At 65.9% G+C, this 115,343-nt stretch carries 97 protein-coding genes and 1 tRNA gene (2 of these 98 only partly in view); 55 read left to right on the top strand and 43 right to left on the bottom strand.

Annotation, left to right across the window (positions count from 1 at the left end; translation table 11 throughout):
- A protein-coding gene (locus LFT46_RS17180) for a hypothetical protein (RefSeq protein WP_236820479.1) crosses the window boundary here: on the top strand, positions 1-171 show its 3' portion. Its footprint begins 12 nt before the window's first position; the window shows 171 of its 183 coding nt (coding positions 13-183); its start codon lies off the left edge, out of view; it ends in the stop codon at positions 169-171.
- Positions 172-190: 19 nt separating this feature from the next.
- On the opposite strand, the gene ligD is transcribed toward LFT46_RS17180, so the two are convergent.
- Together ligD and LFT46_RS17170 are read right to left on the bottom strand one after the other, a co-directional pair.
- Positions 191-1,429, bottom strand: a complete 1,239-nt coding sequence (gene ligD / locus LFT46_RS17175; protein WP_236820478.1) for a non-homologous end-joining DNA ligase — start codon at positions 1,427-1,429, stop codon at positions 191-193.
- A 31-nt stretch (positions 1,430-1,460) separates the two neighbouring features.
- Positions 1,461-2,831: an 8-oxoguanine deaminase gene (locus LFT46_RS17170; RefSeq protein WP_236820477.1), complete on the bottom strand. Its 1,371-nt coding sequence runs from the start codon at positions 2,829-2,831 to the stop codon at positions 1,461-1,463.
- Between the two features lie 403 nt (positions 2,832-3,234).
- Here LFT46_RS17170 and LFT46_RS17165 point away from each other — a divergent pair, with 403 nt between their 5' ends.
- From LFT46_RS17165 to LFT46_RS17125, 9 genes are all read left to right on the top strand, one after another.
- The gene (locus LFT46_RS17165) at positions 3,235-3,729 is read left to right on the top strand and encodes a nucleoside deaminase (protein ID WP_236799624.1); all 495 of its coding nucleotides are present in this window, start codon (positions 3,235-3,237) and stop codon (positions 3,727-3,729) included.
- 14 nt (positions 3,730-3,743) lie between these two features.
- Positions 3,744-5,285, top strand: coding sequence for an NCS2 family permease (locus LFT46_RS17160; protein WP_236820476.1), 1,542 nt, complete (start codon positions 3,744-3,746; stop codon positions 5,283-5,285).
- A gap of 137 nt (positions 5,286-5,422) precedes the next feature.
- The gene (locus LFT46_RS17155; protein WP_236820475.1) at positions 5,423-6,643 is read left to right on the top strand and encodes an XdhC family protein; all 1,221 of its coding nucleotides are present in this window, start codon (positions 5,423-5,425) and stop codon (positions 6,641-6,643) included.
- The gene (locus tag LFT46_RS17150; RefSeq protein WP_236820474.1) at positions 6,634-7,557 is read left to right on the top strand and encodes an FAD binding domain-containing protein; all 924 of its coding nucleotides are present in this window, start codon (positions 6,634-6,636) and stop codon (positions 7,555-7,557) included. Before LFT46_RS17155 ends, LFT46_RS17150 begins: the two co-directional genes overlap by 10 nt.
- A gap of 2 nt (positions 7,558-7,559) precedes the next feature.
- Complete coding sequence (locus LFT46_RS17145; RefSeq protein WP_236820473.1) at positions 7,560-10,394, top strand: molybdopterin-dependent oxidoreductase; 2,835 nt, start codon at positions 7,560-7,562, stop codon at positions 10,392-10,394.
- An 86-nt stretch (positions 10,395-10,480) separates the two neighbouring features.
- Positions 10,481-11,461, top strand: coding sequence for an aldo/keto reductase (locus LFT46_RS17140; RefSeq protein ID WP_236820472.1), 981 nt, complete (start codon positions 10,481-10,483; stop codon positions 11,459-11,461).
- Positions 11,462-11,563: 102 nt separating this feature from the next.
- Positions 11,564-12,304, top strand: a complete 741-nt coding sequence (locus tag LFT46_RS17135; RefSeq protein ID WP_236820471.1) for a HEAT repeat domain-containing protein — start codon at positions 11,564-11,566, stop codon at positions 12,302-12,304.
- Positions 12,301-12,951, top strand: coding sequence for a uracil-DNA glycosylase (locus LFT46_RS17130; protein ID WP_236820470.1), 651 nt, complete (start codon positions 12,301-12,303; stop codon positions 12,949-12,951). The genes LFT46_RS17135 and LFT46_RS17130 overlap by 4 nt, the downstream gene beginning before the upstream one ends.
- Before the next feature lie 50 nt (positions 12,952-13,001).
- Positions 13,002-14,588, top strand: a complete 1,587-nt coding sequence (locus LFT46_RS17125) for an HNH endonuclease signature motif containing protein (RefSeq protein ID WP_236820469.1) — start codon at positions 13,002-13,004, stop codon at positions 14,586-14,588.
- Positions 14,589-14,686: 98 nt separating this feature from the next.
- On the opposite strand, the gene LFT46_RS17120 is transcribed toward LFT46_RS17125, so the two are convergent.
- Positions 14,687-15,472, bottom strand: a complete 786-nt coding sequence (locus LFT46_RS17120; protein ID WP_236820468.1) for a nucleotidyltransferase family protein — start codon at positions 15,470-15,472, stop codon at positions 14,687-14,689.
- A gap of 78 nt (positions 15,473-15,550) precedes the next feature.
- Positions 15,551-18,319 carry a pyruvate dehydrogenase (acetyl-transferring), homodimeric type gene (gene aceE / locus LFT46_RS17115; RefSeq protein WP_236820467.1) on the bottom strand — a complete coding sequence of 923 codons (2,769 nt, stop codon included), beginning with the start codon at positions 18,317-18,319 and terminating at the stop codon, positions 15,551-15,553.
- A gap of 310 nt (positions 18,320-18,629) precedes the next feature.
- Here aceE and LFT46_RS17110 point away from each other — a divergent pair, with 310 nt between their 5' ends.
- The 3 genes from LFT46_RS17110 to LFT46_RS17100 are packed head-to-tail and all read left to right on the top strand — an operon-like array spanning position 18,630 to position 21,774.
- Positions 18,630-20,198 (top strand): NCS1 family nucleobase:cation symporter-1, encoded by a 1,569-nt coding sequence (locus tag LFT46_RS17110; RefSeq protein WP_236799613.1) that lies wholly within the window; start codon positions 18,630-18,632, stop codon positions 20,196-20,198.
- A gap of 57 nt (positions 20,199-20,255) precedes the next feature.
- Positions 20,256-20,999 (top strand): aspartate/glutamate racemase family protein, encoded by a 744-nt coding sequence (locus LFT46_RS17105; protein ID WP_236820466.1) that lies wholly within the window; start codon positions 20,256-20,258, stop codon positions 20,997-20,999.
- A 13-nt stretch (positions 21,000-21,012) separates the two neighbouring features.
- The gene (locus tag LFT46_RS17100) at positions 21,013-21,774 is read left to right on the top strand and encodes an SDR family oxidoreductase (protein WP_236820465.1); all 762 of its coding nucleotides are present in this window, start codon (positions 21,013-21,015) and stop codon (positions 21,772-21,774) included.
- Positions 21,775-21,818: 44 nt separating this feature from the next.
- On the opposite strand, the gene LFT46_RS17095 is transcribed toward LFT46_RS17100, so the two are convergent.
- The 3 genes from LFT46_RS17095 to LFT46_RS17085 are packed head-to-tail and all read right to left on the bottom strand — an operon-like array spanning position 21,819 to position 24,918.
- Entirely contained in the window at positions 21,819-22,196 is a 378-nt protein-coding gene (locus tag LFT46_RS17095) for a sterol carrier family protein (RefSeq protein ID WP_236799610.1), read from the bottom strand.
- 58 nt (positions 22,197-22,254) lie between these two features.
- The gene (locus LFT46_RS17090) at positions 22,255-23,271 is read right to left on the bottom strand and encodes an asparaginase (protein WP_236820464.1); all 1,017 of its coding nucleotides are present in this window, start codon (positions 23,269-23,271) and stop codon (positions 22,255-22,257) included.
- Between the two features lie 60 nt (positions 23,272-23,331).
- Complete coding sequence (locus LFT46_RS17085) at positions 23,332-24,918, bottom strand: molybdopterin-dependent oxidoreductase (protein ID WP_236820463.1); 1,587 nt, start codon at positions 24,916-24,918, stop codon at positions 23,332-23,334.
- Between the two features lie 99 nt (positions 24,919-25,017).
- Between LFT46_RS17085 and purD the strand changes: the two genes are divergently transcribed.
- Together purD and LFT46_RS17075 are read left to right on the top strand one after the other, a co-directional pair.
- A complete protein-coding gene (gene purD, locus LFT46_RS17080; RefSeq protein WP_236802941.1) occupies positions 25,018-26,334 on the top strand; it encodes a phosphoribosylamine--glycine ligase in 1,317 nt (438 codons plus the stop codon).
- Position 26,335: 1 nt separating this feature from the next.
- Positions 26,336-27,274, top strand: coding sequence for a phosphoribosylaminoimidazolesuccinocarboxamide synthase (locus LFT46_RS17075; RefSeq protein WP_236799607.1), 939 nt, complete (start codon positions 26,336-26,338; stop codon positions 27,272-27,274).
- Positions 27,275-27,345: 71 nt separating this feature from the next.
- On the opposite strand, the gene LFT46_RS17070 is transcribed toward LFT46_RS17075, so the two are convergent.
- Positions 27,346-28,611, bottom strand: coding sequence for a helix-turn-helix domain-containing protein (locus tag LFT46_RS17070; protein WP_236820462.1), 1,266 nt, complete (start codon positions 28,609-28,611; stop codon positions 27,346-27,348).
- A gap of 128 nt (positions 28,612-28,739) precedes the next feature.
- Here LFT46_RS17070 and LFT46_RS17065 point away from each other — a divergent pair, with 128 nt between their 5' ends.
- Positions 28,740-28,964 carry a hypothetical protein gene (locus LFT46_RS17065; protein WP_236820461.1) on the top strand — a complete coding sequence of 75 codons (225 nt, stop codon included), beginning with the start codon at positions 28,740-28,742 and terminating at the stop codon, positions 28,962-28,964.
- Positions 28,965-29,130: 166 nt separating this feature from the next.
- On the opposite strand, the gene LFT46_RS17060 is transcribed toward LFT46_RS17065, so the two are convergent.
- The 5 genes from LFT46_RS17060 to LFT46_RS17040 all read right to left on the bottom strand — a co-directional run bounded on the left by LFT46_RS17060 (position 29,131) and on the right by LFT46_RS17040 (position 36,378).
- Positions 29,131-29,207, bottom strand: a tRNA-Pro gene (locus LFT46_RS17060).
- 70 nt (positions 29,208-29,277) lie between these two features.
- On the bottom strand, positions 29,278-31,104 hold the full coding sequence (locus tag LFT46_RS17055) for an ABC transporter ATP-binding protein (protein ID WP_236820460.1): 1,827 nt from the start codon (positions 31,102-31,104) through the stop codon (positions 29,278-29,280).
- The gene (locus LFT46_RS17050) at positions 31,101-32,909 is read right to left on the bottom strand and encodes an ABC transporter ATP-binding protein (protein WP_236820459.1); all 1,809 of its coding nucleotides are present in this window, start codon (positions 32,907-32,909) and stop codon (positions 31,101-31,103) included. The genes LFT46_RS17055 and LFT46_RS17050 overlap by 4 nt, the downstream gene beginning before the upstream one ends.
- A gap of 193 nt (positions 32,910-33,102) precedes the next feature.
- Positions 33,103-34,047, bottom strand: coding sequence for a metallophosphoesterase (locus LFT46_RS17045; protein ID WP_236820458.1), 945 nt, complete (start codon positions 34,045-34,047; stop codon positions 33,103-33,105).
- Positions 34,048-34,053: 6 nt separating this feature from the next.
- Positions 34,054-36,378 (bottom strand): transglycosylase domain-containing protein, encoded by a 2,325-nt coding sequence (locus tag LFT46_RS17040; protein ID WP_236820457.1) that lies wholly within the window; start codon positions 36,376-36,378, stop codon positions 34,054-34,056.
- Between the two features lie 37 nt (positions 36,379-36,415).
- On the opposite strand from LFT46_RS17040, the gene LFT46_RS17035 reads away from it, so the two are divergent.
- The 8 genes from LFT46_RS17035 (at position 36,416) to arfA (ending at position 44,112) form a co-directional block, all read left to right on the top strand.
- On the top strand, positions 36,416-36,571 hold the full coding sequence (locus LFT46_RS17035) for a DUF4177 domain-containing protein (RefSeq protein ID WP_009359196.1): 156 nt from the start codon (positions 36,416-36,418) through the stop codon (positions 36,569-36,571).
- A gap of 1 nt (position 36,572) precedes the next feature.
- A complete protein-coding gene (locus tag LFT46_RS17030; protein WP_236799600.1) occupies positions 36,573-37,106 on the top strand; it encodes a RidA family protein in 534 nt (177 codons plus the stop codon).
- 15 nt (positions 37,107-37,121) lie between these two features.
- A complete protein-coding gene (locus LFT46_RS17025; RefSeq protein WP_236820456.1) occupies positions 37,122-38,033 on the top strand; it encodes an NUDIX hydrolase in 912 nt (303 codons plus the stop codon).
- 61 nt (positions 38,034-38,094) lie between these two features.
- Positions 38,095-39,096, top strand: a complete 1,002-nt coding sequence (locus LFT46_RS17020) for a LacI family DNA-binding transcriptional regulator (RefSeq protein ID WP_236799598.1) — start codon at positions 38,095-38,097, stop codon at positions 39,094-39,096.
- A 219-nt stretch (positions 39,097-39,315) separates the two neighbouring features.
- Complete coding sequence (locus LFT46_RS17015) at positions 39,316-40,650, top strand: extracellular solute-binding protein (protein WP_236799597.1); 1,335 nt, start codon at positions 39,316-39,318, stop codon at positions 40,648-40,650.
- 27 nt (positions 40,651-40,677) lie between these two features.
- Entirely contained in the window at positions 40,678-41,619 is a 942-nt protein-coding gene (locus LFT46_RS17010) for a carbohydrate ABC transporter permease (RefSeq protein ID WP_236799596.1), read from the top strand.
- Positions 41,620-41,621: 2 nt separating this feature from the next.
- Complete coding sequence (locus LFT46_RS17005) at positions 41,622-42,518, top strand: carbohydrate ABC transporter permease (protein WP_236799595.1); 897 nt, start codon at positions 41,622-41,624, stop codon at positions 42,516-42,518.
- Between the two features lie 55 nt (positions 42,519-42,573).
- On the top strand, positions 42,574-44,112 hold the full coding sequence (gene arfA, locus LFT46_RS17000) for an arabinosylfuranosidase ArfA (protein ID WP_236799594.1): 1,539 nt from the start codon (positions 42,574-42,576) through the stop codon (positions 44,110-44,112).
- Positions 44,113-44,191: 79 nt separating this feature from the next.
- Here arfA and LFT46_RS16995 read toward each other — a convergent pair whose 3' ends face one another.
- Positions 44,192-44,869 (bottom strand): Crp/Fnr family transcriptional regulator, encoded by a 678-nt coding sequence (locus tag LFT46_RS16995; protein WP_013602309.1) that lies wholly within the window; start codon positions 44,867-44,869, stop codon positions 44,192-44,194.
- 196 nt (positions 44,870-45,065) lie between these two features.
- Between LFT46_RS16995 and LFT46_RS16990 the strand changes: the two genes are divergently transcribed.
- Positions 45,066-46,250, top strand: a complete 1,185-nt coding sequence (locus LFT46_RS16990) for a MarP family serine protease (protein WP_236799593.1) — start codon at positions 45,066-45,068, stop codon at positions 46,248-46,250.
- 27 nt (positions 46,251-46,277) lie between these two features.
- Here the strand turns inward: LFT46_RS16990 and aroQ are convergent, their stop codons facing one another.
- From aroQ to LFT46_RS16965, 5 genes are all read right to left on the bottom strand, one after another.
- Positions 46,278-46,742 carry a type II 3-dehydroquinate dehydratase gene (aroQ, locus tag LFT46_RS16985; protein ID WP_236799592.1) on the bottom strand — a complete coding sequence of 155 codons (465 nt, stop codon included), beginning with the start codon at positions 46,740-46,742 and terminating at the stop codon, positions 46,278-46,280.
- 131 nt (positions 46,743-46,873) lie between these two features.
- Positions 46,874-49,066: an alpha-galactosidase gene (locus LFT46_RS16980; RefSeq protein WP_236799591.1), complete on the bottom strand. Its 2,193-nt coding sequence runs from the start codon at positions 49,064-49,066 to the stop codon at positions 46,874-46,876.
- Positions 49,067-49,214: 148 nt separating this feature from the next.
- Complete coding sequence (locus tag LFT46_RS16975; RefSeq protein ID WP_236822068.1) at positions 49,215-50,555, bottom strand: ABC transporter substrate-binding protein; 1,341 nt, start codon at positions 50,553-50,555, stop codon at positions 49,215-49,217.
- A 93-nt stretch (positions 50,556-50,648) separates the two neighbouring features.
- Positions 50,649-51,572 carry a carbohydrate ABC transporter permease gene (locus tag LFT46_RS16970; protein ID WP_236799590.1) on the bottom strand — a complete coding sequence of 308 codons (924 nt, stop codon included), beginning with the start codon at positions 51,570-51,572 and terminating at the stop codon, positions 50,649-50,651.
- Between the two features lie 10 nt (positions 51,573-51,582).
- Positions 51,583-52,515, bottom strand: a complete 933-nt coding sequence (locus LFT46_RS16965; RefSeq protein ID WP_236799589.1) for a carbohydrate ABC transporter permease — start codon at positions 52,513-52,515, stop codon at positions 51,583-51,585.
- Between the two features lie 182 nt (positions 52,516-52,697).
- Between LFT46_RS16965 and LFT46_RS16960 the strand changes: the two genes are divergently transcribed.
- A complete protein-coding gene (locus tag LFT46_RS16960; protein ID WP_236799588.1) occupies positions 52,698-53,903 on the top strand; it encodes a Gfo/Idh/MocA family protein in 1,206 nt (401 codons plus the stop codon).
- A 10-nt stretch (positions 53,904-53,913) separates the two neighbouring features.
- A complete protein-coding gene (locus LFT46_RS16955; RefSeq protein WP_236799587.1) occupies positions 53,914-54,936 on the top strand; it encodes a LacI family DNA-binding transcriptional regulator in 1,023 nt (340 codons plus the stop codon).
- Positions 54,937-55,028: 92 nt separating this feature from the next.
- On the opposite strand, the gene LFT46_RS16950 is transcribed toward LFT46_RS16955, so the two are convergent.
- From LFT46_RS16950 to LFT46_RS16935, 4 genes are all read right to left on the bottom strand, one after another.
- The gene (locus tag LFT46_RS16950; protein WP_236799586.1) at positions 55,029-56,360 is read right to left on the bottom strand and encodes an ABC transporter substrate-binding protein; all 1,332 of its coding nucleotides are present in this window, start codon (positions 56,358-56,360) and stop codon (positions 55,029-55,031) included.
- Between the two features lie 77 nt (positions 56,361-56,437).
- On the bottom strand, positions 56,438-57,271 hold the full coding sequence (locus LFT46_RS16945; RefSeq protein ID WP_373462131.1) for a carbohydrate ABC transporter permease: 834 nt from the start codon (positions 57,269-57,271) through the stop codon (positions 56,438-56,440).
- 74 nt (positions 57,272-57,345) lie between these two features.
- Positions 57,346-58,281, bottom strand: a complete 936-nt coding sequence (locus LFT46_RS16940; RefSeq protein ID WP_442863655.1) for a carbohydrate ABC transporter permease — start codon at positions 58,279-58,281, stop codon at positions 57,346-57,348.
- Entirely contained in the window at positions 58,268-60,331 is a 2,064-nt protein-coding gene (locus LFT46_RS16935) for a beta-galactosidase (RefSeq protein ID WP_236799585.1), read from the bottom strand. The genes LFT46_RS16940 and LFT46_RS16935 overlap by 14 nt, the downstream gene beginning before the upstream one ends.
- A gap of 215 nt (positions 60,332-60,546) precedes the next feature.
- Between LFT46_RS16935 and LFT46_RS16930 the strand changes: the two genes are divergently transcribed.
- The gene (locus LFT46_RS16930) at positions 60,547-61,563 is read left to right on the top strand and encodes a LacI family DNA-binding transcriptional regulator (protein WP_236799584.1); all 1,017 of its coding nucleotides are present in this window, start codon (positions 60,547-60,549) and stop codon (positions 61,561-61,563) included.
- Between the two features lie 207 nt (positions 61,564-61,770).
- The gene (locus LFT46_RS16925; RefSeq protein WP_236820455.1) at positions 61,771-62,460 is read left to right on the top strand and encodes a hypothetical protein; all 690 of its coding nucleotides are present in this window, start codon (positions 61,771-61,773) and stop codon (positions 62,458-62,460) included.
- Here LFT46_RS16925 and LFT46_RS16920 read toward each other — a convergent pair.
- The 5 genes from LFT46_RS16920 to acs all read right to left on the bottom strand — a co-directional run bounded on the left by LFT46_RS16920 (position 62,457) and on the right by acs (position 68,805).
- Positions 62,457-63,242, bottom strand: coding sequence for a DeoR/GlpR family DNA-binding transcription regulator (locus LFT46_RS16920; protein WP_236799582.1), 786 nt, complete (start codon positions 63,240-63,242; stop codon positions 62,457-62,459). The genes LFT46_RS16925 and LFT46_RS16920 overlap by 4 nt on opposite strands.
- Before the next feature lie 59 nt (positions 63,243-63,301).
- A complete protein-coding gene (locus tag LFT46_RS16915) occupies positions 63,302-64,216 on the bottom strand; it encodes a carbohydrate ABC transporter permease (RefSeq protein WP_236799581.1) in 915 nt (304 codons plus the stop codon).
- Positions 64,213-65,181 (bottom strand): carbohydrate ABC transporter permease, encoded by a 969-nt coding sequence (locus tag LFT46_RS16910; RefSeq protein ID WP_236799580.1) that lies wholly within the window; start codon positions 65,179-65,181, stop codon positions 64,213-64,215. The genes LFT46_RS16915 and LFT46_RS16910 overlap by 4 nt, the downstream gene beginning before the upstream one ends.
- An 83-nt stretch (positions 65,182-65,264) precedes the next feature.
- Positions 65,265-66,575, bottom strand: coding sequence for an ABC transporter substrate-binding protein (locus LFT46_RS16905; protein ID WP_236799579.1), 1,311 nt, complete (start codon positions 66,573-66,575; stop codon positions 65,265-65,267).
- A 208-nt stretch (positions 66,576-66,783) separates the two neighbouring features.
- Entirely contained in the window at positions 66,784-68,805 is a 2,022-nt protein-coding gene (acs, locus tag LFT46_RS16900) for an acetate--CoA ligase (protein WP_236802937.1), read from the bottom strand.
- Positions 68,806-69,212: 407 nt separating this feature from the next.
- On the opposite strand from acs, the gene LFT46_RS16895 reads away from it, so the two are divergent.
- From LFT46_RS16895 to LFT46_RS16885, 3 genes are read left to right on the top strand one after another with little or no spacing between them, the layout of a single operon-like run.
- A complete protein-coding gene (locus LFT46_RS16895; RefSeq protein ID WP_236799578.1) occupies positions 69,213-70,670 on the top strand; it encodes a hypothetical protein in 1,458 nt (485 codons plus the stop codon).
- Positions 70,671-70,714: 44 nt separating this feature from the next.
- Positions 70,715-71,509 carry an endonuclease III gene (gene nth, locus LFT46_RS16890; RefSeq protein ID WP_236802936.1) on the top strand — a complete coding sequence of 265 codons (795 nt, stop codon included), beginning with the start codon at positions 70,715-70,717 and terminating at the stop codon, positions 71,507-71,509.
- The gene (locus LFT46_RS16885) at positions 71,506-72,183 is read left to right on the top strand and encodes an NUDIX hydrolase (RefSeq protein ID WP_236820454.1); all 678 of its coding nucleotides are present in this window, start codon (positions 71,506-71,508) and stop codon (positions 72,181-72,183) included. The genes nth and LFT46_RS16885 overlap by 4 nt, the downstream gene beginning before the upstream one ends.
- A 2-nt stretch (positions 72,184-72,185) precedes the next feature.
- Here the strand turns inward: LFT46_RS16885 and LFT46_RS16880 are convergent, their stop codons facing one another.
- Entirely contained in the window at positions 72,186-72,374 is a 189-nt protein-coding gene (locus LFT46_RS16880; RefSeq protein WP_142132665.1) for a YegP family protein, read from the bottom strand.
- Positions 72,375-72,532: 158 nt separating this feature from the next.
- Positions 72,533-74,269: a bifunctional 3'-5' exonuclease/DNA polymerase gene (locus LFT46_RS16875; RefSeq protein ID WP_236802935.1), complete on the bottom strand. Its 1,737-nt coding sequence runs from the start codon at positions 74,267-74,269 to the stop codon at positions 72,533-72,535.
- 100 nt (positions 74,270-74,369) lie between these two features.
- On the opposite strand from LFT46_RS16875, the gene ssd reads away from it, so the two are divergent.
- The 7 genes from ssd (at position 74,370) to LFT46_RS16840 (ending at position 80,292) form a co-directional block, all read left to right on the top strand.
- Positions 74,370-75,680, top strand: a complete 1,311-nt coding sequence (ssd, locus tag LFT46_RS16870; protein WP_336885533.1) for a septum site-determining protein Ssd — start codon at positions 74,370-74,372, stop codon at positions 75,678-75,680.
- Positions 75,677-76,981 (top strand): TadA family conjugal transfer-associated ATPase, encoded by a 1,305-nt coding sequence (locus LFT46_RS16865; protein ID WP_373462127.1) that lies wholly within the window; start codon positions 75,677-75,679, stop codon positions 76,979-76,981. Before ssd ends, LFT46_RS16865 begins: the two co-directional genes overlap by 4 nt.
- Positions 76,978-77,778: a type II secretion system F family protein gene (locus tag LFT46_RS16860; RefSeq protein WP_236799576.1), complete on the top strand. Its 801-nt coding sequence runs from the start codon at positions 76,978-76,980 to the stop codon at positions 77,776-77,778. The genes LFT46_RS16865 and LFT46_RS16860 overlap by 4 nt, the downstream gene beginning before the upstream one ends.
- Positions 77,775-78,374 carry a type II secretion system F family protein gene (locus LFT46_RS16855; RefSeq protein ID WP_236799575.1) on the top strand — a complete coding sequence of 200 codons (600 nt, stop codon included), beginning with the start codon at positions 77,775-77,777 and terminating at the stop codon, positions 78,372-78,374. Before LFT46_RS16860 ends, LFT46_RS16855 begins: the two co-directional genes overlap by 4 nt.
- 228 nt (positions 78,375-78,602) lie before the next feature.
- Positions 78,603-79,118 carry a DUF4244 domain-containing protein gene (locus LFT46_RS16850; RefSeq protein ID WP_236799574.1) on the top strand — a complete coding sequence of 172 codons (516 nt, stop codon included), beginning with the start codon at positions 78,603-78,605 and terminating at the stop codon, positions 79,116-79,118.
- 176 nt (positions 79,119-79,294) lie between these two features.
- Complete coding sequence (locus tag LFT46_RS16845; protein WP_236799573.1) at positions 79,295-79,702, top strand: TadE family type IV pilus minor pilin; 408 nt, start codon at positions 79,295-79,297, stop codon at positions 79,700-79,702.
- Positions 79,703-80,001: 299 nt separating this feature from the next.
- On the top strand, positions 80,002-80,292 hold the full coding sequence (locus LFT46_RS16840; protein WP_336885532.1) for an Rv3654c family TadE-like protein: 291 nt from the start codon (positions 80,002-80,004) through the stop codon (positions 80,290-80,292).
- Positions 80,293-80,312: 20 nt separating this feature from the next.
- On the opposite strand, the gene LFT46_RS16835 is transcribed toward LFT46_RS16840, so the two are convergent.
- Positions 80,313-82,688: a DEAD/DEAH box helicase gene (locus LFT46_RS16835; protein ID WP_236799572.1), complete on the bottom strand. Its 2,376-nt coding sequence runs from the start codon at positions 82,686-82,688 to the stop codon at positions 80,313-80,315.
- Positions 82,689-82,759: 71 nt separating this feature from the next.
- Positions 82,760-83,452: a GNAT family N-acetyltransferase gene (locus LFT46_RS16830; RefSeq protein WP_236820453.1), complete on the bottom strand. Its 693-nt coding sequence runs from the start codon at positions 83,450-83,452 to the stop codon at positions 82,760-82,762.
- Between the two features lie 142 nt (positions 83,453-83,594).
- Between LFT46_RS16830 and trhO the strand changes: the two genes are divergently transcribed.
- Complete coding sequence (gene trhO, locus LFT46_RS16825; RefSeq protein ID WP_236820452.1) at positions 83,595-84,491, top strand: oxygen-dependent tRNA uridine(34) hydroxylase TrhO; 897 nt, start codon at positions 83,595-83,597, stop codon at positions 84,489-84,491.
- Positions 84,492-84,500: 9 nt separating this feature from the next.
- Here the strand turns inward: trhO and LFT46_RS16820 are convergent, their stop codons facing one another.
- Together LFT46_RS16820 and LFT46_RS16815 are read right to left on the bottom strand one after the other, a co-directional pair.
- The gene (locus LFT46_RS16820; RefSeq protein ID WP_236820451.1) at positions 84,501-85,061 is read right to left on the bottom strand and encodes a hypothetical protein; all 561 of its coding nucleotides are present in this window, start codon (positions 85,059-85,061) and stop codon (positions 84,501-84,503) included.
- Positions 85,062-85,111: 50 nt separating this feature from the next.
- Positions 85,112-85,609, bottom strand: a complete 498-nt coding sequence (locus LFT46_RS16815) for a hypothetical protein (protein ID WP_236820450.1) — start codon at positions 85,607-85,609, stop codon at positions 85,112-85,114.
- Positions 85,610-85,652: 43 nt separating this feature from the next.
- Here LFT46_RS16815 and LFT46_RS16810 point away from each other — a divergent pair, with 43 nt between their 5' ends.
- From LFT46_RS16810 to proC, 5 genes are all read left to right on the top strand, one after another.
- Positions 85,653-87,308, top strand: coding sequence for a DUF7059 domain-containing protein (locus LFT46_RS16810; protein ID WP_236820449.1), 1,656 nt, complete (start codon positions 85,653-85,655; stop codon positions 87,306-87,308).
- Positions 87,309-87,437: 129 nt separating this feature from the next.
- On the top strand, positions 87,438-90,164 hold the full coding sequence (gene topA / locus LFT46_RS16805) for a type I DNA topoisomerase (protein ID WP_236820448.1): 2,727 nt from the start codon (positions 87,438-87,440) through the stop codon (positions 90,162-90,164).
- Between the two features lie 57 nt (positions 90,165-90,221).
- Complete coding sequence (locus LFT46_RS16800; protein WP_236820447.1) at positions 90,222-90,641, top strand: SseB family protein; 420 nt, start codon at positions 90,222-90,224, stop codon at positions 90,639-90,641.
- A 7-nt stretch (positions 90,642-90,648) separates the two neighbouring features.
- Positions 90,649-91,638 carry a Ppx/GppA phosphatase family protein gene (locus LFT46_RS16795; RefSeq protein WP_236799566.1) on the top strand — a complete coding sequence of 330 codons (990 nt, stop codon included), beginning with the start codon at positions 90,649-90,651 and terminating at the stop codon, positions 91,636-91,638.
- A 276-nt stretch (positions 91,639-91,914) separates the two neighbouring features.
- Positions 91,915-92,748 carry a pyrroline-5-carboxylate reductase gene (gene proC, locus LFT46_RS16790; protein WP_142132678.1) on the top strand — a complete coding sequence of 278 codons (834 nt, stop codon included), beginning with the start codon at positions 91,915-91,917 and terminating at the stop codon, positions 92,746-92,748.
- Here proC and LFT46_RS16785 read toward each other — a convergent pair.
- Positions 92,745-93,431, bottom strand: coding sequence for a potassium channel family protein (locus LFT46_RS16785; RefSeq protein ID WP_142132679.1), 687 nt, complete (start codon positions 93,429-93,431; stop codon positions 92,745-92,747). The genes proC and LFT46_RS16785 overlap by 4 nt on opposite strands.
- Complete coding sequence (locus tag LFT46_RS16780) at positions 93,424-94,857, bottom strand: TrkH family potassium uptake protein (RefSeq protein WP_236799565.1); 1,434 nt, start codon at positions 94,855-94,857, stop codon at positions 93,424-93,426. Before LFT46_RS16780 ends, LFT46_RS16785 begins: the two co-directional genes overlap by 8 nt.
- A 104-nt stretch (positions 94,858-94,961) precedes the next feature.
- On the opposite strand from LFT46_RS16780, the gene LFT46_RS16775 reads away from it, so the two are divergent.
- Together LFT46_RS16775 and LFT46_RS16770 are read left to right on the top strand one after the other, a co-directional pair.
- Positions 94,962-96,173 (top strand): acetoin utilization protein AcuC, encoded by a 1,212-nt coding sequence (locus LFT46_RS16775; RefSeq protein ID WP_236820446.1) that lies wholly within the window; start codon positions 94,962-94,964, stop codon positions 96,171-96,173.
- Positions 96,174-96,239: 66 nt separating this feature from the next.
- Positions 96,240-96,836, top strand: a complete 597-nt coding sequence (locus LFT46_RS16770) for an ArsR/SmtB family transcription factor (RefSeq protein WP_236820445.1) — start codon at positions 96,240-96,242, stop codon at positions 96,834-96,836.
- Between the two features lie 4 nt (positions 96,837-96,840).
- Here LFT46_RS16770 and LFT46_RS16765 read toward each other — a convergent pair whose 3' ends face one another.
- Together LFT46_RS16765 and LFT46_RS16760 are read right to left on the bottom strand one after the other, a co-directional pair.
- A complete protein-coding gene (locus tag LFT46_RS16765) occupies positions 96,841-98,178 on the bottom strand; it encodes an alpha-hydroxy acid oxidase (protein WP_272910808.1) in 1,338 nt (445 codons plus the stop codon).
- A gap of 87 nt (positions 98,179-98,265) precedes the next feature.
- Complete coding sequence (locus LFT46_RS16760; RefSeq protein WP_142132684.1) at positions 98,266-99,300, bottom strand: LacI family DNA-binding transcriptional regulator; 1,035 nt, start codon at positions 99,298-99,300, stop codon at positions 98,266-98,268.
- A gap of 349 nt (positions 99,301-99,649) precedes the next feature.
- Between LFT46_RS16760 and LFT46_RS16755 the strand changes: the two genes are divergently transcribed.
- From LFT46_RS16755 to LFT46_RS16735, 5 genes are read left to right on the top strand one after another with little or no spacing between them, the layout of a single operon-like run.
- Positions 99,650-101,089, top strand: coding sequence for a Gfo/Idh/MocA family protein (locus LFT46_RS16755; protein WP_142132685.1), 1,440 nt, complete (start codon positions 99,650-99,652; stop codon positions 101,087-101,089).
- Positions 101,090-101,098: 9 nt separating this feature from the next.
- A complete protein-coding gene (locus LFT46_RS16750) occupies positions 101,099-102,058 on the top strand; it encodes an NAD-dependent epimerase/dehydratase family protein (protein ID WP_236820444.1) in 960 nt (319 codons plus the stop codon).
- The gene (locus LFT46_RS16745; RefSeq protein ID WP_236820443.1) at positions 102,055-102,960 is read left to right on the top strand and encodes a 5-dehydro-4-deoxyglucarate dehydratase; all 906 of its coding nucleotides are present in this window, start codon (positions 102,055-102,057) and stop codon (positions 102,958-102,960) included. The genes LFT46_RS16750 and LFT46_RS16745 overlap by 4 nt, the downstream gene beginning before the upstream one ends.
- Entirely contained in the window at positions 102,960-104,066 is a 1,107-nt protein-coding gene (locus tag LFT46_RS16740) for a mandelate racemase/muconate lactonizing enzyme family protein (protein ID WP_236820442.1), read from the top strand. Before LFT46_RS16745 ends, LFT46_RS16740 begins: the two co-directional genes overlap by 1 nt.
- Positions 104,067-104,108: 42 nt before the next feature.
- Entirely contained in the window at positions 104,109-105,560 is a 1,452-nt protein-coding gene (locus LFT46_RS16735) for an aldehyde dehydrogenase (NADP(+)) (protein WP_236820441.1), read from the top strand.
- Positions 105,561-105,624: 64 nt separating this feature from the next.
- On the opposite strand, the gene LFT46_RS16730 is transcribed toward LFT46_RS16735, so the two are convergent.
- The 4 genes from LFT46_RS16730 to LFT46_RS16715 are packed head-to-tail and all read right to left on the bottom strand — an operon-like array spanning position 105,625 to position 111,280.
- Positions 105,625-106,740 carry a M24 family metallopeptidase gene (locus tag LFT46_RS16730; RefSeq protein ID WP_236820440.1) on the bottom strand — a complete coding sequence of 372 codons (1,116 nt, stop codon included), beginning with the start codon at positions 106,738-106,740 and terminating at the stop codon, positions 105,625-105,627.
- Positions 106,737-108,776, bottom strand: a complete 2,040-nt coding sequence (locus LFT46_RS16725) for a DUF6807 family protein (protein ID WP_236820439.1) — start codon at positions 108,774-108,776, stop codon at positions 106,737-106,739. Before LFT46_RS16725 ends, LFT46_RS16730 begins: the two co-directional genes overlap by 4 nt.
- Positions 108,777-108,805: 29 nt before the next feature.
- On the bottom strand, positions 108,806-109,927 hold the full coding sequence (locus LFT46_RS16720) for an acetylxylan esterase (protein WP_236820438.1): 1,122 nt from the start codon (positions 109,925-109,927) through the stop codon (positions 108,806-108,808).
- 57 nt (positions 109,928-109,984) lie between these two features.
- The gene (locus LFT46_RS16715; RefSeq protein WP_236820437.1) at positions 109,985-111,280 is read right to left on the bottom strand and encodes an ABC transporter substrate-binding protein; all 1,296 of its coding nucleotides are present in this window, start codon (positions 111,278-111,280) and stop codon (positions 109,985-109,987) included.
- Between the two features lie 292 nt (positions 111,281-111,572).
- On the opposite strand from LFT46_RS16715, the gene LFT46_RS16710 reads away from it, so the two are divergent.
- The 3 genes from LFT46_RS16710 (at position 111,573) to LFT46_RS16700 (ending at position 115,069) form a co-directional block, all read left to right on the top strand.
- On the top strand, positions 111,573-112,517 hold the full coding sequence (locus LFT46_RS16710) for a carbohydrate ABC transporter permease (protein ID WP_236799552.1): 945 nt from the start codon (positions 111,573-111,575) through the stop codon (positions 112,515-112,517).
- Positions 112,507-113,451: a carbohydrate ABC transporter permease gene (locus LFT46_RS16705; RefSeq protein WP_236820436.1), complete on the top strand. Its 945-nt coding sequence runs from the start codon at positions 112,507-112,509 to the stop codon at positions 113,449-113,451. The genes LFT46_RS16710 and LFT46_RS16705 overlap by 11 nt, the downstream gene beginning before the upstream one ends.
- Positions 113,452-113,695: 244 nt before the next feature.
- Positions 113,696-115,069, top strand: a complete 1,374-nt coding sequence (locus LFT46_RS16700; protein ID WP_236820435.1) for an ABC transporter substrate-binding protein — start codon at positions 113,696-113,698, stop codon at positions 115,067-115,069.
- A gap of 161 nt (positions 115,070-115,230) precedes the next feature.
- Here the strand turns inward: LFT46_RS16700 and LFT46_RS16695 are convergent, their stop codons facing one another.
- Positions 115,231-115,343, bottom strand: the final stretch of a protein-coding gene (locus LFT46_RS16695; RefSeq protein ID WP_236820434.1) for a beta-galactosidase. It continues 1,903 nt past the right edge of the window; the window shows 113 of its 2,016 coding nt (coding positions 1,904-2,016); its start codon lies off the right edge, out of view — the gene reads right to left on this strand; its stop codon occupies positions 115,231-115,233.

The raw sequence follows: 115,343 nt of genomic DNA, 5'->3' as shown, positions 1-115,343 counted from the left end.
GACAGGACCCCGGTCGCGCCACAGCCAGCCGCACCGTCAGCAGTCCAGGAGTTCTACCTTCCCCTCGGCGGCGGTACGGATCCGGACTTCTTCGTTCCGGAGGACCGCGTCCACGAACCCAGCCGCTTTTCGCGGTGGATTTCCGCCCTCCCTGGATTCGGGCGGCGCTAAGACCAGCAGGGAATTCCGGCTACTCCCGCCCCGGCCACTGCTTTCCGGCCCAGGGATCATAGTCGGCTATGAGCTTCTCCTGCGCCGGGCGTTCGTCTTCGGGAACATGCTGCAGGTTCACCCGCACCCGGTACCAAAGCGAGCTGGACCCGCGCATCCCGTCGACCAGGACATCAGCCGGCTGCAGGGAATTGACGACGGCGGCGTGCCGGGTTTTCCATTCGTCGAGGGCCGCGAGGGCCTCTGGCTTGGTCTTGGTGCGGGCCACCTCGATCAACGGCATCGTGGACTGCCGGCGCCCGGACCCGTTCCCCGCACGGGGGGCCTTTTCGGCGGGGCCCAGCTCCTTGGCAAGGGCCAGGAGCCCATCCAGCCTGCCCGCAGCGCCGTCAATTTCGGAATGCGGATCACCGATCTGCGCGTACCGTTCGAGGACCGTGCGCACATTGAACTGCTCAGGCCTGGCGGTGCGCATCTCGTCCCACGTCAGCGGCGTCGAAACCCGGGCATCCGGCAACGGCCTCACCGAGTAGGCGGAGGCCACGGTGCGGTCCTTGGCGTTTTGGTTGAAGTCCACGAAGACGCTCTCGCCGCGCTCCTCCTTCCACCACCGTGCGGTGGCCAGTCCGGGAGCGCGGTTCTCCACCTCCCGCGCCAGGGTTTCGGCAGCGAGCCGGACGTCCTTGTAGGACCACTCGGGAGCAATGCGCACCAGGATATGCAGCCCGCGCGAACCGCTCGTCTTCGGCCACCCCACCAGGCCTGCGTCGTCCAGCACCTCCTGCGCCACGTATGCGACGTCCACGATCTGCGACCAGTCCACCCCCGGCATGGGGTCGAGGTCCACCCGCAGCTCGTCCGGGTGTTCAAGGTCCTCCGCGCGGACCGGATGCGGATTCAGGTCCAGGCAGCCGAGGTTGATGACCCATGCCAGACCGGCGGCATCCCGGATCACCGCTTCCTCCGCCGATGTTCCGGACGCGTAGTGCAGCGTGGTGGTGTCGATGAACGGCGGGTGGTTTTCCGGCACGCGCTTCTGGAAGAATGGCTCGGCATCGATGCCTTTGGGGAACCGCTTGAGCACCATGGGCCTGCCGCCCGCACCCCTCAGCGCGCCGTCCGCCACCGACAGGTAGTACTGGACCAGGTCCAGTTTGGTCAGCCCTGGCTCCGGGAACACCACTTTGTCCGGGCTGGAGATCCGCACTTCGATCCCATCGATGTCCAGAACCTCGGGTGGCGTCTTTGACGGTGTCATGGCGCCACGCTAGCAGCGGGCCGGACGCCTGTCAGCCGTTGACCAGCCTCTTTGCCGCTGCGGAGTGTCCGGCGATGAGGCCGACCACATCCAGCCCGGGGATCTGCCCGTCCACCACCCGCCACTGCCCGCCCACCATCACCCGGTCCGCCCGGTCGGCGGCGCAGAGGAGGAGGGCTGCGACGGGGTCATGGCTGCCGGAAAAGCGGAGGTCGTCAAGTCGAAACAGCGCCAGGTCGGCCTGCATGCCAGGTGCCAGCTGCCCCAGGCCGCGCCGTCCAAGGACTGCCGCGGACCCCCGGGTGGCCCAGCCCAGCGCCCGTTCCACCGGCACGTCAGCCCCATAGCGCAGCCGCTGGAGGTAGAGGGCCTGCCGCGCTTCCAGGATCATGTTGGAGGCATCGTTCGACGCCGAACCGTCCACCCCCAGACCCACCGGGACGCCGGCGTCCTCCAGTTCCAGGACCCGGGCAGTCCCGGAGGCCAGGCGCATGTTGGAGGTGGGGCAATGCGCGACGCCGGTCCCCGCTGCACCGAGGCGGGTGATCTCCGCGTCGCTGAAGTGGATTCCGTGCCCCAGCCAGGTGCGGTCCGTCAGCCAGCCAACGCTGTCCAGGTAGTCCACGGTCCGCAGGCCGAACATCTCCCGGCAGAAGTCCTCCTCCTCCAGGGTCTCGGCCAGGTGCGTGTGCAGCCGAACGTCCAGCCGCTCCGCGAGGGCCGCGCTTTCAGCCATGATCTCCTTCGTCACCGAGAACGGTGAGCAGGGGGCCAGTGCGATCTGGATCACCGCGTCAACCCCGCGCTCGTGGTACTGGCCCACCAAGCGCTCGCTGTCCGCCAGCACCACCTCCGGATGCTGCACGGTGGACTGTGGCGGCAGGCCGCCGTCGTCCGTCCCCAGGGTCATGGAGCCACGGGTGAGCGTGGCCCGCATGCCGAGCCGCCGTACCGCCTCAACCTCGATGTCCACGGCATCCTCAAGGCCCGCGGGGAAGAGGTAGTGGTGGTCGGCGGCAGTGGTGCAGCCGGAAAGCAGCAGCTCGGCCAGTGCCACTGTTGCTGCCAGTTCCAGGTCCTTCGGCGTGAGCCGGGCCCACACGGGGTACAGGTTCTGCAGCCAGGGGAACAGCGGGGTGTTGGCCACCGGCCCCCAGGCCCGCGTGAGGGTTTGGTAGAAGTGGTGGTGCGTGTTGATCAGGCCGGGCAGCAGCACGTGGTTGCCTGCGTCGAAGGTCCCGGTGCAGGGCGCGGACGGCTGCTCGCCCGCGGCCAGGACCTCGGTGATGACGCCGCCGCTGACCACCAGGCCGCCTGTTGCGTCGAGGTCATTGGCGGTGAAAGCTGCGAGCGGATTGCGGATCCATAAGCGGGATACGGGTGCAGGGGAGGGAGCGGTCATGGCTGTCCTTGTCTGAGCCGAAGGCGGATGCGGTAAGTCCAGCTCAGTGAGGCCCTGTCTGCTGATCCAGGTGCCGCGCCTGGAGGCAGGGCGGGTGGGTTCAGCGTAGGGAAATCGGCTGACGTGCGTCAACGTGGCTTTTTGTGACCGCGGCGCCGGGAGGAGCCGTGAAGAGTCGGCAACATGCATTTCACATAGCGAAAATGAATTTCCAGAAAAGTATGGCGTGGCCCACAAACGGGTGCTAATCTCAATTCTGCCAAAGGCGGGCACCCGAACCCGGGAAGCTATCTACCAGGCGCAACTTAACCTTCACAGCACATGCTGAAGCCTGGTAACCGTTCGCACCTGGTTTTACTGGTCCTGCGCGGCAACAGGCTTCCCGGCAAAAGGAAGTCGCATCATGAGTACCACCGTCACGGCCGAACAGTTTTTGGCCCGCTCCATCCGGCTGGCAACGGCCAATGTCCTCAACAGCGGGGGCCCGTTCGGCGCCATGATCGTCACGGCGGACGGGCAGGCGTTCGACGGCGTCAACCGTGTCACCGCGGATAACGATCCCACCGCGCACGCCGAAGTTACCGCCATCCGCACTGCCTGCCGCGAATTGGGCACCTTCGACCTCAGCGGCGCAACCCTCTACACCAGCTGCGAGCCCTGCCCCATGTGCCTGGCCTCCGCGCTCTGGGCCCGGGTAAGCCGCGTTGTCTACGCCGCCGACCGGCATGACGCCGCATCCGTCGGTTTTGACGACGCCCTGTTCTACGAATACTTCGAAAACCAGGACAGGGATTCCCTGATGCCGGTCTCCAAGCTGGAGCTGGGCGATCCCCAGGCCCCGGCGCCGCTGGAGCCGTTCAACACCTGGAACACGCTCGAATCCAGGATCGACTACTAGGCCCGGCGGCTTCGATGACCATCCTGGACCATTCCCACGAGGAGCATTCGGCTCCAAGCACCAGCACGATCCGGCGGGCGCCGCGCACTTCCACGCAGGCAACCGGAACACCCCGACCGCCGGCACCGGAATCCTTCCTGGACCGCTTCTTCCAGATCACCCGGCGCGGCTCCACCGTTGCCCGCGAGTTCCGCGGCGGCCTGGTCACCTTCTTCACCATGGCGTACATCGTCATCCTCAACCCCCTCATCCTGGGCGGGTTCAGCGCTGACAACGCCCCCACCGATGTTGCCGGCGGTTGGCTCTCCGCCGCCCAGGTGGGCGCCGTCACCGGCCTCACCGCCGGCGTCATGACCATCCTCTTCGGCCTTATCGCCAACCTGCCCTTCGGTCTTGCCGCCGGGCTTGGCATCAACTCCTTCCTGGCCGTCTCGGTGATTCACGAAGTCACGTGGCCCGAGGCCATGGGCCTGGTGGTGATCAACGGCATCCTTATCGTGTTGTTCGGCGTCACCGGCGCCCGGACGGCCATCTTCCGGGCGGTGCCCAAGGAGCTGAAAGCCGCGATCACTGTCGGCATCGGGCTGTTCATCGCCTTCATCGGCTTCGTGGACTCCGGCTTCGTCCGGCCCACCGCCGGCGGTCCACCCGTCCAGCTGGGCGACGGCGGCTCCATCACCTCAGTGCCCACGCTCGTGTTCGTCGTCGGACTCCTGGCCATGGGCATCCTGGTGGCGCGCAAGGTCCAGGGCGGCCTGCTCATCGGCATCGTGGGCACCACCGTGCTGGCCGCCGTCGTGGAAGCCATCATGAAGATCGGCCCCGCCAGCGCCACCAATCCCGGCGGCTGGCACCTGAACACCCCCGTCCTGTCCGGCCAGCTGGTTTCGGCGCCGGACCTGGGCCTGGTGGGCCAGTTCGACCTCTTCGGCTCCTTCGCCAGGATCGGCGGACTCGCAGCCACCATGCTGGTCTTCACACTGGTGTTCACCAACTTCTTCGACGCCATGGGAACCATGACCGGCCTGGCCAAAAGCGCCGGCGTCGCCCACAAGGACGGCACATTCCCCCGGCTGAAGTCGGCCTTCATCGTGGAAGGCTTCGGTGCCGTGGCGGGCGGGGCCACCTCCGGCTCCTCCAACACCGTGTACATCGACTCCGCAGCCGGCATCGGCGAGGGCGCCCGGACCGGTTTGGCTTCGGTGGTCACCGGCGCGCTGTTCCTGGGCTCGATGTTCCTCACCCCGCTCACCAGCGTGGTGCCGCTCGAGGTTGCCGCCGCCGCACTGGTGGTGGTGGGCGCCATGATGATGGCGCAGATCCGCGAGATCAAGTTCACCAAGTTCACCGTGGCCCTGCCGGCGTTCCTCACCATCGTGACCATGCCGCTGAGCTACTCCATCGCCAACGGCATCGGGGTGGGCTTCGTGAGCTGGGCCGTCATCGGGGCGGCATCCGGCAAGGCGAAGAAGATCCATCCGCTCATGTGGGTGGTGAGCGCGGGGTTCCTGGTGTACTTCGCCCGCGGGCCGATCAACCACCTGCTCGGCGGCTGACCGCTTTTCCGATCTCCGCCCCAACCACTGCCCCCAACCTCCGTCAGGGGCCGGACCAACCGTCGGCCCGGCCCCTGGCAGGACAGACAGGCAGGACCGACAATGGACACCACCGCCGCGGAAGAAGGAGCGCCGCCATGCTTGACCTGATCCCTTCACTTGGCCCCTGGACACGCAGGCTGGCAGGCCGACAGTTCGCCGTGGCCACCATCCTGGCCGCCACCGGATCGGTGCCGCGCCCGGTGGGGACCTCCATGCTGGTCACCGAATCCGGCGATGTCCTGGGCAGCCTCTCCGGCGGCTGTGTGGAAGGCGCCGTGGTGGCGCTCGCCCAGGAGGCAATGGACGACGGCGTCCCGCGCCACGAGACGTTCGGCTTCAGTTCCGACGACGCCTTCGCCGCCGGACTCACCTGCGGGGGACAACTGGCCATCCACATCCAGCCGGTGCCTGCCGGGACCGGTGCTGCCACCGATCCGCTGCGCGCTGCCCTGCTGCAGCTTGCTGCCCTCGGCCCGGACCAACCCGTTGCGCTGGTACGGCTCCTGGGCACCCCAGTCAGCGCCGCCGTCGTCCTTTCCGATCCCGCCGCCTTCAGCCTCGGCGCCCACCCGGAGCTGGCAGCGCTGCTGCAGGGGGAGCCCGCCCTGCAGGTGGAAGCGATGGTGCGCAGCGGCGGCACCGGGCTGGTCCGCCAGGCAGGGCACCGGGAATGCCCACCGGACCGGAGCGGGCACGGGCGCCCGGGCGAAGAGCTGGCTGTCCTGGTGGAATCCCGGCTGGCCCCGCCGCGGATGCTGGTGTTCGGCGCCAACGATTTCGGTGCCGCGCTGGTCCCGGCAGCCAAACTGCTGGGCTACCACGTGACCCTGGTCGATGCCCGCCCGGCCTTCGCGTCGCAGCCCCGGTTCGCCGCCGCAGACCAGGTGGTGACCGACTGGCCGCACCGGTACCTGGCGGCGGAAGCCGCGGCAGGTAGGGTGGACCCCCGCACCGTGGCCGCAGTCCTGACCCACGACCCCAAGTTCGACATCCCGCTGCTGGAGGCCGCGCTGGCCCTGGACCTCGCCTATGTGGGCGCCATGGGATCCCGCCGGAGCCACCTCCAGCGGGTGGATGAGCTCCTCAACGCAGGCGTTCCGCCGGAACGGATTGCCCAGCTGCATTCGCCCATCGGCCTGGACCTCGGCGCCGTCACTCCCGCCGAAGTGGCGGTGTCCGTGACGGCGGAACTGATCGCTGCCCGCAACCGCGCTGCCAGCGGCATGCCGTTGCGGGAAACTTCCGGCGCCATCCACCATCACCCGGCTGCCCCGGCAGACGCAGACCTTACCAAGCAGGAGATCGCATGGACATGAACACCATCGAGGCGGTGGTCCGCACCACCGACCCCGCGCAATGGCGCGAAGGCGATGCCTGGCTTGCCGGCGGCACGGTCCTGTTCTCCTACGGCAGCTACGCCTTTGGGCCCCAGCCTCTCACCCGGCTCCTGGACCTCGGCGACGCCGGCTGGACGCCCGTCACCGTCACCGATGACGGCATCGAGCTGGCCGCCACGTGCACCATCGCGGAGCTGTACAACCTTCCGGTGTCGCCGGCTGTGGCGGACCGCAGCTGGCCGGCGCTGGACCTCGTCCGGGCGTGCTGCGATTCCTTCGTGGCCTCCTTCAAGGTCTGGAACATGTCCACCGTGGGCGGCAACCTCTGCACCTCCCTGCCCGCAGGGCCCATCATCTCGCTGTGCGCCGGGATGGAGGGGACGGCCACCATCCTCGGCCCGGGCGGCGCCAGCCGGCAGGTTCCGGTGGCGGAGTTCATCACCGGGGACGCCACGAACTGCCTGGCACCCGGCGAGCTGCTCCGCAGTATCCACCTGCCGGCGTCGGCCCTTAACTCACGGGTGGCGTTCCGCCGGCTGTCGCTGAGCAACCTGGGCCGGTCCGGGGCGCTGCTCATCGGAAGGCTCGACGGCGGCACCTCCCTGGTGCTCACCGTCACCGCTGCCACCAAGCGGCCCGTACAGCTGCGTTTCGACGGGGTGCCGGATGCAGACCGGCTGGCCGCTGCGTTGGACGATGCCATCCCGGCGGAGCTCTATCACGACGACATCCACGGCCTGCCCGCCTGGCGCCGCGACATGACCTACCGGCTTGCCGAAGAAATCCGGGCCGAACTCGCCGCGCCCCACGGGACACCGGGACTCGTTGTTTCCGGTGATTTCTGGCCGCCCCGGGCCGCAAGGCCCGGCACCACTCTTTTGAAAGGGGCCTAAGCATGGCCATCGAGATCAACGGCACCCCTGCCGGCACGGCGCCGCGCCCCGGGCAGTGCCTGCGCACCTTCCTGCGGGAGCTGGGTAACACCGGCGTGAAGAAAGGCTGCGACGGCGGCGACTGCGGCGCCTGCACCGTGCACGTGGACGGAACACCGGTCCACAGCTGCATCTACCCGGCCGTGCGGGCAGAGGGGCGTTCGGTGACCACCATTGAGGGGCTGGCGGCGGCTGGAGGTGGCGGCGACGGCGACTTGCACCCCGTGCAGCAGCAGTTCATGGAGCGCCAGGGGTTCCAGTGCGGCTTCTGCACGGCGGGCATGGTGATGACGGCGGCAACGTTCGACGACGGACAAAAGGACAACCTGCCCCGGAACCTCAAGGGCAACCTCTGCCGGTGCACCGGGTACCGCGCCATTGCCGATGCGGTCTGCGGAGACGCCGGCCATCCCGCCCCTGAAGGACCCGGTTCCGGCATCGCGGGGGAAGGCCAGCCGGATCCGGAGCCGGGCCGGTTGGGCGACGACGTTCCCGCACCGGCCAGCCGGGCAGTGGTTACCGGCGCCGCCCGCTACACCCTGGACCTCCCGGTGGACCAGCAGCAGGCCCTGCTGCACCTGAAGATCCTGCGCTCGCCGCACGCCCACGCCCGCGTTCTCTCCATCGACAAGGAGGCAGCGCTGCAGGTTCCCGGCGTCGTGGCGGTCTTCACCCACGAGGACGCGCCGGAGCAGCTGTTCTCAACGGCGCAGCATGAGCTTTTTACCGACGACCCGGATGACACCCGGGTGCTCGATGACGTGGTGAGGTTCCGCGGCCAGCGGGTGGCCGCCGTCGTGGCTGAATCCGTCGGCGCTGCGGAAGCCGGCGTCCGGGCGCTCCGCGTGGAGTATGAGGAGCTGCCTGCTGTCTTCTCGCCACAGGACGCGCTGCTGCCGGGCGCACCGCTGGTGCACGGGGACAAGGATGCATTCCGCTCCCGAATTGGCCGGCCGGACCGCAACGTGGTGGCGGAACTGCACTCGGAGCTGGGAAACGTGGCCGACGGCTTCGCTGCCGCCGATTTCATCCATGAGCAGACCTACCAGACCCAGCGGGTGCAGCACGTGGCGTTGGAGACGCACGCGGCCATCGCGTCGGTGGACGCCGACGGCCGGCTGCAGGTCCGCACGTCCAGCCAGGTCCCGTTCCTGGTCCGGCGGACGCTGTGCCGGGTGTTCGGGCTGGATGAGGACAAGGTGCACGTGGTGGCCGGCCGGGTGGGCGGCGGGTTCGGCGGCAAGCAGGAAGTCCTCACCGAGGACCTCGTGGCGCTCGCAGCCCTGAAACTGCAGCGGCCGATCCAGCTGGAACTGACCCGCACCGAGCAGTTCACCGCCACCACCACCCGGCACCCGTTCACCATCAAGCTGAAGGCCGGTGCCAGCAGGGATGGCAGGCTGACGGCCCTGGAGCTGGACGTCGCCACCAACACCGGCGCTTACGGCAACCACGGCCCCGGCGTCATGTTCCACGGTTGCGGCGAATCACTGGCCGTATACAACTGCGCCAACAAGAAGGTGGATGCGCACTCGGTGTACACCAACACGGTGCCGGCCGGTGCCTTCCGCGGCTATGGACTCAGCCAGATGATCTTCGCCATCGAGTCCGCCATGGATGAACTGGCGGCCGGTATCGGCATGGATCCGCTGGAGTTCCGCCGCCGGAACATGGTCCGCGAGGGAGACCACATGCTGTCCACCCAGCCGGATCCGGAGGAGGACGTCCACTACGGCAGCTACGGGCTGGACCAGTGCCTTGACCTGGTCCGTGACGCCCTGGATCGCGGCAAGGCCCGCTACCGGGAGGCAGGCCTGGACGACCTTGGCCCGGACTGGATGGTGGGGGAGGGCGCTGCCCTCTCCATGATCGACACCGTGCCCCCGCGGGGGCACTTTGCCCACTCCCGCCTCCGGCTCCTGCCGGACGGGACGTACCAGGCCGAAGTCGGGACCGCCGAGTTTGGGAACGGCACCACCACGGTGCATACCCAGCTCGCGGCCACGGCCTTGTCCACGGAGGCGTCCCGGGTGGCGGTGCGCCAGTCGGACACGGACCTGGTGGAGCACGACACCGGCGCGTTCGGCTCCGCAGGGACGGTGGTGGCCGGAAAGGCCACGCTCGCCGCTGCCGAAGAGTTGGCAGTCCGGATCCGCGCCTTCGCGGCCGGCATCCGGCAGACGCAGGCGTCCGCGTGCGTCCTCAACGGCGATGCCGTGGTGGTTGACGGAACTTCCGTGGCACTGGCTGAGCTGGCGCAGGCTGCCGCGGATGCCGGCGTCGAACTCGCCGCCGAGGGACGCTGGGGCGGTACCCCGCGTTCCGTCGCCTTCAACGTGCACGGCTTCCGGGTGGCCGTGAACCGCGGCACCGGTGAGCTGAAGATCCTGCAAAGCGTGCAGGCCGCCGACGCGGGCGTGGTGGTCAACCCGCGGCAATGTCGCGGACAGATCGAAGGTGGGATTGCGCAGGCCTTGGGTGCCACGCTGTATGAGGAAGTCGTAGTGGACGACGCCGGCAAGGTCACCACGGACATCCTGCGGCAGTACCACATTCCTACTTTCGCGGACGTGCCGCGCAGCGAGGTGTACTTCGCGGATACCAACGACAAGCTGGGGCCGCTGGGGGCGAAATCGATGAGCGAAAGCCCGTTCAATCCGGTGGCGCCGGCGCTTGCCAACGCCATCCGGAATGCCACCGGAGTGCGCTTCGCGTCCCTGCCCATCGCTCGCGACCGGATCTATTTGGGGCTCAAGGAAGCCGGGCTGGTGCCCAAGCTGGAGCGTGTGCCTTCCTAGGCCAGCCGGGGTCATACTTCCGCTGGCGCGGATGCAACCCGGGGTCGGATCTGACCCGGGGTTGCATCGTTGCATATAGTCGGGGGATGGAACAGCGGATTTTAGGCAAGACCGGACGGAACGTCTCCATCGTGGGGCTGGGTACCTGGCAGCTCGGTGCGGACTGGGGAAACGTGGATCCGGCACAGGCGCAGGCCATCCTCGCAGCCTCGGTGGAGGCCGGAGTTACCCTCTTCGACACCGCGGACGTCTATGGTGACGGCAAGAGTGAGCAGGCCATCGGGAAGTTCCTGGCGGACAACCCGGGCTCCGGCGTCACGGTTGCCACCAAGATGGGCCGGCGGGTGGAGCAGCGGCCGGAGAACTACACGCTGGCCAACTTCCGCCAGTGGGTGGACCGGTCACGGAAGAACCTGGGCATGGACACCCTGGACCTGGTCCAGCTGCACTGCCCGCCCACCCCGGTCTACAGCAACAACGAGGTCTACGACGCCCTCGACACCCTGGTGGCGGAAGGTGCCATCCGCAACTATGGCGTCAGTGTGGAACGGACGGACGAGGCCCTCGAAGCCATCCGGCATGAAGGAACGGCCTCTGTCCAGATCATCCTCAACGCCTTCCGCCTCAAGCCGCTGGACGAGGTGCTGCCCGCCGCCAAGGCTGCAGGGGTGGGCATCATCGCCCGTGTGCCGCTGGCATCCGGTCTGCTCTCCGGCAAGTACACCAAGGACACCACCTTCGCGGAGAACGATCACCGCAACTACAACCGCCAGGGCGATGCCTTCGACGTTGGGGAGACCTTCTCCGGCGTGGACTACGAGCTGGGCCTGAAAGCCGTGAAGGAGTTCGAGCAGCTGGTCCCTTCCGGCGCTACAACGGCGCAGGCGGCCATCGCCTGGATTGCTGCCCAGGACGGCGTCACTACCGTCATCCCCGGCGCCCGCAACGTGGATCAGGCACGGGCCAATGCCGCCGCGGCCACGGTCAGCGTGGGCAAGGAGTTCGACGACGGGGTCCGCTGGATCTACGACCACTACTTCCGCGAGTCCATCCACCCGCGCTGGTAGCGTTCGCCGCCTGCCCAAGCCCCACTTCGCTCGCCACGGGGACCCCGGGCGGCTTTCTTACCCACTCGGCTCGGTGGCACGCCGGCGGCAAGGAGTTCAGCGATGGGCAAACGGTCGGATTACCGGGCGGTGCTGGAATTGCTTCCGCCCGGGGAGTGGACCGCCTACCTGACCGCTGAGTCCGGGCTTCCTGGGCCCCGGGGCAACCTGGAACTGGCGGTGGCGTTTGCCGATGTAGCGGAGCCGGACCTGGTCCGGCTGTGCGCCGGGAGCCCCGACGAGTACCTTGCCCTGTGCGGCGCTATTGGTCTTGGCCGGCTGCTTGTGGAGGGCGATTCTGATGCTGCCGCTACCCTGCGGGCGCTGGCGGAAGACGACCGCTGGCGGGTCCGCGAGGGGGTAGCCATGGCCCTGCAGCGCCTGGGGGATGCGGACATGCCCGCCTTGTGGGCCGTGGTGGAACGGTGGGCGGACGACGGGCCTCTCGTGCAGCGTGCCGTTGCGGCCGGGATTTGTGAACCGCGGCTGCTGGGTGCTCCGGAGGATGCCACTAAAGCGGTTGAGATCCTCGACAGGATAACCAGTGTGGTGGAAGGAACGGATTCTGCATCCCGCCGGTCGGAGCAATTCCGCGTGCTGCGCCAGGGGCTTGGATACTGCTGGAGCGTTGCCGTTGCCGCGGCACCGGTCACTGGGTTCGGACACCTCGCCAAGTGGGCTCGCAGCCAGGACCGTGACGTGCGCTGGATCGTACGCGAGAACCTTCGAAAAGCGCGCCTTCACAGGGCCGATCCGTCGGCAGCAGAGCGTTTGGCTGCCGTCCTCGAAAAGTCCGCCGAATGACGGCCCCCGGCATCTCTGCGTTCGTTCAGCGGCTTGCGGCCGTGGAGCTCGGACCGGCGTGCACTAACTTCTTCAATCATGAAGTCCCGGAGAACGCGCTGCGCAGGCGCAACCTGGAGCTCTACCTGCAGGAGATGCTGGACCGGCAGCCCAAGGTGCTGCTGGTAGGGGAGGCACCCGGTTTCCGGGGCATGCGGATCACCGGCGTGCCATTCACCAACCGGGTTATCCTCGGAGGCCCCACCAACAGCTTCGGGCTTTTCGGCCCCGGCAAGGGGTACGTGCTGCCGCCCGAAGCTGCAGGGGTGGCTGCCGAGCCAACGGCAACGGTGCTGTGGCAGGTGCTGGAAGAGGTGGGGGCTCTGCCACTGCTGTGGAGTGCCTTCCCCTGGCACACGCACCAGCCAGGAAAGCCTTTGTCCAACCGCACGCCCAAGCCTTCGGAGACAAAGCTGGGGACTCCTTTCTGGCAGGAATTGGCGGAACTGTTCGGTACTACCTCCATCGTGGCGGTGGGCAATGTGGCCCAGCACAGCCTCCAACGCAGCGGCTTGGCCGTTCCCAAGATTCGGCATCCGGCGCATGGCGGCAGGGCGGGTTTCAAGAGCGGGCTGGAGCAGTTGCTGGAAAGTGGGATGCAGGCCTGAGCTGAACACTTCACAGCCAGAATGTCGTACCCCTTTGTCATGATTGGTTCATGGGAAGGGCGGCGGTGGTCAAGGCTTACGCAGACATCCGGGCTGCCCTTGCTGTGCTGAATGCCGAGGTGGATTGGTGCGGTTCGGAGTCGTTTTCGGTGGCTGATCCGTTGGCCGGCCTGGCGGATGGTTGCTTGGACATTCTTGCCGGTGCCCGTGAGGTTGAAGCAGGGATTGCCGGGTTGAAGGCGAAGGCTGCGGTGATGTACGCGGAGAGCGCCAGTGCTGTTGCCGGTCCGGATGTGCCGGTGCAGGCGCAGGAGATGGCGGTCGCGGCGGAGGTCGGGTGCGTGCTGGCGCTGGGGCCGCGGGCGGCGTCCTCGTTCCTGGCGACTTCGCACGCCGTTGTTTCCTCGTTGCCACGGACCCTTGCGGGGCTGCAGGCGGGGACGTTGTCCTGGAGTCATGCGGTAGTGATGGCTGATGAGGCCGCGAGCCTGGGTGCCGCGGGGGCGGCGGCGTTGGAAGCTCATTTCCTTGACCCGGACGCCCCGGATGCTGCTCGGGGGTGCCCTGCCGGGGAGATGCCGGCGCATCGGTTCAGGGTAAAGGCCCGGACCTGGCGGGAACGCCACCACGCCGAGAGCATCGAAGTGCGCCATGCCAAGGGGGTGGCGGATCGGCGGGTTGAGTTCCGGCCGGACCAGGACGGGATGGCGTGGCTGTCCGCGTGTTTGCCGGCGGAGCAGGCGTTGGCCGGGTGGAACCGGCTCACCGCGGTCGCCCGGTCACTGCAGAGGCCGGAGGAGTCCCGGACCATGTCCCAGTTGCGGGCTGACAAGTTCGCTGATGCGATCCTCGGCAGCGGCAGCGGCAGCAGCAGCAGCAGCAGCAATAGGACCAGTAGCGGCCGTGGCGCCAGTGTCACGGATGCGATTGACGAAGCTGATGGTGGTGACGGCGATACCGGTGCCCGTGACAGCGCCGGTGTCAATGGCAGGGATGGACGGGAAGACATCTCTTCGCCGATCCGGGCCCAGGTTCTGGTCACGGTTCCGGTGTTCTCCCTGATGGGGTTGGCCGATGAACCGGCGATGCTCGACGGGTACGGGCCGATCCCGCCCTCGATGGCCCGGGACCTGGTCGCGAACGGCGCCGGGTCGTTTTACCGGGTGTTGGTGGATCCGCGGGACGGGGCGCCGCTGGAGATCGGCCGGACAAGTTACCGGGTGACCGGGGCGATGCGGGCCTGGCTGAGGATGCGGGACGGAAAGTGCCCGTTCCCGGGCTGCAGCAACAACTCCCTGGACAACGACGCCGACCACATCCTCGCCTGGGCCAACGGTGGCACCACCGGGATCTCCAACCTGGCACAACCCTGCCCGAACCACCACAAACTCCGACACAGCACCGGATGGAAACCCACGCGGGCCACCAAAAACGAACCACCCGGCTGGATCTCACCCGCTGGCAGGCACTACCCAAGCGAACACCAGGACTGGGAACCCACCCGTTGGCCTGTTCTTCACAACGCGGACCAGGTACCGGGGGAGGGACCGCCTGGCGCGCTTTCTGATCTCGTGCAGCTCGGGATATCCCCGGCAGAAGATTGGCTGCAGTGGGTCCTGCACGCTCCATCCGCCTGACGCAGCCAGGGTAATGCTGCCCTGCCCACGCCTGACCGTCTTTGCGTGCTGTTGGGGTCGCCTGCTAGTGGTGGACCGGTGCCTGTGGAGCTCGACTGCTACTGAAGAAGGCCCAGCTGGTCCGGCGTATCCACGTCCTCGCCGCTGGACTGGTCGCTGCAGTCCACCTCGTCCACAAGGTCAGGATGGGAACGCAGGAAGCCGCGCGCGCCGGCGTCACCCGTTACCGTTGCGCACACTGCCTCGCGCAGCGAGGCGTCGATGAGCAGGGGGTGCCCGCGGTGAAGTTGGCCCGCTTGCCCGCGGTTGTTTCCGTGGCGGCCGAATCCTGGCTGTCGTGACCTGTTCTCCTGCTGTGTGTTTTCGTTCCCTCCTGCGGTCTCCTTTGGCTCAACACAGTCTCCGCGGCCAGCGTCGCCCGCGTGGCTTCGGGTATCCGGCAGCCCGCCGTCGGACGGCGCGCGGCGGTAGGCCGCCGCCGTGACACGCCCCGGACGATGGGCGGCTAACAGCCGCCGGACAGTCTCCGGGGTCAGTCCGGGCTGGTCCACAAGGGCTATCAACAGGTGGCTTCCGGGGTTCGCGGCGTGGTTCCCGAGCAGGAATGAGCTGCCCATGCCCGTCTGCCAGTCCGCGTTGTCCACCACGCGGAAGCGGTCGAGGCTGGCAGCTGCCTGAACTTCAGACGCTCCTGCGCCGAGGACCACCACTACTTCCCGGCAGCCGCCCTCAAGCAGTGCATTGCCGACGGACTCCACCAGCGGCCGGCCCCGGTAGGGCAGCAGGGCTTTCGGTCCCAGACCCAGACGCGTCCCGGCCCCGGCCGCCAGGAGTACTCCCGTGACAGGCCTGGCCGGGACCCTCAGATGCTCCGCGTTCCTCATAGCTGCACCCTAGCCAATGCCAAAGCAGTCGGGGCAGCCTCCCACGGAGACTGTCCCGACTGCTCCTGGCGGTGCTTCTCAGGCGTCGCCGCCCGCCCCGCCCGTGGTGCCGGCGTTGACGTCCAGGAGCTTGTACCGGTCAATGGCGTATGACGGCGCATCCTCCTCAACTTCGCCCCTCGCCGCCAGCATTTGCAGCACTTTCACCACGATGGAGTGGGTGTCGTTCTTGAAGTAGCGGCGGGCTGCTGCGCGGGTGTCGGAGAAGCCGAAGCCGTCGGCGCCGAGGGTGGCGAATTCGTTGGGGACGAACTGCCGGATCTGGTCCGGGACTGCCTTCATGTAGTCGGACACGGCGACGATGGGGCCGGTGGCTCCTTCGAGTTGCTGGGCGACGAAGGGGACGCGGGCGGGCTGGCCGGGGTTGAGGAAGGCTTCTTCTTCGGCGGCGAGGCCGTCGCGGCGCAGTTCGTTCCAGGAAGTCACGGACCACACGTCGGCGGAGACGTTCCAGTCATCGGCCAGCACGCGCTGGGCTTCGAGGGCCCAGGGTACGGAGACGCCGGAGGCGAGGATCTGGGTGCGGGGACTGCTTTCGTTCAGTCCTGCGGCCTTTGCCGGGGCGAGCAGGTAGATGCCCTTGATGACGCCTTCGACGTCGAGGTTCTCCGGTTCTGCGGGCTGGATGATGGGTTCGTTGTACACGGTGAGGTAGTACATGACGTTCTTGTCGCCGTCGTGTCCTTCGGACTCTGCCCCGTACATCCGTTCCAGGCCGGAGCGGACGATGTGTCCGATTTCGTAGCCGTAGGCGGGGTCGTAGGTGAGTACGGCGGGGTTGGTGGAGGCCAGCAGGGGGGAGTGGCCGTCGGCGTGCTGGAGGCCTTCGCCGGTGAGGGTGGTCCGTCCTGCGGTGGCGCCGATGATGAAGCCGCGGGTCATTTGGTCCGCTGCTGCCCAGAAGGCGTCGCCGGTGCGTTGGAAGCCGAACATGGAGTAGAACACGTAGACCGGGACCAGGGGGATGCCGTGGGTGGCGTAGGAGGTTCCGGCGGCGGTGAACGCTGCCACGGCGCCGGCTTCGTTGATGCCGGGGTGGATCAGCTGGCCCGCGGGGGACTCCTTGTACGCCAGGACCAGGTCACGGTCCACCGACAAGTAATTCTGGCCCTTGGGGTTGTAGATCTTCGCCGTGGGGAAGAACGCGTCCATGCCGAAGGTGCGGGACTCATCCGGCACGATGGGCACAATCCGGTTCCCGAATTTCTTGTCCCTGAGCAAATCCTTCAGCAGGCGCACGAATGACATCGTGGTGGCCGCCATTTGCTTGCCCGAACCGCGTTTGGCCACCTCATAAGACTTCGCATCCGGCAGTTCCACGGGCTGGTGTCCGCCGCGGCGCTCAGGAACGGAGCCGCCCAGTGCCCTCCTTCGTTCGAGGAGATAGGCAATTTCGGGTGCATCGAATCCGGGGTGGTAGTAGGGAGGCCGGTACGGATCGGCGTCGAGCTGCTCATCCGAGATGGGAATGCGCAGGTAGTCCCTGAACTCCTTGAGATCCCCGATGGTGAGTTTTTTCATCTGGTGGGTGGCGTTGCGGCCTTCGAAGTGGGGGCCGAGGCCGTAGCCCTTGACGGTGTGGGCGAGGATGACGGTGGGTTTGCCCTTGAATTCGGTGGCGGCCTTGTAGGCGGCGTAGACCTTGCGGTAGTCGTGGCCGCCGCGTTTGAGGTTCCAGATCTGGTCATCGGTCAGGTCCGCGACGAGGTCTTTGGTTTGCGGGGTTTTGCCGAAGAAGTGTTCGCGGACGAACCCGCCGGATTCGGCCTTGTAGGTCTGGTAGTCCCCGTCGACGGTTTCGTTCATGATCTTCACCAGGGAGCCGTCGGTGTCGCGGGTGAGCAGGTCATCCCATTCCCGGCCCCAGACGACCTTGATCACGTTCCAGCCCGCGCCGCGGAAGAACGCTTCGAGTTCCTGCATGATCTTGCCGTTGCCCCGGACCGGCCCGTCCAGGCGCTGGAGGTTGCAGTTGATCACGAAGTTCAGGTTGTCCAGGTTCTCGTTCGCGGCGAGCTGGAGCAGGCCGCGGGACTCGGGCTCGTCCATTTCCCCGTCGCCCAGGAACGCCCAGACCTGCTGGTCGGAGGTGTCTTTCAGGCCGCGGTTGTGCAGGTAGCGGTTGTTCTGGGCCTGGTAGATCGCGTTCATCGGCCCGATGCCCATGGACACGGTGGGGAATTCCCAGAAGTGCGGCATCAGGCGCGGGTGCGGGTAGGAGGACAGGGCGTGGCCCTGGCGGGACTTTTCCTGCCGGAACCCGTCCATGTCTTCCTCGGAGAGCCGGCCTTCCATGAATGCCCGGGCGTACATGCCGGGGGAGGCGTGGCCCTGGAAGAAGACCTGGTCCCCGCCGCCGGGGTGATCCTTGCCGCGGAAGAAGTGGTTGAACCCGACCTCGTACAGGGTCGCCGCGCCGGCGTAGGTGGAGATGTGCCCGCCGACGCCGATATCGGGCCGCTGCGCCCGGTGCACCATGACCGCGGCGTTCCACCGCATGTAGGCCCGGTAGCGGCGTTCGTACTCCTCGTTGCCCGGGAACTCTGCTTCCTGGTCCACCGGGATCGTGTTCACGTAATCGGTGGTGGTCACCATCGGCACACCCACGCTCTGCGCGCCCGCGCGCTGCAGCAGGCTCCGCATGATGTATTGGGCACGCTCGGTACCCTGTTCCCTGATCAACGCATCCAGGGACTCAACCCACTCGGCAGTCTCTTCCGGATCACGATCAGGCAGCTGGTTAGTCAACCCGCTGAGGATATGGGAGGTCTCTTCTCCTGCAGCCACGGCAGCCTCTTTTCATCTTTGAATGCTTGGCCTCATGTTTTCGTATTGTGAGAAAACAATATTGCTAGACGAGATTAGTAGGAGGCGTGTCCAGGGTCAACGTGATAGCCGCCACCAACCGGCCGCAGCGGCGGGTTGGAGCGAATCAACGTATTATGACCGGCCGGGGGTGCCCGTGGCCCTTGACCCGCAGTGACCCAAGTCATACCATTATTTTCACTATTCAATATCTCGTTTCCGGTATGTGGAATAACAGAAACGACTCCCCAGTCGGCCTCACCACCCGGATTCCCAACGAATTGAGACCCTTATGCAAACCCCTCCCACGGCGGGCGTTACTGCTGAGCAGGGCCTGGCAGCGCCGTCAGCCCCCGCAGTACATACCCCCGGAAGCGTTGAAGCCTTGTGCGAATCAGCAAGCGCAGCCTCGGGCACGAGCATCAGCCCTTCCCTGTACAACTCCGATCTTGCCCCCACCAAGCGCGCCGGCCGCAGCTGGACCAGTTACAGCATCTTCACCTTGTGGGCCAACGACGTGCACAGCCTGGGCAACTACGCCTTCGCCATCGGGCTGTTCGCCTTGGGGCTGGGCGGGTGGCAGATCCTCATGGCCCTCGGCATCGGCGCGGCGCTGTTGTTCGGCCTCCTGACGCTGTCCGGATTCATGGGCGTCAAGACCGGTGTTCCCTTCCCGGTCATGAGCCGAATCAGCTTCGGCATCAGGGGCGCCCAGATCGCCAGCCTCCTCCGCGGCGCAGTGGCCGTGGCCTGGTTCGGCATCCAGACCTACCTCGCATCCGTGGTGTTCCGCGTGATGCTCGTGGCCATGTTCCCCGCGTTGGCGGACATGGACAAAGACTCCATCCTGGGCCTGTCCACCCTGGGCTGGATGGCGTTTGTGACCCTTTGGGTGGTGCAGTTGGTGATCGTCAGCTTCGGTATGGAGATGATCCGCAAGTATGAGGCCTTCGCCGGCCCGGTCATTCTTGCCACCATGGCCGCCATGGCCATCTGGATCTTCGTCGAGGCAGGCGGAAGCATCGCCTGGTCCTCCGACAAGGCGCTGGAAGGGCCGGAAATGTGGCTCACCATCTTCGCCGGCGGCGCCCTGTGGGTGTCCATCTACGGCACCTTCGTCCTGAATTTCTGCGACTTCACCCGCTCGGCAGTCTCCAAGAAGGCTGTGGTGCGCGGCAACTTTTGGGGCATCCCCATCAACATGCTGGTTTTCGGCGCCATTGTGGTGGTCATGGCCGGTGGCCAGTTCAAGATCAACGGCACCATCATCAAGAGCCCCTCGGACATTGTCCAGACCATCCCCAACACGCTCTTCCTGGTCCTGGCCTGCCTTGCCCTGCTGATCCTGACCATCGCCGTGAACCTCATGGCCAACTTCGTTGCCCCGGTTTACGCACTGACCAACCTGTTCCCCAAGCGGCTGAACTTCCGCAAGGCCGCCATGGTCTCAGCGACGATCGGCTTGGTCATCCTGCCCTGGAACCTCTACAACAACCCGCTGGTCATCGTGTACTTCCTCGGTGGACTCGGTGCGCTGCTCGGCCCGCTGTTCGGCGTCGTCATGGCCGACTACTGGCTCATCCGCCGCGGGAAGGTCAACGTGCCGCAGCTCTACACGGCATCCCCTGACGGAACGTACTTCTACAAGAAGGGCGTCAACCCGCGGGCCATCATCGCCATGGTTCCGGCCGCCGTCCTGGCCCTCCTCATCGCCTTCGTCCCGGGACTGGCTGCGGCCGCTCCCTTCGCCTGGTTCTTTGCAGCAGGCATCGCCGCCACGCTCTACTTCTTCATCGCCGACCGCAACCAACGGCTGGAAGACCACGACGGTGAGGCCATCGCCGTCGTCAGCACCCACTGAGCCCCACCCACCCAGCAACCGGCCCCACAGGGACCCGGAGCACCAAAGGAATTCCCCATGCGCATACTCGTTGCCAATGTGAACACCACCTCGTCGATGACGGACTCGATTGCGGCCTCGGCACGCAGTGTGGCCGCTCCCGGTACGGAAATCATCGGCATCACCCCGAGGTTCGGCGCAGACTCCTGCGAGGGCAACTTTGAAAGCTACCTCGCCGCCATCGCCGTCATGGACGCCGTCACCTCCTACCCGGAGCCCTTCGACGCCGTTGTCCAGGCCGGCTACGGCGAGCACGGCCGCGAAGGCCTGCAGGAGCTGTTGGACGTGCCGGTGGTGGACATCACCGAAGCCGCAGCCAGCACGGCGATGTTCCTGGGTCACAAGTACTCCGTGGTGACCACCCTGGACCGGACGGTTCCCCTCATCGAGGACAGGCTGAAGCTGGCCGGACTGGACGCCAGATGTGCGTCCGTCCGTGCCAGCGGCATGGCCGTGCTGGAACTGGAGGAGGAACCCGGGCGGGCAGTGGAGGCCATCATCAATCAGGCGATGCTGGCCGTCACCCAGGACAAGGCCGAGGTCATCGTGCTCGGCTGCGGCGGCATGGCCGGGCTGGATGAGCAGATCCGGCAGCGGGCGGGAGTCCCCGTAGTGGACGGCGTGGCTTCCGCGGTGACAATCGCCGAATCCCTGGTCCGGATGCGACTCTCCACCTCCAAAGTGCGGACGTTCGCTGCGCCCCGCCCCAAGACCGTCATAGGCTGGCCGCTGAACAAGCCGGCCGTGCCGGCGCAGTCCTAAGCCAGGAGACAGAATGGACACGTCCCCTCCCACTGCCCGCGTCGCCGTCGTTACCGGGGCCGGCTCCGGCGTTGGCCGGGAGGTCGCCCGGCAGATGCTGGCCGACGGCTTCCGCGTGGTGCTGGCCGGCCGACGCGAAGCGCAGCTGAAGGAGACAGCGGACAGTCACCCCGACGCTCTTGTGGTGCCGTGTGACGTCACGCGACCCGACGACGTCGAGCGCCTTTTCGAGGCTGCCCGCCGGCAGTGGGGGCGCGTGGATGTCCTGTTCAACAATGCCGGCGTGTTCGGCCCGGCAGCCGGCGTGGACGAGATTAGCCTGGACGACTGGAACGCCACGCTGGCCGTGAACCTCACAGGCTCCATGCTGTGCGCGGCCGCGGCCGTCCGGGCCATGAAAGCGCAGGTGCCGCAGGGCGGGCGGATCATCAATAACGGTTCCATCTCCGCCCATTCGCCCCGGCCCCGGACGGTCGCATACACGGTCACCAAGCACGCCATGACCGGCCTGACCAAGAGCATCGAGCTGGACGGCCGCGGCTATGGCATCACGTGCGGGCAGATCGACATCGGCAACACGGCCACGGAAATCATGGACACCATCGGCGTCGGCTCGGGGGCACTGCAGGCCGACGGCAGCCGCAAGGTGGAGCCGATGTTCCCCGTGAAGGACGCGGCGCGCGCGGTGCTGATGATGGCCAACATGCCGGCCACAGCCAGTGTTGGCTCAGTGGTGGTTACCGCGGCCGGCATGCCCTTCATCGGCCGCGGCTGACGCGCTCCGGCCTACTCGCCGCGGCTGGGGATGAGGCGGCAGGGCTAGAGGGGCAGCAGGGCCGACAGGTCGGCCCGCAGGCCTGATGCTGCCACTTTGCCGGCAGCAACTGCATCCGCCCAGCGCACCTGGCCCGTCACCATCCCAAGCCAAGTGGCGGCGTCGCACTCAATCACATTGGGTGGGGTGCCGCGCGTGTGCCGCGGCCCCTCCACGCACTGTGTGACGCCAAAGGGCGGCACACGCACCTCAACAGAGTTGCCCGGGGCGCGGGCGGTCACTTCCTCCAGCGAGTACCTCACTGCGGTGGCCAGGACCGTGCGTGGCACGGGAACGTCCGACGGCGGCTGGGCGGCTTCCAGCCATGCCTTCAGTGCTGCTTTGCCTTCCTGGACGTCGATACGACGGCGGGCTACGGCCATGCTTTCAGTCTTTCCTTTTGCGGCGGTGCGGATTTTGCGGCGGCGGGAGAACGGGGTGTCAGTCCAGAAGGGCGGAAACTGCCGGGCCCAGCCGGATCTTGCCCACCGGTCGGCCGCCGCCAAGCACCGGCTCAACCACTTTTTCCAGGGCGCTGGCAACGCCCGGAATCTCCACGGCCCCCGCTGCCGCAAGAAGGGTCAGAGCCACAAGCGAGGTGGCGCGGACATTGCCGTCGAGGATCTTGACGGCCACGGAAACGCCTTGGGGCGTGGCCATGGCCAGGACTCCCTCGGCCCCGATCTTGGCGATGATCTCCAGTTCGTCCATCACCAGCGTGTTGGCTTCGCCGCGGCCTTGCACGGCCCAAGGGTAATCCAGCATCGACGTGGCGATGGTGGCCGCCCTGGCGCTGAAGCTCTGGTCGCCGGGCGCCTTGGCCAGCTGGGAGTAGGCCCTGGCCAGCCCCTTCAGGGAAACTGCTGCTACCGGTGCGCCGCAGCCGTCGATGCCCAGGTGCGCGATCTGCTCGCCCGTGTATTCCTCGATCACGGTGCGGACCCGCTGCTGCAGGGGATGGTTGGGCTCCAGGTAACTGTGCGTATCCCACCCGTTCTCCGTGCAGGCCCAAAGGAAAGCTGCGTGCTTCCCGGAACAGTTGTAGGCCAGCCGCGACATCCCCTTCTCCGAGCGCACCAGCCAGTTGCGGGCCGTCTCGTCCTGGGGCCAGGTTTCGGGGCACTGCAGCTGGTCTTCACGGACGCCGGCCGCCTTGAGCATGCCCGCCACCACGTCCATGTGGTCCAGTGACCCGGTGTGGCTGCCGCAAGCGATGGCCACCTGGGCGCCGCGCAGCGGAACCCCGGACTGCATGGATGCCAGCGCCTGGAACGGCTTCAGGGTGGACCGGGCGTAGATGGGGGTGTTGATGTCGCCAAGCTCGGTGACCACCGACCCGTCGGCGGACAGAAGGACGGCGGAACCAATGTGCCGCGACTCCACAAAGCCGCTGCGTTCGATCACGGCCAGTTCGACGGCGGAGTCCACGGTGAAGGTGGCATGCGGATTATGCGGCATACCGCCAGTCTATGGGCCAGCCTGCCACTGCACGGGGACCCGCCACTGAGCGCTGACCATCTACTGCACGGTCACCATTACCGACTGCCAGCCGGAGGCGCCATCCGGAACCGGGTCGGCACGCTTGTCCGTTTGGATTTCGCCGGTGCCGTCGGTGGCCCGGACCTTGATGTAGTGCGGGCCGGGCGTGGCGTCCCACTCGTAGGACCACTGGCGCCAGGTGATGGTGGACGCTTCGGCCGACAGGGTGGTTTCCATCCACTCGCCGTTATCGATCTGGATCTCAACCTTGGTGATGCCGCGCGTCTGGGCCCAGGCGGTACCGCCCACCGCTACCTTCCCGGCCGGCACCTTGGCGAAGGACTTGGGCACCTCCACGCGTGCCATGGTCTTGATGGGTCCGCGTTCGGACCAGCCACGGTTGGTCCAGTATGCCTTGTTGTCGGCAAAGCGGGTGACTTCCAGGTCAACCACCCACTTGGTGGCTGAGACGAAGCCGTACAGCCCGGGAACCACCATCCGCACAGGGTAGCCGTGCTCCAGCGGAAGGGGTTCGCCGTTCATTCCGATGGCCAGAATGGCGTCGCGGTCATCCTGCAGGACCTCCAGGGGAGTGGAGGCGCTGAAGCCGTCAATGGAGGTGGACAGCACCATGTCCGCGCCGTCCTTGGGCTTGGCGCGTGCCAGGACCTCGCGGATGGGAAGGCCCAGCCACTTGGCGTTGCCGGCCAGGTTGCCGCCCACGGGGTTGGAAACGCAGGTGAGGGTGACATGCGACTCAATCAGCTGCGCATCCAGCAGGTCCTGGAACGTCAGGGTCACTTCCTGTTCCACCAGCCCATGCACCCGCAGTTCCCAGTCATCGACGTTGATTTCCGGGACACTCAAGGCCGTATCGATGCGGTAGAACTCATTGTTCGGCGTCAGCCACGGGGTAACGCCCGCAACAGGGGACTGCACGCCCGCCGGGACGGGCGCTGCAGCCTTGGCCGGTGCCGGCAGCCGCAGGGCGTCCCGGGCCTGGGCCACATTGTTGCGTGCGGCACCCAGGAGCCGGCCGCCAGTCGCCGCGATTCCTGCAGCCACCGCGGTGATCCCCGCGGCGGTGAAGAAACCCCGGCGGCTGGTGCCGTCGCCACGTTCCCGGGCACCGCCGTCGTACGCTGTATCAGCCGGCGCTTCGGGCCACTCCTGCAGCCCCCACAGCTGCACCATCAATCGGCGCAGGGCCACCAGGCCGGCCAGTGTCCCCAGCACTGAAGGGATGGCGTCCGCGGGGCCAACGCCCGCCCGGGTCACCACGCAGGCCACAATCACGGCACCCATGAACAGCACACCCAGGACGCCCAGCGCCCATTTCCGGTAGGCCACCACGCCAAGAATGCAGGCAAGCACCGCGATGGTGAGGCCCATGCCCACGAACAGGGCGGCCTTGTCATTGGTGCCGAAGGTGGCGATCGCAAAGTCCTTCAGCCACGGCGGCGTGAAGTCGATGAAGGTGGAGCCCAGGGCAAACAGCGGCGTGGCCCTGGCGGTGAAGAATGCGCCGATCAGCTCCGCAACGGCAAGTACGACGGCGGCCGCCACCACGCCTGCCAAAGCGGCCATGGTGGCGGTGCCGGTTTTCCGGTTTCGAAGCGTTGTCATGTGTATGGTTCGGAGCGGCCGGGGCCACGGATTGACCGGCCGGGCAGGGAAGGTCACAGCTTAGGAGCCGGAAGGGTGCACAAAGTACCCTTGGAGACTGTGAAGGTACTCGTCATTGGCCCCGGAGGCCGCGAACACGCCATTGTCCGCTCCCTGCTCGCCGACCCCAACGTGTCAGAGGTCCACGCGGCGCCGGGCAATGCCGGCATCAGCAAGCTGGTCCCTACCTACAACATCAACGGCAACGATCCCGAGGCGGTTGCGGAACTGGCCACCCGGCTGGGCGTGGACCTCGTGGTGGTGGGCCCCGAGGCTCCGCTGGCCGCCGGTGTCTCCGATGCCGTGCGCGAAGCCGGCATCCCCGTCTTCGGACCCAGCATGGCGGCGGCACAGCTGGAGGCCTCCAAGGCTTTTGCCAAGGAAGTCATGGCAGAAGCCGGGGTACCCACGGCGATGGCCATGGTGGCCACCAATGCCGAGGAAGCAGCGTCAGCACTGGACACCTTCGGCGCCCCCTATGTGGTGAAGGACGACGGCCTGGCCGCCGGCAAGGGCGTGGTGGTCACCAGGAACCGCGACGAAGCCCTGGCCCACGCGCAGTCCTGCTTCGACGCCGGCGGATCAGTGGTGATCGAGGAGTTCCTGGACGGGCCCGAAGTTTCCCTGTTTGTGCTCTGCGACGGGCAGAACACCGTTGCGCTCACACCGGCGCAGGATTTCAAGCGCATCTTCGACAACGACGAAGGCCCCAACACCGGCGGCATGGGCGCCTACACCCCGCTTGAGTGGGCCCCTGAAGGGCTGGTGCAGGAGGTCCTGGACCGGGTGGCCCAGCCCACCGTCAACGAGATGGCCCGCCGCGGCACCCCGTTTGTCGGCGTGCTGTTCGTCGGCCTGGCCCTCACCTCACGCGGTACCCGCGTTATCGAATTCAACGTGCGCTTCGGCGACCCCGAAACGCAGGCGGTCCTCGCCCGGCTCAAGACGCCCCTCGGCGCCCTGCTCATGGCGGCTGCCAAGGGCGAACTGGACAAGGCAGAGGAGCTGCGCTGGTCCAAGGAAGCCGCTGTCGCCGTCGTCGTAGCCTCGGAAAACTACCCGGACAAGCCGCGCACAGGTGACCGGATCCGCGGACTCAAGAAGGTGGAAGCGCTTGAGGGCGTGCACGTCATCCACGCCGGAACCGCCCTGGATGATGAAGGCAAAGTAGTTTCCGCCGGCGGCCGCGTCCTGGCCGTCGTAGCCCTGGGCAGCGACCTGGTGGAGGCCCGCGAAAGAGCCTACGACGGCGTGGAGCTGGTCCAGCTGGAAGGCTCGCAGTTCCGCAGCGACATCGCCCGCAAAGCCGCCCGTGGCGAAATCAAGGTTCCCTACGGCGCCACGGGTTCAATGCCCATCGTGAAAGCAAAGGCCTGACATGACTGACACTTCAGAAAACCGCGGCTACGCCACCGAGACGCTTGACCTGCCCGGTTGGAAGCATGTCTATTCCGGCAAAGTGCGCGACCTCTATGAGCCCGCCGATGAGTCCATCCTGCAGCGCTTGGGCCAGGACTGCGTGCTGGTGGTGGCCAGCGACCGGATCAGCGCCTACGACCACGTGCTGTCCAGTGAAATCCCTGACAAAGGGCGCATCCTCACGCAGCTGAGCCTCTGGTGGTTCGACCAGTTGGGCGTTGAGCACCACGTGCTCGGTTCCACTGTGGAGGACGGCGTGCCGGCCGAGGTTGAGGGCCGGGCCATGATCTGCAAGAAGCTGGATATGTTCCCGGTGGAGTGCATTGCCCGCGGCTACCTCACCGGTTCCGGGCTCCTTGAGTACAAGGCCTCGGGCACGGTCTGTAACATCCCGCTGCCCGAAGGGCTGGTGGACGGATCCCGGCTGGAGCACGCCATCTTCACCCCGTCGGCGAAGGCTTTGATCGGCGAGCACGACGAGAACATCACCTATGACGCCGTGGTGGCGCTGGTGGGGGACGACATCGCCGCCCGCCTGAAAGAGCTGACGCTGAAGATCTACACCACCGCGGAAAAGATCGCCCGGGAGCGCGGCATCATCCTGGCGGACACCAAGGTGGAGTTCGGATACGACGCCGTCTCCGGGTCCATCACCCTGGGCGATGAGGTACTGACCCCGGATTCCTCGCGGTTCTGGGACGCCAGCACCTATAAACCGGGCCAGGCCCAGCCGTCCTACGACAAGCAGTATGTGCGGGACTGGCTGACCTCCGCCGAGTCCGGCTGGGACAAATCCTCCGACACCCCGCCGCCTGCGCTTCCAGCCGACGTGGTCGAGCGCACCCGCAGCCGGTACGTTGAAGCGTACGAGAGGATCACAGGAAAGACGTTTTCCTAGCTGTTCAGACCGAAGCCAGGTAGGCCCGAAAGCCGGCCAGGTAAGCCTCCCGCTTACTTGGCCGGCTTTATTTAGCTTGCTTTAGCCGCTGCTGCCGCTCTTTTTTGCGCGAGCTTTATTTCCAGGATCGCATCCAGCGCCTGCTGAACCCGGTCCTGCGCACCTGCCGCGGCGAAGGCTTTTCGAGCCTCCTCGAGATACCCCAATGCCTCGTCGATATCGCCCGCGGCCTTGAGGGACTTGCCCAGGAGCAGGGAGACCTCACCGGCGGTGTGCTTGCCCAAGGCATCACGTTCGGCGTGGATTTCGCGGAGTTTTTCGACTGCTGCCACGATGTCGCCGGTTAGGTAGAGCCAGCGGGCGCGGATAAAGGCAACCTCCAGCTCGTCACTCTTTGTACCGCCGACAATCGAGAAGGCAAGCTCCGCACGTTCGATGGCTGCGAGCGTCTCCGGCTCCACAATGCCGGATGAGAGCCGGACAGCGGCAGAGGCCTTGTTGAAACGCGCCCATAGCTCGATGTCATTGGCAGGGGAGAGCAGGCGGGCTGCCCGCTCATGGTGCTTGACGCCTTCTGTGTAGTCGTGCCGCATGAACGCCACATTGCCGACTACCCAAGCCACCTCGCCAGCGAGTTGGGACATCGCGTGCTCGTCAACTTGGTCGAGCAGCGCCTGGCAATACTTCCAGGCTTCGTCCAGCCGGCCACTTTCGGCCAGCGCACCTATCAGGATCCGGTGTGCACCGATAGCGACGGTCGAGCCGCGGGGGAGGTTGACGGAGAGCCTGACAGCCTCGAGAGCGTGTTCTACCGCGATTGCCAACTGGCCCTGGCCATGGCAGACGGCAGCCAGCATCTGGCGTGCGCGGACTCCCAGGCCAACGGACTCCGTCGCCATTGGGTGCTCAATGAGCCGCTCGATGATTTTGCGGCACTCCTGCAAATCGCCTTGTTTCATGAGGCACTCGGCCTGCATGTAAGTCATGTTCCACCAGGCACTGGTGTTCTTACCCTCCAAGGCAATCTGCGCGGCCGTCGCCGCGTGGCTCGCCGCAAGAGGGTAGTCGCGGAGGTCCCATGCCTGGCGCGCATAGAGCCCAGCCAGCACGTATTCAGCGTCGCTGACGGAGATCGGTTGGCTCCAAGCCTCCAGTGCCTTGGGGGCCAACTCCAGCCTGCGGGCCAGTTCTTCAATGACTTCAGCCGTCGGTTCGCGCCGGCCGGTCTCGAGCAGTGAGATGTAGCTGGGGGAGTACAGGTCCTTGCCCAGTTCCGCCTGTGTCAGTCCACGCTCAAGGCGCTCCGCCCGGAGCTTTTCTCCGAATCCGTTGCCCACGCGTTTCCTCCTTCTGGACAGCTGGGGCGCCGAATGCTTGACAGCCCCTGTGGAAAATATTTTACAATGTGTGTCAACAAGGACAGTGCTGGCTTTGTAACGAATCCGACTCGTATTGAGGAACTTATATGTTGAAGAAGATCGCAACCGCGGCCGCCTTGGCTGGGGCCTTGGCTTTTTCTGCGGCGGCTCCGGCCGTCCTGTCTGCAGGTTCCGTCGCCGATAATTCGGGTACGTCGGTAGCTATTGGAAACTGGCCTGACCCTGCCTCCACCAAGGCGAAGGGCAAGAAGACCACAACCACCGATACCGCCGTCGTCACCTACATCGGCAACTGGCCTGACCCCGCATAAATAGCTTCCTCACCATAGGAGGCGAAGGCAGCCCCGGAGCAACTGCTCCGGGGCTGTTCCTTTTAAGGCCACCATGCGTAAGGCCGGAAGCCGGCTGGTCGCGATGCTTTCGCAACCCCTTTGAGATGCAAAAAGAGGGCCTCCGCAAGGAGACCCTCTTTCATTATGGTCGGGATGACAGGATTTGAACCTGCGACCTCTTCGTCCCGAACGAAGCGCGCTACCAAGCTGCGCTACATCCCGATCCGCTGCAAAAGCAACTTTACAAGGATAGCCGATCCAAGGCCCCGATGCGAAATCCTGAACGGGATGGCTAGACCAGTGAATCCTTCCAGGCCCCGTGCAGGTCGGCGAAGCGTCCGCCGCCACCGATCAGTTCCTCAGGCGTCCCGTCTTCCACGATCCGGCCGTCATGCACCACCAGGACGCGGTCAGCGGTCTCCACCGTGGACAGGCGGTGGGCGATGATCAGTGCCGTCCTCCGTGCTGCCTCCGTGCCGGCCAGGAGCCGGGCCAGCCCGGCCTGCACCAGTCGTTCGGACGGGATGTCCAGCGAGGAAGTGGCTTCGTCCAGGATCAGCACCGCCGGCCGTGCCAGGAAAGCCCGCGCAAAGCTGATGAGTTGCCGTTGCCCGGAGGAGACCCTGCCGCCGCGCTTGTTGACGTCCGTGTCGTAGCCTTCGGGAAGTTCAAGGATGAACTCGTGTGCCCCAACCGCCTTGGCGGCTTCCTCGATTTCCTCCCGTGAGGCTTCCGGCCGGCCCAGGGCGATGTTGTCCGCCACCGAGCCGCTGAACAGGAAGGCTTCCTGGGTGACCATGACGATGTTCCGCCGGAGGTCGGAAGTGGCCAGGTCGCGAAGGTCTACGCCGTCCAGGGTGAGCGTGCCGGAGGTGACGTCGTAGAACCGGGCAATGAGTTTGGCCAGGGTCGATTTGCCGGCCCCGGTCTGGCCCACCAGCGCCACCGTCTGCCCGGCGGGGATGTGCAGGTCCAGGCGGGGGACCACCACAGGCCCGTCGCCGTAGCGGAATTCGACGTCGTTGAAGTCGATGCGACCCGTGGCGCTGCGCAGGGCAACCGGGTTCTTCGGTGGCCGGACTGTGGGCACCTCTTCCAGCAGCCCGGAGACCTTTTCAAGGGCTGCCTGCGCGCTCTGGAACGAGTTGTAGAACATGGCCATCTGGTCCACCGGCTGGAAGAACCGCTTGGTGGAGAGGATTAGGGCCAGGAGCACGCCAACGGCCAGGTCGCCGCCCAGCACCCGGAAGCCGCCGAAGAGCAGGACAACTGCCACGCAGACGTTGCCGATCAGCACCAGTCCCGGCTGGAAGATGCCGTTGAGGTTGATGGAGCGGACGGTCACCAGCCGGTAGTCCTCGGCAAGCTTGCCGTAGCGCTCGGAGTTTTCCTTTTCCTTGCGGAAAGCTTTGACGGCGCGGATTCCGGTCATGGTCTCCACGAAATGCACAATGAGCCGGGCAGAAACCACACGGGACTCACGGAAGGCGATCTGCGAGTGCTTCTGGTACCAGCGGGAAAGGAAAAACATCGGAACACCGGCGGCCAGCACCAGCAAACCGCTCCGCCAGTCGAGGGCAAAAATGGTGATTGCGGTAAACGCCATGAACAGCATCCCCGAGGCCAGGGAGCTGACGCCGGAATCGAGCAGTTCCCTCAGCGCCTCCAGGTCCGAGGTCTGCCGGGCGATAATCCTGCCGGAGGTGTACTTCTCGTGGAACTCCAGGCTGAGCCGCTGGGTATGCCGGAAGACGCGCACCCGCAGGTCCAGCAGCATGGCCTGGCTGAGCCGCGCCGTGGAGGTGACGTAAAGGGACGTGAGTCCCGCCGTTGCAATGGCTGCCAGCAGGTAGGCGACGCCGGTGAACACCAGCGGGAGGTTATCGCCGGCCCGGAGCGCGGGAAGCGCGCGGTCGATGCCGAAGGCGATCAGTGCCGGGCCTGCAACGCGCGCGGCCTGCGAAAGGACCACCATGGCGATGGTCAGCCAGAACCGTACCCGTACCGGACGGATCAGCGACCCCAGCAAGGCGAGTGACCGCCGTCGTACTGCCCTGCTGTCGCTCTTGCTGAGGTGGGCATTGTCTTCATTGGCGGTGCCGAACGTTGCGGTGCTCATCGGGTCACTTCCTCCGCCTGGACCTCAAGCGCCGACAGTTCGGAGTCCAGGTCGCGCGGTTCGCGGTCCAGGCTGGCGATGACGTAGCGGTAGTGCTGGTTGTGGGCCAGGAGTTCGGTGTGTGTCCCGACAGCGGTGATGCGGCCATCCTCGAGCAGCGCCACCCGATCCGCCAGAGCCACGGTGGAGGGGCGGTGGGCCACGATCAGGGTGGTGGTGTCCTTCAGCACTTCCCTGAGGCGGGCTTCCACCAACTCCTCGGTGTGCACGTCCAGGGCGGACAGGGGATCGTCCAGGACCAGCACGCGCGGGCGGGCGGCGATGGCGCGTGCCAGCGCGATCCGCTGCCGCTGCCCGCCGGACAGGCTTAGGCCTTCCTCACCGATCAGCGTGTCCACCCCTTCCGGCAGAGAGTAGGCGAAGTGTGCCTGGGCCACATCCAGTGCTTCGTCGAGGACCTCCTCCGTCCGGACCGGGGCGCCCAGGAGGACGTTGTCCCGTACGGAATTGGAGAAGAGCGTGGTGTCCTCGAACGCCACGCCAACAACCCTGCGAAGCTCCTCAACCTCGAAGTCCCGGATGTCCACGCCGTCGATGGTGATGGCCCCTGTGGTGACGTCGTAGAGACGCGGCACCAGCTGGATCAGCGCGCTCTTGCCGCTGCCGGTGATGCCCACCAGGGCCATGGTTTCGCCGGGACGGATGTCCAGGTTGATGTCCTTGAGGATGGGCTTGTCCGGCGCGTCCTCGAAGGCGAAGGTTGCGTTCGCGAAGCGGAGTGCCCCAGCGAGTTCCTTGGGGCGCCGTGGCTGAGTTGGGCTGGTGATGGTGTTTTGCGTGTCCATCACCTCGTAATGGCGGTCGACGGCGGTCTTGGCCGTGAGTGCCATGGCCAACAGCATCCCGGAGAATTCCACGGGGGAGGCAATAACCGCCGCGGTGGCGAAAAACGCCACCAGGGCGCCGATGCTCAGTTGACCGCTGGCGCACAGCATGACGCCCACCACCAGCCCGGCTCCCAGCGCCAGCTCGGGAAGCAGGGTGACCACCATTGTGAACGTTGCCTGGTGGCGCGCCTTCTCGATCTCGGTCTGGCGCAGTTCCTCGGCCTGCTCGTTGAAGTTTTCCAGGGCTTCCCGGCTGCGTCCAAAGGCCTTGAGCACGCGGATGCCGTGGACGGATTCCTCCACGGTGGTGGCGAGGTCGCCGGCTTGGTCCTGGCTGCGGCGGGCAACCTTGCTGAACCGGGTGCGGAACCGGAAGCTGTTGATGGTGATGGGAACGGCGGCGGCAAGGAAGATCAGGGCCAGCTGCCAGCTCATGGCGAACATGGCAACGATGCCGATGATCACGGTGAGGGTGGTGACCACCAGCATGATGGCGCCGAAGGCCATCCAGCGGCGCAGGAAGTTCAAGTCCGTCATGGCCCGGGACAGCAGCTGGCCGGAGCCCCAGCGGTCATGGAAGGAAACGGTGAGGTCCTGCAGGTGGTCGTAGAGGGACACACGCATCCGGGTTTCCACCGTGGTGGCAGGGTTGATGACGAATTGTCGGCGCAACGCCACCAGGCCAGCTTCGGCGATACCCAGGACCAGGATGACGCCCGCTGACGTCCAGACTGCCTCCGGGGTACCTCCGGGCTGCAGGGCGGTGTTGACCAGGACACGCAGCACCTGGGGGATGGTCAGCGCAACGATGCTGGCCAGGAGTGCACAGAGCAGCCCCAGCAGGAGCCTGGGGATGATGGGCCGGACGTGGGGATAAAGACGGCTGATGGATCGGAAAAAGGGAGTCTGCTTGGCCATGCCCGCTTCTCAAGCTATAAAACGAATGTAGTTTCCTCTAGCAACAACCCTATGCCATGGCGTGAGCTGCTTCACAGCGATTGTGCGGGCCACTGGCTGCTTCCCCAGTTATTGCACTCCGTAATGCCGGATGCCCTATCAGTTATGGTGCCCATAACCCGCTTTTGGGGACCATAACTGATGGAGCAATGGGTTAGTTCGGTGAGGTGAGGGTCAACAGGACGGCTTCGGGCTTGCAGGCGATCCTTACCGGGGCGAAGCGCGAGGTGCCGATGCCGCCGGAGACGTTGACCGGCGTCGTGCTTCCGTTGCTTGACCAGTCGTTGAGGCCTTTGGCGCGCCAGGTGGGAAGGTCGCAGTTGGAGATGATGGCGCCGTACCCGGGGATGCACAGCTGGCCGCCGTGAGTGTGGCCCGCCAGCAGGAGGTCGGCGCCGCTTTCGGTGAAGTGGTCCAGTACCCGCTGATAGGGCGCGTGGATAACAGCCACCTTAACGTGGTCTTTTGCGTTCTGGCTCACTGTTCCGCGGGGCCAGCCTGCATACCGCTCCCGCTTCAGGTGCGGATCGTCGACCCCGGAGAAGTCGAAGCGCATGCCGTTCAGAACCAGGGATTGGTTGCGGTTGGTCAGGTCAACCCAGCCGCTCATGCCGAAGCCTGAGCGCAGGCGCGGCCAGTCAAGGGCTACCGGCTTGGGCTTCACCTTGGACGGTCCCAGTAAGTAGGCCGCTGGGTTTTTTGGGCTGGGGGCGAAGTAGTCGTTGGAGCCGGGGACAAAGACACCGGGGAACTGCAGCAGCGGCTTCAGTGCCTCCAGCAGCGGGTCCACCGCCTTGACGTGGCTGAGGTTGTCGCCGGTGTTGACCACCAGGTCCGGCCGGAGGTCCGCCAGGGACCCGAGCCACTCGGCCTTCTTCCGCTGCCCGGGGACGAAATGGATATCGCTGAGGTGCAGGATGCGGAATGGTTCGCGGCCGGGCGGGAGGATGGCAAGATTCTCCTCGCGCAGGACGAACTGGTTCTTCTCCCACAGGCCGTACCCGAACGCAGCAACGCCGGCCGCGGCCCCGGCGCCGGCAGTGACGGCAAAGCCGCGCCCGATGGAACGGGCGCGGCTTGCCAGGCTATCCATGCTCATATGCGCTTAGCCGTTTCCTCTGCCGTTGTTGCCGTTTCCGTTGCTGGTCGGGGCCGGGGCCGGGGCGGGGGCCTGCGTGGCAGGAGCCCGGGTTGCCTGGGGGGCAGGAACGGGAGCCTGGGTGACCTGGGGCGTGGTCCTGCCAGGCGAGGTAGTGGTTACACCATTGATCATGTTGCTCGGCGGGGCAGGGAACGGGTTGGTCCCATAGGCCGGAGCAATCTTGGCCATGTAGCTGGAGAACATGGGACCGGCGATCATGTAGCCGTCAATGCCTTCATAGAACTTTCCGTTGACGGTGATGTTCTGCCCTGCGCGGTCCTGCGCCCCCAGCGGGTCGCCGAACCAAGCGGCGGTGGCCAGGCCGGTGGTGTGGCCAACAACCCAGGTGGAGCCGTTGTTGTTGGAGGTACCGGTCTTGGCGCCGATGGGGAAGCTGGTGGTCGTGGAAATCCGCGGCCGGATCAGCGATCCTGAACCCCTGTTCAGGACTTCCTGGAGGGCATAGTTCACGCCGCGGGCAACTTCAGGCTTGATGGCATCGCGGCAGCTGCTGGACTGGGCCGGCAGCTGCTTGCCCGTGGCATCGACAACAGAGGTGATGGCGATGGGCTCGCAGTATTTGCCGTCATTCGCAAACGTGGCGAAAGCACTGGCCATGGTCAGCGGCGAGGTCTGCGTGGAACCCAGCAGGTTACCCAAGGTTGACATGTCGATTTTCGGGTGCGGATCATCTGCGGAGGGCAGGCCACCGTGCAAACCTGTCGCATCCACGATTTTCTGGATTCCGCAGAGATCCAACTGGGCGGCTGACGCGAACGTCACGGTGTTGATCGAGTTGTAGAGGCCTTCCAAAACCGTCAGCGGCTTGTACCACTTGGTCTCAGCGTTCTGCAGGTCGTCCGCCGCATCCAGGCCCTGGTTCTTTTGCGCCGTGCTGTACGCGCCCTGCACCTTGCCGCAGGTGTTGCGCCAGGGGAAACCGATGGGGTAGACCCGCTGGGCGGCGTTAACCACCGTGTTCATGGTCTTGCCTTCGTTGAGCCACTCGGCAAAGGTAAAGGGTTTCATGGTGGACCCAGGCTGTGCGCCACCCATGCCGTTGAGGTCGTTCCCGTCCTTATCCAGCTTGTCCACGTTGAAGTTCAACTGGGAATCGAAGCCCTGGCCGGGCAGGAACGTGGTGTTCTGGGCCATTGAGATGATCTTGCCGGTGCCCGGCTGCACCGACACCATCGAGGCGCCCCACTTGTCCGGGTTTGCGCCCGCAGCAGCGTTGACCTGTTCCTGGGCGGTGGCCTGCGCGTTGGGGTCCAGTGTGGTGGTGATGGTCAGGCCGCCGCCGTAAATCAGCCGCTGGCGGTCCTTTATGTCCGCACCATAGGCCGGGTTGTTTTCCAGCAGGTGCAGGATGTAGTCGCAGAAGTAGGGGGCGGAGGCCGCGTACGCACAGCCCTGCTTGGGCTGGGTTACCTTGGGCTCCACCGGGGTGGCCACGGCGGCGTCGTGTTCGGCCTGGGTGATCTTGCCCTGGTTCAACATCAACCCGAGCACCAGGTCGCGGCGCTGCTTGGACTTCTCCGGATTGGTGATGGGGTCAAACGCGGACGGGCTGTTGACCAGGCCGGCCAGGAGTGCTGCCTGCGGCAGGGTCAGGTCCTTGGCGGTGGTGCTGAAGAAGTAGCGGGAGGCGGCTTCGATGCCGTACGCGTCCCGGTTGAAGAAGACGATGTTCAGGTAGCCCTCAAGGATCTGGTCCTTGGTGAACTCCTTCTCCAGGGCGATGGAGAGCTTCATTTCCCGGAGCTTGTCGCCCACGCCCTTATTGACACCGTTGAGCTTGATCTGGTCTTCCTCGCCGGCGGCGGCAAGGTTCGCGTTGAGCACGTTGTTGACGTACTGCTGCGTGATGGTGGACGCGCCCTGCTTGTTGCCGCGGGCGGTAGCGACCAGTGCTCGCAGGATGCCGGTGGTGTCCACGCCGCCGTGCTCGTAGAACCGGCTGTCCTCCACGGCGATGATGGCGTTCTTCATGTTCGGTGAAATCTGGTCCAGCGGAACCTTGGTGCGGTTCTCGGTGTAGACGCTGGCGATCTCGCTGCCGTCCGCGGCCAGGATCCGGGTGGTCTGGCTGGGCGGATCGACCTTCAGCTCGGCCGGAAGGGAGTCGAAGAAGTCGATGGAACCGCTTGCGGCGCTGCCGGAGACGGCAGCGGCAGGGACCAGCAGGCCCGCCACGAGGACACCGCAGATTGCGCTCACGCCAAGGAAGAGAAGAATCTTGCCCAGTGTGGTGGCAGTGTCGAATAAGGGGTTGTTGCGAGTCGCCATGTTTTCCACTTTACCGGCAAGGACTACGCTTTCTTTCATGACCAAATGGGAGTACGCGACGATTCCGCTCATTATTCACGCCACAAAACAGATCCTGGACCAATGGGGAGAGGACGGCTGGGAGCTCGTCCAAGTAGTCCCGGGACCTGACGGCAACGGCCTTGTCGCCTACCTCAAGAGGGAGAAGCAGTAGCATGAGCACCCCCGCAGAAGCCCAGTCCAGCGCGGCCACGGCGCCCGCATCCGCCGTCGAGCAGCGCCTCGCGGAACTCGGCATTACCCTCCCTGAGGTGGCCGCTCCCGTGGCTTCCTACGTTCCCGCCGTGGTGTCCGGCAGCCACGTCTACACCTCGGGCCAGCTGCCGTTCATCAACGGCAAACTCGAAGCCACGGGCAAGGTGTCCGCCGGCACCGAAGGGTTTGCCGACGAGCCCACTGTCTCTCCCGAGGATGCCCAGAAGTATGCAGCCATTTGCGCTGTCAACGCCCTTGCCGCCGTCAAGAGCGTCATCGGGGACCTGGACCGGATCACCCGAATCGTCAAGGTTGTGGGATTCGTCTCCTCAGACCCCTCGTTCACCGGCCAGCCAGCCGTCGTCAACGGGGCGTCGGAACTGCTGGGCCGCGTCCTTGGTGACGCCGGGCAGCATGCTCGTTCCGCCGTCGGCGTTGCCGTTCTTCCGCTCGACTCTCCCGTAGAGGTCGAGCTGATCGCCGAATTCAGCTAAGACCGGACACTTCCCTTGCCTCACCTCGCACGACGCCTTTTTGCACTGCCCCAGGATCTTGAAGGGGCGGCGCAAAGCTGGCTCGAACACGGCGAGCGCACCCCCCGTGCGGCGCGCTTCGCCTCATCCGTCGTCCTTCTCCGGGACTCACCTACCGGCCTGGAGACCTGGCTGGGCTACCGGCCGGGCTCCTCGCCGCTGGGGGTCCTCGCCTTTCCCGGAGGTTCCCTGGACCCGGCCGACGACGACCCCATGGGTTGGCTGGGCCCCTCACCGCAGCATTGGGCTGAGCAAATGGGAACAGACGACGTCGGGCTGGCGCGCCGCTACGTGGTGGGCGCCATCCGCGAACTCTTCGAAGAAACAGGCGTGCTGTTGGCCGGTCCGGATATGTCGAACACCGTCGAGGGCACATCAACGTCGGAGTGGATGCGCGCCCGGATGGCCGTGGCGGACCAGGAAAAGACTCTTTCCCAGGTGCTGGGCAAGCGCGGCCTGTCCCTGCGCACTGACCTGCTCAAATCCCTGGTCAACTGGCGCAGCCCGGACTTTGCGCACCGCAGGTTCGATACCCGCTACTTCGCGGCCACCCTGCCGCTTGGCCAGGAACCGTCGCTGCTGGAAGGCAAGGGCGTGTGGGGCCGGTGGGTCAACGCCGCGCAGGTGGTCCAGGAACGGGATACCACTGCCCTGGGCGATGAAGTGGGGCAGGAGAACACCGTGGGCCGTGCCTTGGGTGAACTGCTGGTCCCTGGCTCAGAGATCATGCTCGAAAAAATGGCATCAGCAAACGGCTGCATTGCCTACCTGAGCTACAAGCGCAAGCCGCACGTCTATCAGCCCAGCCTGGTGGAAGAGGACGGCAAGCTCATGCTGGAAGTCGAGGCCGCCAAAACCGTGGCGGGGGACCACCAGCGGGAACGCTGACGTCCGGGGAGCCGGGTAAAATCTCCAGCAAAGCCACACCGGAAGCAAGGGGGGGGCGCCTTTGCGCGCAACGGTCAAGGACGTAGCGCGCCTCGCAGGGGTTTCGCCCAAGACAGTCTCCAATGTCATGAACGGAATTGTCCCGGTCAGCGGTCCCACCCGCATCAAGGTGGAGCAAGCCATGGCGGAGCTGGACTATGTCCCCAACCTCTCCGCCCGGGGACTGCGCAATGGCAGGTCCGGCGTCATCGCCCTGGCGTTGCCGGACCTCGGCACTCCGTACTCCGCCGAAGTCGCCCACAGCGTGGTGGAAGTAGCCCATGAGCAGGGGTGGAGCGTACAGATCGAAGAGACAGGGTCCGACCCCACCCGCGAATACGAACTCATGTCGCGGGCTCGGTCCAACCTGATCGACGGGCTCATCCTCAACCCGGTGGTGCTGGACCAGAGTGCTGTCAAAGTCGGCGTTGCCCTCCCTCCGGTAGTCCTGCTCGGGGAAGTGTCCCAGAAGCTGGCCGACCGCGTCTGGGTGGACAGCGTGGCCGCGGCCCGTGACATGACACTGGCGCTTGGCAGGACGGGAAGGCGCCGTATTGCCGTCCTTGGCGCCCCCGGTGGCCGGGGCTCTGCGGCGGCTGCCCTGCGCACCCGTGGCTACCAGGACGCACTTGCTGAACTCGGCATTGCCCGGGATGACTCACTGGTCATTCCGTGTGAAAAGTGGAGCCCCGATGCGGCCGCCCGTGCGCTGTCCGCTTACCTGGATTCAAATCCCGTTCCCGATGCTCTTTTCTGTTTCACCGATTCCATGGCCATTGGCGCGCTCAGTGTGTTCTGGAAGCGCGGCCTGAAGGTCCCAGATGACGTTGCCGTGGCCGGTTTCGATGACATCGCGGACGCGAAATATGCGGTACCGGCGCTGACAACTGTTTCCTTCGACAAGCGCCAGCTGGCCCGTGAGGCCCTTCGCCTCCTCACCGAGCGCATGGGCAACCGTGAAGGCCCGCAGCGGGTGGTCGCCATCGACTACGAGATCGTGGAACGGGAAAGCACGGCCCGCTAGCCTTCGGTCGACGGACGGGCCACCAGACCCGGACTAATCGAGACCGCGCCGTTACTTTGCGAACGCTAACAAATTTTCATTGCGGCTCCCATTACATCGATGTAACGTGTTGCCTGCGTCACACCCCGGAACCAACAGGGCTGCAACGAAGGGATCCTGCCGGGCAAGGGGGTTGAGGCACGAAATGACTTTCAGCGGACCCATCCAAAGGAGTGACGGGTGAAGCAGTTTGACTTTTTCGCAGGCAAGGAGCTGTCCAGGCGGCATCTGCTGTCTGGTACGGCAGCAATAGGAAGCCTGCTAGCCGCGGCGACCCTTTCCGGGTGCGGTGGGAACGCCTCCGCCGCGGCTCCCAGGGACATCCAGTTCTGGCATCTCCTGTCAGGCGGCGACGGCATAAAGATGCAAGCCTTGATCAGCAAAGCCAATGAGGGCAACCCCGGGTTCAAGGTGCACCCGACCGTCCTGGCATGGGGCCCGCCCTACTACACCAAGCTGGCCATGGCATCGGCCGGCGGCCGGCCGCCGCAACTCGCCATCATGCACGCCAGCAGGGTCCCAGGCTATGCGCCCGGTGGACTGATCGATCCATGGGACCTGGACCTGCTGTCGGAGAACGGCGTCACGGCAGACAGTTTTGCGCCCAGGATCTGGGACAAAAGCCAGCAAAACGGCAAAGTGTTCTCCATCGCCCTGGATTCACACCCGTTCATCATGTTCTACAACACGGACGTGGCACGCAAAGCCGGTGTCCTGGCCGGCAACGGACAGCTGCAGGAGGTGAAGTCCCCGCAGGAGTTCATCACCATGGCCAAGGAAATGCAGAAGGTTACCCAAGCCCACGGGTTGTCCTTTGGCTACCTGGGCAGTGGATCGCAGATGTGGCGGCTTTTCTACACGCTCTACAAACAGCACGGCGCGGACATGGAACTGACACCGGGCCAGCCGATGAAGGTTGATCGGGACGCAGCCATAGAGTCGTTGGAATTCATGGCATCGCTTTTTGATGACACCATCGCGGCCAAAAGCGGCGATATCAGTACCGGCATCGCGGAATTCGCCCGTGGCGGCTCAGGGATGCTGTTCAGCGGTGTCTGGGAGCTGCCGACGATGAAGAAGGCAGGCCTCCCCGTGGACGCCGCAACTATCCCAACCCTCTACGGCACGGCGGCTGCATACGCCGACTCACACTCTTTCGTCCTGCCACGGCAGCTGAACGTGGATGACGCCAAGCGGCGCGACGTGTATAAGTTCGTCAGCGACATCCTCAAGGGATCACTTTCCTGGGCAGAAGCAGGACACATTCCCGCTTATCAGCCCGTGGTCCAGTCACAGGCCTACAAGGACCTCAAGCCGCAGGCGCATTACGCGAATGCCGCGGACGTCATTGCGTACGATCCCCAGTCCTGGTTCAGCGGCTCGGGCTCCGACTGGCAGACCTACTTTGCGGAAAACGTACAGAACGTCCTCCTTGGGCGTGACAAGGCAACTGATGGATGGGCCGCCTTCGAGAAGCGCACCAACACCCTTCTTTCCCGGCCCAACCCGGTCTAACCGTACTGAGCGACAAAGGAGTCCTTCATGAGTTCTTCATTAACAGCCCGGCGGAGTCCGGGGAGCCGGGTTTCTTCACCAGCAGCCCGGGGGAGCCGCGACAGCGTCACCAGGAACAACCTCAGCGGTTGGGGGTTCGCCGCGCCGTTCCTGGCATTCTTCCTCGTTTTCCTTGTGTGGCCCATTGTCTACGGCATCTACATGAGCCTCACCGGCAAGTCCCTTACCGGAGCCAATGACAGCCTGATTGGCTTCGCGAACTACGCCGAGGCCTTCGTTGACGCGGACATGTGGCGCTCGCTCGGAAATACCCTCTACTTCACGGTCATCAGCACGGTCCCCCTCGTGCTGGTCGCCTTGGTGATGGCGGCACTGCTAAACGTCGGATTGCCGGCGCAGTGGCTGTGGCGCCTCTCGTACTTTGCCCCGTACCTGCTGGCGTCCACCGTCGTGTCCCTGTTCTTCACGTGGATGTACAACCCGCAGCTTGGCCTGATCAACGATGCTCTGTCCAAGATCGGCATCCCAAAGATCGCCTGGCTCAACGACCCCAACGTGGCCATGTGGGCGATCGTCATTGCCACCCTCTGGTGGACGGTGGGTTTCAACTTCCTGTTGTACCTGGCTGCGATGCAGAACATCCCCGCCCAGCATTACGAGGCGGCGTCATTGGATGGTGCCGGGGCCTGGCGCCAGCTCTTCTCCATCACCCTGCCGCAACTGGTCCCCACCACCGTGATGATCGTGCTCCTTCAGGTCCTTGCCTCGCTCAAGATCTTCGATCAGGTGTACCAGATGACCGCCGGTGGACCGGGAGGATCGACCCGTCCCGTGGTGCAGTACATCTTCGAAACCGGGTTCACCGGCTACCGGCTGGGCTATTCCGCAGCCATCTCCTACATCTTCTTCGGACTGATCGTGCTCGTCTCGGCCATTCAGTTCGTCATCACCCGCCGCAGGAGCGCATAACCATGGCAACCCAGACCCTCAACCGTGCCACATTGGGCACAAGCACCAGCCCAGCCGTCCGCCAGCCACACAGGAAGATGTCGGCCGGCAAGGTCGCTGCCGTAATTGTCGCCGCCGTTATCGCAGTCCTGTGGCTGGTCCCCTTCGCCTGGGCGACCGTTACGGCGTTCAAGAGCGAGACGGATGCCGCCTCGCCGAAAATCAACTGGATCCCGCCGTCTGGCTTTACCGCCGACGCGTTCGTGAAGGTGTTCCAGGACGGCAACATCCCACTCTGGACCTGGAATTCGCTTTACACTTCGGCGGCCATCACGGCCGTCACGCTGGTGATCTCGTCGCTCGTGGCGTACGCCTTGTCCCGGATCGACTTCAAGGGAAGGAAGGTGCTGATGACCGTGATCATCGCCTCCATCATCGTCCCTCCGCCGGTCCTAATCATTCCGCTGTTTTACCAGATGCTCGCCCTCCACATGATCGATACGTCCTGGGCCATCATCCTGCCGCAGGTCATCCACCCCGCCATGGTGTTCGTGCTCAAGAAGTTCTTCGACCAGATTCCCCGCGAACTTGAAGAAGCCGCAGTGATGGACGGCGCCAGCCGGATGAGGATCTTCACCCAGATAATCCTGCCGCTGTCCCGGCCCATCCTGGCCGCCGTCGCCATCTTCGTGTTCATCGGCGCCTGGAACAACTTCCTGTGGCCGTTCATCGCCACCAACGACCCGTCCCTCCTCACCCTCCCGGTGGGCCTGCAGACCATCAAGAGCGCCTATGGCATCCAGTACGCGCAGAACATGGCGTCCGCGTTGCTCGCGGCCCTGCCCCTGATCCTGGTCTTCCTGTTCTTCCAGCGCCAGATCATCAAGGGCGTTGCGACGACGGGCCTCGCCGGCACCTGATGCCCACCGTCACTTTTCACCCCGTACCTGCTGCACAACCAAGGAGATAGTCCTCATGTCCCGCGCCAGAATCACCCTCGACCGCGACTTCACCATTGGTGAAGTGCCCCGCCGGCTGTTTGGCTCCTTCGTGGAGCACATGGGCCGCTGCGTCTACACCGGCATCTTTGAACCGGGCCACCCGGAGGCCGACGAGAACGGCTTCCGCCAGGATGTCCTCAAGCTCGTCAAGGAGTTGGGCGCCACCGTGATCCGCTATCCCGGCGGCAACTTCGTTTCCGGCTATGACTGGGAAGACGGGATCGGTCCCCGGGAGGACCGCCCGCGCCGGCTTGATGGCGCGTGGCACACGGTGGAAACGAACGCCTTTGGCCTCCACGAGTTCGTGGACTGGTCCCGCCAGGCAGGAACCGAAATCATGGAAGCCATCAATCTCGGCACCAGGGGAGTAGACGCCGCCCGGGCAATCGTGGAGTACGCCAACCACCCCGGCGGCACCCGCCTCTCCGACCTGCGCGCAAAGAACGGCCACAAGGACCCGTTCAACATCAAGCTCTGGTGCCTGGGCAACGAGATGGACGGGCCGTGGCAAATTGGCCACAAGACCGCCGACGAATACGGCCGCCTGGCACAGGAGGCTGCCAAGGCCATGCGTTATGTTGACCCTGGCATCGAGCTGGTGGCCTGCGGAAGTTCCAATTCGCGCATGCCTACGTTCGGCGACTGGGAGCAGACTGTCCTGACACACGCCTACAACGAGGTGGACTACGTGTCACTGCACGCCTACTACCACGAGTATGAAGGTGACGCTGGCAGCTTCCTCGCAAGCGCAGTTGATACCGACTACTTCATCGAATCAGTCATCGCAACTGCCGATGCCGTCCGGGCGAAGGGAAAGCACAAGAAGCACATCAACCTTTCCTTCGACGAATGGAACGTTTGGTACCAGCGCGGCAGGGACACCGAGGACCAGTTGCGGAACGTCGCCAAGGCCGGCTGGCGGGAGCACCCGCGACTCATCGAGGACAAGTACAACGTGACCGACGCCGTGGTGGTGGGCACCCTGCTTAACTCGCTGCTCCGCCACGGCGACCGCGTCAAGATCGCCAACCAGGCGCAGCTGGTCAACGTCATCGGCCCCATCTTCAGCGAAGAGAACGGACCGGCCTGGCGGCAAACCATTTTCCACCCCTTCTCCCGGATGGCAGAACTCGCCAAGGGCCAGATCCTGCGGCTGTCCGTTGACTCGGACAAGTACGAAAATGAGCGCTTTGGCGGCACGGACCTCGTGGATGTCAGTGCCACCTGGAACGAGGAGACCGGCCGCGTGGCGCTCTTCTTCGCCAACCGGGGCCTTGAAGAAGCGGCCGACGTGGAGGTCAGCCTGCGCGGTTTCGACGCCCAACGGGTAGTCCGTGCTGAGGTCCTGGAAATCCCGGAAGGCGGCGACCGCTTCACCATCAACAGCCAGGAAAACCCCGACCGGGTGGGCCTCAAGCCGCTGGAGGGAGCAAAGGCAAACGGTTCCGAGCTGCGGCTCAGCCTTCCCGCCCTCTCGTGGGCCGTCGTCGAACTGGACGTGGCGAAGAGCTGATCCGACGGCGGGTCAACGAACCTCCGGCAACAAAAAAGCCGCCCCCTCGGGCGGCTTTTTTGTTGGGTTCCAGCTTTATTTAGCGCGAGCGCTGGCGGAGGCGCTGCATGTCCAGGATGACCACGGCGCGGGCTTCGAGGCGGAGCCAGCCGCGCTGGACGAACTCGGCCAGGGCCTTGTTGACCGTTTCGCGGGAGGCGCCCACCAGTTGGGCCAGTTCTTCCTGCGTGAGCTCGTGTGCCACCAGGACACCGTCGGTTGCCGGCCGGCCGAAGCGGTCTGCAAGATCCAGCAGGGCCTTGGCCACGCGCCCCGGGACGTCGGAGAAGACGAGGTCGGAGAGGGAATCGTTGGTGCGGCGCAGGCGGCGGGCCAGGGCCTGCAGCAGCTGGGCCGAGACCTCCGGGCGGGTGCGGAGCAGGGTGTTGAGGCTTTCGTTCTTCAGCCCGGCCAGGCGGGTCTCGGACACCGCGGTGGCAGTAGCCGTGCGGGGACTCGGATCGAACAGGGCCATCTCGCCGAAGAGCTCACCCGGGCCAAGGATGGCCAGGAGGGACTCGCGGCCGTCGGGGGAGGTGCGGCCGAGCTTCACCTTGCCGGAGACGATGAAGTACAGCTGGTCACCCTGGTCGCCCTCGCGGAACACCGACGCGCCGCGGGAAAGGTCCACCTCGGTGAGCTCGTCCGTCAGCAGACGGAATGCGTCGTCGTCGAGCGTGGCGAAAAGGGGTGCTCGGCGCAGTACCTCGATGTCCATGAAATCTCCTACGTAAAAGTATCGGCTGTGGCGCTTTTGCCATTGTTTCAGAATTTTCAAGGTTCTGTGACGAACTTGGCAGCCGAAACACCTGCGGGCAGTGCACAGCCGGTCTTCCGGAGGGGGCGGCAGGCCACAGAAGATTGTCAGCCACCCCCCACTAGAATGGAGGTTCAACTGTTAATAAGGAGCCTTTGTGGTCGGCCTGACTGTCCTGGACATTGTCCTGATCCTGGCGCTGCTGTCATACCTGATCTACGGCCTCCGCAACGGGTTCCTGGTCACGGTCGGCGGCCTCGTGGGCTTTGCTGCCGGCGCCATCGCAGCCTTCTTCGCCGTCCCCCTCGTCAGCACCTTCGTTGAGGATTCAGGATGGCGGCTCACCGCCATCATCGCCGCCGCCGTCGTACTCATGGCACTGGGACACGGCCTGGGGACCATGGTGGGCCGGCAACTGCGCGGCGTGGTTCGGATCCGGCCGCTGCGCGCGGTGGACCGCCTGGTGGGCGGGGCGCTGAACCTTGTGGTCGCCGCGCTGGTGATGTCCATGCTGGCATTCAGCGTCAGCTCCCTCGGCGTGCCTGTTGTGTCCCAGCAGTTGGCCGAATCCAAGGTGATCCGCTTCATCGACGGGCTCACTCCCACGCCGGTCAAGGCCACCATGGCGCAGCTGCGTTCCACTGTGATCGGCAACGGCATTCCCACGTTGATTGAAGGGCTGGACCAGGGCCAGGCGGTCCAGGTGCCCAACACGAGCACCAACACGCCGGCGCTCAACAAGGCTGCCCAGTCCGTCCTGAGGATTGCGGGCACGGCCTACGAATGCGGCCAGAACCAGACCGGCAGCGGCTTCGTGGTCTCCGATGACCGCGTGGTGACCAACGCGCACGTGGTGGCCGGCGTCTCGCAGCCCGTGGTGGAAATGCCCGACGGCGGTGCCATGCCCGGCCGGGTGGTCTACTTCGACACCAAGCACGACCTGGCAGTCCTGGCAGTGGATAACCTGCCCTCCCGGCCGCTGCCGCTTAGCCGCGACCTGCCCGGCGGCAGCCAGGCTGCATTCGCGGGGTACCCGCACGGCGGTCCCTTCCAGTCCAAGCCTGCCACCGTCCAGGACATAGCCACCGTCCTGGTCCCGGACATTTACGGCAACAACCCCTCGCCGGAGGACATCTACCGCCTGGCCGGGGACGTGCAGCCCGGAAATTCGGGCGGCCCGCTGCTCACCACCGACGGCCAGGTGGCCGGGGTGGTGTTCGCTAAGGCAACCTCGGATGCCGAAGTAGGGTTCGCCATCACCATGAATGACCTGGAGCCTGTGGCAGAGCAGGCGCCGGGACTGTCCTCCCCGGTTTCCTCCGGACAGTGCATTCAGAAGTAGGGCAGGTCCAGCAGTAGGACCTGCCGGTCAGAGGACCTCGGCCAGGTAGTCGATGGCCAGCTTGTAGCCGAACACACCGGCACCCACGATTACTGCCGCGCAGACCGGCGACAGGTAGGAGTGGTGCCGGAATTCCTCGCGCTGGTGGACGTTGGTGATGTGAACCTCGACGGCGGGAAGCTGGACGGCTGCCAGGGCGTCACGGAGTGCCACGGAGGTGTGCGTGAAGGCGCCGGCGTTCAGGACGATGCCCGCGGCGGTGCCCCGGGCGGCGTGGATGGCGTCCAGCAGGACGCCCTCGTGGTTGGACTGAAGGCATTCCACCGCGAATCCGTGCGCCTTGGCAGCGGCCGCTGCCAGCTGTTCCACGTCGGCAAGGGTTGAGGTGCCGTACTTCTCCGGCTCACGGGTTCCGAGGAGGTTCAGGTTGGGGCCGTTGATGACCAGGATGGTGCCGCGGCCGGCTTCGACAGTGGAGGAGGCTTCAGTCATGCCTGCAAATCTATCGGGTGGCCCGGCCCGCCGCGCATTCTTACGCAACTCCCTCCCACCGGCTGCTGAATACTTGTCGTTTTCAGGCCTGTAAACGACAAGTACTCAGCAATCGACGGTGATGAAGACTGTTAGAGGGCTGTGACCTTCAGCAGCAGCGCGTGCTCCGGGTTCAGGATGGGCATCGGCAGGCCGACTTCGGCAAGGAACCTGCCGCTGGCCACCGCACCCTCGGCCAGCCATGCCGGCGGCTGGGCCTGGGTGAACGTGTGGCGGTAGTCGGCGTCCTCTGCGGTGGGGAAGACCGCCTCCACGCGGTAGCTGCGCGCATCATCGAGTCCCGGAATGCCCATCCGCCCCGGCTGCTCGGCAGCCGAGGTACGCGTGCTGACCAGGGCGAACAGGGCCGCCGTCGTCCCTGCCGCCACGGAGCTGTCCGCCACCACGCCGTGCAGCAGGAAGGAATCGTCCGCAACGTCCGCATGGACGGCACGGCCGCTGTGGATCAGGTCCCGGTGCTCCTTGTACAGGGCCACGATGCGCCGCAGCTCCTCGCGCTCCTTGCCCTGTACGCTGCGCACGTCCCATTCCATCCCAAAGTGGCCGAACAGTGCCGTGATGCCACGGAAGGACAGGTCGTGGGTGCGGGCGGTGGTGTGCGAGGTGGTGGGCCCGATGTGGCTGCCCACGAGTTCCGGCGGAACCACGGCCTCCGTCCAGCGCTGGATGGTCTGCCGCTCCAGCGCGTCGTTGCAGTCCGACGCCCAGATCCGGTCCGTCCGCTCCAGGATGCCCAGGTCCACCCTGGCGCCGCCGGAGGAGCAGCTTTCAATTTCGACGCCGGGGTGGGCCTGGCGGAGTGCGTCAAACAGCCGGTAGGCGGCAAGGGTTTGTTCGTGGACGGAAGCGCGGCCGCCGTGGCCGTGTTCCGTGAGGTCCCGGTTCTGGTCCCACTTCAGGTAGCTGATGTTGTTGCCGGCCAGCAGGGCGTCGATCCGGTCAAAGACGTACTGCCAGGCTTCGGGGTTCACCAGGTCGAGGACATGCTGGTTGCGCCACTCAAGCGGCAGCCGGCCGCCGTCCTTGTGCGCGGCGGCCGAGGGACCCACGATCCATTCGGGGTGCGCCCGGGCGATGTCCGAGTCCAGGTTGATCATTTCCGGTTCCACCCACAGGCCGAACTCCATGCCGCGGGAGGTGACCGCGTCAATCAGCGGCGCCAGGCCGTCCGGCCACACCGTCTCGTCCACATACCAGTCGCCCAGGCCTGCGCGGTCGTCGCGCCGCCCGCGGAACCAGCCATCGTCGAGCACAAAGCGCTCCACGCCGAGGTCCGCGGCGGAGTCGGCCAGCTCGATCAGGGTGTCCAGGTTGTGGTCGAAGTACACAGCCTCCCAGGTATTCAGCACCACCGGGCGCGGTTTGCCGGCGGGCAGCCCGGTGGCTGCGGCGGGCAGCACGTGGTGCGGGCGGGAGCGGAACCAGCTGTAGAAGGCTTCAGTGATACCGTCCAGGCCCCGGTCCGAGTAGGCGGCGAACAGGGCGGGCGTGGTGTAGCTGCCGCCCGCTGCCAGGATGACTTCGGCAGGGCCCAGGAGTTCCGAGCCGCCGATCATGGTCCGGCCGTCACCGATGGTGTCCGCAAACTGTTCGTGGTTGCCGCTCCAGGCCAGGTGCGTCGCCCAGACCTTGCCGTGCCGGTTGCCGAAGCCTTGGGTGCCGGCGGCGAACAGCAGGGAGGAATCGTGCCCGGTGCGGCCGTGCCGTCCGGTCCGTACCCAGGTGCCCTGCTGGATCCGGTGCCGCTGCGGGTGGCGTTCCCGGCACCAGCGCCCGGTCAGGTCCAAAAGTTCGACGGCGTCCGGTCCCACCGGGAGGACGGTTGCCAATTCGTCCACCTGGAAGGGCGTGGTGCCGTTGTTGGTGACGGTGTGCCGCAGTTCCAGCAGCCCGCCGGGGTGCAGCGTGAGGGAGGTTGTTACGCCGATGCCGGTGTCGGCGTCGGCGTGTTCAATGGTGGCCGATGCCCCTTCGGGGCTGACGGACGTGACGCGGAGGCGGGAGGAGAAGTCAAGGCCGGCCGCGCCGTCGCTGATCCGGTGGCCGCGCAGGGCCGGGCGGCCGCGCCAGGAGGAAGAGGCTTGGGGAAGGAGGCCGGCAGGGACGCGGGCGTCGATGGAGGAGTGCCCCACGGGCGTGGCCAGGATCGCGAGGTCCGGCAGGGCGTCGCCCAAGTCGGCACCCCAGTGGATGACCTCGGCCTCCCCGCTGTCGAAGCTAATCACCAGGCTGGTGCCGGCGGAACGGAGGTTGAGGGGTTCCATAGGATCTCTTTCAGTGTTCAAGGGGTGCATCTTAAGTTACGCACGGGAGAAAGCAAGGGAAAGGGGTGGCCGGATGCCGCCGCCGCGAGGTGGAAGCGGAGGCATCCGGCCGGTGGTTGCGACCACATACGCAACCACATACTGAGGGCTACTTGAACAGGGCGTTGACCTGGTCGTTGGCCTGGGTGAGGGAGCTGGCTGGTGCCTTGCCGGACACCACCGAGTCCATGGCCGGCTTCATGATGCCGTCAACCTTGGCGGCGTTGTCCGCAATCGGGTACAGGAACGTGGTGCCGTCCTTGACCTGCTCGCTGAAGGGGGTCACGTCCACGCCCTTGGCCTTGAAGGCTTCAACGGCCTTGTCGGCAGAGGTCTTGATGGCGGGGAAGACGACGGCCTTGGAGGCGACCACGTCCTGGCAGGCGGCGGAGCCCAGGTACTCCACCCACTTGATGGCGGCTTCAGGCTTCTTGGTGCCGGCGTAGACGGAGTCCGCCAGGCCGTTATACATGCTGGCGCGCTTGCCGTTGACTCCGACGGGAGTGGGGGCGATGCCCACCTTGATGTCCTTGTAGCCGGTGTACTGGCCGATCATCCAGGAGCCGTTGGCGTTGATGACGGACTTTCCGGCGGCAAAGGTATCAGCCATGCTGGCGCCAACCGTGGTTTCGAGCTTGGGCATGTAGCCCTTTTCCACCAGGCCGGCGAACCAGTCGATGCTCTGCTGGAACTTGGGGTCGTCGTAGTTGAAGTGCTTGCCCCAGGGGTTCTTGTCGGTGTGCGTCCAGTCGGTGGTGCCTGTCAGGTAGCTCCACTCGGTCTGGCCCTGTCCGGAGCCGGAGCCGTTGAGGCCCAGCCCGTAGACCGCCACGTTGTTCTTGTCGAAGCCGGGTTCGTCGCCGCGCTTGCCGTTCTTGTCCACGGTCAGGTGGGCGATGGTCTTTTCGTAGGTGCCGCCGTCCTGGGGGTTCCACGTGAGGCTGGCCATCTGTTCAGGCGTGACGCCGGCGTCGGCCGCGAGCTTGGTGTTGTAGAACAGCGCGATGGTGTCCCAGTCCTTGGGCAGTCCGTAGCGCTTGCCGTCCTGTCCCACCCACAGGTCGGCGAGGCCGGAGTTGTAGACGCTGGTGTCGATGTTGTCCTTCTTGACGGCGTCATCCAGCGCCAGCAGCTGCTTGTTCTTGATGAATTCCGGGTACTTGCCCAGGTGGTCAGTGAAGACGTCAGGGGCGGTGCCCGCCACGAAGCCGTTGGTGAGGGTGCCCCAGTAGTCGTCCCAGCCGCGCTGGGTGACCTTGACGGTGATGTCCGGGTTGGCCTTGTGGAAGTCGTCGGCGCACTGCTTGTACGCCGGCAGCTGGTTTGCGTCCCAGAGCCAGTAGTTGATTTCGCCCTTGCCGGCTTCCGAGGATCCACCGCTTCCGCAGGCCGAGAGTGCCAGTACTGCGGCAGCGGCTGCTGCCAGGGAGCCGAGCGCTTTTTTGTTCATTTTCATTACAGGTCCTTTCAAGGTGTTTCCGGGCACGCCGCCATGGCCTGTGCCGGGACAGGGTGTTGGGGAGTTGCGTGGGGAGGGTTACTGCTACTTGATGCCGGAGAAACCGATGGAATTGACGATTTTCTTGCCGAAGATGGCGAACAGGATGAGCACGGGAAGGGCGGATACCAGGGTGGCCGCCATGAGTCCGGACCAGTCGGGGGCGCCCTGCGGCGACTGCGACTTGAAGACGCCCAGGCCCACCGTGAGGACCCGGACGGATTCGTCCTGGCCCACCAGGAGGGGCCAGAAGTATTCGTTCCACTGGCCGATGAAGGTGAGCAGGGCAAGGGTGGCGATGGGGGCTGCGGCGTTTGGCAGGATGATCTGGAAGAAGATCCGAAGGTGCTTGGCGCCGTCGAGCATTGCCGCTTCCTCCACCTCGCGGGACATGTTCAGGAAGAACTGCCGGAGGAAGAAGATGGCGAACGGGGTCATGAAGATATAGGGGAGCACCAGTCCCACCATGGTGTTGAGCAGGCCCAGGTTCTTGATGAGCAGGAAGTTGGGCAGCGCGGTGAAGATCGGTGGCACCATCATGGTGGCCAGGAACAGGCTGAAGACCAGGTTCCGTCCCCGCCACCGCAGCCGGGCAAACGCGTAGGCGGCCATGGCGCTGAAGAACACGGCGCCGGTAGTGGTGATGGAGGCGAACAGGACGGAGTTGCGCAGGTAGATCCAGAAGTCGATCTGGGCACCGGATCCGCCCTGGGCCACGGCCTCTTCCGGGGACTGCAGGCCGAAAACGCGCTGGAATGCGCCGAGGTTGAAGTCTGCAGGGAGCAGGTTGGTGGCGTTGCCGGCCAAGGCCCCGTTGGTGGACAGCGCGGTCCGGAGGATCCAGTAGAACGGGAGGACCGAGACGGCAACGGCGAGGGCTACGAGGAGCCAGGCGCCGCCGCGGCGCCAGGTAAACGTCCGACGGCGGGCGGTTGCCCGGGCGGGTGCGGAGACTTTTGCGGTGGTCATGGAAGTGTCCTTAGTCCAGGTCTGATTCGTTGCCCTTGAGGAACTTCATCTGGATGAAGGCCACCAGGGCGAGGATGACGAAGAGGATGACTGCCAGGGCGGAGCCGTAGCCGAAGTCCGATTCCGTGAAGGCCTTTTGGTAGATGTAGAACTGCAGCACCCGGCTGGCGTTGACGGGGCCGCCCATGGTGGTTACGGCTACGGTGTCGAACACCTGGAAGGAGCCGATCACGGTGACGATCAGCACCAGCGCAAGCACCGGCCGGAGCAGCGGCATGGTGATTTTGCGGAACGTCTGCCAGGGGGAGGCGCCGTCCAGGTTGGCCACTTCATAGACGTGGCTGGGGATGGCCTGCAGGCCGGCGAAGAGGAGCAGTGCCGTGTAGCCCATGTGCCGCCAGGTGTTGATCAGGGCCTGGGTGGGGATGGCCCATTCCTCGCTGCCGAAGAATGCCACCTTGGGCAGGCCGAATGCCTCAATGAAGTAATTGACGATGCCGATCTGGTAGTCGAGGAGCCAGAACCAGAGAAGGGCGGCGATCACGTTTGCCATGAGGTACGGCAACAGGAGTGCGCCGCGGATCAGGGTTGACTTGGCCACCCGGTGCATCAGCAGCGCCAGCCCGAGTGCCAGGGCAGTCTGCAGGACGATGTTGATCAGGACGTACTGCGCGGTGACCGCCAGGGCGTTCCAAAACAGAGGGTCCTTGGCGATGGCTTCATAGTTGGCAGTGCCAATCCATGTTGGGTCACCGAGGATGCTGTATTCGGTGAAGCTGAGGTAGATGCCCCGCAGGGTGGGCACCAGGTAGAAAACGATAAATCCGATCATGGCCGGGGCGATGAAGAGCAGTGCGATCTTCAGGTCGCTTTGTCCCCTGCGCTTCAGGGGCCGGTGCACTGAGTGCTCCGTCCGGCTGGCGTTCCTGGTAAGGGTGGTCATCGTCGACCCTTTCCTGAGTGTGATGGAAGTAACAAGCTGGGTAGCAATCTACACGAGTAGATAAGAGGATCGCAAGAGACCCTATGAGGTTTAGTTTTCTTGATGTTTTCGCCAGTAAATGGATATTGACTCGAGTAGATAGTGATGAAACACTCAGGGAAACTTCAAATGGAAGGCAGACAATGGCGTTTTCGATCGGCGTACTCGGCGTTGGGCAGTTCGGCGGACAGTTCGCGCACCTTTTCAACCTCCACCCCGGCGTCAGCGACGTCTTCGTGGTGGACGAGCGGCCCGAGCGCGCGGCCGAGGCTGTGGAGCGGTACCACTTGGCAGGGGCCAAGGCGGACTTCGCGGAGCTCCTCGCCTCCGACGTTGATGCCGTTGCCATCTTCACCCAGCGCTGGACCCACGGCCCGCTGGTCGAACAGGCGCTCCGGGCAGGTAAGCACGTCTACTCAGCAGTACCCATGGCGGTATCGGAAGAGGAGATCGCCCGCATCATCCAGTCCGTCCGGGAAACCGGCTTGGTGTACATGATGGGGGAGACCAGCTACTACAACCCCGCTACGGTGTATGCCCGCGAACAGCAGGCGGCCGGCAGGTTCGGGCGAATCTTCTACTCTGAGGGCGATTACGTCCATGACATGGACCTGGGCTTCTACGACGCCTACCAGTACAGCGGGGGTGAGCGGTGGAAGGAGACCGCCAGCTACCCGCCGATGCTGTACCCCACCCACGCAATCGGTGGTGTGCTGGGTGCCATTCCAGGACACGCCGTCAGCGTCAGCTGCGTTGGAGTCCGCGACGACCGGAACGACGGCGTCTTCAACAGGGACATCAGTATGTTCGGCAACGACTTTTCCAACGCCACCGCACTGTTCGAACTGAACGACGGCGGCGTGATGCGAACCAACGAGATGCGCCGCGTGGGCTATCCCTCCCATATCCGTGAGTCCCGCTTCAGGTTCTTCGGCACGGAGGCGAGCTTCGAACAGCTTGCCAAGGTTACGGTCTGGCAGGACAAACAAAACGTCCATGACATCTCCGAGCAGATGGAGACCCGTCCCAGCATGTCCCTGGACGACCCCTCCCTGGCAAACGTGGCCCCGGAGCTTCGCGACGCCTTCGTCTCCGGACTCTCGCCCGTCCACGACGCAGAACGGCTCCCGGAGGAGTTCCGCGGCGCACCCAACGGACATGAAGGCAGCCACCACTTCCTGGTGGACGACTTTGTCACGGCCGTGAACACCGGCACCCTGCCGCCGGTCAATGCTTGGGTGGCGGCCCGTTACACCCTGCCTGGCATCGTGGCCCACCAGTCAGCACTTCAAAACGGCGTACGGCTTCCCATCCGTGACTTCGGTGATGCGCCCGGTACCAGCAGTTAGCATGGACACTATGACCTCCCCGCCCGCGCAGGCCTCCCGCGGCGGCCCCGTAACCCGCAAGGACGTTGCGCGTTATGCCGGCGTCAGCACCGCCGTCGTCAGCTACGTTGTCAATGGCGGGCCCAAGAAAGTGGCACCGGCAACGGAAGCCAAGGTCCAGGACGCCATCCGCGTCCTTGGCTACCGTCCCAACGCCGCCGCCCGGGCGCTCAAGCTGGGTTCAAGCGAGACGCTGGGGCTCATCATCCCGGACAACACGAACCCCTTCTTTTCCCTCCTGGCCCATGCTGTTGAGGACGCTGCCGCGGATCTGGGCTACGCCCTGGTGCTCAGCAACTCCGACGGGAACCTGTCCAAGGAGCGGCGGAACATCCGCAACCTCGCCGCCCGCCAGGTGGACGGCGTGCTGCTGGCAAGTGTCCTTTTCGAACCTGACCTGGAAGCGCTGGAAACGGCGGACATCCCGGCCGTGCTGCTGAACCAGGAACGCGATGCCCCGGGCTTCAACAGCATCGGTGTGGACCTCGCAGCAGGGGCCAGGATCGCAGTGAACCATCTGATCGGTCATGGGCACACCAATATCGGTCTGGCGATGGGCACCAACGTTTCCGGCAGCCTGGACGGCCGCGAGGTGGGTTGGCGCCAGGCGCTCCAGGAGGCAGGCCTGCCGGAGGGCCCCATCGTATACAGCGGCTTCACCTGGCCCGGCGGCTATTCGGCCGGCCAACGGCTGCTGGCCTCGATCAACAGGCCCACGGCGATATTCGCAACCTCGGACACCCAGGCGGTGGGCCTGCTCCGCGCCATTCATGAGGCGGGCCTGGCCGTGCCGGGTGAGATCGCCGTCGCGTCCTTCGACGGTTCCATTGAATCCGAATATTCGTGGCCGCCCCTGACCACTATGGAGCAGCCCGTGGCTGCGATGGCGGAAGCCGCCGTGCAGGCCCTGGTGGAAGCCAAGCGCGGCGGGAAGCCAAAGCACAGAATATTTCCCACAAAGCTCCACGTCCGGCAGTCGTGCGGGTGCCCCTGAAGGCCGTCTGACAACAAAGGCCACCATCCCCGCGGCGCGGGGATGGTGGCCTCTGTTGTCAGGAGTTGTGTCGAGGCTGTGCCTCCAGCTCGTTATTCCTTGACGGGGATGGACTGCGCCTTCAGGGCATCGACGGTCTTCTGCTGGCCGCTCTTAAGTGCATCCAGGAGCGTGCCGCTGCCGCCGGCTGCCTTGCCGAAACCATCCGACACATCGGTGTAGGTCTTGGTCATGGTGGGGCCCCAGGTGAAGTTCGGATTCACGTTGGACGAGGCCTCGGCGAAAACGTCGTAGATCTTCTGGCCACCGAAGTAGTCCACGCCGCCGGAGAAGGCGCCGAGGTCCTTTGCCGATTTGGCCGCGGGGTAGAGGCCGCCGAGCTTGTTGGCCAGCGCCAGCGCCTCAGGATCCGTGTTCAGCCACAGCGCGAATTTGGCTGCCTCGTACGGGTGCTTGGAGCCCTTGAGGACTGCAGTCGAGGAACCGCCCCAGTTGCCCGCGGCCTTTCCGCCGGCCTCCCACTGCGGCATGGGTGCAACTGCCCACTTGCCCGCGGTGTCGGGGGCTCCGCTTGCCAGGGTGGACGCGCCCCAGACCGCAGAGACCCAGGTCCACTGCTGGCCTTTGTTGAAGGAGGCGTTCCACTCATCGGAGAAGGAGGGAAGCGTGGATACCTCGCCCTTTTCGAGCAGCTTCTGCCAGTAGTTGGCCACCTTCGCGGACTCCTTGCCGGTCAGGTTTACCTCCCACTTGTCATCGGTGTTGGAGAACCACTGTCCGCCCGCCTGCCATACGTTGCCGGCAAACCAGTTGACGTCGCTGCGGGGGAAGTTGGTGATGTAGGAGCCGCGGGCCTTGATCTGCTCAGCTGCCGCAGCGTATTCGTCCCAGGTGGTGGGGACCTTGATGCCCGCCTCCTTGAAGAGGTCCGCCCGGTAGAACATCGCCATCGGACCGCTGTCCTGCGGGATGGCATAGACGGCCTTGTCCTCGTTGAAGGTGACCTGGCCCCAGGTCCAGTCCACGAACTTGTCCTTGGCTTCTGCCACTCCCTCGCAGCCGGCGATGTTCGCCAGTCCGTCCTGCACACGGAAGTTGGGGAGTGCGTCGTATTCGATCTGCCCCAGGTCGGGGGCGTTGCCCGCCTGTAGCTGGTTGAAGAAGTTTTGGTAGGTGCCCGAGTTGCCGTTGGGCCCGGTCTGGACCTTTACCTTGATGTCAGGATGGTCCTTGTTCCAGAGGTCCACCACCTTGTCCATGCCAGGCACCCAGGTGGTGAAGGACAACTCAACCGGTCCGGAGGAGGGCTTGCAGGAGGTGGTGTCCTGGGCAGCAGAGGTGCTTTCGCCGCTTGAGCAGCCCGCAAGGGACAGCGCCGAGACTATGGCAAAGGCGGCAGTGGCTTTTCCGTAACGCACGCGCATTTCTATTCCTTATTAGTGGGGTGGGTGTACCGGGGCAGTGGGCCGCGGGACGGGTTGTGGGGGGAAAATTTTGTGGGCTATTTGACGCTTCCAGCGCCCAGGCCGCTGCTCCAGAAGCGCTGCAGCCCGAGGAACGTTGCGATCAGCGGGAGGATCGACACCAGGGCGCCGACGATCACCAGGACCCGGAGCTCCGGAATCTGGCTGATCTGGCTGTTCCACGCATACAGGCCCAGCGTGACCGGAAACAGTGTCTGGTCCCGCAGCATGATGAGGGGCAGGAAGAAGTTGTTCCAGATGGCTACGAACTGGAACAGGAAGATGGTCACCAGGGCAGGAGCCATAAGGCGGGTGGAAACCGTGAAGAAGGTCCTGGCCTCAGATGAACCATCGAGGCGTGCAGCCTCCAGCAGCTCCGTGGGGACGCTTGCCGCCGCGTAGATCCGGGCAAGGTAGACGCCGAAGGGGCTGACCAGGCTGGGCAGGAACACTGCCCAAAGGGTATTGGTCAGTTTCACCTGGCTGAAGATCAGGAACAGCGGGAGGGCGAGTGCAGTTGCGGGCACCAGCACCCCGCTGAGCACGACGTTGAAGATGGCCTCACGGCCACGGAACTCATACTTGGCCAGGGCATAGCCGCACATGGCGGCAATGACGGTACCAACCAGGGCGCCCAGCCCCGCGTAGAGGGCGCTGTTGGCCAGCCAGCGCCCGAACACGCCGTCGCTGTAGGTGAACAGGTTGCCCAGGTTGGCGAAGAAGGTGGGGATGGAGTCCGCGGTGAACCACAGCGGTGCGGTGCCTGTGATGTCCCCGCCGGTCTTGGAGGAGGAGACCAGCAGCCACCAGATGGGGGTCAGAAAGTAGAGCGTGAAGACGCCCATGATGAGCATGGCCGCTCCCCGGGACATGATGCTTTGCCGGGGTCCCCGGGGTGTGGTTGCCGTGGTGGCCGGCTTTTTTGTGGTCATGGCCGTTGCTGCGCTCACTGGGAAACCTTCCGCTGGGTTGCCTTGAGGAAGACGAAGGAAAGAACGAATGTTGCCAACGCAAGCACCACCGAGAATGCTGCAGCCAGGCTGTAGTTCGGGACTGATGCTGTTGTGTAAACGGCGAGGTTGGGAGTGAAGGTGCTGCTGATGGCCGTGCTGAAACTGCGCAGGGTCTGCGGTTCCGCCAGGAGCTGGAGCGTTCCGATGATGGAAAACACGCCGGTGAGGATGATGGCCGGCACCACGAGGGGAATCTTGATGCGCCAGGCGATCTGGAAGTTGCTGGCACCGTCCAGCCGGGCCGCTTCGTAGATCTCCGTTGGGATTGCCAGCAGGGACGAGTAGATGATCAGCATGTTGTAGCCGACGTATACCCAGGTCACAATATTTGCCACTGCCCACAGGACCAGGTCTGCCGAGAGGAAGTTGACCTGCGAGGTAACGGCATCAAAAGGGGAAAGCGACGGCGAATAGAGGAAGCCCCACATGATCGCTGCGATGACGCCGGGGACGGCATAAGGGGCGAAAAACGCCAGCCGGAAGAACTTCGTCCCCTTCAGGAGGGGCGAGTCGAGCAGCAGGGCGAAGAGGAGTGCAAGGCCAAGCATGACGGGCACCTGGACCACTCCGAAGAGCAGTACCCGCCCCACAGACTCCCAGAATTCACTGTTCTGGAACACCTGCTGGTATTGGACCAGCCCGCCGAAGACCTGCTGGGGAGGTCCGAATGTTCCCTTGCGTTCAACGGTGAGCAGCGACTGCACCACGGCAAAAATGATCGGAACCGCATAGAAGGCAAGGAAAAGGACGCCGAATGGCGCAACGAACAGGAGGACGGCGCGGCGCTGGGCGCCTGTGGTTTTGGACTTCCGGGGCATCGGCACTCCGGTGGCCGTTGCCGGCGCGGTAATGGGTCTAGTCACGTTCATCATCTTTCTGGCCGGTGTTCTTGCCAGTAGTCGGGGGAGCTGATGTGGCGGTGCGGACAACCCTCACGGCGCCCGCAGGAATGGCGACGGCGGTGGCGACTTCTTCGCCGGCGATCAGTTCGTGGCCGCGGGCCGCGTACTTGTGCTCTTCTTCGGTGTGGTTGATCAGGAAGGTGTAGTCGTGGTCAAGGCCTGCCCGGACCACGACTTCAAGCCCTGGGGCTGACTCATAGGCAACCACTCCAGCGCCGGCAGCAGCCTCGGACACGGTGTGGCGAAGTGCTGCCTGGTCCAGCGCCGTCGCCAGGTACCACGCCGTTCCGGACCCGTGCTGGTTGCGGGTGACGGCGGCCGTGCCGGCGAGGGGCCCATCGGTGAAGGAGGCTATTGCCTCCGCTCCCTCCAGCCGCAACGCTTCGGTCCACAGGGAGGCATCAGCACCGTTGTCGAGGGTCCTGGCCTGTCCCGGGGCCAGGGGGATGAATTCCTCCGTCCGGATGCCGAGCAGTTGCCGGAAGGCGCCGGGATAGCCGCCGGCCAACACCTTTTCGTTTTCGTCCACAATGCCGCTGAAATAGGTAACGATGGCATGGCCGCCGCTGCTGACGTAGTGCGCAAGCGCTGCTGACTCCTTGTCCCGGACGAGGTACAAGCCGGGCACCACCACGAGTTTGTAGCCGGAAATGTCGGCGCCGGGGGCCACGATGTCTACCGTGATGCCCGCGTCCCACAGTGCCTTGTACATCGCGTGCACTTGGTCCAGGTACCGAACGTCTGAAGATGGGTGGGACTCCTGGTCGTAGGCCCACCACGCTTCCCAGCTGAACATTAGGGCCGCCTCCGCCGTGACTGTCGAACCGGCTACCTCGGCAAGCTGCTCCAGTATGCCGCCGAGTTCCACCACCTCCTTCCAGATCCGGGAATCCGTTCCTGCGTGGGGAAGCATTGCGGAGTGGAACTTTTCACTGCCCTGGACTGAAGCGCGCCACTGGAAGAAGCAAAGCCCATCGGCGCCGCGGGCCAGGTGGGCAAGTGAGTTGCGGAGCATCTCGCCAGGGTTTTTGGCAATGTTGCGGGGCTGCCAGTTCACGGCCGACGTTGAGTGCTCCATGAGCAACCACGGCCGGCCCTGGGCGAGGCCCCTGGTTGCGTCGGCGGCAAAGGCCAGTTCGATGGTGGGGTCTTCAAGCCGGTGGTCGAGGTAATGGTCATTGGCAATGACGTCCATATGCGGTGCCCATGACCAGTAATCCTGGTTGCGGATGTGGGCGGCGACCATGAAATTGGTGGTGACGGGAACGTCGCTGTGCCGCCTCAGGACCTCGGCTTCGGACTGGTAGTAACCCAGCAGTTCATCCGAGCTGAAGCGGTGGAAGTCCAGTACCTGGGTCGGGTTGCTGGTGGAAACAGTGGTGCGGGGCGGCAGGATTTGGCTCCAGTCCGAGTACCGCTGTGACCAGAAGGCGGTGCCCCAGGCGCTGTTGAGCGACTCGAGGGTCCCGTACCGGGTGACCAGCCAGCCGCGGAAAGCCTCGGCGGAGACGTCGCAGTAGCACAGTGCGTTGTGGCAACCGAGTTCGTTGGAGACGTGCCACAGCCTGACGGCCGGATGGGCGCCGTACCTGCGCACCACCTCGGTGACCAGCCGGAGGGCGTATTCGCGGTAGTGCGGGGAACTGGGGCACCAGGCCTGGCGCCCGCCGGGCCAGGCGCGGGTTCCGGATGCCGACTGGGGGAGGATGTCCGGGTGAAGCGCTGTGAGCCAGGCCGGTGTGGAGGATGTTCCCGTCCCCAGGTTGACGCCAATGCCGTTGGCGTGGAGCAGGTCCAGGATCTCGTCAAGGCGGTCGAACGTAAAGATGCCCTGGGTTGATTCCAGTTCTGCCCAGCCAAAAATATTGACGGCGACGAGATTTACGCCGGCCTGTTTCATGAGGCGGACGTCTTCCTGCCACACGGTGTTGTCCCACTGCTCGGGGTTGTAGTCGCAGCCGTAAACGAGTTGTCCGCTCGGGGACAGCCCGGCAACCGGCGTTCTGGTGGGGCTCAACCCTGCTCCTTCGGCTTGCAGCAGACGTGCAAGACCGGGGCAGACCCGGACTCCTGGACGCTGTTGTCTCAACGATTTCTGTGAACGTTCCCAGAAAAGCAATGCAGTGAGTGATGTAGATCATCTGGGAACGTTCCCAGAGTACGCATCGGCGCGAGGGGTGTCAATGCGTGCGGCAGGACATCCCTTCCTGCAGACTCGGCTACAGTACAAATATGTCGCTGACACGCACCCGTGCCCGCCGCGCCACCATCAACGATGTGGCGGACGCTGCCGGGCTTTCCAGGGGGACCGTTTCACGTGTTATGAACGGGGAAAAATATGTGTCGGACGAGGCCAGGCAGGCGGTGGAGGAAGCCATTGCCCGGGTTGGGTACGTCCGGAACAGCGCCGCCCGGAACCTGGTTACCCAGGAGTCCCGGGCCATCGGGCTGATCATCCACGAACCACACTCGCTGTTGTTTGAAGATCCGAACATCGGCTCCATCCTGCTGGGGGCCAACGAGGTCCTGTCCAAGGCTGACTATCAACTGGTTTCGCTGATCATTGACTCGGACCGTGACAGCCGCCGGGTGGCTGATTACCTGCGGGGCGGCCTGGTTGATGGTGCCGTCATCATCTCGGCCCGCGCCTCCGATCCGATTGCGGCGGCCGTGGCGGAGATCGGCTTGCCGGCCGCTTTTGTGGGGCATCCGGAGGGGACTCCCGAGTTGCCCTACGCCGCCATCGACAATGTGGAGGCCGCCCGCAACATCACCGGAAGGTTGCTCGAAACTGGGCGCAAACAGGTAGGTATGATCGCCAGCGCATTGGACCGCGATTCCGGGAAGGACCGCGTGGCAGGCTTTCGCGCTGCACTGGGCGGACGCTTCAATCCCGACCTGGTTGTTGAGTATCCCCTGTACACCTATGCCGCAGGCTTCGATGGAATGCAGGAGTTGCTGCGGCGGGCGCCGGACATCGATGGAGTCTTCGCCGCCTCCGATGCCGTGGCTGCGGGCGCAATGACCGCGCTGCAGGAGGCCGGCCGAAGGGTGCCCGAAGATGTGGGCGTTGTCGGTTTCGATGACAGCAGTTGGGCCCTGCGCTGCCGCCCGCAGCTCTCCACAGTCCGCCAGCCCGCGGATCTGCTGGGGAGCGCCGCTGCTGAGCTCGTCCTTGCCCAGCTCAAGGGGCTTCCGGGCACGCCGCGGGTCCTTGAGACAGCGATCCAGTGGCGCGGTTCTGCCTGACCTTTCGGGGCGCATCCCCGCTCTGGTTCCGGAACAGGATGAAACCAAGGGACGCGAGAACCACCATGCCGCCAAACGCCTGTCCGGCCGAGAGTGATTGCCCCAGTACTATCCATCGCGCCAGAACTGCAGTGGAGCTGAACAGCCGCGAATTTGGGCCGGGAAGGTCAAATGTGCGTCAGCACTGAATAACAGGAGCGAGAAACAATGCATCTCAAAAGCATTCGGATGCCTTCCCCTGATCTTGAAGGCAGCGCAGTTTTCTACCGTGACGTTCTTGGTCTTCCGGTCCGGCAATCCAAGGAAACGGTGGTCGTCGAGGTTGGCTCCAGCCTGCTTGAGTTCTTCGAAGGCAATGCCTCTGAAGGCAGCAACCATCTGGCTTTCACCATTCCGGCCAACCAGTTGGCAGACGGGAAGCGCTGGCTGTCTGGCAGAACCAGGGTCATAAGCCTCAATGGAAATGACGAGTTTCAGCTGGGGGAGCCCTGGGAATCGGAGTCGGTCTACTTCGAAGGCCCGGACCGGATGATTTTGGAATTAATCTCCCGGCAGCAGTTGGACAACGCTTCCTCCGCGCCGTTTTCCGGCGCAAGCCTCTTATGTATCAGCGAAGTAGGGCTTGCCGTGCCGGATGTCGCACGCTCCATACAGGAGATAGGGGATGCGTTCGGGATTCAGTCTTTCGCCGGCGACGGGCAAAGCTTCCATGCGATGGGGAACCATGACGGGCTCCTCATTCTCGTGCCCGCCGGCCGGCGCTGGTTCCCAACCTCCGATGCCCTGTCGTCGTTCGGACAGCTCACTGTGGACATCGCGGGCACGCCCCGTTCCGGGACCTTTGATTCCGGGGTGGGATGGCGGCTCAGATCAAGCGAAGCCGTGAAGAAGCCCTAGGCAGGGACCACCCGCAGTTTGGCCCGTTCGCCGAGTACCCGGCGCGCCTCGGTGCTGAGCCCGACGTCGCTGATGACCTCGTCCACGTCATCCAAGGCGGCGATGGAGCTGATCCCCAGCATGCCCCACTTGGTGTGGTCAGCCAGCACCACTGTTTTCCGCGCAGCCGCCACGAACGCACGGTCCGTTTCGGCCTCCAGCAGGTTGGGCGTGGTGAACCCGGCATCGGCATCCATCCCGTGGACGCCCAGGAACAGGACATCCAGGTGCAGTTGCTTGAGTGCGCCCGTTGCGATTGGGCCCACCAGGGCGTCCGACGGCGTGCGCTCGCCGCCCACGAGAATGACGGTTGACGGCTGGCGGGCTGAGCCGGAGGAAGCAGCGTGGTGGAAGAGGTCTGCGATCCTCACCGAGTTGGTCACCACGGTGATCCGGGGGCCATCGACCAGTTCCTTGGCGAGCGCCCATGTAGTGGTTCCGGCACTTAGGCCAACAGCCATCCCTTCCTGGACCAAAGCGGCTGCCTCTACGGCTATGGCGCGCTTTTCCAGCGTCAACTGCGTGGACTTCAGTTCAAACCCGGGTTCATGGGTGCTGGCATCGCCGGGAAGCTTGGCCCCGCCGTGGATGCGCTCCAGCTTCCCGCCTTCTTCCAGCAACTCGATGTCCCGGCGGACGGTCATCAGTGAAACACCCAGCTGCTGGGCCAGGTCCGAGACACGGACAACCCGTTCGCGCCGGACAACGTCCACGATGGCCTGGTGGCGTGCGGCAGGGAGCATGGGGGTCCTTTCGTGCTGCTCGAGCCGGAAAGCTATGTTCCGTCTTGTTCCATAATGGTCTATCCCTTGCTGGAACCGAGAGTCAGCCCCGCAACAAACTGCCGCTGGAGGAGCAGGTAGATGATCAACGTGGGGATAACGGTGATCACCGCTCCTGCCGCCAGGAGGTTGTAGTTGTTCAGGAACTGGCCCTGCAGGTTGTTGATGGCGGTGGTGATGGGGAGCCGGTTGCCGCTCTGGATGAACAGGAGGGGCCAGAAGTAGTCGTTGTAGATGAAGATGACTTCCAGGGTGCCCAGCGCGGCGAACGCCGGGCGGCACAGCGGCAGGATGATCTCGCGGTACTGCCGCCAGATGCTGGCACCGTCCACCAATGCCGCCTCGGTGAGGTCGGCGGAAAGGGCCTTCATGTAATTCGAGAGCACGAAGGTGCAGAACCCCATCTGGAACGCCGTGTCCACCGCGATGACGATGATGTAGGTGTTGAGCATGTTGCCGGAATCGCTGAAGGAGTAGGGCACCTGGAAGTGCTTGGCCATCTCGAACAGGGGCGCAGCGAGAACCTGTGGGGGCAGCAGGTTTCCCGCGGTGAACATGATCAGCAGGGTGATGTTGAATTTCCAGCTGACGCGGCTGACGGCGAAGGCCATGAGCGAGGCGAGGAACAGGGTCAGCAGGACCGCAGGCACGGTGATGATGACGGAATTCCAGAAGTAGGTGGCAAAACCTCCCTGCGTCCAGGCCTGGACGAAGTTGTCGAAGTTGAACTCGCCGGCAACGCTGAAATATCCGTGCTCGTTGGTGGACGCCACCGGCCGCAGTGCGGTGAAGACGGACCAGCCCAAGGGAACCAGCCAGACGGCGGCCATCACCACCAGGAAGATGTGCGTCCCGTAATGGCGCTTGGGGCGGCTTCCGGACCGGCCGGTGGCTTCTGCGGAAGACCCGTTGGCGCGGGCTGTGGCGATGCTCATGCTTGGTTCTCCTTGCCAAAAGTGCGGCTGAGGTAGAAGACGATGGGAACGAGTGAAATGACCAGCAGCACCACAGCGAGGGCGGAGCCGACGCCGATCACCTGGCCTTCGCCCACGAGGTTCTGGATCACCAGGGCGCTGAGCATTTCCAGGCCGTTGGTGCCGCGGTTGATCACATAGACGACGTCGAAGGCGCGGAGGGACTCGATGATGGTGATCACGACAATCACGATGTTGATGGGCCGCATGGCCGGGAAAACCACCCGGAAGAAGGTCTGCACGGCGGAGGCGCCGTCAATGGCTGCGGCCTCCTTGAGGCTGGGGTCCACGCCCTTCAGGCCTGCCAGGTAGAGCAACATGACGTAGCCGGCGTGGCGCCACGTGGCCGCAATCATGGCCGCCCAGATATTGACCGACGAATCGCCGAACCAGTCAACGGCCTGCGGCGTGCCGGCAGTGCCCAGGAGGAAGTTGAGCAGGCCGTTGTCCCGCTGGTAGAAGAGCTGCCAGATGATGCCGATCAGGGCTAGCGACAGCATGACGGGTGCGAAGAAGATGCTTTGGTAGATCTTGCTTCCGCGGATGTTCTGGTCCAGCAGCACCGCGAGCAGCAGGCCCAGGGGCGTGGCGATGAGGGCCAAAAACAGCAGCCACAGCATGTTGTGTTGAACAGCCGGCCAGAACGGGGGGTAGTCCTGGGCGATGAACTGGTAGTTTGCGGTGCCCGCCGGGCGGATGTCCGCAAGGTCCAGGCCGTTCCACCGGGTGAAGCTGAGCCCCACCGACATCAGCATGGGCAGCCAAACCATCGCCAGTTCGATCAGCGTGGGGATGCCCACCATCAGGGACAGGACCACTTTGTCGCGTCCGGACAGGCGGCGGACGCGGCCGCCTTTGGCCCGGCGGACAGGTGCGGCCGGCTCCCGCGCCTCCGGCGGAATCAGTTCTCGTGCGGTGCTGCTCATGGCGTGTCTTTCCTTGCTGTTGGATGCAGGAGGCAGGACGACGGCGGGAGCCCCGTGCCGCCGTCGTCCTTCCTTTGGCGGGGCTACTGCGCTGCGTAGAGGTTCTTGGCCTGGGCCTCAAGGTTCTTGACGTCCACGCTGCCGTCCTTGATGAAGCTCTGCAGCGCCGGGATCATCACGTTGTTGGCCATGGCCGGCAACGCGTCGCGGTCGAAGAACTGGCTGATGTATTTGGCGTTCTTGATGGTGTCTGCGCATGTCTTGTTGAGGGGTGTGAACTTCGAGGTGTCTGCACCCTTTGCGGTGGCGATGTTCGAGTTATCGACCTTGGCATAGGCGTCCTGGGCCTCGGGCGTGCCCATGAATGCCATGAAGTCGCGGGCCGCCTTGTTGTCCCCGCCTTTCTTGGACAGCAGCAGGCCGTCAATGGGGGCTTCGACTGCGTCCCGGCCCTCCATGGCGATCTCCGGGAAGGGGAAGAAGTCGATGTCCGACAGCACCGCCGGGTCGGTGAACTGCTGGGTGACGAAGGAGCCCAGCAGGTACATGCCGGTCTTCTTGGCTTCCAGCGCCTTGGCCGCGTCCTGCCATGTTTGGCCGAGGGCGGCGGGATCCTGGAAGGGCAGTAGCGCCTTCCAGGTGTCGAAGACGGACGTTACTTTCTGCTGGTCCCAGGATTCCTTGTGTGCGCAGAGGTCCACATGGAACTGGTAGCCGTTGAGCCGCATATTGATGTAGTCGAAGGTGCCCATGGCGGGCCAACCGTCCTTGTCGGCAAAACCGATGGGAATGATGCCGTCTGCCTGCATTTTCGTTGCCAGGGCCTTGAGCGCATCAAAGGTGGCCGGCACCTGGTACCCCTTCTCCGCCCACAGGCTCTTCCGGTAGAAGAAGCCCCATGGGTAGTTGTAGTTGGGGACGAAGTACATCTTGCCGTCCGGCCCCGTGGATGCCTTCTTCAGGGCATCGGAGTAGTTGCCGCCAATGGTCTGCCAGACATCATCAATGGGTGCGAGGAGGCCCTTGCCCGCGTAGTACTGCATCCGGTAGCCGGCGAACCAGGTGAAGGCGTCGTCGGGAGAGCCCTGCAGGTAGGAATTGATCTTGTTCTGGAAGTCGTTGTGGGGCACCACGTTGGTGGTGACCTTTTTGCCGGTCTTGGCTGTGAAGGCATCGGTGACCGCCTGGTACGCCCGCTTGGGGACGTCGTCCGAGGAACCTGAACCGAACGTGAGGCCGGAAGAGTCGGAACCTGTGCCGGACGGAGCGCTTCCGCCGGTGCAGGCCGCGAGGAACGGGATGCCGGCCAGGCCCATTGCGCCAACACCGACGGTCTTGAGGATGGTCCGCCTGCTGGGGAAAGCAGTTGCCGACGCATCAAACTGTGAAGCCATGGTCTCTCCCTTGAGTTCTAGCCGCATGTGAGGCACCTCACATTAGCTCCGACTATAACTTCGCAAAACAGAACATGGAACAACGGTAAATAACACTTTGGGTGTCGATGCCATTTGAATCGTCACAACACCGAAATGGCCCTGCTTCCCTGTAATAGCAGGGAAGCAGGGCCATCCTGCAGCATGGTGGACAGGTACTAAGCCTGTGTTACTTTCTGAGCGACTGGGCGATCTGCTGCATGATCGTCGGGTCGGACAGGGTAGTGGCGTCACCCGGGTCGCGGCCCTCTGCGACGTCCTTGAGGAGGCGGCGCATGATCTTCCCGGAGCGGGTCTTGGGCAGTTCGGGCACCACCAGGATGTTCTTGGGCTTGGCGATGGGTCCGATCTCCTTCCCCACATGGTTGCGCAGTTCCAGGACGGTGGCGTCGCCGTTGTTCACGGCGTCACCGCGGAGGATGACGAACGCGACGACGGCCTGGCCGGTGGTTTCGTCCGTGGCACCCACGACGGCGGCCTCCGCCACGGCGGGGTGGCTCACCAGTGCCGATTCGATCTCAGTGGTGGAGAGCCGGTGCCCGGAGACGTTCATGACGTCGTCCACGCGCCCGAGCAGCCAGATGTCGCCGTCCTCGTCCTTCTTGGCACCGTCCCCGGCAAAGTACATGTTCTCGAACCGCGACCAGTAGGTGTCCTTGAACCGCTCCGGGTCGCCCCAGATGCCGCGGAGCATGGAGGGCCACGGCTCCCGGATCACCAGGAAGCCGCCGTGCCCGTTGGGGACCGATTCGCCCATTTCGTCGACCACGTCCACGGCGATGCCGGGCAACGGCACCTGCGCCGATCCGGGCTTGGTGGCCGTGACGCCGGGCAGCGGGGCGATCATCTGGGCGCCGGTTTCGGTCTGCCACCAGGTGTCCACGATGGGGGCTTTGTCGCCGCCGATGACCTTGCGGTACCACATCCAGGCCTCGGGGTTGATCGGTTCGCCCACCGAGCCCAGCACGCGGAGCGAGGAGAGATCATACTTCGCCGGAATCTCCGAGCCCCACTTCATGAAGGTGCGGATGGCGGTGGGGGCGGTGTAGAGGATGGAGACCTTGTACTTTTCCACGATCTCCCACCAGCGGCCCTGGTGCGGGGAGTCCGGGGTGCCTTCGTACATCACCTGGGTGGCGCCGTTGATGAGCGGCGCATAGGCGACGTAGGAGTGCCCGGTGACCCAGCCGACGTCGGCCGTGCACCAGTACACGTCCGTTTCCGGGTGCAGGTCAAAGACCGCCCTGTGGGTGTAGGCGGTCTGCGTGAGGTAGCCGCCGGTGGTGTGCAGGATGCCCTTGGGTTTGCCGGTGGTACCGGAGGTGTAAAGGATGTACAGCGGGTGCTCGGAGTCATGGCCCACGGCGCTGTGCTCGGCGGACGCGGTCTCCACGGTGTCGGCCCACCAGTGGTCCCGGCCTTCCTTCCAATCCACGTCCTGGCCGTTGCGCTTGACCACCACCACGTTCTGCACCGTGTGGCCATCGTGCGCCAGGGCGTCATCCACGGCCGACTTCAGCGGGCTCGGCTTGCCACGGCGGTAGGTGCCGTCTGCGGTGACAACGAGCTTGGCCTCGGCGTCGTCGATCCGGGAACGCAGGGCCTCGGCGGAGAAACCGCCGAACACCACCGAGTGGACCGCGCCGATCCGGGCGCAGGCCAGCAGCGTGATGACGGCCTCCGGGATCATGGGAAGGTATACCGCCACCCGGTCGCCCTTGGCCACGCCCAGGGATTCGAAGGCGTTTGCTGCCTTCTTCACCTCTTCAGTCAGCTGCGCGTAGGTATACGTCCGGGTGTCCCCGGGCTCGCCCTCGAAGTAGATGGCAACCCGGTCGCCTTTGCCGGCTTCGACGTGCCGGTCCAGGGCGTTGTAGGCGGCGTTAAGCTCACCGCCGACAAACCACTTGGCGAACGGTGGATCGGACCAGTCCAGTGCCTGGGTGAAGTCCTTGCTCCAGGTCAGCAGCTCCCGTGCCTTCTTGGCCCAGAAGGCGGGCCGGTCAGTACTGGCTTCGTCGTACTCTGCTGCGGTGACAACGGCGTCCGCTGCGAATTCCGGGCTGGGCGGGAAGGCCCGCGTCTCGCTCAGCAGGTTTTCGAAGGCGTCGCCCTGGTGGCCCTGCTGGCCTGCCGGCTGGTCGGAACCGGACGGAACGGTGGCGGTGGAGCTGGGAGTGTCCTGGGACATGTGAACCTCATCATTCATCGATCTTTGCCGCGCGGGATACCGCCACCGCAGGGCCCGCCGCTCGCACGGCGCTGGGCTCCAGCCGGGACGGACATACCGCAAAGAGCTGTTCCGAAACCAAGCCTAGTGCTTGCCGCCCATCCTCTGTGCGCCCCGTCACAGAAGTGCCAGCGAGCGGCATTTTTTAAGCGGTGAATGGCGTCTTGATCGCTCCGGCGGCGCTCCCGAAGGCTCGCCTCAGCTAGTGATCAGCTTGGCTGTTGACTAGGCTGAGATGGAATTGTGACTTCACTTCGGACCACTCCGGCAACGTGCTGATCGCGCAGCGCCGGGCCGGAACCGCATGTCAAGACGGCACAGTTTTCGGGGCCTCAAGGACCCGGTGCCGCCACGCTAAGGAGAGCAGAATGAACCAGCAGAGCTTCGGCCAGCGAAGGGCCCCGGACACCGATGCGGGGCCCGGAGGCTCCGGAACAACGGCCGGGGGACCGGGGCAGCCAGCTGCTGCCGGCGGTGCCGCCAAGGGACCGGCTGCAGGACAAAAGGCCGGTGCCGGAAAGCTGGATCCCCAGGCCAACCAGGCCGTGCTCGGTCCGTTCACCGTGCGCGACCTGGCCGTCTTCGCCGGTACCCTGATCCTCTTTGTGGCGTCCCTGCTGCCCCTGTTCGGTACCCGGTACAACCTGTGGAACCTGAACAACCTGTTCTTCCTGGGATTGGGCATCATCCTGCCGCTGATCACCAGTGCCCTCTTTGCCGCCCGCCGCCTGGCCCCTGCCACGAAAATCCGGGTTGGTTCGCTCTCGATCGACCAGTTCGCGTCCGTGGTGGCCTCCTTCGCGGTTGCCTTCTTCTTCCTGTCGGTTGCCGGCGGCTACGTGGCCAGCCTGTTGGTGGGACTGATCGGTTCGCTCGTCCTCTTCGCCGCCACGGTGCTGGGCCGCTTCCTGCCGTACCTCTCGGGCGACTTCAAGGACCGGCCCGAGGCACCGGCGCACCTCGTGGCACGCGAAGCCGCGGTCCCGGTACGCAAGCCGCGCGCCCCCAAAGCACCCAAGCCGGAAGTCGGCCCCAGCCAGTCAAAGGGCGGCCTTAAGGGCGCCGGCATCTTCGGCGGGGCGGGTGCAGGCTCTTCCGCCGTCCAGCCCGGTTCCTCCGCCCAGCCCGGGTCCGTTAACCAGCCGGTGCCCTCTGCCCAGCCGGCCGGTCCTGAGCCTGTCCGGTCAAACCACACGCCTGCCACCGCTGCAGTCCCCGTTGCCACAGCAGGAGGATCGGCCGCTGCGGCTGCCGGTGCCGGGAGCAGCAGCACCCCGGCTTCCACCCCGGATGCCGGCGCGGCCACTTCCGGCGCCGCAGCCGCCGGCGCGGCACCTGCCAGCGCTGAAGGCGCTGCCTCCCCGACGCCCGTCTCAACCGCCCCGGAAGTCTCCGACCGGATCCCTGAAGTGGAAGCCGGTCCGCCCACCCAGGCAGCGGACGTCGTCCGCCCTGCCTCTGCGCCGGCCGCCGAGGAGACCCAGTACGCAGACGTCCCCGCAGCCAATGCTCCGCAAGCGGCCTACGAGCCGCCGGCCGCCACCGCCGTCCATCAGCAGGTCCGCGCCGAGCAGCCCATCGGCGCAACCGTGGACCCGGCCAGCCGCCATGACGAAAATGACGGCCAGCCGATCCACGAGGCCTTCTGGTTTGCGGTTGCGCAGCACCGCACAGCCTTCGATCCCCGCACTGGCGCCCCTGCCTTCGTGATCGAACCCGGCGGCTGGGTGCTGGCACTCGAGGACCGCGGCCACGAGTTCCTGGTCCAGCACACCGACGGGCGGCTGGGCGTCCTGCGCGACCTCAGCAACATCGAGCGCGGCTGACGCCGGTGGCCGGGGTCCGCACCAAAGCCGGCCAGGCCGCCGGGATGCCGGTGGTCTCGTCCGAATCAGTCCTGGCACTGAAGCGGCGGGCACGGCGCATCCACCGGGCCCTGGCCGAGAAATACCCTTACGCCCACGCGGAACTCGACTTCAGGAACCCGTTCGAACTGCTGGTGGCTACCGTCCTGTCCGCCCAGACAACCGACGTCACGGTCAATCAGGTCACCAAAGTGCTGTTCGCGCGCTACCCCAACGCGCGTTCGCTGGCCGAGGCGGATCCTGCCGAGCTTGAAACGATCCTCAAGCCCACCGGGTTCTTCCGCGCGAAAGCAAGGAATGTCCTTGCCCTGTGTACCCGCCTGGTGGACGACTTTGACGGCGAGGTCCCGGGCCGGAGGGAGGACCTGGTCACGCTGCCGGGGGTGGGGCGGAAAACGGCCAATGTGGTGCTCGCGAACGCCTTTGGTGTTCCGGGGATCTCGGTTGACACGCACTTCGCCCGCCTCGCCAAGCGGTTCGGGTGGACCCAGTCCGAGGACCCCGTGCAGATTGAACAGGACGTGGCCGAACTGTTCGAGCGCAAGGACTGGACCATGCTGTCCCACCGGGTCATCTTCCATGGCCGCCGCGTCTGCCATGCCCGCAGGCCCGCCTGCGGTGCCTGCCCCGTCGCCAACTGGTGCCCCAGTTACGGGCTGGGCGAGACTGATCCCGACAAAGCAGCCAAGCTCCTCAAATACGAACTTGCGCCCGGCAGCGAGGAATTGCTGGCGCAGTACCTGGCAGAGGAACACCGGGCCGCGGAAATCCGGATGGCCTCCCAGCTGAGGACACCGTGAGCGCACGCGAAGACCTGGCTGAGCTGATCAGGAGGGCGGAATCCGGAACGGCCGGGCCTCCCCACCCCCGCTGGGCCGCGCTCGCGGTGGATGCCGCACATGCCCGCAGGGCCGCTGTCCTGATGCTTTTCGGTGTCCTTGACGACGTCCCGGCGGAGTCCGGCAAGCCATTGGCGCCGGCTGACCTGGACGTTTTGCTCCTCGAACGCGCCCACACCCTGGGGTCGCATCCAGGGCAGGTTGCGTTCCCCGGCGGCGGCATCGACAGGGGAGAAACCGCAGTGGCCGCGGCACTCCGCGAAGCAGAGGAGGAGACCGGACTGGACTCAGGCGGGGTTGAGGTCCTGGGCACGCTCCAGGAGCTTGGCCTGGCACACAGCAACTTCCTGGTGACGCCGGTGCTCGGGTGGTGGCATTCCCCGTCTCCGGTCCGGGTGGTGGACTACGCCGAATCCGCGCAGGTTTTCCGCGTTCCCGTCCGCGACCTGCTGGATCCGGACAACCGGGTCATGGCCACCGTGCACCGGGCAGGCCGCACCTTTGACAGTCCTGCCTTCACCGTCAACGGCGTAGTGGTGTGGGGCTTCACCGGCATTGTGCTGAGCGGCCTCTTCGACCAAGTCGGCTGGTCGGTTCCGTGGGACCGGAACCGGCTGCATCCCATGGGAGTCTAGTTTCAGGCCTGCTGGCGCAAGTCCACCACGATTCCCGTGGCGGCGTTCTCACGCATGGCATTGATGCCATCGCGGAGCAGGCTCAGGGACCGAAAGGTTGGCGACACCGCAACCACATTGCCCTCGGCGTCGGTGAGCCGCAACCGGTACGACTCGTCGCCTGCACGGTGGATTTCAAATCTTCCCGCCATGGACGGGGACCTCCCTGGTATGCGTCATTGCATCAGCGTGCGGACCGATCTGCTTCAGTCGCCGCTACGACTGTAACGTCAGTCACCGGACCCGCATAGCTACCGCCGGGTAGATTACTTTGCGTCTCGAACGCAAGCTGTTGACGCGCCGGGGACTGTTATTTCGCGAGGTCGTAGGAGTCAACCACGGCGAGGCTGACCGGAAACTCCACAGGGATAGGACCGAACAACAGTTCCTTCGCAGCCCTGGCCGACTCCTCGATCGCCCTGATGCAGGCGTCGACGCCGTCCGCGGGCGCATGCACCATCACCTCATCGTGCAGGAAGAAGACCAGCTCAGCCAGGACAGCACCGCCACCTCCACCGGTGCCTGGCGTCCGCAAGGTGCGCAGCCGCCGTCGTAATTCCGCCAGCCAGCACGCCGCCCAATCCGCCGCCGACCCCTGGACCACGAAGTTCCTGGTGAAGCGCCCCCGGCTCCGGGCAATGGACTCCGCCCGGCGCTGCTCCTCCGCTGTTGCCGATCGCTGGCTTAGGAACCACCGTTCCGAAGGCGGGGGGCTGCTCCGGCCCAGCCGCGTGGTCACCGTCCCGCCGGCTTCGCCCGCCCTTGCTGCCCTCTCCACGAAGTCCACGGCGCGCGGATAGGTGCGCGCCAGCTGCGGCATGAGCCGACCTGCCTCACCCGAGGTGGCCCCGTACATGGCGCCCAGCAATGCCATCTTTGCCTTGGCCCGGTCGCCGCCGAAACCCTTGGCAGCGATGCCGGCATAAAGGTCCTGGTCCCGAGCCGCCTCCGCCATGGTGGAATCCTGGGCAAGGGCCACCAGGACGCGCGGTTCCAGCTGCGATGCGTCCGCAACGATGAGCTTGTGGCCTGGATCGGCGTGCACCGCGCCGCGGACCTGGCGCGGGATCTGGAGCGCGCCGCCGCCCCGGGACGCCCAACGCCCCGACACCACGCCGCCCACCACATACTCCGGTCGGAACCGGCCGCCGTCCACCCAGGCGTCCAGCCAGGACCAGCCGTTGGCGGTGTGCAGGCGGGAGAGTTTCTTGTACTCCAGCAATGGTTCGATAGCCGCGTGTGTGTACTCCCTGAGCTCCCACTTGCGGGTGCTTTTCACTTCGATCCCGTTGCGGTGGAGGGCACGCATCAGGTCCTGCGGCGAATCCGGGTTGAGCCCGGGAGCCTGGAGCAGGGAGCGCAGTTCCGCGGCCAGCGCTTCAAGCTTTTGCGGCCGCTGGCCGGCCGGCGGGCGCGGACCGAGATGGCTGACGAGGATCTGTTCGTGCAGGTCCTCCCGCCAGGGAACGCCTGCGTGCTGCATCTCAGCAGCCACCATGGCGGCAGCCGACTCCGCCGCGAGCAGCAGCTGAAGGCGCTTACGGCGGTTATCCTCCGTGTCCACCTCCGCCAGTGCGCCCTGCTGGGCAGCGTATTCGGTCCGAAGGTCCTCAAGGGCAACGCCCGGCGGCGGGCCGGTCGCGGGATCATCGAACAGTGCACCCTGGTCGGCCGGGGGACGGGGCGGCAGCAGCGCTTTCGGGGGAAGCACGGGATCCTCCACCGGGGTTCGGTCGGTGTTCCTGGCGTAGTCCGTGTGGGCGCTGAACTGGGAAAAGGCCAGGATGTTGCCGCAGAGTGTGAGGTCATAGCAGCGTTCCACTTCCACGCCGGAGGCGAGCAGCTGCGGGTACCAGTCCTGGGTCCGGTGCCAGATCCAGCGGGGCGGCAGGCCGCCCGGGCGCGTGGCTTCGAGTTCGCGGACGACGGCGGCGAGGTCGCTGAGTGCCACCACTTGGGGTTCGGGGTTGGCCGGCTGGGCATGCCCGGCCTGGGTCAGTTCCTGGAGGGCCGCGCCGCGGGGGTGGGCGGCGAGCAGCAGGTACATGCTCCCATTGTGCCCTGTCTGGAGATGACGCAGTTCCGGGTTGTCCACATACAGGATGTGCTCCCTTACCTGGGCGATGGTGCAGGAACAAAGTGGTTCCATGAGCAGGCACCAGTTGAACGCAGCGCCATCCGGGCAGGAAAAGACGGGAGCTTCCTCCTGGCCGCCAACGGATCCGGCCTCAGCACCACCGGGGAGTCCCTTGGCGCCCGGGGATCCCTTGTCCGTCGGGACGGGGGAACGTGGTGCCCCATGGCTTCCGGATGGCGCCGGTCACTATGGGGCCGGGCCATATGGTGCCGCCCGGCACGACGCATCGCTCGCCGATCCGGTGCCGGGTGCGTCAGTGGCGGTGGGTCCGGGCGAGGTACTGCTGGTCACCTCCTCCGGCGTCCTCCGCGCCGAAGTGGAGCGCATTGTGGCAGCCGCCGGCGCCCAGTTGCGCGTCGTCGAGGACGCGGTGGAGGGCGGGCCCTACTGGGATTCTGCATCGGCCGTCCTGGTGGGAAGCGACATTAGGGAACTGCCGCCCCGGCGGAGTACGCCCGCGGTCATGGTGGGCCTTGACGGCGAGGGGGACAGCCTTTGGCATCTTGCGGCTGCTCTGGGTGCCGAACGTGTTGCAGTGCTGCCTGACGCCGCAGCCTGGCTGGCGGACCATCTCAGCCGGTCGCGCTCGCCGGGTCCGGGCGGCCTGGTCCTCGGTGTTATCGGCGGCTGTGGTGGCGCCGGGGCCACTACCGCCGCCATCTGGATAGCGCAGGCCGCGGCAGGGCTGGGCGCCAGGGTTCTGTTGGTTGACGGCGACCCTTGGGGAGGAGGACTGGAACTGGCGCTTGCCGCCGAGGAGAGTCCCGGTCTGCGCTGGCCGGACCTCGCCGAGGCCAGGGGAAGCATTGACCCGCTGCAGCTCTCAGATTCCCTCCCGGTCGCCGGCGGCTTTTCCTTCCTGTCCTGGCCTGCCACCCGGGAACCGCCCGCTGCAGTCGCCGCCGCTGCCGCAGCCGGGGTTCTCGACGCCGCGCGGCGGGGATACGAACTGGTTGTCGTCGACGTGGGACGCGGTGCCGAGCCGCTCCACACAGTGGCATGGGACTGCGACCGCATCTTGCTGGTGGTGCGGGCCCAGCTGAAGGCGGCGGTGGCGGCCGTACGCCTGCTGCAGGAGCTTCCCCCGGTGGAGGGGGCCCTCCTGGTACGGGGGCGGACCGGCGCGGCGCTCGACAGTTCCCTGATCGCTGAGGCCGTGGGGCTGCCGGTGCAGGGCCGTATCCCCGAACTGCGTGCTGTCGCCGGGGCTATGGAATCCGGGCGGCTTTTGGACCTGGGTAAGCGGCGGAATGTGCGGCACTTCGGCGGAACCGTGCTCGACTGGCTCGGAGAGGATCTGCAGGCGGAGGACATGGCGTGAGGCGGGCATGGGGTACTCCGATAACGTCGGCCCCGGAAACGGGCAGGACCCCAGGGGCGGGCGGCCTCGGGGAACGGCGCAGCGCCCGGATCCTGGCAGCGAACCAGGCTGGACGCGCCGGGCGCGGCAGGGACACCGCCGGCACCGGCAGGGCCGTGGATTCCGGGCTGCTGGAATCCGTCCGCGAGTCGATGATGGCTGAGGCCGGAGCGGTGACGCCGTCCCGAGTGGCCGCGGCGGTCCAGGCCACGGGCAAATTGTTAGGTACCGCCGGATCGCTCGCAGCCGTGGAGCGGATCAGCGCCGAGCTCAATGGGCTGGGGCCGCTGCAGGAGCTGACGCGCGACCCCGGCGTCACAGACATCTTCGTCAACGCTCCCGACTCCGTCTGGGTGGACCGGGGGCGGGGCATCGAACGCGTTGCCGTCCTGTTCGACGGAGAGGCACAGCTGCGGGCACTGGCCTGCAGGCTCGTGGCTGCAGGCGGTCGCCGCCTCGATGACGGTTCACCCTGTGTCGATGTCAGGCTTGCCGGCGGTTACCGTGTCCATGCCGTGTTGCCGCCGGTATCCACGTCCGGGACGCTGCTGAGCGTCCGGATCCGGAGGGAACGTGTCTTCACCATGGCGGAGCTGGGCTCCGGCGGCATGTTCGTGCCGGGAGTGCGTGCGGTGCTGGAGAGGGTTGTCGCGCAAAGGTTGAGTTTCCTTATCAGCGGGGCTACGGGCTCCGGCAAGACGACCCTGCTGTCCACCCTGCTCGGCCTGTGTTCCGTGGAAGAGCGTTTGGTCCTGATCGAGGACGCGTCCGAACTGAACCCTGTCCACCCACACGTCGTCGCGCTCGAATCACGCCACGGAAACCTTGAAGGCGGCGGCGCGGTGGACTTGGGGGAACTGGTTCGCCAGGCGCTGCGGATGCGCCCGGACAGGCTGGTGGTGGGGGAGTGCCGGGGCGCTGAAGTACGTGAGCTCCTCACCGCGATGAACACCGGGCACAGCGGGGGCGGAGGCACCATTCACGCAAACACGGCAGCAGCCGTACCCGCCAGGCTCAACGCCCTCGGCGCGCTCGCAGGGCTCGGCCCCGAGGCGGTGCGGCTCCAGGCCGCCAGCGCGCTGGATGTGGTCATCCACGTCGGCAGGACGCAGCGGGGAAGGGAAGTCCTGTGCATTGGACTCATCAATGACGGCCCGGAAGGACTGACGGTGGTGCCGGCCGTTGGACAATCGGGGACTCCGGGCCCTGCATGGCCGGCGCTGGCAGCCCGGCTGGGGATGGACCCCGAGGGCGCGTTGTGACTCCTCTCTTCACCCTGGTGCTGTGCGCTGCTGTGCTGTTGCTCCTCAAGCCGCCCCTGGATGCTGCCTCCAGGCTGCGGGCAGCAACCAGGAGCAGTCCCAAATCGCCCGCGCTTCCAAGGATTCGGAAACTGCCGTGGGCCAGGGCGGCCGGCGGAAACGCCAAAACGACGAGACAGCCCGGCCTGACCCTGGTGGTGCAGCAGCTTGCGGCGCTGCTCAGGGGTGGACGAACACCTGGGCGTCTGTGGGACGAACTCTGGACGGTCTACGGCGTCCCCAACGGGAACGGGCAGCCGCATTGGGGGCCACTCCACGCCGGCTCGGCGCTCTCAGAGGGATCAGCTGCCGTACTCGCGTCCGCGCGGGCGGCTGCCGCAACGGGAGCTCCCGTAGCCGAAGCCATCCGGCGGGCACTGCCCACAGCCTTCAAGGGCAGGGACAGGGAGGCCCGGACCTGGTCCCAGCTCGCTGCCTGCTTCGACATCGCAGAAGCCAGCGGATGTCCGCTCGCCGACGTGCTGGCGCGCTTTGCGGCCCAGCTCGAAGCGGAGGATGACGCAGACGCGGCGCGGCAAACAGCCCTCGCCGGGCCCAAGGCAACCGTCCGGCTACTGACCTGGCTTCCATTGATGGGTCTTGGACTGGGTGCGGCCCTGGGGGTGGACCCACTGGCCACCCTGCTGGGAACACCTCCAGGACTGGCGGCACTGTTGGGCGGAGCAGTCCTCACGGTTGCGGGGAGGGCCTGGTCCGCGCGACTTGTAGCGGCCGCCGCCGGGTCAGGAACTCCATGAGCACGGGTTTGGGCCCGGGCCTCGCGCTCTTCCTGCTGCTCGCGGCCGGCGCCTGGCTCGCCTGTTCCAGCCATGACCGTTCCCGCCAACGGCTTCGCCGCCTGGCTCCTCCAGTGCCGGGTGCAAAGGCCACCGCTGGGCCCGGAAGCAGTCACGGCAGGGGCCTGAACGATACGGCGATGATGCTTGAACTCGTTGCAGCGATGCTCGACGCCGGGGCCGGGATTGGGCGATCGCTCGAGCTGGTGGCCGCCTCGGCGGCACCGGAGTACCGGGACTCGCTGCGGCCCGTGGTTTCGGCACTGGCCATCGGCGCCGACTGGGAGACCGCCTGGCGCAGCTCCGCCGTCCGCAGCACCGGGATCCTGGAGCTCCGTGATGCCCTGGCGTTCGCAGCCCTCACCGGCGCTCCGTCCTCCGCGATCCTTTATGCCCAGGCCGCAAGGCTTCGCCGCGAGCGGTTCCGGGCCGCGGAAAAGCGTGCTGCCTCGCTTGGGGTAAAGCTGGTGGTTCCGCTGGGCCTGTGCTCGCTTCCTGCCTTCATTTGCCTTGGAGTCGTGCCGGTGCTGCTGGCCCTGGTGCCGTCAGGCTCGTAGCGGGCGAGTGCCGTCAGGCTCCCAGCAGGCCAGTGTCGTCCGGCTACCAGAGTCGATGGTTCCGGCCTGCTTCACGTGCAGTCATTCGTGGGCATCTCTTCCTCCACACAGGGAGAGATGCCCGGCTTTTCCACTTAGCGAACCGCTTCCCTTACCGGCTACAGGTACGCGGGGAAGAGTCAAAGGCAGCCGGCAAAGCCACCGGCAAAACAACCGAAAGGAAACCATATGTCCACCAACCACCGCCGTCGTCAGTACTCCGCCAGCTACTCCGCCGGGACCTCTGCGCTCGCCGCTTCCGGACTGCGGCCAGGGCCGCTGCAGTCCGGTCGAGGTGAGGGCCGCCTTCGTAACTCCGGCGGCACCCAATACCCTTCCAGCCCTGCACCGCTCGTGGACGCACCTTCCAGGAAGGCATCGGCCCCAACAGTTTCAGCCCCGACCACGTCCGTCCCTCTGCCAGGCAACGTGGTGGAGCTCTACCCCAATTCAGTGGGGCATGGTTTTGTTGGTCCCCGCTCGGTGGATAGCCGCCCAGTCGTGTCCGGTCCAGCCCGCGCCTCGTCGAAGTCCCCGCGCACCGCAACGCTGATGTTTTCCGAAGCCGGAATGGCAACTGCGGAGTATGCCATCGCCACCCTGGCCGCGGTTGGGTTTGCCGGGCTGCTTGTGTTCATCCTCCGCAGCGATGAAGTTCGGGGTTTCCTGCTCAACCTCATTCGCACCGCCTTGGCGCTGCCGTGACACCAACACCTGCCGTGACTCTCCTTCGTTCCGGCCGACCGCTTCCAACTAGCACCGGCAGCGTGGACTGCAGCCGAGTCGTCAGCAGCCCGGTGTCCGGGGTCGCAGTCGCGTGTTGCCGCATCACCGGCACTAAAGCAGCCAGCGGGAACGGCGGTGGGCATGGAGGCAGGGCATTGAACGCAGTAGTCAACGCACGCGGTGCGGTAACGGCAGAGTTTGCCGTGGCACTTCCTGCCGTGCTGGCGCTGCTGGCCATGCTGCTTGCCGGTGCCGCCGCGGGCATGACGCAGCTGCGTATCGAAGAGGGAGCCCGGGCCGGTGCCAGGGCTTTGGCGAGAGGCGATGACCCGGCAGCGGTGGAACGGACAGTCCGGACGCTTGCCGGCGGCTCGGCGGCGGCATCCGTCTCTGCTGACGGCGGATGGTTCAGTATCACCGTGACGGACCGGGTATCAGGACCTTTAGGATCCGCCATCCCCTGGACCCTCACCGCCCGTGCCACAACGCGCAGTGAAACAGCGGGGACCCGAGTGGGCGGTGGCGTTGGCGGTGGCCTGACCGAGGGCGCAGGGCTCAAATGATGGAGCAAGCCAAGCTACGCCCTGTGGGTAACGCAGGTAACCCGGCCAGTCCGTGCGACAGCGCTCTAACGGGGCAGTGCGGAGGCGGCCCGGCCAGTCCGTGCGACAGCGCTCTAACGGGGCAGTGCGGAGGCGGCCCGGCCAGGCGGTGCAACAGCCCTTCAACCAGGCGGTGCCGCAGGGCCCAGGCCAGTCGGGACCGCCCTGTTCCCAGGCCTGCTACCGGCCGTTGGCGGTGGGGGTTCGACGATAGGAGTGAGCGCGGTTCGGGGACCGTCCTGGCTGCAGGGCTGGCACTTGTGGTCATAACGGCAATGGCGGTCATGCTGCTGCTGGCCCAGTCAGCGGTACTTGCAAGCCGTGCGGCATCGGCCGCAGACCTGGCCGCGCTTGCAGCGGCGGACGCACTTCGCGGCATCAGCAGTGGCGAGCCCTGCACGGTTGCCGCCGAGGTGGCAGCCCGCCACGCGGCAACGGTCCTCGGCTGCACCGAGGGGGCGGGACAAACCATTGAGGTGCGGACCGAGCTTGCGGAGCGCTCACTGTTGGGCGCGGCCACCGGTCGTGCCCGGGCCGGACCTCCACCATAGGAATCGCGGCCTTGCGGGAGTCAGTTCCGGGCTTCCTGTTCCACCGGCACCGCTTCCGTGGCGTCCTTGAGCAGGACATCCAGCAGGGTCACCGCGGCAGCCTTGTCCAGCGGGTTGTTCTTGTTTCCGCACTTTGGCGACTGGACGCAGGACGGGCAGCCAGCCTCGCACTCGCAGGCCTTGATGGCGTCGCGGGTCGCTGCCAGCCACACCATGGCTTTGTCGAATCCCCGTTCGGCAAAGCCAGCCCCGCCGGGGTGCCCGTCGTACACGAAGATGGTGGGCACTCCGGTGTCGGCGTGCAGGGCAGTGGAGACCCCGCCGATGTCCCAGCGGTCGCTGGATGCAACGAGGGGCAGGAGCCCGATTGCTGCGTGCTCCGCTGCGTGCAGGGCACCGGGAAACTGCGCTTCAATCAGTCCGGCCCCGGTCAGCGAACGGTTGTCCACCACAAACCAGACCGCCTTGGTGAAGAGCTCGCGTGCACCCAGCTCAAGCGGCTCCTCCCCGAGGACCTCGTTGGAAATCAGGGCTTTGCGCTGGAAGGAGACAACTTGCGTGGTGACCTTCACATCGCCAAAGTGGACCGTGACATCGCCCCACTGCATGGTCCGCACGGTGTCCAGGACCTCGATCTGGGTCACATCCCGTGCAGTGGTGTAGTAGTCGGGATTTGCCCGGCGCACCATGACGCAGTGGTCGTCCTCGTTCAGGTCCTCCACCACGTAGGTGTCGCCCTGGTGGACGTACACCGCGCCAGTGTGCGCCTGGTAGTGGGTCTGCGGCGAGTCCATCGTTCCCAGGAGGGAACCGGTCTCGGCATCGACGATGCTGACCGGCCCGCCACCGTCGGCCCGGAGATTGACCATGGCGGCGGCGCTCTGCGAGTGGGTCCAGAACCAGCCCGCGGGCCGCCGCCGGAGGTAGCCCTGTGCCACCAACCGGTCCAGGAGCATTTCGGCGGTTCGGCCGAAGAGGTCGAGCTCGGCAGGTCCCAGCGGAAGTTCCGCTGCCGCCGCGCACAGGTGCGGTCCGAGCACGTAAGGGTTGGAAGGGTCAAAGACGGTGGCCTCGACCGATACGTCGAAGATGGCTTCGGGGTGGTTCACCAGGAACGTGTCCAGCGGATCGTCGCTGGCCACAAACGCCGCAATGGCGTCCTGGCCCGCGCGGCCGGCCCTGCCTATCTGCTGGAACAGCGATGCGCGCGTGCCCGGCCAGCCGGCCACCAGGACGGCGTCAAGGCCGGAGATGTCGATGCCCAGCTCCAGGGCGGATGTGCTGGAAACGCCCAGCAGCTGCCCTGAACGCAGGGCTTTTTCCACAGCACGCCGTTCCTCCGGCAGGTATCCGGAACGGTAGGCCGCCACCCGCTGGGGAAGGCTGGGATCCACCTCGTCAAGGAGGCGTTTGGTGATGGCGGAGATGGTCTCGGCCCCGCGCCGGGACTTGATGAAGGCAATGGTGCGGATCCGGGCTGACACCAGGTTGGCCAGCAGGTCCGAAGTCTCCGCAACAGCGGTCCGCCGCTCCTTGGCTCCGTTCTCACCCCGGACTTCGGTCAGCGCCGGTTCCCACAATGCCACGGTGGTGGCCCCGTGAGGCGAACAGTCGCTGGACACCGCCTTTACGGGGGCGCCGATGAGGCGGGAGAAGGAGACATCGGGCTCCGAAGCGGTGGCGGAGGCCGCAATGAACACGGGCTCCGGGAACGCCGTTCCTGCCCCGTAATAGGCGCAGATCCTGCGGAGCCGCCGCATCAGGTTGGCCACATGCGATCCGAACACGCCGCGGTAGCTGTGGGCCTCATCCACGATTACATAGCGCAGCCGGCGGAAAAACCCTGCCCACCAGGCGTGGTTGGGAAGGATGCCAAAGTGCAGCATGTCCGGGTTGGCCAGGATGAAGTTGGCGTGGTCCCGGATCCACCGGCGCGCGGCCGGATCAGTATCGCCGTCGTAGGTTTCGGCCCGGACGGTGGGCAGTTTGAGAGCACGGATGGCGTTCAACTGGTCGGCTGCCAGGGCCTTGGTGGGGGAGAGGTAGAGGGTGACGGCGCCGTCGTCGTGGATTTTTCCCGGGTCCGCGAGCACCTGCAGCTCGGACCGGTGGATCGCGTCCAGCGCCGGCAGCTGGTACGCCAGGGACTTTCCGGATGCGGTTCCGGTGGCCACCACGACGTGCTGGCCCGAGTGGGCTGCGTTGGCCGCATCCACCTGATGCAGGTATGGCTCCCGGATGCCGAGGGAGCCGTATGCCTCAGCGATGTCCGGATGCAGCCACTCAGGCCATGGTGCGTGGACCGCCTCCCGCGCGGGGATGGTATGGACATGACGAAGCTGCTCCGGGTCCGGGCCGCGGCCCAGCAAAGGAATCAGGGAGTCATGGGGGTTCACCCCACCATTCTTTCATCCGGCGCCTAACCCACGGCCAGCGGTTCGCCCACGGAAAAACCGGGCAGCCAGCTTCAGCTCAGCGAGAGGTCCGCGCCCTCGTGGGACGCCGAGAGCATCAGGACCCGCGCTACCGTGGTCCAGCCGAGGTGTGAGTAGAGCTTCTGCCCGTCCGCCGAAGCCAGCAGGAGGCCGGTCCGCACGTCGTGGCCGAAGGCCTGGGCCGCCAGGGCGCGCATGATGAAGCTGCCCAGGCCCCTGCGCTGGAACCGGGGTTCGGTGATGATCTTGTCGAACACTGCGGTGTCACCCACTACGAACACCCTGCCGCTCGCCGCTAGGGCATCTCCGGAACGGACCTCGGCATAGTGGACGCCATCCTGCTCGAAGGTGGACAGGCTCAGCTCATCGTCGGAAAGCCAGGGGTCCTCGGCGTCCTGGGTCTCCATGTCCACGATCATCATCGTTTGCGTGTCAGAGGTGACATTCAGCCCGTGCCGGGCAGCCAGGTCCGCATACCGGGAGGGGTCGTTGGTGAGGACGGTGAGCACGCGGGCCGGGGATTCGGCCGTCCTGGCGGCCAGTGCTGCGAACTCATCCGCCGTGGGTTCGGAGGCGAAGACTTCCCACTCCCCACTTGTGTCGGACCGGAGCACGGAGGGGAAGCGGCCCTCCGTGGAGGTCCGGTAGCCGCGACATCCCGTCCAGCCGGCAACCCACACTTCGAGCAGGCCAGTGATGTCTTCAACCAGGGTTTCCGGACTCATGGGATGAACAATATTCCAGCCCGATCGCCAGCAACAGGGGGTGTGGAAGTGCTTATGCAATTGTGATGAGCACCAGGGCTGGGTTATGCGGGGCAGGCAGGGGCAGGCAGGGACAGACAGCCCAGCCGGTACCCTTAAATACGTGGCTTTGAACAAGATTGTGCTCTTTTACGGCTTTACCCCCATCGCCGATCCCGAAGCGGTGCGGCTCTGGCAGCGCGCGCTGTGCGAGAAGCTGGGCCTGACCGGCCGCATCCTCATCTCCAAGGACGGGATCAATGCCACGGTGGGCGGGGAAATCCGCGCTGTTAAGCAGTACGTCAAAACCACCCGGGAATACCCCGGCTTCCGCGGCATCGACGTGAAGTGGTCCGACGGCGGCGCGGAGGACTTCCCGCGGCTTAGCGTGAAGGTGCGGGACGAGATCGTCTCCTTCGGTGCTCCCGGAGAACTCAAGGTGGACGCGGACGGAGTGGTCGGCGGCGGGAAGCACCTCAAGCCCGAGCAGCTGCACGAGCTCGTCGAGGCCAGGAAGCAGGACGGCGAGGACGTGGTCTTCTTCGACGGACGGAACGCGTTCGAAGCGCAAATTGGCCGGTTCAAGGACGCGGTGGTCCCGGACGTGGCCACCACCCATGACTTCATCAAGGAGCTGGACTCCGGCAAGTACGACGCCCTGAAGGACAAACCGGTGGTCACCTACTGCACCGGAGGCATCCGCTGCGAGGTGCTCTCCAGCCTGATGGTGAACCGCGGCTTTAAAGAGGTGTACCAGCTGGACGGCGGCATCGTCCGGTACGGCGAAGCATTCAAGGACCAGGGACTTTGGGAAGGCTCGCTCTACGTCTTCGACAAGCGGATGCACCTGGAGTTCAGCGAGGACGCCAAGACCATCGGTGCGTGCGCCCGCTGCTCCGCACCCACCAACAAGTTCGAGAACTGCTCCAACCCCAGCTGCCGGACCCTGACGCTGTACTGCGCTGAGTGTGCGGCCAGCCCGGAAACCCTCCGCTGCCCGGACGGCTGCGCGGCGGCGTAGCAGACGCGTTCAAAGCCGGCGCACGCGGAAGGCGTAGTTGGCAGGAGTCCTGGCCTCCACCCGGACCGTGAGGACGCTGTCCGTTGACAGGTAGATGACGTTTTCGCGGTTGATGCCACACCGCAGGGCCAAGTCCACCAAGGTGAGGGTTTCGGTGCGTACCGTAAAGGTCACCCGGCGCTGGCTTCGGCAGGCGATGGCGAGGATGTACGTTCCGGTCTCAAGTACCGGTGACGAAACATGCCGTACCTCCCCGGCGCCCAGGAGCCCGGCATCGGCCTGGACCACGGGACCGGTGCTCTCAGGCAGTGCCCGCGACATCCAGTCGCCAAGCTCGGCGTCGCTGACCGGGTCCTGCTGCAGCGGGTCGCGGGTGAAGGCCGGCGCCGGGGCGACGGTAGCGGTATCCTGCGCGCTTCCGGCGCGGTCGTCGTACGTATATTCACAGGCCGCCAGCGCACCTGCCGCAAGCACAAGTCCAAGGGCGACGGCGGCCGCCGGCTTCGGTGCCAGGGGCGCCCGTGCTGTCCCTCGGGTAAGGGGCGCGGAGTTTCTCCGCACGCTGGGCATAGTCCGACCTTATGCCCGCAACGGGCGGCGGGCCAGAGCCGGAGGAGGGGCTATTGCGCGGGCACCAGCCGGTAGGCGTAGAGCAGCGGAGCGTCCACGCTGGAGGTGCTGATTTCCACCCGTCCGGCGGCTGGAAGGGTGATCCTGGTGGATTCCTGCCGGCCATTGCACGCTGCCCCGGCTTCCGCCACGGCCTTGCCGTCCAGCGACACGGCGAAGAATGCCTTGCCCGTGCCGTCGCACACCGCCGCGAGGGTGTAGCTGCCGGCGGGCACCCTTGCGGCTTCCTGCACGATGCGGTCCCGGTTGAGGATCTTCCCCGAGTCCTGCAGCACCACGTTGGCCGGAGATGATGGCAGGGCAGTAGCCCGCCACTTCGGAACGTCGGCATTTTCCACCGAGTTCACCGGCGAACATCCCGCCAGGGCCAGGCCGAGTACCGCGGCAGCCGCCGGCCCCCGCAGCCAGCGCCGGACACTCGAGCCTCCCATGGGGGCAAACGAGGCGGCCGTGCGGGCACACGGAACGGGGGAAAGGCGGGAAGGCATGGCTCCACCGTACCCCGCAGCCATGCCGGACTAAACTTGAGCGGTGCCTAAATCCCCTTACGAGTTCACCGCCGGCAACACCCCCGACGCTCCCCGCAGCGACCTCCCCGGCCTGCTGGCCGCGCTTGCTGCGGACCTGCGCCGCCTGGACTACACGCTCGACGGCGTTGCCCGGCTCCTGGGCCCCACGGCCTCTGCGGCGTTGAACCGGGACCAGACCATTCCCGCACTGCTCGCTGCCGAGCAGGCTGTAAGGGAGGACAGCCGCGTGGTGCCGCTTGCCGCCATCGTCCGCCTCTGGCTCCTCGCCGAGCCACAGGAGCGGGAAACGCTCGACGCTGCGCTGCCGGATACCGGCGTGGAAGGCCTCCTGGAACTGGGGCTGGTGCAGCCCGTTCCCGGCTCGGCGCTGCTCACTGCGAAGGCAGACCTGCGGCCGTACGGCTGGGACAAGAATGATGACGGCAGCGGCGGAGCGGAGCTGTGGGTTGCCAGCGACCTTGCCGCCCATCAGCAGGCGGGCGTGCTGAGGCACGACCACGTCCTGGGCATCGGGCAGGCGTCCACCACCTTGGTCCAGACCACCATCCGCCGCCACACCGAGCGCGCACTGGACCTGGGCACGGGCTGCGGCATCCAGGCCTTCCACCTGCTGCACCACTGCCAGCATGTCACTGCCACTGACATCTCCGAGCGGGCCCTGGCCTACGCGCGGTTCAACATCCTGCTGAATGCTGAGGCGCTTTCGGTGGACCCGGACCGGCTCGAGGACCGGGTGAGCCTGCGCCTGGGTTCCCTGTTGGAGCCGGTCGAGGGCGAGGAGTTCGGGCTGGTGGTCTCCAACCCGCCGTTCGTTATCACCCCGCGCAGCGCGGGCGAGGATGCCGCGGACCAGTTCACCTACCGCGACGGCGGCCTGCCGGGAGATGAGATTGTCGCGTCCCTGGTGGCGGACCTGCCCGGCATCCTGGCGACCGGCGGCTGGGCCCAGATGCTGGGGAACTGGGAAGTCCCAGCGGATGACGCCTGGGACGAACGGCCCAGGTCCTGGGTGCAGCCGGGCACGGACGCCTGGTTCATCCAGCGCGAGCAAGTCAGCCCGGAACAATACGCCGAAACCTGGCTGCAGGACGCCTCGGAATCCCGCGACCGGCAGCACTACCGGGAGGCGTACGCGGCCTACCTTGCGGATTTCGCCTCCAGGAATGTGGCCGGGATCGGCTTCGGCATGGTGTGGCTGCGCCGCCCTGCCAGCGGTGCGCCGGCCGCCATCAGCCGCTTCGAGGAACTCACCTACCCCATCGAGCAGCCCATCGGCCCGCACCTGGGTGCCGCCGTCGACCGTTGTGACTGGCTCGCTGCGCATGATCTTGGCAACACGCACCTGCTGGTGGCGGACGACGTTACCGAGGAACGCCACCAGCGCCCCGGCGCCGAGCACCCAGGCGTGATCCTGCTCCGGCAGGGTGCCGGGCTGCGCCGCACGAACCTGATGAGCACCGAGCTGGCCGGGTTCGTGTCAGCGTGCGACGGCGACCTTACCGCCGGGCAGATTGCCGGCGCTTTGGAGGCCCTCCTGGGCGGGGGTTTTGGCGGCGAGGAAGCCTTCGACGCCGGGTCCTTCCAGGGCGCGCTGCTCGCGGACGTTGCCAATCTGGTCCGCGACGGCTTCCTCATCCCGGCCGGGATCCCGGCCTGACGGGACGCCCCCGTAAGCCCGCAATGGAGCCCCGTCTTTTCCACATGAATGCGCACGATTCCCCAAAATATGGTGAACTAGGCGAACATGGGCTCATCTGCCCCAGCAACCTTTTTCTGTAGGAGCACCGTGCCAAGCAAGGCCAAAACCGGCAAGAAACTCGTGATCGTGGAGTCTCCGGCCAAGAGCAAGACCATCGCCAAGTACCTGGGCGAGGGCTTCATCGTGGAGGCCTCCATCGGTCACATCCGGGACCTGCCGCAGCCGTCCGAACTGCCTGCAGAGCTGAAGAAGACCTCGGTGGGCAAGTTCGCCGTCGACATTGACCACGACTTCAAGCCCTACTACGTGGTGTCCCCGGACAAGAAGAAAAAGGTCACCGAGCTCAAGGCCGCCCTCAAGGACGCCGACGAACTTTATCTCGCAACAGATGGGGACCGCGAGGGCGAAGCCATCGCGTGGCACCTGCTGGAAGTGCTCAAGCCCAAGGTCCCGGTGTACCGGATGACGTTCGGCGAAATCACCAAGGAAGCCATCCAGCGCGCCATGGGCAACCTGCGCGACGTGGACCAGGACCTGGTGGATGCCCAGGAAACCCGCCGCGTCCTGGACCGCCTCTACGGCTACGAGATCTCGCCCGTGCTGTGGCGCAAGGTGGCCCGCGGCCTCTCCGCCGGGCGCGTGCAGTCCGTGGTCACCCGCATGGTGGTGGACCGCGAACGCGAACGCATGGCCTTCAAGGCTGCCTCCTACTGGGACCTGACCGGCCAGTTCGGCGCGGAATCGGGCTCGTTCAAGGCCAAGCTTGCCGCCGTGGACGGCGCCAAGGTGGCGACGGGCCGCGACTTCAACGACAACGGTGAGCTCACCTCCCGGAACGTGGCCCACCTCAACGAGGAACTGGCAACGTCCCTGGCGGCAGGCCTGCAGAACGCAGACTTCCGTGTCCGCTCTGTGGACACCAAGCCGTACACGCGCCGTCCCGCTGCGCCGTTTACCACCTCCACGCTCCAGCAGGAGGCCGGCCGCAAGCTGCGTTTCTCCTCGAAGAGCACCATGCAGATCGCACAGCGGCTGTATGAAAACGGCTACATCACCTATATGCGTACCGACTCCTCGGCGCTGAGTGACGAGGCCGTCACCGCCGCCCGCCGGCAGGCGTCCGAGCTGTACGGCCCGGAATACGTGCCGCAGTCCCCGCGTGTGTACTCGAACAAGGCCGCCAACGCGCAGGAAGCGCACGAGGCCATCCGTCCCGCCGGAGACTCCTTCCGCACGCCTGCCCAGGTGGCGAAACAGCTGTCCGGGGACGAGTTCCGCCTGTACGAACTCATCTGGAAGCGCACCGTCGCCTCCCAGATGGGCGATGCCAAGGGTTCGACGGCGACCATCCGCTTGGGTGCCGTGTCCACCGACGGGCGGGACGCCGAGTTCTCCGCCTCCGGCACCGTGATCACGTTCCCCGGCTTCCTCGCCGCCTATGAGGAAGGCAAGGACGAGACCCGCGGCGACGACGACTCCGACGAAGCCCGCCGGCTGCCCAACGTGGCCAAGGACGACTCCCTCACCGCAACGGGCATCCAGGCCGTGGGCCACGAGACCTCCCCGCCGCCGCGCTACACCGAAGCATCCCTCACCGCGGAACTGGAGAAGAAGGGCATCGGCCGCCCGTCCACCTACGCTTCCACCATTTCCACCATCCAGGACCGCGGCTACGTCCGGAAACAGGGCTCAGCCCTGGTTCCCAGTTGGATCGCCTTCTCGGTTATCCGCCTGCTGGAGCAGCACTTCTCCGACTACGTGGATTACGAGTTCACCGCGGACATGGAAGGCGACCTGGACAAGATCGCCAACGGCCAGGAAGCCGGGGCCTCCTGGCTGCGGCACTTCTACTTCGGCGAGGATTCAGACCCCGGCCTGTTGAGTATCGTCAACAACCTGGGCGAGATCGACGCCAGGGAAATCAACTCGATCCCCATCACGGACGAGATCACGCTTCGGGTGGGCAAGTTCGGCCCGTACCTGGAAAGCTCGGCCGCCGTGGTGGACCCGAAGACCGGCGAGATCGTGGAATCGGCCCGCGCCAACGTTCCTGAGGACCTGGCGCCCGACGAGCTGACCGCTGCCAAGGCCATCGAGCTGATGGAGACAGCGGCGCCGGAGGAGCGCGTGCTCGGCACCGATCCGCACACGGGGCACACGGTGGTGGCCAAGAATGGCCGCTACGGCGCCTACGTCAGCGAGATCATTCCCGAGATGACGGATGACGAACTGGCCAAGCAGCCTGTGGAGTACTACAAGAACGGCAAGCCCAAGCCGCCCAAGAAGCCGGTCAAGGCCAAGCCGCGCACGGGCTCGCTGTTCAAGTCCATGACCGTCGAGTCCGTGACCCTGGACGAGGCACTGCAGCTCATGAGCCTTCCCCGTGCACTGGGGGAGGACGCCGAAGGCAACCTCATCACGGTCCAGAACGGCCGGTTCGGCCCGTACCTGAAGAAGGGCACCGACTCCCGTTCCATCGGCTCCGAAGAGGAAATCTTCACCATCACCCTGGAACAGGCCCTGGAGATCTACTCCCAGCCCAAGCAGCGTGGCGCCCGTGCCGCGGTGCCGCCGCTGGCCGAGTTCGGCCCGGACCCGGTGTCGGAAAAGAACATCGTGGTGAAGGAGGGCCGGTTCGGGCCCTACATCACCGACGGCATCACCAACATCACGGTTCCGCGCGCCACCTCCCTTGAGGAGCTCACGCGGGAGCAGGCAGTGGAACTGCTGGCCGAGAAGCGCGCCAAGGGGCCGGTCAAGCGCACCGCCACCCGCAAGGCGCCTGCCAAGAAGAAGGCAACGGCCAAGAAGTAGCCCGTACCAGCATTTGGCCGGATTGCGGTGGAGAGTCCAACGTGATCGAGTAGGTGTATGACTGAACAGCAGGGAATCGACGACACCAATCCGCTCAACGACCTTGAGGAGAAGCTCTCCACTGGCGGGCAGCCTGACGCGAACCCCGTGGACGTCATCCTGTCGTTCCTCAACAGCGAGGTCTACATCATCAGCTCGGACACGGTGGAAGGCTTGGACTCCCAGGTGGAGCCGCTGGTCCTGGCCAACGCCGATGGCGACCCCGTCCTCGCCGTTTTCTCGCACCCCAGCAGGGTGGACCAGCAGTACCTGGAAGCGGCCCCGAACGTGCTGGGCACGCAGGGGGCAGCCATCATCGCCAACCTCGGCGATGAGCTGGGCATGGTGATCAACCCCGGAGCCGCCTACGGCTTTGAGATCAACCCCGAGGGCGTGGCCAACATCCGGCGCGACTTCAAGCGCGCTGACGAGCAATAATGTCCCCATGCGTCTAGGCGTCCTCGATATTGGTTCCAATACTGTCCACCTGCTCCTGGTGGATGCCCACCCCGGCGCGCAGCCGGTCCCGTTCGCATCGCACAAGCGGCCGCTGTCCCTGGTCCAGTACCTCGAACCGGACGGCAGCATCAGCGACGAAGGCCAGCATGAGCTGACCGAGTTCGTGCTGGAAGCATGGGAATTCGCTGCCCGGCACAAGGCCGAGGACCTGCTGGCCTTCTGTACGTCTGCCATACGCGAGGCCACCAACGGCCCCGAGGTCCTGGCCCGGGTCAAGCACGAAACCACGGTGACCCTGCAGGAGCTCACGGGCAGCGAGGAAGCGTCCATGACGTTCTTCGCCGTCCGGCGCTGGCACGGGTGGGGTGCCGGCCCCATCCTGAACCTGGACATCGGCGGCGGTTCCTTCGAAATGGCCTTCGGCCAGGACGAATTGCCCGAGGTGGCCACCTCCGTGCCGCTGGGCGCCAGCAGGCTCACCAGGGACTGGCTTGCCGGCGACCCGCCGTCGGCAAAGAGCGTCAAGGAACTCCGCCGCTATATCAGGGCCACGCTCAAGCCAGCGGTCCGCGAGTTCGACGGCCTGGGCCGGGCAAACGTGGTGGCCGGTACGTCCAAGACCTTCCGTTCCCTGGCCCGGATCGCCGGTGCCGCCCCCAGCGCTGAAGGCCCCTACGTCAAACGCGAACTGCACGCCTCGGACCTGGGCATCTGGACCCAGCGGATCTCGGCCATGAGCTCGGAAGACAGGCTGCATCTTCCCGGCGTGTCCGAGGCACGGGCCCACCAGCTGCTTGCCGGCGCTTTGGTGGCTGAGGCCGCCCTGGAGATGTTCAAGTTCAAGAAGCTGCGCATCTGCCCGTGGGCCCTGCGTGAAGGGCTCATCCTGCGGCGCCTGGACCAGCTGGTGTTTTCCGGCCCGCTCCAGCCGGCGCCCCACGTGGCCGCCGCGCAGTCGGTGGATGCACCCGTCTAGACGCCGGGCGCCTTGCTGCCTGCCGCCGTCGTACTCCCCGGCGAAGCCCTGGCTGTTGAAAGCCCGCGGTTAAAAGCGGAAGCACCGGGGCGGGCAACAGGAAAATGGGGGAAAACCTGTTGCCACGCCGCCGGTGCCCTGGCAGGCATCCCCATGCCTGCCGCATCACTCGCACCCTCAATGAGGTAATAACTACGTTAGGACCGTAAGTTGTGTGCTGCCTGCGGTGAAGATGGGAGTTGCCTGTGAATGCCTGCCTCCTGCAATGATGGAGGCATGAGCAACCGAATCGCATTCCTTGGCTGTGGATCCATGAACGAAGCCATTCTTGGCGGCCTGCTGAAGGCAGGAACGGACCCCGGGGATGTGGTGGCCACCGTCCGCCGCGCTGAGCGCGCCTCGGAACTGGCCGAACGGTACCACGGCATCACTGCCATCGCGGGCGAGGAAGAGCCCGACAACAACAGGCAGGCCGCCAAGGGATCCGCCGTCGTCATCCTTGGCGTCAAGCCGGTGGGCATCGCGGACCTGGCCCGGGAGATCAGCCCCGCCCTGTCACCGGACACCGTGGTGGTCAGCGTGGCCGCGGCCGTGTCGATCGCCCAGCTTGAGGCCGCATTGCCGGCCGGGCAGCCGGTGATCCGGACCATGCCCAACACCCCGGCAAAGCTGGGCCGCGGCGTCGTCTCCGTGTCGCCGGGAACGCACTGCACCCCCGAGCAGCTTCAGTTGGTCAAGGACATCCTGAAGGGTGCCGGGACCGTCGTTGAGGTCCCTGAGGAGCAGGTGGATGCGCTCTCTGCCATCAGCGGATCCGGGCCGGCCTACGCCTTCTACCTTGCAGAAGCCATGGCCAACGCGGGCGAAAAGCTGGGCCTGGACCGTGAACTGTCCCTGCTGCTTGCGCGCGAAACGGTGGCTGGGGCAGGCCTCATGCTGGCCGAGCCCGGGGCAAACCCCGCAGCGTTGCGCAAGGCGGTCACCAGCCCCAACGGCACCACGGAACGCGCCATTGCCACCTTCGACGAACAGGGCATCCCGGCCATCATCGCCGCCGGCGCCAGGGCGGCCGCCGACCGCGCAGCCGAAATCACCAAGCAGCTCGGCTAGGGGCGCGCTGCGAACCTCTCCAGCAGGTCCACGTGGCCGGAAACGATCAGCATGTCCCGCGAGGACACCTTGGTCTCGGGCCGCGCATAGGTGAAGTCCTCACCCGGGGACTTCACACCCACAATGGTGACGCCGTACTTGGACCGGACCTTTGACTCGTCCAGGGTGAAACCCACGGTTTCGCGCGGCGGGTACATTTTGACGATGGCGAAGTCGTCGTCGAACTCGATGAAGTCCAGCATCCGGCCGGACACCAGGTGTGCGGCGCGCACGCCGGCGTCAGCCTCCGGGTAGATGACGTGGTTGGCGCCGATCCGGGTCAGGATCTTGCCATGCGAGGGCGTGATGGCCTTGACCCAGAGGTGCTCGATGCCCAGGTCCACCAGGTTGACGGTGATCAGCACCGAGGACTCGATGGAGGTGCCCACGCCGACGACGGCGGAACTGAACTCCTGGGCGCCGAGCTGGCGCAGCGCATCGATATTGGTGGCGTCGGCCTCCACCACGTGGGTCAGGAGGGGTGCCCACTTCTGCACCAGGTTCCGGTCCCGCTCGATGGCCAGCACTTCCCGGCCCTGCTTGACCAGTTGCTCTGCGGTGGATGATCCGAAGCGGCCCAGCCCGATCACCAGGACCGGGGAGTTGTGGGCGGGGCGCCGGGGGGCGTCTGTGGAACTAGCCAATGATCGGCCTCTCTTCGGGGTAGTGGTACAACTGGCTGCGCTGGCGCAGGGCCAGCGCGGCGGCGAGGGTTACGGTGCCCACACGGCCTGCGAACATCAGCACCGTGAGGACGTAGACCCCGGCGGGCGGCACCTCGGCGCTCAGGTTGGTGCTGAGACCCACCGTGGCGAACGCCGAGATGGTTTCGAACAATACGCGGTCCAGCGACTGGCCGCTGATGTGCAGCAGCAGGAACGCGGACACGGACACCAGGGTGGCGCCGGCAACGATCACGGAGATGGCCACGCGCATGCTGCCCTGCGGGATGGTCCGGCCGTATACCTTGACGTCGGCATCGCCCCGGGCCTCGGCGATGATGGCCAGGAACATCACCGCGATGGTGGTCACCTTGATGCCGCCGGCCGTTGACGCCGAACCGCCGCCGGCGAACATCAGGGCGTCGGTCAGCAGCATGGTGGTGGAGTCCATCTGGTTCTGGTCCACCAGGTTGAACCCCCCGGAGCGCATCATCACGGAGGCGAACAGCGCGTGCGTGATCTTGTCGCCCACGCCCATGGAACCGATGGTCCGGACGTTGTCCCACTCCATCAGTGCCCAGAGGAATGCCCCAGCCACCAGGAGGATCAGGGACACCTGGATGGTGAGCTTGGTGTGGAGGTTCCACTTCTTCCAGTTCAGGCCGTTCTGCTGCAGGACCATCACTACGGGGAACCCCAGGCTGCCCAGGAAGACCCCCACCATGAGCGGGATGAGGATCCACAGGTCCGTCTCATAGGGCACGATGCCGTCCGAGTGCGGGGTAAATCCGGCGTTGTTGAACGACGAAATGGAATAGAAAATGCCGTGCCAGACGGACTGCCAGAAGGGCTCGCCCAGGGCGAGGAACCGCGGGATCAGCGCCAGCGCCAGGATGCCCTCGATCACCACCGATGTGGTGATGACGATCCGGAGCAGGGTACCCACCTCGCCCAGGCGCCCGGCGTTGTTCATGGACTCGGCGGCAATGATCTTGCCGCGCACACCCAGCCGCTTGCTCACCATCAGGGCCAGCAAGGACGCCAGCGTCAAGGTTCCCAGGCCTCCGATGAAGATGCCCACCAGGATCACCAGTTGCCCGAAGAAGGACCAGTGGACCGCCGTCGACACCACCGTGAGGCCTGTGACGCACACAGCCGAGACTGCGGTGAACAGGGCCTCGTCGAGGGGGGTGGGCGTTCCGTTGGCCGAAGACACCGGCAGGGACAGCAGGAAGGTGAATACGAGGCATACGGCGGCGAAGGCCGTTAGCGCCAGCCGTGCCGGGGTGGTGTTGGCGATGTCGTCAATGAAGTCGCGCAGCCGCGTCAGGATCCAGAGGCCCTCCCGCTCCTGTGCCGGGGGGTGCCAGATGGCCGGGGTCCGGGGCCTTGACTGGCTCTGCGTCATGTGTGGCTTTTCCTCGGTTGAAACGGCTTCCTTCAGTAGTAAACCACTAAAGCCGGCGTCCTGGCCGGGCGGACGGCAGGCTGGGCTCGGGTAGCCTGTGATTGATGACATACCTGCCCGGCCTCAGCCAACCCGCGCCGCCAACGGTGGTGGCGTGGAGTCCTGACATGACAGCCTACAACTTCGGCCCGGGCCACCCCATGGCGCCGGAGCGAATGGAGCTGACGGCGCGCTTGGCCCGGAGCCTCGGTATCTTCGACCTGGAGCACGTTGACGTGGCGGCACCTGAGGTGGCAACTGACGCGGAACTGGAGTCCGTCCATTCATCCGACTATGTGGCGGCAGTCCGCCGGGTCAGCGCGGACCCGTCCCGGCCGGACGAGTCCCGCGGGCTGGGAACCGAAGACGATCCGGCCTTTGCCGGCATGCATGAAGCCGCGGCGCGCCTTGCCGGAGGGTCCCTGCTCGCAGCGCAGCGGGTGCTGGAAGGTTCTGCCGTACATGCCGTGAACTTCGGCGGCGGCATGCACCATGCCGCCCGGGAGCGGGCCAGCGGGTTCTGCATCTACAACGACGCCGCCATTGCCGTGCAGAAGCTGCTCGACGGCGGCGTACGCAAAGTGGCGTACGTCGATGTGGACGCACACCACGGCGACGGCACCCAGAACATTTTTTGGGACGACCCCCGGGTCCTTACCGTTTCGCTGCATGAGACCGGCCTGACGCTCTTTCCCGGAACAGGGTTCGCCAACGAAATCGGCGGCCCGGCAGCCGAGGGGACGGCGGTGAATGTCGCGCTGCCGGCCGGCACCTCCGACGCCGGATGGCTGCGCGCCTTCTACGCCGTGGTGCCGCAGTTGGTGGGCGCCTTCGAACCGGACGTGATCGTGAGCCAGCACGGCTGCGACTCCCACCGCAGCGACCCCCTCACGCACCTCAACCTGAGTGTGGACGGACAGCGCGAGGCAGCGAACGCCGTCGGGCATCTGGCCGAGCGGTACTGCGGCGGCCGCTGGATCGCCACCGGCGGCGGCGGGTACAACGTGCTGGACGTGGTGCCGCGGGCCTGGAGCCACCTGGTGGCCATCGCCGCGGGGCGGCCCGTGCCGCTGCGGACGCCCGTGCCACAGGTTTGGCGGCAGTACGTGGCGGAGAAGTTCGGCAGGGAAGCGCCCGCCCTCATGGGGGATGACGTGGAGCTGTGGTGGCGTTCCTGGGAGGTGGGCTTCGACCCGAATGACGCGGTGGACCGCACGGTCATGGCCACCCGCAAGGCGGTGTTCCCGCTGCATGGCCTGGATCCCTGGTTCGACTAGCCGGCTCCACCAGCGGCAGCCGAAATAGTGATGCCTTTCGGCGTATATGTCGTTAGGGTGGGAGGCATGGTGACAGACGACGTATTTGCCGTCATAGCGGAATCCACGCGGCGGGACATCCTGGTGGCCCTCCGGGCAGGAGACAAAGCCGTGGGGGAACTGGTGGAGGAACTGGCGGCCAGCCAGCCCACCATTTCCAAGCACCTGAAGGTCCTCCGTGAAGCGCAGCTGGTCAGCATGCGCGCGCAGGGCCAGAAGCGGTACTACGCCTTGAACCGGGGTCCGCTGGAGGGCATCGCCACCTGGCTGGAAACGTTCGACGTCGGCACCCGCACCAAAGCCGCCGCCGCACCAGCCGGCCAGGACCAGGCAGTCCCCGCCCACCTGAGGGAGGGCGTCGCCGCTGTGGCGGCGTCGCTGCCGCCTGCCCCAAGGCCCCTGGAAACCGCGCAGCCGACCGGGGAGGAAGCCCCGGCCCCTGTCCTGGTGCGGGAAGGCGCCGAGCTGAGCCCCGCCGTCGTGATTCCCGGCGGCGCCACCGCGCCGCTGAGCGACGACAGCGTTCCGCAGCAAATCGGACGCACCGTTGGCCGCGCCGCCACCAAGGCGGCCGACCTGCTGGCGAACCTTCCCAACCTGCCCAAGTTTGGGCGTAAGAAGTAGGGAGCTACTGTCCCAACAGCCGCACGTGGTCCGGGGTGAGGTCGGAAACCTGGCTGACGCCCAGCAGGGCCATGGTGCGGACCATGTCCTTTTCGAGGATCTGCAGGGTGCGGTCCACACCGGCCCGGCCGCCCGCCATCAGGCCGTAAAGGTACGCACGGCCGATCAGGGTGAAATCGGCGCCCAGTGCCAGCGCGGCCACAATGTCCGCGCCGCTCATGATGCCGGTGTCCAGGATGATGGCGGCATCGCTGTTGTCGCTGGCGAAGGCCTGCTTGACCTCGGGCAGCAGGTGGAACGGGATGGGCGCGCGGTCCAGCTGGCGGCCGCCGTGGTTGGAGAGGATCACCCCGTCGGCGCCGTGGTCCACAACGCGGCGGGCGTCTTCCACGGTCTGGATGCCCTTGACCACCAGGTTGCCCTTCCACGTTTCGCGCAGCCAGTCCAGGTCCTCGAACGTGAGCGTGGGATCGAACATGGAATTGATCAGGTCCGCCACGGTGCCCGTATAGCGTGACAGCGAGGCGAAGGTGAGCGGCTCGTGGGTGAGGAAGTTGAACCACCAGGCCGGCCGGTAGGACGCGTCCAGGACGGTCTTGAGGGTCAGGGCCGGCGGGATGGTCATGCCGTTGCGGACGTCGCGGAGGCGGGCGCCGGCCACGGCGGTGTCCACGGTGACCATGAGGGTGTCGTTGCCGGCCTTGGCGGCGCGCTCGATGAGCTCCAGCGAGCGGTCCCGGTCGGTCCACAGGTACAGCTGGAACCAGTTGCGGCCGTTGGGGGCCGCCTCGGCGACGTCCTCCAGGGAGGCGGTGCCCATGGTGGAGAGGGTGTAGGGGATACCTGCGGCCTCCGCCGCCTGGGAGCCGGCATATTCACCCTCGGACTGCATCATCCGGGTGAAACCGGTGGGGGCGATGCCCACGGGCAGGCGTGAAGGCTTGCCCAGGATGTTGGTGCTGAGGTCGATGCTGGAGACGTTCCGCAGGATGCCCGGCCGGAACTCGATGTCCAGGAACGCCTGGCGTGCGCGGCGGAGGGTAATTTCCGCTTCGGCTGCCCCGTCCGTGTAGTCGAAGGGCGCCTTGGGCGTGCGGCGCTTGGCGATGTCGCGGAGCTCCCAGATGGTGCTGGCCCGCTTCAGCCGCGCCTCCTTGCTGAACTCCGGCTTCTTGAACTGCATCAGCGGGGCCAGGTCGGAGTACTTGGGGACCCGCCGTTTCAGGGCTGGGGGCAGGGCGGACGACGACGGAGCCTTGGCAGGTGCCGGCGCTGCGGGGATGTCCGTGGCGTCCGGCGCCGGGGTGGCCTCCGGATTGTTGGGCTGGATGGTGTGCGTCATGGCTCCTCCTATGGGGTTGGGTAGCTTCGGGTGGCGGCAGCAGCGGCCGTGCGGCCCGGCCGGACTGCGGCAGGCTGTCGTCCTGGGTCAGCCGTGGACCGTGCTGCGCGGTGCCTTGGCCGGTCCCGTGCTGGCCCTGACTTCCAGGCGGGGCTGGTAGCGGCTGCCGGAGGTTCCGTCGCCTTCCTGGCGGATCAGCGCCCTCAGTTGGTGCCATGCCTGCTCGCCCAGTTCGCTGATGGGGACGGCGCCGGTGGTGAGCGCCGGCGTCGTATACCTGGCGAAGGGGATGTCGTCGAAGCCGGTCACGGAGATGTCGCCGGGGACGTCCAGGCCCCGCTCGTGCAGGCCGCTCATCAAGCCCATCGCCACCAGGTCGTTGAAGGCCAGGATGCCGGTGGCTCCGCTGGCCAGGACGGCGTCCACCGCTTCATGGCCGGTGTCGAAGTCCGAGCCGCCCTCCAGCATGGTCACTTCAACCTCCGGGTGGGCGGCCTTGAAGGTTTCCAGGCCCCTGAGCCGCATCTCGTTGGAGGCACTGCGGGGCGGCCCTGCGAGGAACGCCAGGCGGGTGTGGCCCAGTTCCACCAGGTGCCCGGCGATGTCCTGCACGCCCTGGCCGTAGTCCACCACCAGGCTGGGCACGCCAGGGGTGGCCGTGGTGCGGTTGATCAACACCAGTGGGTGCAGGGAGGGGGCAATCTCTTCCAGTTCCGCATCCGACATGCGCGGGGCGCACAGGACCAGCCCGTCACACCGCCGGCGGGCTTCGCCGGCCAGGATGGACTCTTCGCTGGAGACTTCGAACGAGTCGGCGATAAGGACGCGGTAGCCGTCCTGGGCTGCCGCCCGGCTGAGGCCGCGGAGGATCTCCTGGAAGGTGGGGTTGGCCAGGTCCGGCACCACGATGCCGATGGTGTCCGTCTTGCCGAGCGCCAGGCTGCGGCCCACCGGGTTGGGCTGGTACTTCAGTTCCGCGGCGGCGGCACGGACCCTGGCTGCAATGTCCGGATCTACGGTGAAATTCCCGTTCATGACGCGGGAGACGGTGGCATGGGAAACTCCCGCCTTCACGGCGACATCCGCGATGCCGATCCGGCCGCTTGCCGATTTCCTGGCCATGGGGGACCCCTTCTTTTACGCCGCCCGGCCGCGTCCTCCGGAACAGTCAGTGACCTGGAGGGCGCAGGCCGGAAGGCAGGTGCTTTGAAGGACAGCATATACGGCTTTGGGAAAGCGATTTCTTTCTTTTCCCGCTGTTTTCCCGGCCCTTCGCGGAGCGATCCGAAGCTGATGGCTAGAAAGCGCTTTCTTCCAATGCCTAAAGTGGTTGACGTACCCGCTGGCGGATTGATACAACTGCTATAGCGAAGCGAGAAAACGCTTTCTCGTCCGGTGCCCGCGGGCACCGCGCCGAACGTCAACGGCCGCTCCCAAGGCCGGGTAATGAGCTTTTCGAAAGGGACCCATCATGGTCAACACCGCCGAGACCACTTCGGCCGCAGCTGCCTCCCGGCCCGGCACTGCCGCCGGAACCGCCACCACCGCCGGGGACGGCCGGAAGGCCCGCATTGCCCTGATCGGCACCGGCGGGCGGTCCGAGATGTACATCCGCGCCATTTTCGGCAAGCATGCGGACACTGCCGAACTGGTGGCATTCTCCGACGTGAACCCCGGGCGGGTGGAGTTCTACCAGAAGCTCATCCAGGAACTCGGCGCCCCGGGCCCGGTGGCCGCCTTCGAGCCCGGCGACCTCACCGCCTTCATCCAGGCCAACAACATCGACCGCATCATTGTCACCACGCCGGACTACACCCACGCCGACTACATCGTGGAGGGCCTGCGCGCCGGGGCTGACGTGGTGGTTGAAAAGCCCCTGACCATCGACGCCGAAAGCTGCCGCCGCATCGTCCAGGCCGTCCACGAGACCGGCCGGAACGTGGTGGTCACCTTCAACTACCGCTACTCGCCGCGCAACAGCGCCCTGAAGGAAATCATCCAGAGCGGCGTGATCGGCAAGGTCACCTCCGTCGACTTCAGCTGGGTTCTGGACACGGTCCACGGCGCCGACTACTTCCGCCGCTGGCACCGGGAGAAGAAGAACTCCGGCGGCCTGCTCATCCACAAGGCCTCCCACCACTTCGACCTGGTGAACTGGTGGATCGATGATGTCCCGGAGCGGATCTTCGCCTCCGGCGGCCTGAAGTTCTACGGCGACAAGAACGCCGCCGAGCGCGGGCTGGGCCCACGCCCCGAGCGTGGAACGCCCGACGCCGATGCCCCCGCAGGCGACAAGGATCCCTTCGCACTGGACCTCAGGGAGGATGAGCGGCTCAAGGCCCTCTTCCTGGACAACGAACACTACGACGGCTACCGCCGCGACCAGGACGTCTTCACCAGCGGCATCACCATCGAGGACAACCTGGCCCTGGTGGTGGAGTACCAGGGCGGCCCGCGCCTGAGCTACTCCCTGAACGCGCACAGCCCTTGGGAGGGGTACCGGGTGGCGGTCAACGGCACCGAGGGCCGGGCCGAGCTCGAAGTGGTGGAACGCGCCGCCGTCCTGCACAGCACGGACCAGAAGACGGTGGTGGACCCCAGCGCCACACCGGTCGAGGAAGAGGACGCCGTACGCCGCAACGGCGAGCGCCTGGTGGTGCAGCGCCACTGGGAGGCTGCCTACGAGGTGCCCATCATCAATGGTGAGGGCGGCCATGGCGGCGGTGACGAGCTGCTGCTGTCCGACCTGTTCAACGGACCGGGCGAGGATCCGCTGGGCCGACCCTCCGGCTACCTGGACGGACTGCGTTCGGTGTCCGTGGGCATCGCCGGCAACCGCTCCCTCGAAACATCCCTGCCCGTGCGCGTCGAGGACCTGGACCTCGGCGTCGACCTTCGCCGCGGCAAGTAGGAAAAGGCCATGAGCAGGATATTTGTCACCGGCGGCTCGGGCCGCCTGGGCCGCAGCGTTGTGGCCGGGCTCGCCCAGGCCGGCCACGAGGTAGTCTCGGTGGACCGCGACGCCGTACCCGCTGAACTGCTGCCGGCCGGCGTCGTCCAGGAAACCGCCGACCTGCTGGCCCCGGGTGAGGCGTTGCGCCTGATCGGGGCAGCAAAGCCCGACGCCGTCATCCACCTTGCAGCGATCGCCGTTCCGTTCAGCGCACCGGAGGACGTCATCTTCGGCGCGAACACCCGGCTCGCCTTCGCGGTGATCAGCGCGGCGACGGAGGTGGGGGTCCCCAAGATCGTCACGGCCAGCAGCCCCACCGTGCTCGGTTACGGATGCCCTGCAGGATGGCTGCCGCCGTCGTTCCCGCTGGACGAACGCACCCCGGCCAAGCCCTGGAACGCCTACGCCCTGTCCAAGCTCATCGCCGAACAGACCGTACAGATGTTTGCCGCAGCGCAGGGGGAGAGGATCCGGTATGCGGCCTTCCGGCCGTGCTTCGTGATCTCGCCCGAGGAATGGGAGGGCGCCCCCACGCAGCAGGGCCACACCCTCGCCGAGCGCCTGGCGGACCCTGCACTCTCCGCCCCGGCCCTGTTCAACTACGTGGATGCGCGGGACGTGGCGGACTTCCTGGACCTGCTGCTTCAAAAGATGGAAGACATCCCCAACGGGGAAACCTTTTTCGTGGGCGCGGCGGACGCACTTGCCACTGCACCCCTTGCGGAACTGATGCCGAAATTCCTGCCCGGAAGCGAAGCACTCAGCGCCGGCCTCACCGGCACCAGCCCCGCATTCTCCATCGCCAAAGCCCAGGAACTGCTCGGCTGGCAACCCAAGCGCACGTGGCGCACCGAACTCAAACCCACCCTCAACGACGAGGCCTCCACGCTGGTCACTGCCGGCGGCGGAGCCAAGGAGACATCATGAAATTCGACGGCGTTCTCTTCTTCCCCGTCACCCCGTTTACGGCCGATGGTGCCGTTGACGTGGAGCTGCTCAAGGAGCACATCGGCTCCCGGCTGCCCTTTGGGCCCGGCGGCGTGTTTCCCGCCTGCGGCACAGGTGAATTCCACGCCTTGAGCATTGACGAGGTCCGCACCGTGGTGGCGGCCGCCGTCGAAGTGGTCGCGGGCAAGGTTCCCGTGGTGGCCGGTGCAGGCGGGCCCTTGGGCCACGCGCTCGCTGCGGCGCGTGCCGCTGAGGAGGCTGGCGCGGACGCCCTCCTGGTGCTCCCGCCCTACCTGGTCACGGGCCCGACGGACGGCCTGGTGGCCTACATTGAGGCTGTGGCCAACGCCAGCAGCCTGCCGGTCATCGTGTACCACCGCGGCAACGCGAAGTTCACCGCCGCGTCCATGGCCAAACTTGCGGCCAATCCCAAGGTGATCGGCTTCAAGGACGGCCTGGGCGACGTGGGCCTGGCCCAGGAGATCGTGACCGCCGTCCGCGCCACCGGCCGGACAGACTTCGCCTTCTTCAACGGCCTGCTCACCGCCGAACTGACCCAGGGCGCCTACCGCGGCCTGGGCATCCCGCTCTACTCCTCCGCAGCCTTCGCCATGGCCCCGGAGATCGCCAAGGCCTACTACGACGCCTACGTTTCAGGCGACGAGGACCGGCGCAGCGCCCTGCTCGAGGGTTTCTACGCACCCCTGGTCCGCCTGCGCGACCAGACCCCGGGGTTCGGCGTTTCCCTAATCAAGGCGGGACTGCGGTTGGCCGGGCTGCCCGTCGGTTCGGTGCGCCCGCCGCTGGTGGACCCCACGGAGGAACAGCTGGTGGAGCTCAAGGCCATCCTGGCCAAGGGCCACGAGCTGGCCGGCAGCTGATGACGGCGCCTACGGCCGAATCCGTCCGCACCGTTCCCCGCATCACCGGGCTGGCCACGCGGCTCCTCACCGTTCCGCTGCGGCGGCACTGGGGTACGGAGGCACCGGAGAACCACGTGATCGCAACCGAGCTTTCCACGGACGACGGCGGCACGGGCTTTGGTTTTTCCTGGACACCCACCATCGGTCCCCAGGCAGTCAAGGCGCTGCTTGATTACGACATCGCACCTTTCATCACCGGCCTGCCGGCATCGCCCGAGGCCGTGTGGGACGCGGTATGGAAGCGCCTGCACGAAGCCGGTGGCGGCGGGCTCACCACCATTGCCATGGCCGGGGTGGACCTCGCGCTGTGGGACCTGCAGGCGCGCCGTGCCGGAACATCGGTCACCGGTTTGCTGGGCCAGCGCCAGGACTCCGCCGAGGTCTACGGCTCCGGGGTGAACCTGCACTACACCCTGGACGAGCTGGTGGCGCAGGCCGAACGCTGGGTCGCCGCGGGCCACCAGGCGGTCAAGATCAAGGTAGGCAAACCGGACATCCGCGAGGACGTCGAACGCCTTGCCGCAGTGCGCTCCGTCCTGGGCCCGGACCGCAGGCTCATGATCGATGCCAACCAACGGTGGGACCTGCCCACCACCTTCCGCGCCCTGGATGTCCTGGCCGAATTCGGGCTGGAGTGGCTGGAGGAGCCCATCCGCGCGGACGACCTCTGGGCCTACCGGCGGCTGCGGAAACATTCACCGGTGCCCGTCGCCCTCGGCGAAAACCTGCACACCATCTACCGGTTCCGCGATTTCATTGAGGCGGAAGCGGTGGACATCATCCAGCCCAACATCATCCGGGTAGGCGGGATCACCCCGTTCCGGCGGATCGTGGAGCTGGCACGGAGCCACAGCATAAAGGTGATGCCGCACCTGCTGCCGGAACTGTCCGGACAGCTGGCCCTCACCCTGGCGGAGCCCACCCTGGTGGAGGACGTCGAAGAGGCGTCCTTCGAACAGCTGGGCATCCTCGACCAACCATCGCCGGTGCGGTTCAGCAACAGCCGGGTGACGCTCGCGGACCACGCCGGGCTGGGTTTCCGCTTCAAGGACAGGCTGCAATGATGAATTTCCAGACGACCTCTATTGGATGAACAGGTTCCTGACGTGACAACTGCAACGCTTTCCCTCACCGAACTCACTGCCGCCGCCACGGCCGCAGCAAAAATCGCCGCGGCTGCCTCCGACGCCGAACGCGCCGGCTGGTTGAACGCGGTGGCAGACGCCCTGGACGCCAACGCCGCCGAGCTGGTAGACATCGCGGACGCCGAAACCAGCCTGGGGGCCACCCGCCTGACGGGCGAGGTGGCCCGCACCACCGGCCAGCTGCGCCTGTTTGCCCGCGTGATCACCGAAGGCTCCTACCTGGAAGCCATCATCGACCACGCGGAGCCGGCCGCCACCCCGCCCCGGCCGGACCTCCGCCGGATCCTCAAGCCCATCGGTCCGGTAGCGGTTTTCTCGGCGTCCAACTTCCCGTTCGCCTTCTCGGTGGCCGGCGGAGACACTGCCTCGGCGCTCGCCGTCGGCTGTTCAGTGATCGTCAAGGCACACTCCGGCCACCTGCGGCTCTCCGAACGGACGGCGGAAATCGTGGCGGAGGCGCTTCGCCGCGCCGGGGCACCGGAGGGCCTGTTCGCCCTGGTCCACGGCCGCGAAGTGGGAACAGCCCTGGTCCAGGATCCTGCCATCAAGGCCGTGGGGTTCACCGGATCCATCCCCGGCGGCCGTGCCCTGTTCGACCTTGCCACCTCCCGCCCCGACCCCATCCCGTTCTACGGTGAACTGGGCAGCCTCAACCCCGTGGTCATCACAGCGGAAGCGCTGCAGGCACGCTCAGCGGAACTCGCCGCCGGACTTGCCGGGTCCTTCACCCTGGGCGCCGGGCAGTTCTGCACCAAGCCGGGCCTGGTGTTCATCCCCGCGGGAACCGACTTCGCCTCGGAGGCGGCAGAAGCGAGCAGGTACAAGCCGGCCCTGGGCATGCTGACCAGCCGCATCGCCGAGGCCTACCCGGACGGGCTCCGCAGTTTCGCTTCCGTTGACGGCGTGGACGTGGTGGGCGGCAGCGTGGACCAGGACGCCGTGGCCAACGGCGCCGCTCCGGTGGTCTTTTGCACCAGTGCCGCCAAAGTCCTGGAAAACCCGGAGCAGCTGCTGGAGGAATGCTTCGGACCCACCACCATCCTCATCGAGTACAAGGACCGGGAGGAGCTGGCTGCCGTCCTGGCCAAGGTCCCGGGAAGCCTCACGGCAACGCTCCACAGCGAGCAGGGTGAGGATATCGAGGCCCTGGTGGAGCAGCTCTCCGGGCTGGCCGGACGCGTCCTGTTCGAAGGCTGGCCCACGGGCGTGGCCGTGAACTGGGCCCAGCAGCACGGCGGCCCCTACCCCGCCACCACGTCGCTGTTCACCTCGGTGGGTGCGACGGCGGTCCGCAGGTTCCAGCGCCCCGTGGCCTACCAGGACGCCCCGGAAAGCGTGCTGCACCCGGCACTGCGCGAGGACAACCCGCTGCGCATCCCGCGCCGGGTGGACGGGGAACTGCAGCTTCCGTAGCTCACAAAGAAAACCCCGGAGCCTTTGGGCTCCGGGGTTTTTTGCTGCCCGGGAAACTCGTTTACTACAGCTGCAGCGTCACCGGCCGCTCCAGCCCGTTGACGGTGCTTATGGGCCAGCGCGGGTCCACCGTCAGGACGCGGAGGCCGGACTCCGTCAGCTGGATGGTGTCTTCGATCTTGACGCCGGGGCCTGACGGGTTCCAGGTGAAGGCCTGGTCCAGCACCACAGTGTCGGTCACCGCAGACGTCACTCTGGGGTCACGCCCCGCGTATCCGGCCGGTCCGCCCTGGTGATGCTGCTCCCACTGGTCCGTCCCGAAGCCGTGCCGGGCGTACGCTGCCTGGATTTCGGCAAAGATCCTGTCCAGGCGCGCCCCGGGAACCGTGGCATCGAAGATGTCCGCTTCCACGGCCGCGATACGGGCCTCGGCGTCGCGCTCTTTCGGGGTGCCGGCGTCGAACCTGACCCAGCGGGTGATGTTGGCCACCAGGCCGTCCCGGCGGGCGCACACCACGGCCATGGCACGACGGCCCAGCGGGGCGTGGGTGGCCAAAGGGTGCCGGAAATCGCTGCGGGAGCTGCCGTTGCACAGGAGTACCAGCGGCTCCGCGCCGGCCGCCACCACGCGGGCGGCCAGCGCCGAGACGAGTTCGAACTCGGTGGTCTCCGGGCGCGCTGCGGAAAGAACGTCCGTCATCATGGCAGCCAGCTCGGCGCTGAGCTGGGAGTACCGCGCGCTCTCGGCCGGGAGGAGCTGCTGGCGGGCGGCGCGCAGTTGCGCTGTGACGTCCGCTTCCGCGAGCGGCGGCCGGGAACTGCTTCCGACGGCGGCGGCGGCCTGGTGCAGGTTGCCGTACCAGGGCACGGTGTGCAGGTTGACTTGGGCTGGAAGCTCTTCGGCCTCGATCCGCCCGGCCTCATTGTTGAAGGTCACCAGGTGGTCGCCGTCGCGGTCCACCAGGAGGGCTGCGATGGGGTCGCCGGCCAAGCTGATGTGCACGCGGCTGCCGTCCAAGTACCACGTCAGGGCAGTGTTGGAGGTCAGGAGCAGGGAGTCCCGCCCGGCAGCGTCCAGGATGTCCAGGACGCAGCGGCGCTTGATGGTGCGGTCCGTCCTTGAGCCCGGCGGCCGCCGTGCCTCCTTCGGGGGAGCGGCTGTGGTTGTTGTTTGCGTCATGACGGGTCCCCCTGTTGGTTAATAAGCGCTTCTACGTCGGCGGTGGCCAGGATTCCGTCGGCCACGAAAACGGTGATGTGCCGCCGTACCGGGTTTCCCGGCCGGGCCAAGACGGGACTGTCCCAGGCGAGCGACTGTCCCACGCCGGGGTAGCCCTCCACACGGACAAACCACGGGTCCGTGCAGCCTTCCGGGGCGACGAACACCAAGGTGGCCGGCCCGCCGTCGAACCTTCCGGACCAAGCGAGCCAGCGCGTGACGCTGCCGTGGGTCTTTGACTCGCCGCTGCCGGCCTGCGTCCACACCGCCGCTTCCCCGCACGCCGGCAGGCGCCAGAAGAAGCCGCCATAGCCGCCCTCGAAGCGGCCGTTGGAGCCCGGGCTGCCCAGGCTGACGGGCTTGTCCCCCGCGGGGGACAGGGCAAAGTCCACCGACAACCGCCAGATGGAAGGCGCGACGGCGGACCACGCCCAGGTGCGTTCCTCCACCAGGACGGGGGAGCCGTCGGGGCCGTTCCACTCCAGGGTCTCCTGGAGCCTGCCCTTTTGCCCGCCGCCGTCGTCGGTCTGCTGTGAAGCGGTGGCCGTGATGCTGCCGTGGTCCGGGCGCCAGATGTACTGCCCGGCCTCCCGCGTATAGGTGCGTCCGCCCCAGAAATTGACGCCGTCCACGTCCTGCAGTGCCACCCCAACACCCAGATGCCACACGTGGTCCAGCGGCATGTGGTCCGTAACCACCGTGCCGCCGAGGGTCCGGACAGGGTGCAGGTAGGGGCGCGGGGAGGATACGGCGCGGATGTGGCTGCCGTCCTGGTAGTCCGCCACCGGCCGGCCATCCAAGGCCAGCGCCCGGACCGGCGGGAGGGCCCGGGCCCACGGGACGCCAAGGTCGGCGAACGTTGCCTGTGACTTGATGGCGCGCCCGATCAGGTCGCTGATGCCCTGGATCACGGGGTGGGCGTCGTCGCCGTCGCCCTCCCAGGAGATGGATGCAGTATCAATCGGAGCCGGCGCGGGGGAGGTGCGGATGGCTTCCAGCACTGCGGTGAAGGCGCCGGTGTCCTGCAGGGCGCACAGCAGGGGCGTCCCGGTGGCGCGGGCGTCCAGCAGGTTCTCCAGCAGGTCGGTGCGGCCGTACGTTTCATGGCGCTCGCCGTCGGCGCTGCTGATCACCACCTCATCCCGCGTGTAGTAGAGGGTGATGTCGCCCAGGGTTCCATGCACAGTGACGGTGGGATCGAGCTGCTCGGGGGCGCACAATGTGAGGGCGCACAGCAGGGTGTTCCCGCCGGCGGTGCGGATCCGGAGCACCGAGGTGTCGTCGCTCTCGGTCTGGTTGGCCCGGTAGAGGTCGGTTTCCACGGAGGCGACGTCGGAGAGCGTGTGGGCGCCGGCCAGGGACAGACCCGTGGCAACGGCGTGGGCCAGCGCATTCGTGGCCACGCCATCCACCACGTCGGTGCCGTCCAGGCTGCGCTTCCCTGCCCAGCGTGAGCGCTTGAAGTAGGCCTTGGTCCGCAGCCACTGGCCTGTGGCGCTGATGCCCAGGACGGTGCCGATCTCCCCGGCAGCAACTTTGTCACGGATGGCGGGCAGGGCGTGGGATCCCAGGCTTTGGAAGCCCACTTGGACCAGGCGTCCCTTCTCCTGTGCGGCGGCAAGGACCTGATCGTACTGCGCCAGGGAGGCCACCGGTGGCTTTTCCACATAGACGTCCATCCCGGCGGACAGCGCGGCGAGGGCCAGCGGCGCGTGGGTTTGGATGGGGGTGGCAAGAATGACGACGTCGGCACCCGGCTGTGCGGCCAGCAGCGAGTCCAGATCGGGGAAGACGGCAACCGTATCGGCCAGGGTGCCGGCCTGCGGCGGAAGGGGATCGGCCACTGCCACCAGTTGCAGGGCGCCGGCCGCCTCGAGCCGGGCCAGGTTGGCGAGGTGGCGCTCGCCGAAGCCGTGCACGCCCACCAGCGCAACCCGGGGGATGGCGGTGGAGGTGGGCTGTTGCTGGGCGGATTCCGCTGGGTGCTGTGTGGTCACGTGGGTCCTCGGTGCTGTCGGAAAGGGGGTCAAGAGGTCAGTGTCCCGGCCAGGAAATCGAGGGCCTCGTCCTGCATGCCCGCCGTGAACACGTGCCCGCCCGGCCAGAAGCTGCCGGTGTAGGCGTCCGTGCCGGGGTGCAGGGATTGCAGCAGTTGGTCCGCCTGGCGCATCCCGTCCTCCGGGAACAGCTCATCCGCCAGGGCGTACTGCACCAGGAAGCGTGCTGTTTCCGCCCGGCAGGTGAGCTCCGGCCAGTCGCCCAGTTTCCACAGGCCGGGAGTCTGCAGCAGCCAGGAGTGCGCGTCCAGGTAGGCGGGGAAGAGCGACTCGAAGGTGGTCATCATGCAGGTGACCACAGCGGCCCGGACGCGCGGGCTGAGGGCGGCGAGGGCAAGGGAGCGGCCGCCGCCGCCCGAGAAGCCGATGCAGCCCAGCCTGTCCTGGTCGACGTCCGGAAGTTCTGCCAGGATGTCCAGGGCGGCAAGGTCGTCATGCGCCACCATGCCGGCCAGGCTGGTGCCCAGCAGGCCGGCTGCCTTGGCAACGGTGTCTTCATGAAAGCCGGCAGCGGCGTTGTATTCCTCCGCCTCGGAAGGCACTACGCCGTCCTCCCGCCACTGCGCCCGCCTCGCCGCTGTTGCGGAGGCCGTCCGCCATGGGGGAGTTTCGAGGTTGAACCTGCGGCTGCCCCACGCGAATGTGTCGTGGGCCAGGACGGCAAATCCCCGGCGGGCGATGGCGGTGGCCAGGGCGCGGCCGTCATAGTGTCCTGCGCGGGCAGCGGCAGCCGACGGGTGGTTGTCCGGGAGTTCCACCAGCCGGTCGGCCCCGCCGAACTTGTTCCCGCCGTGGCAGTGCAGTGCCACGACGCCCGGCAGCGGACCAAGACTCCCGGCCGGCTTCACCAGCCAGCCCGTAGTCCGTGGACCGAAGCCCAACTGCCAGCTGAGCTGGGAGGTGGTGGCGCCGTCGTATGTTTCCTCCCAGTGCACCGTTACCTCAGGAAGTGCACCGCGCTCCGGGACGCCCAGCGCGTCCGCCAGCTCCTGCGCCGCGGCGCTGGAGGCTGCGTGGAGCGGATGCTCCCGGACGTAGTCGGGCCAGTCCTCATAGCCGGCAATGGCGCTGGGCCGTGCTGTTGGGGTCACGTGGCTGGCCTCCTTACTGCGGTGGTTCCCGGTGCTGGGCGGGTTTGCTTGCTGGGGTCAGGCGAGGTTCTGGTTGACCTCGGAGATCATGCCCTTGGCAGCATCGCGCGGGGAGATCTTTCCGAAGAGTACATCCGTGTTGTAACGGTTCAAAACCTCCATGGTTGCCGATGATCCTGCCGGGAACGGCTTCGGAGCTTCGATCTTCATGGCGGCAATGCGGTCCAGGTACGCGGCCTCCTTCTGCTGGGTTTCCTTCAGCATAGGAGTGATGCCGGCCTTGAGTTCAGTGTTGGCGGGCATTCCCCGGTCACTCTTGATCTTGGACGCTGCGTCCATGTTGTTGACCAGGTAGTTAATGAAGAGGGCAGCTTCCTTGGACTGTGGCGACTTGGACGAGATGGCGTATTCCATGGAGGAGCGCAGCCACGCGCCGGGTGCCTTGCTTTCGCCCGGGAGCTTCACCATGACCAGCGGCGAGCCGGAGTAGGAGGTCATCTGGTTGCTCCAGGAAATCTTCATCCCTTGTTTGCCTTGCCCCATCAGGGTCATTTCGGGCTGCGCGGAACCGTCCTCCACGGTCTGCGAGGCAGACGGGGCGCCGCCGGTCTCCGTCAGCTTCTTGTTGAGCTCGAACCAGCGGGTCAGGGTGTCCTCGCTGATGCCCATCTTCTTTCCGTCGTCGGTGTAGAGGGCTTCCCCGTTTTGGCGGGCCCAGACGGCCAGGAAGGAATCGTTGGCCATGGGCGTGGTGCCGAACGTTCCGGCCGGCGACTTTTGCGTGATTTCGGCAGCGACCCTGGCGTAGTCGTCCCAGGTCCAGGTCTCGTCATCCGGCATGGCGACACCGGCGGCCTCGAAGACCTTGGGGTCGAGGACCATGGACATCGAGTTGACGCCCGCGGTGATGGTGTACTGCTTGCCGTCGATCTTGCCCAGGTCCACGGTGCCTTCCGCGAACTTGGACGTATCGATCTGGTCCTTGACCTTGTCCAGGTCCAGCAGGACTCCGCGGCTGGCGTACTCGCTGGGATAGGCGCCGCTCATGGCAATGACGTCCGGCATGGTTCCGCCCGCAATCTGGGTGGCCATCTTGTCCCAGTAGGAGCTGAATTCGGTGTTCTCGCCCTGGACCTTGATGGTGGGGTTCGCGGCCTCGAACGCCTTGATCACTTCCATGGTGGTTTTGGCCCTGGAATCGTTGCCCCACCAGGCGAACCGGATGGTGACGGGATCTTCTGCCGTCCCCACTTTTCCTGCCTGCGGACTGCTGCCGCAGCCGGTGAGGGCCAGCGCGGCCGCGGCGAAGGCGCCGGTGATGCCCAGGACGGATTTCTTGAGACCAAACTTCATTGTTGTGCCCCTTGGCGGGTTGATTGTGCTCGAGTGACGGCGGTAACAGAAAGCGTTTTCTCAAAAACTAACAAAGGGCTATACAGGAGTCAAGAAAGCGTTTACTTTGGTACGGAGCCGCAATTCATACGGCCCCCGCGGCGCCGGAACCGCTTCAGCTCTCACGGGCAGGAGCCGGGCCGGGCCTGGGTGCCGGATACCCCATCGCCCTGCGATGAAACAACGTGGAGGCCACGATGACCAAAGGAGACCACATGGCCGCAAAACACATCCCCAGGACGGAGCAGCTTCCGTGAGCGCCATCAGCGAACTCAGCTCCATCACCCGGCGGAAGGGCAAAGCCACCGCTGCTGAAAAGAAGGCCAACCGGCGGGACAACAAGGCCGCCTACATCTTCCTGCTGCCGTGGCTGGTGGGCCTGGTGGCCATCACCATCGGCCCCATGCTGATGTCCCTGTACCTGTCCTTTACGGACTACAACCTGCTCCAGCCGCCGGAATGGACGGGGCTGCACAACTTCACCCGAATGCTCAGCGACGCCCGGCTCCACAATTCACTGCGCGTGACGTTTACCTATGTCTTCGTGGGCGTTCCGCTGCAGCTGGCTGTGGCGCTGTTGATCGCCCTCGTCCTGGACAAGGGGCTTCGCGGCCTTCCGTTCTACCGCTCGGTGTTCTACTTGCCGTCGCTCCTGGGCGGCTCCGTGGCCGTTGCCATCCTGTGGAAGCAGATCTTCGGCACCACCGGCCTGGTCAACCAGGTCCTGGCCATGTTCGGCATCCAGGGTCCGGGCTGGATCTCGGATCCCAGCACGGCGCTGGGATCGATCATCCTGCTGCACGTCTGGACCTTCGGCGCCCCCATGATCATCTTCCTGGCGGGCCTGCGGCAGATCCCCAACATGTACTACGAGGCCGCCAAGGTTGACGGCGCCACCACGCTGCAGCAGTTCTGGCGGATCACCCTGCCGATGCTGAGTCCGATCATCTTCTTCAACCTGGTGCTGCAGATCATCGGTTCATTCCAGTCGTTCACCCAGGCGTTCATTGTCTCGGGCGGCAACGGCGGCCCATCCGACTCCACCATGTTCTTCACGCTGTACCTCTACCAAAAGGGCTTCGGCCAGTTCGACATGGGCTACGCGTCGGCCATGGCATGGGTACTGCTGCTCATCATCGGTGTCTTCACCGCCATCAACTTCATCGCTTCTAAGTATTGGGTTTTCTATGACGACTAAGCTTGAGACGCTGCCCACCCCGGAGAGGAAGTCCGCCGGCGCCGGCAAGCCCAACAACCGCAAGCCCAGGGTCCGTGAGTCCCGGGGAACACTGGCCTTCAGCCGCGCGCAGCGAGGCAAATCGCTGATGAAGCACGGCATCCTCATCCTTGCCGGCGCCCTGATGATCTACCCGCTCCTGTGGATGGTGGTGTCCTCGCTCCGCCCCAATGAGATGATCTTCCGCGAGCCCGGCCTGTGGCTGAACAGCCTGGAAATGAGCAACTACACCTCGGGGTGGTCGGCCCTGACGCACCCGTTCGGCCACTACATGCTGAACTCGGCCATTGTGGTGATCGGCTCGATCCTGGGAAACCTGGTGTCGTGCTCCATGGCCGCCTACGCCTTCGCCCGGCTCCAGTTCACGGGCAAGCGGCTGTTTTTCGGCATCATGCTGCTGACCATCATGCTGCCGTTCCACGTGGTGATCGTTCCGCAGTACATCCTGTTTTCGCAGATCGGCTGGGTGAACACGTTCTGGCCGCTGCTGGTGCCGAAGCTGCTGGCGACGGACGCGTTCTTCGTCTTCCTGATGGTGCAGTTCATCCGCGGCATCCCCCGCGAACTCGATGAAGCAGCACGCATCGACGGCGCCGGCCATCCCCGCATCTTCCTGCGGGTCATCCTGCCGCTCATGGTGCCGGCACTGGCCACCACCACCATCTTCACCTTCATCTGGACCTGGAACGACTTCTTCGGGGCCCTGATCTACCTCACGGACCCCGATATGTTCACCGTCCCGGTGGCGCTGCGGGCCTTCGTTGATTCGCAGTCGGCCACAAGCTGGGGATCCCTGTTCGCCATGTCCATCGTCTCCCTGCTGCCGGTCTTCCTGGTGTTCCTCTTTGGCCAGCGGTTCCTGATCAAGGGCATCGCCACCACCGGCATCAAGTAACCCAGCCCTCCAACTTCCATATCCCTGAACGGCCCGTCCTTGCGGCGGGCCGTTCGTCCGTCCACGCCGTTCGAAATCTTTCAAGATCACGACTCAGGCTTCTTGTATTACAAGTTGCGGACTTGTAGCATTAGTTCTAGAAAGCGCTTTCATAACGCATCCGCTCGGCCCTATCGCTGGGCCGGAACCGAGTCCCCACTTGGAACACCACCCGCACCTGGATCAAAGAAGATCGGAGTACACAGTGCCGCTTTTTCCCCGTCCTGCAGCTGCTGCAAAGCAGCGGGCAGGGGCACCCACTTCAGGCGCACTGCGCCACGGCCGCCAAGGCCGAACCCGTAAAGCCGGCGCCGTTGCGGCTGCAGTTGCCGCCGTTATGGCCCTCAGTGCCTGCGGCGGGGGAGCAGCCCCCCAGAACGCGGACGGTACTGTCGAGCTCCGCTTCTCCTGGTGGGGCGGCGACAAGCGCGCCCAGCTCACCCAGGAAGCCATCAAGCAGTTCGAAGCAGAGAACCCCAAGATCAAGATCAAGCCGGAGTTCGGCGACTGGAGCGGATACTGGGACAAGCTGGCCACCCAGGTGGCGGCCAACGATGCTCCGGATATCATCCAGATGGACGAAAAGTACATCACCGAATATTCCAGCCGCGGGGCACTCCTGGACCTTTCCAAGTACGAGATCGACACTTCCAAACTTGACGAGGCTGCACTCAACGCCGGCAAGGGCGAGAAGGGCCTGACGGGCATTGCCGCCGGCATCAACGCCGCCACCATCCTGGCCAACCCGGCCGTCTTCCAGGCTGCCGGCGTCCCGCTTCCGGACGACACGAAGTGGACTTGGGAGGACTTCGGCAAGATCGCCGCCGACATCACCGCCAAGTCCCCCAAGGGAACCTACGGTGCGGCCGCCTATGGAACCGACGAGGCCTCCCTTGGCGTGTGGCTCCGGCAGAACGGCAAGTCCCTGTACACGTCGGACGGCAAGCTGGGCTTCGAGCCCGGGGACATCGCCGAATGGTGGGCCTTCCTGAAGAAGCTCAGCCAGGAGAAGGCCGTGCCTTCAGCCTCCGAGGTGGTGGAGGCCGAGGCCGCTCCGCTTGACCAGAGCGGGCTGGCGACCGGCAGGAACGGCATGGCCTTCTGGTGGTCCAACCAGGCCCCTGCCTTGGAAAAGGCCAGCGGCGGAGACCTGAAGATCCTGCGCTTCCCCACCAAGACGGGGTCCGCCGCCGACGCCGAGCTCTGGTACAAGGCGTCGCAGTTCTGGTCTGCTTCCTCCCGGACCAAGCACCCCCAGGAAACAGCAAAGTTCATCAACTTCCTGACCAACAACGTCAAGGCCGGTGAAGCACTCCTGGCGGACCGCGGCGTCTACCCGAACTCGGATGTCCGGGCAGCCATCCAGTCCAAGCTCACCCCTGCCGACGTCAAGGTGGTCAAGTTCATCGATCAAATCAAAGATGAGCTCGGGGAGGCCCCGGCGCCGCCGCCGAAGGGCGCCGGCGCCATCCAGGAAATCATCAAGCGGTACACATCGGAAGTCCTCTTCGAGCGGCTGTCCCCGGAGGACGCCGGCAAGAAGGCAACGGATGAAATGAAATCAGCTATCAGCAGCTAGTCGGCAGGGCTGTTTTGAGGTGAGTCCTCCAAAACGGGGCACTTTGACACGGACTCGCCGGCCGTCGTCGTGGTTTGCACGAAAATAGTGCCCAAAGTGCCCCTCGACGGTGGGGAGGCGGCACCGGGGGAGGTGCCGCCCACGGACTTCTGTCCGCGCGCCTATGCCTCCGCGATGACCGCAACACCACCTGCTGGAACTGTGCCGGAAAATTCGTCGCCCGTCAGCAGTTCCGTGCCGGACGCCCGAACCGACGCTTCCCCCCGGGTGTGGT

Origin of the sequence: Arthrobacter sp. FW306-07-I (assembly GCF_021800405.1) — a bacterium.
In the GTDB taxonomy this organism is placed as follows: Bacteria; Actinomycetota; Actinomycetes; order Actinomycetales; family Micrococcaceae; genus Arthrobacter.
This window is presented reverse-complemented; position numbering and strand designations above follow the sequence as displayed.

What these genes read in the sequence shown, in the direction of transcription:
- LFT46_RS16815 (WP_236820450.1), bottom strand. Translation starts at nt 85,609, where the DNA reads ATGCCTTCCCGCCTTTCCCCCGTTCCGTGTGCCCGCACGGCCGCCTCG.
- LFT46_RS16960 (WP_236799588.1), top strand. Translation starts at nt 52,698, where the DNA reads ATGGCGTTTTCGATCGGCGTACTCGGCGTTGGGCAGTTCGGCGGACAG.
- LFT46_RS17135 (WP_236820471.1), top strand. Translation starts at nt 11,564, where the DNA reads ATGGGCAAACGGTCGGATTACCGGGCGGTGCTGGAATTGCTTCCGCCC.
- LFT46_RS17090 (WP_236820464.1), bottom strand. Translation starts at nt 23,271, where the DNA reads ATGCCGCATAATCCGCATGCCACCTTCACCGTGGACTCCGCCGTCGAA.
- proC (WP_142132678.1), top strand. Translation starts at nt 91,915, where the DNA reads ATGAGCAACCGAATCGCATTCCTTGGCTGTGGATCCATGAACGAAGCC.
- aroQ (WP_236799592.1), bottom strand. Translation starts at nt 46,742, where the DNA reads ATGACTGAAGCCTCCTCCACTGTCGAAGCCGGCCGCGGCACCATCCTG.
- LFT46_RS17075 (WP_236799607.1), top strand. Translation starts at nt 26,336, where the DNA reads ATGACTGACACTTCAGAAAACCGCGGCTACGCCACCGAGACGCTTGAC.
- LFT46_RS16750 (WP_236820444.1), top strand. Translation starts at nt 101,099, where the DNA reads ATGAGCAGGATATTTGTCACCGGCGGCTCGGGCCGCCTGGGCCGCAGC.
- LFT46_RS16915 (WP_236799581.1), bottom strand. Translation starts at nt 64,216, where the DNA reads ATGAGCATCGCCACAGCCCGCGCCAACGGGTCTTCCGCAGAAGCCACC.
- LFT46_RS16880 (WP_142132665.1), bottom strand. Translation starts at nt 72,374, where the DNA reads ATGGCGGGAAGATTTGAAATCCACCGTGCAGGCGACGAGTCGTACCGG.
- LFT46_RS16705 (WP_236820436.1), top strand. Translation starts at nt 112,507, where the DNA reads ATGACGACTAAGCTTGAGACGCTGCCCACCCCGGAGAGGAAGTCCGCC.
- LFT46_RS17160 (WP_236820476.1), top strand. Translation starts at nt 3,744, where the DNA reads ATGACCATCCTGGACCATTCCCACGAGGAGCATTCGGCTCCAAGCACC.
- LFT46_RS17055 (WP_236820460.1), bottom strand. Translation starts at nt 31,104, where the DNA reads ATGAGCACCGCAACGTTCGGCACCGCCAATGAAGACAATGCCCACCTC.
- LFT46_RS17110 (WP_236799613.1), top strand. Translation starts at nt 18,630, where the DNA reads ATGCAAACCCCTCCCACGGCGGGCGTTACTGCTGAGCAGGGCCTGGCA.
- LFT46_RS16995 (WP_013602309.1), bottom strand. Translation starts at nt 44,869, where the DNA reads ATGGACATCGAGGTACTGCGCCGAGCACCCCTTTTCGCCACGCTCGAC.
- LFT46_RS17040 (WP_236820457.1), bottom strand. Translation starts at nt 36,378, where the DNA reads ATGGCGACTCGCAACAACCCCTTATTCGACACTGCCACCACACTGGGC.
- LFT46_RS17100 (WP_236820465.1), top strand. Translation starts at nt 21,013, where the DNA reads ATGGACACGTCCCCTCCCACTGCCCGCGTCGCCGTCGTTACCGGGGCC.
- LFT46_RS17105 (WP_236820466.1), top strand. Translation starts at nt 20,256, where the DNA reads ATGCGCATACTCGTTGCCAATGTGAACACCACCTCGTCGATGACGGAC.
- LFT46_RS17155 (WP_236820475.1), top strand. Translation starts at nt 5,423, where the DNA reads ATGCTTGACCTGATCCCTTCACTTGGCCCCTGGACACGCAGGCTGGCA.
- LFT46_RS16905 (WP_236799579.1), bottom strand. Translation starts at nt 66,575, where the DNA reads ATGGCTTCACAGTTTGATGCGTCGGCAACTGCTTTCCCCAGCAGGCGG.
- LFT46_RS17050 (WP_236820459.1), bottom strand. Translation starts at nt 32,909, where the DNA reads ATGGCCAAGCAGACTCCCTTTTTCCGATCCATCAGCCGTCTTTATCCC.
- LFT46_RS16920 (WP_236799582.1), bottom strand. Translation starts at nt 63,242, where the DNA reads ATGCTCCCTGCCGCACGCCACCAGGCCATCGTGGACGTTGTCCGGCGC.
- LFT46_RS17150 (WP_236820474.1), top strand. Translation starts at nt 6,634, where the DNA reads ATGGACATGAACACCATCGAGGCGGTGGTCCGCACCACCGACCCCGCG.
- LFT46_RS16930 (WP_236799584.1), top strand. Translation starts at nt 60,547, where the DNA reads ATGTCGCTGACACGCACCCGTGCCCGCCGCGCCACCATCAACGATGTG.
- LFT46_RS17165 (WP_236799624.1), top strand. Translation starts at nt 3,235, where the DNA reads ATGAGTACCACCGTCACGGCCGAACAGTTTTTGGCCCGCTCCATCCGG.
- LFT46_RS16955 (WP_236799587.1), top strand. Translation starts at nt 53,914, where the DNA reads ATGACCTCCCCGCCCGCGCAGGCCTCCCGCGGCGGCCCCGTAACCCGC.
- LFT46_RS16765 (WP_272910808.1), bottom strand. Translation starts at nt 98,178, where the DNA reads ATGACGCACACCATCCAGCCCAACAATCCGGAGGCCACCCCGGCGCCG.
- LFT46_RS16755 (WP_142132685.1), top strand. Translation starts at nt 99,650, where the DNA reads ATGGTCAACACCGCCGAGACCACTTCGGCCGCAGCTGCCTCCCGGCCC.
- LFT46_RS17085 (WP_236820463.1), bottom strand. Translation starts at nt 24,918, where the DNA reads ATGACAACGCTTCGAAACCGGAAAACCGGCACCGCCACCATGGCCGCT.
- LFT46_RS17120 (WP_236820468.1), bottom strand. Translation starts at nt 15,472, where the DNA reads ATGAGGAACGCGGAGCATCTGAGGGTCCCGGCCAGGCCTGTCACGGGA.
- LFT46_RS16895 (WP_236799578.1), top strand. Translation starts at nt 69,213, where the DNA reads ATGAACCAGCAGAGCTTCGGCCAGCGAAGGGCCCCGGACACCGATGCG.
- LFT46_RS16820 (WP_236820451.1), bottom strand. Translation starts at nt 85,061, where the DNA reads ATGCCCAGCGTGCGGAGAAACTCCGCGCCCCTTACCCGAGGGACAGCA.
- LFT46_RS16970 (WP_236799590.1), bottom strand. Translation starts at nt 51,572, where the DNA reads ATGACCACCGCAAAAGTCTCCGCACCCGCCCGGGCAACCGCCCGCCGT.
- LFT46_RS16830 (WP_236820453.1), bottom strand. Translation starts at nt 83,452, where the DNA reads ATGAGTCCGGAAACCCTGGTTGAAGACATCACTGGCCTGCTCGAAGTG.
- LFT46_RS17030 (WP_236799600.1), top strand. Translation starts at nt 36,573, where the DNA reads ATGAGCACCCCCGCAGAAGCCCAGTCCAGCGCGGCCACGGCGCCCGCA.
- LFT46_RS16730 (WP_236820440.1), bottom strand. Translation starts at nt 106,740, where the DNA reads ATGACGCAAACAACAACCACAGCCGCTCCCCCGAAGGAGGCACGGCGG.
- LFT46_RS17145 (WP_236820473.1), top strand. Translation starts at nt 7,560, where the DNA reads ATGGCCATCGAGATCAACGGCACCCCTGCCGGCACGGCGCCGCGCCCC.
- LFT46_RS16795 (WP_236799566.1), top strand. Translation starts at nt 90,649, where the DNA reads ATGCGTCTAGGCGTCCTCGATATTGGTTCCAATACTGTCCACCTGCTC.
- LFT46_RS16965 (WP_236799589.1), bottom strand. Translation starts at nt 52,515, where the DNA reads ATGACCACCCTTACCAGGAACGCCAGCCGGACGGAGCACTCAGTGCAC.
- LFT46_RS16760 (WP_142132684.1), bottom strand. Translation starts at nt 99,300, where the DNA reads ATGGCCAGGAAATCGGCAAGCGGCCGGATCGGCATCGCGGATGTCGCC.
- LFT46_RS16975 (WP_236822068.1), bottom strand. Translation starts at nt 50,555, where the DNA reads ATGAACAAAAAAGCGCTCGGCTCCCTGGCAGCAGCCGCTGCCGCAGTA.
- nth (WP_236802936.1), top strand. Translation starts at nt 70,715, where the DNA reads ATGCCGGTGGTCTCGTCCGAATCAGTCCTGGCACTGAAGCGGCGGGCA.
- LFT46_RS17005 (WP_236799595.1), top strand. Translation starts at nt 41,622, where the DNA reads ATGGCAACCCAGACCCTCAACCGTGCCACATTGGGCACAAGCACCAGC.
- LFT46_RS16745 (WP_236820443.1), top strand. Translation starts at nt 102,055, where the DNA reads ATGAAATTCGACGGCGTTCTCTTCTTCCCCGTCACCCCGTTTACGGCC.
- LFT46_RS16855 (WP_236799575.1), top strand. Translation starts at nt 77,775, where the DNA reads ATGAGCACGGGTTTGGGCCCGGGCCTCGCGCTCTTCCTGCTGCTCGCG.
- LFT46_RS17010 (WP_236799596.1), top strand. Translation starts at nt 40,678, where the DNA reads ATGAGTTCTTCATTAACAGCCCGGCGGAGTCCGGGGAGCCGGGTTTCT.
- LFT46_RS16715 (WP_236820437.1), bottom strand. Translation starts at nt 111,280, where the DNA reads ATGAAGTTTGGTCTCAAGAAATCCGTCCTGGGCATCACCGGCGCCTTC.
- LFT46_RS17045 (WP_236820458.1), bottom strand. Translation starts at nt 34,047, where the DNA reads ATGAGCATGGATAGCCTGGCAAGCCGCGCCCGTTCCATCGGGCGCGGC.
- LFT46_RS16875 (WP_236802935.1), bottom strand. Translation starts at nt 74,269, where the DNA reads ATGTACCTGCTGCTCGCCGCCCACCCCCGCGGCGCGGCCCTCCAGGAA.
- LFT46_RS16910 (WP_236799580.1), bottom strand. Translation starts at nt 65,181, where the DNA reads ATGAGCAGCACCGCACGAGAACTGATTCCGCCGGAGGCGCGGGAGCCG.
- LFT46_RS16950 (WP_236799586.1), bottom strand. Translation starts at nt 56,360, where the DNA reads ATGCGCGTGCGTTACGGAAAAGCCACTGCCGCCTTTGCCATAGTCTCG.
- LFT46_RS17125 (WP_236820469.1), top strand. Translation starts at nt 13,002, where the DNA reads ATGGGAAGGGCGGCGGTGGTCAAGGCTTACGCAGACATCCGGGCTGCC.
- LFT46_RS17130 (WP_236820470.1), top strand. Translation starts at nt 12,301, where the DNA reads ATGACGGCCCCCGGCATCTCTGCGTTCGTTCAGCGGCTTGCGGCCGTG.
- LFT46_RS17095 (WP_236799610.1), bottom strand. Translation starts at nt 22,196, where the DNA reads ATGGCCGTAGCCCGCCGTCGTATCGACGTCCAGGAAGGCAAAGCAGCA.
- LFT46_RS16780 (WP_236799565.1), bottom strand. Translation starts at nt 94,857, where the DNA reads ATGACGCAGAGCCAGTCAAGGCCCCGGACCCCGGCCATCTGGCACCCC.
- LFT46_RS16740 (WP_236820442.1), top strand. Translation starts at nt 102,960, where the DNA reads ATGACGGCGCCTACGGCCGAATCCGTCCGCACCGTTCCCCGCATCACC.
- LFT46_RS16940 (WP_442863655.1), bottom strand. Translation starts at nt 58,281, where the DNA reads ATGAACGTGACTAGACCCATTACCGCGCCGGCAACGGCCACCGGAGTG.
- LFT46_RS16775 (WP_236820446.1), top strand. Translation starts at nt 94,962, where the DNA reads ATGACATACCTGCCCGGCCTCAGCCAACCCGCGCCGCCAACGGTGGTG.
- acs (WP_236802937.1), bottom strand. Translation starts at nt 68,805, where the DNA reads ATGTCCCAGGACACTCCCAGCTCCACCGCCACCGTTCCGTCCGGTTCC.
- LFT46_RS16850 (WP_236799574.1), top strand. Translation starts at nt 78,603, where the DNA reads ATGTCCACCAACCACCGCCGTCGTCAGTACTCCGCCAGCTACTCCGCC.
- LFT46_RS16800 (WP_236820447.1), top strand. Translation starts at nt 90,222, where the DNA reads ATGACTGAACAGCAGGGAATCGACGACACCAATCCGCTCAACGACCTT.
- ssd (WP_336885533.1), top strand. Translation starts at nt 74,370, where the DNA reads ATGAGCAGGCACCAGTTGAACGCAGCGCCATCCGGGCAGGAAAAGACG.
- LFT46_RS17140 (WP_236820472.1), top strand. Translation starts at nt 10,481, where the DNA reads ATGGAACAGCGGATTTTAGGCAAGACCGGACGGAACGTCTCCATCGTG.
- LFT46_RS16945 (WP_373462131.1), bottom strand. Translation starts at nt 57,271, where the DNA reads ATGTCCCGGGGAGCGGCCATGCTCATCATGGGCGTCTTCACGCTCTAC.
- arfA (WP_236799594.1), top strand. Translation starts at nt 42,574, where the DNA reads ATGTCCCGCGCCAGAATCACCCTCGACCGCGACTTCACCATTGGTGAA.
- ligD (WP_236820478.1), bottom strand. Translation starts at nt 1,429, where the DNA reads ATGACACCGTCAAAGACGCCACCCGAGGTTCTGGACATCGATGGGATC.
- LFT46_RS16980 (WP_236799591.1), bottom strand. Translation starts at nt 49,066, where the DNA reads ATGGAACCCCTCAACCTCCGTTCCGCCGGCACCAGCCTGGTGATTAGC.
- LFT46_RS17065 (WP_236820461.1), top strand. Translation starts at nt 28,740, where the DNA reads ATGTTGAAGAAGATCGCAACCGCGGCCGCCTTGGCTGGGGCCTTGGCT.
- LFT46_RS16770 (WP_236820445.1), top strand. Translation starts at nt 96,240, where the DNA reads ATGGTGACAGACGACGTATTTGCCGTCATAGCGGAATCCACGCGGCGG.
- LFT46_RS17035 (WP_009359196.1), top strand. Translation starts at nt 36,416, where the DNA reads ATGACCAAATGGGAGTACGCGACGATTCCGCTCATTATTCACGCCACA.
- LFT46_RS17170 (WP_236820477.1), bottom strand. Translation starts at nt 2,831, where the DNA reads ATGACCGCTCCCTCCCCTGCACCCGTATCCCGCTTATGGATCCGCAAT.
- LFT46_RS16925 (WP_236820455.1), top strand. Translation starts at nt 61,771, where the DNA reads ATGCATCTCAAAAGCATTCGGATGCCTTCCCCTGATCTTGAAGGCAGC.